At 65.2% G+C, this 114,090-nt stretch carries 103 protein-coding genes and 2 pseudogenes (1 of these 105 cut by a window edge); 60 read left to right on the top strand and 45 right to left on the bottom strand.

The window, feature by feature from the left end; genetic code table 11:
- The 3 genes from QCE69_RS07520 to QCE69_RS07510 form a co-directional block, all read right to left on the bottom strand.
- Positions 1 to 806, bottom strand: partial view of a hypothetical protein gene (locus tag QCE69_RS07520; protein ID WP_309930146.1) — the 5' portion only. 445 nt of this gene lie to the left of the window's left edge; 806 of the gene's 1,251 nt are visible here — the first part of the coding sequence; its start codon is at positions 804 to 806; the stop codon falls past the left edge of the window.
- A gap of 287 nt (positions 807 to 1,093) precedes the next feature.
- Positions 1,094 to 1,600: an ankyrin repeat domain-containing protein gene (locus tag QCE69_RS07515; protein WP_309931595.1), complete on the bottom strand. Its 507-nt coding sequence runs from the start codon at positions 1,598 to 1,600 to the stop codon at positions 1,094 to 1,096.
- 241 nt (positions 1,601 to 1,841) lie between these two features.
- The gene (locus QCE69_RS07510) at positions 1,842 to 2,108 is read right to left on the bottom strand and encodes a hypothetical protein (protein ID WP_309930144.1); all 267 of its coding nucleotides are present in this window, start codon (positions 2,106 to 2,108) and stop codon (positions 1,842 to 1,844) included.
- A gap of 137 nt (positions 2,109 to 2,245) precedes the next feature.
- Here QCE69_RS07510 and QCE69_RS07505 point away from each other — a divergent pair, with 137 nt between their 5' ends.
- Positions 2,246 to 2,893, top strand: a complete 648-nt coding sequence (locus QCE69_RS07505) for a DUF938 domain-containing protein (RefSeq protein WP_309931594.1) — start codon at positions 2,246 to 2,248, stop codon at positions 2,891 to 2,893.
- Positions 2,894 to 2,898: 5 nt separating this feature from the next.
- On the opposite strand, the gene QCE69_RS07500 is transcribed toward QCE69_RS07505, so the two are convergent.
- The gene (locus QCE69_RS07500; protein WP_309930142.1) at positions 2,899 to 3,846 is read right to left on the bottom strand and encodes an EamA family transporter; all 948 of its coding nucleotides are present in this window, start codon (positions 3,844 to 3,846) and stop codon (positions 2,899 to 2,901) included.
- A gap of 104 nt (positions 3,847 to 3,950) precedes the next feature.
- Between QCE69_RS07500 and QCE69_RS07495 the strand changes: the two genes are divergently transcribed.
- The 5 genes from QCE69_RS07495 (at position 3,951) to QCE69_RS07475 (ending at position 8,910) form a co-directional block, all read left to right on the top strand.
- Positions 3,951 to 4,904, top strand: coding sequence for a LysR family transcriptional regulator (locus QCE69_RS07495; RefSeq protein ID WP_309930140.1), 954 nt, complete (start codon positions 3,951 to 3,953; stop codon positions 4,902 to 4,904).
- Positions 4,905 to 5,036: 132 nt separating this feature from the next.
- Positions 5,037 to 6,194 carry an aromatic ring-hydroxylating dioxygenase subunit alpha gene (locus tag QCE69_RS07490; RefSeq protein ID WP_309916385.1) on the top strand — a complete coding sequence of 386 codons (1,158 nt, stop codon included), beginning with the start codon at positions 5,037 to 5,039 and terminating at the stop codon, positions 6,192 to 6,194.
- 126 nt (positions 6,195 to 6,320) lie between these two features.
- Complete coding sequence (locus QCE69_RS07485; protein ID WP_309930138.1) at positions 6,321 to 6,593, top strand: hypothetical protein; 273 nt, start codon at positions 6,321 to 6,323, stop codon at positions 6,591 to 6,593.
- 541 nt (positions 6,594 to 7,134) lie between these two features.
- Positions 7,135 to 8,370: a porin gene (locus tag QCE69_RS07480; protein ID WP_309808409.1), complete on the top strand. Its 1,236-nt coding sequence runs from the start codon at positions 7,135 to 7,137 to the stop codon at positions 8,368 to 8,370.
- Between the two features lie 153 nt (positions 8,371 to 8,523).
- A complete protein-coding gene (locus QCE69_RS07475; protein WP_309930135.1) occupies positions 8,524 to 8,910 on the top strand; it encodes a hypothetical protein in 387 nt (128 codons plus the stop codon).
- Between the two features lie 24 nt (positions 8,911 to 8,934).
- On the opposite strand, the gene QCE69_RS07470 is transcribed toward QCE69_RS07475, so the two are convergent.
- Positions 8,935 to 10,509 (bottom strand): hypothetical protein, encoded by a 1,575-nt coding sequence (locus tag QCE69_RS07470; RefSeq protein ID WP_309930134.1) that lies wholly within the window; start codon positions 10,507 to 10,509, stop codon positions 8,935 to 8,937.
- A gap of 138 nt (positions 10,510 to 10,647) precedes the next feature.
- The gene (locus tag QCE69_RS07465) at positions 10,648 to 11,691 is read right to left on the bottom strand and encodes a DUF2235 domain-containing protein (protein WP_309930132.1); all 1,044 of its coding nucleotides are present in this window, start codon (positions 11,689 to 11,691) and stop codon (positions 10,648 to 10,650) included.
- A 261-nt stretch (positions 11,692 to 11,952) separates the two neighbouring features.
- Here QCE69_RS07465 and QCE69_RS07460 point away from each other — a divergent pair, with 261 nt between their 5' ends.
- Together QCE69_RS07460 and QCE69_RS07455 are read left to right on the top strand one after the other, a co-directional pair.
- Complete coding sequence (locus tag QCE69_RS07460; RefSeq protein ID WP_309930131.1) at positions 11,953 to 12,201, top strand: hypothetical protein; 249 nt, start codon at positions 11,953 to 11,955, stop codon at positions 12,199 to 12,201.
- A gap of 195 nt (positions 12,202 to 12,396) precedes the next feature.
- On the top strand, positions 12,397 to 13,515 hold the full coding sequence (locus QCE69_RS07455) for a hypothetical protein (RefSeq protein ID WP_309916372.1): 1,119 nt from the start codon (positions 12,397 to 12,399) through the stop codon (positions 13,513 to 13,515).
- 229 nt (positions 13,516 to 13,744) lie between these two features.
- Here the strand turns inward: QCE69_RS07455 and QCE69_RS07450 are convergent, their stop codons facing one another.
- Entirely contained in the window at positions 13,745 to 14,047 is a 303-nt protein-coding gene (locus QCE69_RS07450; RefSeq protein ID WP_309916370.1) for a DUF4148 domain-containing protein, read from the bottom strand.
- Positions 14,048 to 14,617: 570 nt separating this feature from the next.
- On the opposite strand from QCE69_RS07450, the gene QCE69_RS07445 reads away from it, so the two are divergent.
- The 3 genes from QCE69_RS07445 to QCE69_RS07435 are packed head-to-tail and all read left to right on the top strand — an operon-like array spanning position 14,618 to position 20,564.
- Positions 14,618 to 17,830, top strand: coding sequence for an efflux RND transporter permease subunit (locus QCE69_RS07445; protein ID WP_309916368.1), 3,213 nt, complete (start codon positions 14,618 to 14,620; stop codon positions 17,828 to 17,830).
- A 2-nt stretch (positions 17,831 to 17,832) separates the two neighbouring features.
- Positions 17,833 to 19,047, top strand: coding sequence for an efflux RND transporter periplasmic adaptor subunit (locus tag QCE69_RS07440; protein WP_309916365.1), 1,215 nt, complete (start codon positions 17,833 to 17,835; stop codon positions 19,045 to 19,047).
- A 14-nt stretch (positions 19,048 to 19,061) separates the two neighbouring features.
- Positions 19,062 to 20,564, top strand: coding sequence for an efflux transporter outer membrane subunit (locus QCE69_RS07435; protein ID WP_409021199.1), 1,503 nt, complete (start codon positions 19,062 to 19,064; stop codon positions 20,562 to 20,564).
- Positions 20,565 to 20,897: 333 nt separating this feature from the next.
- Here the strand turns inward: QCE69_RS07435 and QCE69_RS07430 are convergent, their stop codons facing one another.
- The 3 genes from QCE69_RS07430 to QCE69_RS07420 all read right to left on the bottom strand — a co-directional run bounded on the left by QCE69_RS07430 (position 20,898) and on the right by QCE69_RS07420 (position 23,841).
- Positions 20,898 to 21,506, bottom strand: a complete 609-nt coding sequence (locus tag QCE69_RS07430; protein WP_309808398.1) for a methyltransferase domain-containing protein — start codon at positions 21,504 to 21,506, stop codon at positions 20,898 to 20,900.
- 297 nt (positions 21,507 to 21,803) lie between these two features.
- Positions 21,804 to 22,427, bottom strand: coding sequence for a hypothetical protein (locus QCE69_RS07425; RefSeq protein WP_309930129.1), 624 nt, complete (start codon positions 22,425 to 22,427; stop codon positions 21,804 to 21,806).
- A gap of 19 nt (positions 22,428 to 22,446) precedes the next feature.
- A complete protein-coding gene (locus QCE69_RS07420; protein ID WP_309930128.1) occupies positions 22,447 to 23,841 on the bottom strand; it encodes a selenium-binding family protein in 1,395 nt (464 codons plus the stop codon).
- A gap of 158 nt (positions 23,842 to 23,999) precedes the next feature.
- On the opposite strand from QCE69_RS07420, the gene QCE69_RS07415 reads away from it, so the two are divergent.
- Positions 24,000 to 24,155 (top strand): hypothetical protein, encoded by a 156-nt coding sequence (locus QCE69_RS07415; RefSeq protein WP_309808395.1) that lies wholly within the window; start codon positions 24,000 to 24,002, stop codon positions 24,153 to 24,155.
- Between the two features lie 82 nt (positions 24,156 to 24,237).
- On the opposite strand, the gene QCE69_RS07410 is transcribed toward QCE69_RS07415, so the two are convergent.
- Both QCE69_RS07410 and QCE69_RS07405 read right to left on the bottom strand, forming a co-directional pair.
- Complete coding sequence (locus tag QCE69_RS07410; RefSeq protein WP_309916352.1) at positions 24,238 to 24,558, bottom strand: hypothetical protein; 321 nt, start codon at positions 24,556 to 24,558, stop codon at positions 24,238 to 24,240.
- A 110-nt stretch (positions 24,559 to 24,668) separates the two neighbouring features.
- Complete coding sequence (locus tag QCE69_RS07405; RefSeq protein WP_309930126.1) at positions 24,669 to 25,535, bottom strand: methyltransferase; 867 nt, start codon at positions 25,533 to 25,535, stop codon at positions 24,669 to 24,671.
- 127 nt (positions 25,536 to 25,662) lie between these two features.
- Between QCE69_RS07405 and QCE69_RS07400 the strand changes: the two genes are divergently transcribed.
- A complete protein-coding gene (locus QCE69_RS07400) occupies positions 25,663 to 26,574 on the top strand; it encodes a recombination-associated protein RdgC (protein WP_309930125.1) in 912 nt (303 codons plus the stop codon).
- A 16-nt stretch (positions 26,575 to 26,590) separates the two neighbouring features.
- Here the strand turns inward: QCE69_RS07400 and QCE69_RS07395 are convergent, their stop codons facing one another.
- The 5 genes from QCE69_RS07395 to QCE69_RS07375 all read right to left on the bottom strand — a co-directional run bounded on the left by QCE69_RS07395 (position 26,591) and on the right by QCE69_RS07375 (position 31,207).
- Entirely contained in the window at positions 26,591 to 27,694 is a 1,104-nt protein-coding gene (locus QCE69_RS07395) for a GGDEF domain-containing protein (protein WP_309916345.1), read from the bottom strand.
- 13 nt (positions 27,695 to 27,707) lie between these two features.
- Complete coding sequence (locus QCE69_RS07390; RefSeq protein WP_309930124.1) at positions 27,708 to 28,484, bottom strand: hypothetical protein; 777 nt, start codon at positions 28,482 to 28,484, stop codon at positions 27,708 to 27,710.
- Positions 28,485 to 29,091: 607 nt separating this feature from the next.
- Positions 29,092 to 29,913, bottom strand: coding sequence for a DMT family transporter (locus tag QCE69_RS07385; protein ID WP_309931592.1), 822 nt, complete (start codon positions 29,911 to 29,913; stop codon positions 29,092 to 29,094).
- A 133-nt stretch (positions 29,914 to 30,046) separates the two neighbouring features.
- Positions 30,047 to 30,958, bottom strand: coding sequence for a YihY/virulence factor BrkB family protein (locus QCE69_RS07380; RefSeq protein ID WP_309916340.1), 912 nt, complete (start codon positions 30,956 to 30,958; stop codon positions 30,047 to 30,049).
- A 78-nt stretch (positions 30,959 to 31,036) separates the two neighbouring features.
- A complete protein-coding gene (locus tag QCE69_RS07375; RefSeq protein WP_309916338.1) occupies positions 31,037 to 31,207 on the bottom strand; it encodes a hypothetical protein in 171 nt (56 codons plus the stop codon).
- A gap of 219 nt (positions 31,208 to 31,426) precedes the next feature.
- Here QCE69_RS07375 and QCE69_RS07370 point away from each other — a divergent pair, with 219 nt between their 5' ends.
- Complete coding sequence (locus QCE69_RS07370; protein ID WP_309916335.1) at positions 31,427 to 32,905, top strand: NCS1 family nucleobase:cation symporter-1; 1,479 nt, start codon at positions 31,427 to 31,429, stop codon at positions 32,903 to 32,905.
- 16 nt (positions 32,906 to 32,921) lie between these two features.
- On the opposite strand, the gene QCE69_RS07365 is transcribed toward QCE69_RS07370, so the two are convergent.
- Complete coding sequence (locus QCE69_RS07365) at positions 32,922 to 33,248, bottom strand: hypothetical protein (protein ID WP_309916332.1); 327 nt, start codon at positions 33,246 to 33,248, stop codon at positions 32,922 to 32,924.
- A gap of 137 nt (positions 33,249 to 33,385) precedes the next feature.
- On the opposite strand from QCE69_RS07365, the gene QCE69_RS07360 reads away from it, so the two are divergent.
- Together QCE69_RS07360 and tehA are read left to right on the top strand one after the other, a co-directional pair.
- Positions 33,386 to 34,363 (top strand): alpha/beta hydrolase, encoded by a 978-nt coding sequence (locus QCE69_RS07360; RefSeq protein ID WP_309930122.1) that lies wholly within the window; start codon positions 33,386 to 33,388, stop codon positions 34,361 to 34,363.
- Positions 34,364 to 34,482: 119 nt separating this feature from the next.
- Positions 34,483 to 35,508 carry a dicarboxylate transporter/tellurite-resistance protein TehA gene (tehA, locus tag QCE69_RS07355; protein WP_309930120.1) on the top strand — a complete coding sequence of 342 codons (1,026 nt, stop codon included), beginning with the start codon at positions 34,483 to 34,485 and terminating at the stop codon, positions 35,506 to 35,508.
- Between the two features lie 15 nt (positions 35,509 to 35,523).
- On the opposite strand, the gene QCE69_RS07350 is transcribed toward tehA, so the two are convergent.
- From QCE69_RS07350 to QCE69_RS07320, 7 genes are all read right to left on the bottom strand, one after another.
- Positions 35,524 to 36,321, bottom strand: a complete 798-nt coding sequence (locus tag QCE69_RS07350; protein ID WP_309930118.1) for a 3',5'-cyclic-nucleotide phosphodiesterase — start codon at positions 36,319 to 36,321, stop codon at positions 35,524 to 35,526.
- A 29-nt stretch (positions 36,322 to 36,350) separates the two neighbouring features.
- Positions 36,351 to 38,594: an adenylate/guanylate cyclase domain-containing protein gene (locus QCE69_RS07345; protein WP_309930116.1), complete on the bottom strand. Its 2,244-nt coding sequence runs from the start codon at positions 38,592 to 38,594 to the stop codon at positions 36,351 to 36,353.
- Positions 38,591 to 40,867, bottom strand: a complete 2,277-nt coding sequence (locus QCE69_RS07340; RefSeq protein ID WP_309930115.1) for a SulP family inorganic anion transporter — start codon at positions 40,865 to 40,867, stop codon at positions 38,591 to 38,593. Before QCE69_RS07340 ends, QCE69_RS07345 begins: the two co-directional genes overlap by 4 nt.
- An 11-nt stretch (positions 40,868 to 40,878) precedes the next feature.
- On the bottom strand, positions 40,879 to 41,526 hold the full coding sequence (locus QCE69_RS07335) for a FecR family protein (RefSeq protein WP_309930113.1): 648 nt from the start codon (positions 41,524 to 41,526) through the stop codon (positions 40,879 to 40,881).
- Positions 41,527 to 41,534: 8 nt separating this feature from the next.
- Positions 41,535 to 43,301, bottom strand: coding sequence for a ShlB/FhaC/HecB family hemolysin secretion/activation protein (locus tag QCE69_RS07330; protein WP_309930111.1), 1,767 nt, complete (start codon positions 43,299 to 43,301; stop codon positions 41,535 to 41,537).
- The gene (locus QCE69_RS07325) at positions 43,274 to 45,604 is read right to left on the bottom strand and encodes a filamentous hemagglutinin N-terminal domain-containing protein (RefSeq protein ID WP_309930110.1); all 2,331 of its coding nucleotides are present in this window, start codon (positions 45,602 to 45,604) and stop codon (positions 43,274 to 43,276) included. The genes QCE69_RS07330 and QCE69_RS07325 overlap by 28 nt, the downstream gene beginning before the upstream one ends.
- Positions 45,605 to 45,793: 189 nt before the next feature.
- A complete protein-coding gene (locus QCE69_RS07320) occupies positions 45,794 to 46,711 on the bottom strand; it encodes a LysR family transcriptional regulator (RefSeq protein ID WP_309808375.1) in 918 nt (305 codons plus the stop codon).
- A 206-nt stretch (positions 46,712 to 46,917) separates the two neighbouring features.
- On the opposite strand from QCE69_RS07320, the gene QCE69_RS07315 reads away from it, so the two are divergent.
- From QCE69_RS07315 to QCE69_RS07305, 3 genes are all read left to right on the top strand, one after another.
- Positions 46,918 to 47,265: a hypothetical protein gene (locus tag QCE69_RS07315; protein ID WP_309916309.1), complete on the top strand. Its 348-nt coding sequence runs from the start codon at positions 46,918 to 46,920 to the stop codon at positions 47,263 to 47,265.
- Between the two features lie 27 nt (positions 47,266 to 47,292).
- The gene (locus QCE69_RS07310; protein ID WP_309916307.1) at positions 47,293 to 47,547 is read left to right on the top strand and encodes a hypothetical protein; all 255 of its coding nucleotides are present in this window, start codon (positions 47,293 to 47,295) and stop codon (positions 47,545 to 47,547) included.
- Positions 47,548 to 47,638: 91 nt separating this feature from the next.
- Positions 47,639 to 48,172, top strand: a complete 534-nt coding sequence (locus tag QCE69_RS07305) for a cupin (protein WP_309916305.1) — start codon at positions 47,639 to 47,641, stop codon at positions 48,170 to 48,172.
- 13 nt (positions 48,173 to 48,185) lie between these two features.
- Here QCE69_RS07305 and QCE69_RS07300 read toward each other — a convergent pair whose 3' ends face one another.
- Complete coding sequence (locus tag QCE69_RS07300) at positions 48,186 to 49,136, bottom strand: DMT family transporter (protein ID WP_309930109.1); 951 nt, start codon at positions 49,134 to 49,136, stop codon at positions 48,186 to 48,188.
- Between the two features lie 321 nt (positions 49,137 to 49,457).
- On the opposite strand from QCE69_RS07300, the gene QCE69_RS07295 reads away from it, so the two are divergent.
- Complete coding sequence (locus tag QCE69_RS07295; protein WP_309930107.1) at positions 49,458 to 49,913, top strand: glycine zipper domain-containing protein; 456 nt, start codon at positions 49,458 to 49,460, stop codon at positions 49,911 to 49,913.
- 122 nt (positions 49,914 to 50,035) lie between these two features.
- Complete coding sequence (locus QCE69_RS07290) at positions 50,036 to 50,491, top strand: response regulator (RefSeq protein ID WP_309916297.1); 456 nt, start codon at positions 50,036 to 50,038, stop codon at positions 50,489 to 50,491.
- 111 nt (positions 50,492 to 50,602) lie between these two features.
- On the opposite strand, the gene QCE69_RS07285 is transcribed toward QCE69_RS07290, so the two are convergent.
- Entirely contained in the window at positions 50,603 to 50,878 is a 276-nt protein-coding gene (locus tag QCE69_RS07285; protein ID WP_309930105.1) for a DUF1488 domain-containing protein, read from the bottom strand.
- Positions 50,879 to 51,076: 198 nt separating this feature from the next.
- Entirely contained in the window at positions 51,077 to 51,298 is a 222-nt protein-coding gene (locus QCE69_RS07280; protein WP_309930103.1) for a zinc ribbon domain-containing protein, read from the bottom strand.
- A gap of 155 nt (positions 51,299 to 51,453) precedes the next feature.
- On the opposite strand from QCE69_RS07280, the gene QCE69_RS07275 reads away from it, so the two are divergent.
- Positions 51,454 to 52,002, top strand: coding sequence for a DUF4142 domain-containing protein (locus QCE69_RS07275; protein ID WP_309930101.1), 549 nt, complete (start codon positions 51,454 to 51,456; stop codon positions 52,000 to 52,002).
- 43 nt (positions 52,003 to 52,045) lie between these two features.
- On the opposite strand, the gene QCE69_RS07270 is transcribed toward QCE69_RS07275, so the two are convergent.
- The gene (locus tag QCE69_RS07270; protein ID WP_309916287.1) at positions 52,046 to 52,747 is read right to left on the bottom strand and encodes a carbonic anhydrase; all 702 of its coding nucleotides are present in this window, start codon (positions 52,745 to 52,747) and stop codon (positions 52,046 to 52,048) included.
- Between the two features lie 253 nt (positions 52,748 to 53,000).
- Between QCE69_RS07270 and QCE69_RS07265 the strand changes: the two genes are divergently transcribed.
- Both QCE69_RS07265 and QCE69_RS07260 read left to right on the top strand, forming a co-directional pair.
- A complete protein-coding gene (locus tag QCE69_RS07265; RefSeq protein ID WP_309916285.1) occupies positions 53,001 to 53,327 on the top strand; it encodes a zf-TFIIB domain-containing protein in 327 nt (108 codons plus the stop codon).
- 54 nt (positions 53,328 to 53,381) lie between these two features.
- Positions 53,382 to 53,888, top strand: coding sequence for a CBS domain-containing protein (locus tag QCE69_RS07260; RefSeq protein ID WP_309916283.1), 507 nt, complete (start codon positions 53,382 to 53,384; stop codon positions 53,886 to 53,888).
- Positions 53,889 to 53,909: 21 nt separating this feature from the next.
- Here QCE69_RS07260 and QCE69_RS07255 read toward each other — a convergent pair whose 3' ends face one another.
- The gene (locus tag QCE69_RS07255) at positions 53,910 to 54,683 is read right to left on the bottom strand and encodes a hypothetical protein (RefSeq protein ID WP_309930100.1); all 774 of its coding nucleotides are present in this window, start codon (positions 54,681 to 54,683) and stop codon (positions 53,910 to 53,912) included.
- Positions 54,684 to 55,433: 750 nt separating this feature from the next.
- On the opposite strand from QCE69_RS07255, the gene QCE69_RS07250 reads away from it, so the two are divergent.
- The 3 genes from QCE69_RS07250 to QCE69_RS07240 all read left to right on the top strand — a co-directional run bounded on the left by QCE69_RS07250 (position 55,434) and on the right by QCE69_RS07240 (position 60,688).
- A complete protein-coding gene (locus QCE69_RS07250) occupies positions 55,434 to 56,792 on the top strand; it encodes a hypothetical protein (protein ID WP_309916277.1) in 1,359 nt (452 codons plus the stop codon).
- Positions 56,789 to 58,108 (top strand): cellulase family glycosylhydrolase, encoded by a 1,320-nt coding sequence (locus QCE69_RS07245; RefSeq protein WP_309930099.1) that lies wholly within the window; start codon positions 56,789 to 56,791, stop codon positions 58,106 to 58,108. The genes QCE69_RS07250 and QCE69_RS07245 overlap by 4 nt, the downstream gene beginning before the upstream one ends.
- Positions 58,109 to 58,342: 234 nt before the next feature.
- Positions 58,343 to 60,688: a polysaccharide biosynthesis tyrosine autokinase gene (locus tag QCE69_RS07240; protein WP_309930097.1), complete on the top strand. Its 2,346-nt coding sequence runs from the start codon at positions 58,343 to 58,345 to the stop codon at positions 60,686 to 60,688.
- 127 nt (positions 60,689 to 60,815) lie between these two features.
- On the opposite strand, the gene QCE69_RS07235 is transcribed toward QCE69_RS07240, so the two are convergent.
- Together QCE69_RS07235 and QCE69_RS07230 are read right to left on the bottom strand one after the other, a co-directional pair.
- Positions 60,816 to 62,240: a cytochrome c peroxidase gene (locus QCE69_RS07235; protein ID WP_309930096.1), complete on the bottom strand. Its 1,425-nt coding sequence runs from the start codon at positions 62,238 to 62,240 to the stop codon at positions 60,816 to 60,818.
- A 145-nt stretch (positions 62,241 to 62,385) separates the two neighbouring features.
- A complete protein-coding gene (locus QCE69_RS07230; RefSeq protein ID WP_309930095.1) occupies positions 62,386 to 64,212 on the bottom strand; it encodes an alkaline phosphatase family protein in 1,827 nt (608 codons plus the stop codon).
- Between the two features lie 70 nt (positions 64,213 to 64,282).
- On the opposite strand from QCE69_RS07230, the gene QCE69_RS07225 reads away from it, so the two are divergent.
- The 3 genes from QCE69_RS07225 (at position 64,283) to QCE69_RS07215 (ending at position 66,232) form a co-directional block, all read left to right on the top strand.
- A complete protein-coding gene (locus tag QCE69_RS07225; protein ID WP_309916264.1) occupies positions 64,283 to 64,483 on the top strand; it encodes a hypothetical protein in 201 nt (66 codons plus the stop codon).
- A gap of 301 nt (positions 64,484 to 64,784) precedes the next feature.
- Positions 64,785 to 65,615, top strand: a complete 831-nt coding sequence (locus QCE69_RS07220) for a sulfite exporter TauE/SafE family protein (protein ID WP_309930093.1) — start codon at positions 64,785 to 64,787, stop codon at positions 65,613 to 65,615.
- Positions 65,616 to 65,761: 146 nt separating this feature from the next.
- A complete protein-coding gene (locus tag QCE69_RS07215; RefSeq protein WP_309916258.1) occupies positions 65,762 to 66,232 on the top strand; it encodes a ribonuclease in 471 nt (156 codons plus the stop codon).
- Between the two features lie 19 nt (positions 66,233 to 66,251).
- Here QCE69_RS07215 and bfr read toward each other — a convergent pair whose 3' ends face one another.
- Positions 66,252 to 66,728: a bacterioferritin gene (gene bfr, locus QCE69_RS07210; RefSeq protein WP_309930091.1), complete on the bottom strand. Its 477-nt coding sequence runs from the start codon at positions 66,726 to 66,728 to the stop codon at positions 66,252 to 66,254.
- Positions 66,729 to 67,057: 329 nt separating this feature from the next.
- Between bfr and QCE69_RS07205 the strand changes: the two genes are divergently transcribed.
- Genes QCE69_RS07205 through QCE69_RS07195 form a run of 3 tightly spaced genes read left to right on the top strand, consistent with a single transcriptional unit; the run spans position 67,058 to position 70,574 of the window.
- A complete protein-coding gene (locus QCE69_RS07205; RefSeq protein ID WP_309930089.1) occupies positions 67,058 to 69,169 on the top strand; it encodes a TonB-dependent siderophore receptor in 2,112 nt (703 codons plus the stop codon).
- 30 nt (positions 69,170 to 69,199) lie between these two features.
- On the top strand, positions 69,200 to 70,408 hold the full coding sequence (locus tag QCE69_RS07200; protein WP_309930087.1) for a PepSY-associated TM helix domain-containing protein: 1,209 nt from the start codon (positions 69,200 to 69,202) through the stop codon (positions 70,406 to 70,408).
- Positions 70,401 to 70,574, top strand: a complete 174-nt coding sequence (locus QCE69_RS07195) for a hypothetical protein (protein ID WP_309930085.1) — start codon at positions 70,401 to 70,403, stop codon at positions 70,572 to 70,574. The genes QCE69_RS07200 and QCE69_RS07195 overlap by 8 nt, the downstream gene beginning before the upstream one ends.
- Positions 70,575 to 70,618: 44 nt before the next feature.
- Here the strand turns inward: QCE69_RS07195 and QCE69_RS07190 are convergent, their stop codons facing one another.
- A complete protein-coding gene (locus QCE69_RS07190) occupies positions 70,619 to 73,006 on the bottom strand; it encodes a phosphocholine-specific phospholipase C (protein ID WP_309930083.1) in 2,388 nt (795 codons plus the stop codon).
- 320 nt (positions 73,007 to 73,326) lie between these two features.
- Positions 73,327 to 74,082 (bottom strand): hypothetical protein, encoded by a 756-nt coding sequence (locus tag QCE69_RS07185; protein WP_309930081.1) that lies wholly within the window; start codon positions 74,080 to 74,082, stop codon positions 73,327 to 73,329.
- A gap of 276 nt (positions 74,083 to 74,358) precedes the next feature.
- Between QCE69_RS07185 and QCE69_RS07180 the strand changes: the two genes are divergently transcribed.
- Positions 74,359 to 74,721 (top strand): hypothetical protein, encoded by a 363-nt coding sequence (locus tag QCE69_RS07180; RefSeq protein ID WP_309916237.1) that lies wholly within the window; start codon positions 74,359 to 74,361, stop codon positions 74,719 to 74,721.
- Between the two features lie 397 nt (positions 74,722 to 75,118).
- Positions 75,119 to 77,344, top strand: coding sequence for a TonB-dependent siderophore receptor (locus tag QCE69_RS07175; protein WP_309930080.1), 2,226 nt, complete (start codon positions 75,119 to 75,121; stop codon positions 77,342 to 77,344).
- A 30-nt stretch (positions 77,345 to 77,374) separates the two neighbouring features.
- Here the strand turns inward: QCE69_RS07175 and QCE69_RS07170 are convergent, their stop codons facing one another.
- Positions 77,375 to 78,034, bottom strand: a complete 660-nt coding sequence (locus QCE69_RS07170) for a hypothetical protein (RefSeq protein ID WP_309916231.1) — start codon at positions 78,032 to 78,034, stop codon at positions 77,375 to 77,377.
- A gap of 240 nt (positions 78,035 to 78,274) precedes the next feature.
- On the opposite strand from QCE69_RS07170, the gene QCE69_RS07165 reads away from it, so the two are divergent.
- From QCE69_RS07165 to QCE69_RS07155, 3 genes are all read left to right on the top strand, one after another.
- Positions 78,275 to 78,937, top strand: a complete 663-nt coding sequence (locus QCE69_RS07165) for a response regulator (RefSeq protein ID WP_309916229.1) — start codon at positions 78,275 to 78,277, stop codon at positions 78,935 to 78,937.
- On the top strand, positions 78,934 to 80,319 hold the full coding sequence (locus QCE69_RS07160) for an ATP-binding protein (protein ID WP_309916226.1): 1,386 nt from the start codon (positions 78,934 to 78,936) through the stop codon (positions 80,317 to 80,319). Before QCE69_RS07165 ends, QCE69_RS07160 begins: the two co-directional genes overlap by 4 nt.
- Positions 80,320 to 80,485: 166 nt before the next feature.
- On the top strand, positions 80,486 to 81,148 hold the full coding sequence (locus QCE69_RS07155; protein WP_309916223.1) for a response regulator transcription factor: 663 nt from the start codon (positions 80,486 to 80,488) through the stop codon (positions 81,146 to 81,148).
- Between the two features lie 51 nt (positions 81,149 to 81,199).
- On the opposite strand, the gene QCE69_RS07150 is transcribed toward QCE69_RS07155, so the two are convergent.
- The 4 genes from QCE69_RS07150 to QCE69_RS07135 all read right to left on the bottom strand — a co-directional run bounded on the left by QCE69_RS07150 (position 81,200) and on the right by QCE69_RS07135 (position 85,571).
- Positions 81,200 to 82,684, bottom strand: coding sequence for an esterase-like activity of phytase family protein (locus QCE69_RS07150; RefSeq protein WP_309916220.1), 1,485 nt, complete (start codon positions 82,682 to 82,684; stop codon positions 81,200 to 81,202).
- Between the two features lie 129 nt (positions 82,685 to 82,813).
- Positions 82,814 to 83,011 (bottom strand): hypothetical protein, encoded by a 198-nt coding sequence (locus tag QCE69_RS07145; RefSeq protein ID WP_309916217.1) that lies wholly within the window; start codon positions 83,009 to 83,011, stop codon positions 82,814 to 82,816.
- 161 nt (positions 83,012 to 83,172) lie between these two features.
- Positions 83,173 to 84,612: an MFS transporter gene (locus tag QCE69_RS07140; protein ID WP_309930078.1), complete on the bottom strand. Its 1,440-nt coding sequence runs from the start codon at positions 84,610 to 84,612 to the stop codon at positions 83,173 to 83,175.
- Between the two features lie 161 nt (positions 84,613 to 84,773).
- The gene (locus QCE69_RS07135) at positions 84,774 to 85,571 is read right to left on the bottom strand and encodes an IclR family transcriptional regulator (protein ID WP_309916211.1); all 798 of its coding nucleotides are present in this window, start codon (positions 85,569 to 85,571) and stop codon (positions 84,774 to 84,776) included.
- Positions 85,572 to 85,739: 168 nt separating this feature from the next.
- Here QCE69_RS07135 and QCE69_RS07130 point away from each other — a divergent pair, with 168 nt between their 5' ends.
- From QCE69_RS07130 to QCE69_RS07095, 8 genes and pseudogenes are all read left to right on the top strand, one after another.
- Positions 85,740 to 86,723, top strand: coding sequence for a hydroxymethylglutaryl-CoA lyase (locus QCE69_RS07130; RefSeq protein WP_309930077.1), 984 nt, complete (start codon positions 85,740 to 85,742; stop codon positions 86,721 to 86,723).
- Entirely contained in the window at positions 86,720 to 87,949 is a 1,230-nt protein-coding gene (locus QCE69_RS07125; RefSeq protein ID WP_309930075.1) for a CaiB/BaiF CoA-transferase family protein, read from the top strand. Before QCE69_RS07130 ends, QCE69_RS07125 begins: the two co-directional genes overlap by 4 nt.
- Before the next feature lie 62 nt (positions 87,950 to 88,011).
- Positions 88,012 to 89,319 carry an MFS transporter gene (locus tag QCE69_RS07120; protein ID WP_309930073.1) on the top strand — a complete coding sequence of 436 codons (1,308 nt, stop codon included), beginning with the start codon at positions 88,012 to 88,014 and terminating at the stop codon, positions 89,317 to 89,319.
- Positions 89,320 to 89,333: 14 nt separating this feature from the next.
- Positions 89,334 to 90,350 carry an amidohydrolase family protein gene (locus tag QCE69_RS07115; protein ID WP_309930071.1) on the top strand — a complete coding sequence of 339 codons (1,017 nt, stop codon included), beginning with the start codon at positions 89,334 to 89,336 and terminating at the stop codon, positions 90,348 to 90,350.
- Positions 90,351 to 90,569: 219 nt separating this feature from the next.
- The gene (locus QCE69_RS07110) at positions 90,570 to 92,657 is read left to right on the top strand and encodes a TonB-dependent receptor (RefSeq protein ID WP_309930069.1); all 2,088 of its coding nucleotides are present in this window, start codon (positions 90,570 to 90,572) and stop codon (positions 92,655 to 92,657) included.
- Between the two features lie 34 nt (positions 92,658 to 92,691).
- Complete coding sequence (gene zigA / locus QCE69_RS07105; protein WP_309916194.1) at positions 92,692 to 93,900, top strand: zinc metallochaperone GTPase ZigA; 1,209 nt, start codon at positions 92,692 to 92,694, stop codon at positions 93,898 to 93,900.
- Between the two features lie 56 nt (positions 93,901 to 93,956).
- Positions 93,957 to 94,423, top strand: a pseudogene (locus tag QCE69_RS07100) (response regulator); the annotation flags it as partial.
- 11 nt (positions 94,424 to 94,434) lie between these two features.
- Positions 94,435 to 95,858, top strand: a pseudogene (locus QCE69_RS07095) (heavy metal sensor histidine kinase).
- A gap of 172 nt (positions 95,859 to 96,030) precedes the next feature.
- Here QCE69_RS07095 and QCE69_RS07090 read toward each other — a convergent pair.
- Complete coding sequence (locus QCE69_RS07090) at positions 96,031 to 96,678, bottom strand: FCD domain-containing protein (protein ID WP_309930067.1); 648 nt, start codon at positions 96,676 to 96,678, stop codon at positions 96,031 to 96,033.
- A gap of 163 nt (positions 96,679 to 96,841) precedes the next feature.
- On the opposite strand from QCE69_RS07090, the gene QCE69_RS07085 reads away from it, so the two are divergent.
- Genes QCE69_RS07085 through QCE69_RS07070 form a run of 4 tightly spaced genes read left to right on the top strand, consistent with a single transcriptional unit; the run spans position 96,842 to position 101,902 of the window.
- Complete coding sequence (locus tag QCE69_RS07085) at positions 96,842 to 98,626, top strand: gamma-glutamyltransferase family protein (RefSeq protein WP_309930066.1); 1,785 nt, start codon at positions 96,842 to 96,844, stop codon at positions 98,624 to 98,626.
- A gap of 22 nt (positions 98,627 to 98,648) precedes the next feature.
- Positions 98,649 to 100,046, top strand: coding sequence for an MFS transporter (locus tag QCE69_RS07080; RefSeq protein WP_309930064.1), 1,398 nt, complete (start codon positions 98,649 to 98,651; stop codon positions 100,044 to 100,046).
- Positions 100,047 to 100,073: 27 nt separating this feature from the next.
- The gene (locus QCE69_RS07075; protein ID WP_309916185.1) at positions 100,074 to 100,592 is read left to right on the top strand and encodes a GAF domain-containing protein; all 519 of its coding nucleotides are present in this window, start codon (positions 100,074 to 100,076) and stop codon (positions 100,590 to 100,592) included.
- On the top strand, positions 100,589 to 101,902 hold the full coding sequence (locus QCE69_RS07070) for an MFS transporter (RefSeq protein WP_309930062.1): 1,314 nt from the start codon (positions 100,589 to 100,591) through the stop codon (positions 101,900 to 101,902). The genes QCE69_RS07075 and QCE69_RS07070 overlap by 4 nt, the downstream gene beginning before the upstream one ends.
- Before the next feature lie 5 nt (positions 101,903 to 101,907).
- Here the strand turns inward: QCE69_RS07070 and QCE69_RS07065 are convergent, their stop codons facing one another.
- The 3 genes from QCE69_RS07065 to QCE69_RS07055 are packed head-to-tail and all read right to left on the bottom strand — an operon-like array spanning position 101,908 to position 104,015.
- Positions 101,908 to 102,285, bottom strand: a complete 378-nt coding sequence (locus tag QCE69_RS07065; RefSeq protein WP_409021172.1) for an FCD domain-containing protein — start codon at positions 102,283 to 102,285, stop codon at positions 101,908 to 101,910.
- Positions 102,260 to 103,030 (bottom strand): SDR family oxidoreductase, encoded by a 771-nt coding sequence (locus QCE69_RS07060; protein WP_309930060.1) that lies wholly within the window; start codon positions 103,028 to 103,030, stop codon positions 102,260 to 102,262. The genes QCE69_RS07065 and QCE69_RS07060 overlap by 26 nt, the downstream gene beginning before the upstream one ends.
- A 13-nt stretch (positions 103,031 to 103,043) precedes the next feature.
- The gene (locus QCE69_RS07055) at positions 103,044 to 104,015 is read right to left on the bottom strand and encodes a zinc-binding alcohol dehydrogenase family protein (RefSeq protein ID WP_309931591.1); all 972 of its coding nucleotides are present in this window, start codon (positions 104,013 to 104,015) and stop codon (positions 103,044 to 103,046) included.
- A 201-nt stretch (positions 104,016 to 104,216) separates the two neighbouring features.
- Here QCE69_RS07055 and QCE69_RS07050 point away from each other — a divergent pair, with 201 nt between their 5' ends.
- The 5 genes from QCE69_RS07050 (at position 104,217) to QCE69_RS07030 (ending at position 108,439) form a co-directional block, all read left to right on the top strand.
- The gene (locus tag QCE69_RS07050; protein WP_309931590.1) at positions 104,217 to 104,846 is read left to right on the top strand and encodes an ABATE domain-containing protein; all 630 of its coding nucleotides are present in this window, start codon (positions 104,217 to 104,219) and stop codon (positions 104,844 to 104,846) included.
- Positions 104,847 to 104,886: 40 nt separating this feature from the next.
- Complete coding sequence (locus tag QCE69_RS07045) at positions 104,887 to 105,567, top strand: haloacid dehalogenase type II (protein WP_309930057.1); 681 nt, start codon at positions 104,887 to 104,889, stop codon at positions 105,565 to 105,567.
- A gap of 468 nt (positions 105,568 to 106,035) precedes the next feature.
- Positions 106,036 to 107,643 carry an ATP-binding protein gene (locus QCE69_RS07040; RefSeq protein ID WP_309930055.1) on the top strand — a complete coding sequence of 536 codons (1,608 nt, stop codon included), beginning with the start codon at positions 106,036 to 106,038 and terminating at the stop codon, positions 107,641 to 107,643.
- Positions 107,640 to 108,065, top strand: coding sequence for a response regulator (locus tag QCE69_RS07035; RefSeq protein ID WP_309916172.1), 426 nt, complete (start codon positions 107,640 to 107,642; stop codon positions 108,063 to 108,065). The genes QCE69_RS07040 and QCE69_RS07035 overlap by 4 nt, the downstream gene beginning before the upstream one ends.
- A 116-nt stretch (positions 108,066 to 108,181) precedes the next feature.
- Entirely contained in the window at positions 108,182 to 108,439 is a 258-nt protein-coding gene (locus QCE69_RS07030) for a hypothetical protein (RefSeq protein WP_309916170.1), read from the top strand.
- Between the two features lie 333 nt (positions 108,440 to 108,772).
- Here the strand turns inward: QCE69_RS07030 and QCE69_RS07025 are convergent, their stop codons facing one another.
- Complete coding sequence (locus QCE69_RS07025) at positions 108,773 to 109,090, bottom strand: MerR family transcriptional regulator (protein ID WP_309931588.1); 318 nt, start codon at positions 109,088 to 109,090, stop codon at positions 108,773 to 108,775.
- 14 nt (positions 109,091 to 109,104) lie between these two features.
- Here QCE69_RS07025 and QCE69_RS07020 point away from each other — a divergent pair, with 14 nt between their 5' ends.
- The 5 genes from QCE69_RS07020 to QCE69_RS07000 form a co-directional block, all read left to right on the top strand.
- Entirely contained in the window at positions 109,105 to 109,563 is a 459-nt protein-coding gene (locus QCE69_RS07020; RefSeq protein ID WP_309916168.1) for a hypothetical protein, read from the top strand.
- 188 nt (positions 109,564 to 109,751) lie between these two features.
- Positions 109,752 to 111,599 carry an allophanate hydrolase gene (gene atzF / locus QCE69_RS07015; protein WP_309930054.1) on the top strand — a complete coding sequence of 616 codons (1,848 nt, stop codon included), beginning with the start codon at positions 109,752 to 109,754 and terminating at the stop codon, positions 111,597 to 111,599.
- Positions 111,596 to 112,693 (top strand): BMP family ABC transporter substrate-binding protein, encoded by a 1,098-nt coding sequence (locus QCE69_RS07010; protein ID WP_309916163.1) that lies wholly within the window; start codon positions 111,596 to 111,598, stop codon positions 112,691 to 112,693. The genes atzF and QCE69_RS07010 overlap by 4 nt, the downstream gene beginning before the upstream one ends.
- 22 nt (positions 112,694 to 112,715) lie before the next feature.
- Positions 112,716 to 113,831: an ABC transporter permease gene (locus QCE69_RS07005; RefSeq protein ID WP_309930051.1), complete on the top strand. Its 1,116-nt coding sequence runs from the start codon at positions 112,716 to 112,718 to the stop codon at positions 113,829 to 113,831.
- Positions 113,824 to 114,090 (top strand): ABC transporter permease subunit (locus tag QCE69_RS07000; protein ID WP_409021171.1); only part of this gene is annotated, 267 nt, incomplete at its 3' end. The genes QCE69_RS07005 and QCE69_RS07000, both read left to right, overlap by 8 nt.

The raw sequence follows: 114,090 nt of genomic DNA, 5'->3' as shown, positions 1-114,090 counted from the left end.
TTCGGCGGCGCCTCGTTGACCGGCTGAGGCTTGGGCGCCGGATCGGCAGGCTTGCCCTTGGCGGGCGGCGCCGGCTGCACGAAGGTGATCGGCGCGCCCTTCGCATTGGGCGTGAAGCGGAAGGCCGTCCACGGGAAATTGACCTTGCGGTCGCCGACGCCCATGAAACCGGCGAGGTTCACCATCAGCAGCTTCGGTCGCGCGGCCGTATCGATATACATGTCCACCGCACGCCCGACGACCTTGCCGTCCGGGCGCTGCACCTCGGCATCGAGGAGGCCGTGCAGCTGATCGTGCTGCATGGTGCGGGTCGAGATGATCTGCGGAGGCGGCGGCGGTTCGGCCGGCTCGGGCGGCGGCGTGACGGCCGGCTCCTGCGGTTTCGGCCGGACGATGCGGCGCTTGGGCTTCGGTGCGGGCGCGGGCTTGACGGCGGAGGCGGGCTCGGGCGCCTGCACTTCGGGCAAGGGCTCCTCGGGCTCGTTGGGCGCGGCTTCGGCGGGCGTCGGGATGTAGGAATGCTCGACGATCGGCGCGGGCACCTGTTTCGGCAGCAAACCGCATGCGGAGAGCGCCGCGGCGCCCAGCAGGGTTGCTGCGGTGCGAGGGCGGAAAGCGTTGCGGGTTCGTGCGCAGGTTCGTCCGCCAACCGATGTGCATCGGGCGGCGAGCGCCAGCATGCGCGCGAACAGGCGCGCCAGGCAGTACGCGGCCGCGTGCAAGGCCCCGTCGATCCGACGCACGCGGCGAGGCGCGTGCTCACGGTTCGACGACCCATGACCCCGTTGCGGGAAACCGCCTGTCATCACAAAAGCTCCATGGTTCCGAATCACCTGCTTGTTGGTCTTGATTGTCGTTGGTCGGATCGTGGCGTCGCGCGGTTGCTATCCGCATGTGCACGTGCATGTGCGTCCGCCATGCGCGGTTGCCGGCGGCGTACCCGTTTTAGCACACTGCGCCCCGCATGCTGTGTGTGTCGATCGCCAGGACGGTTGCATCCTGCATGCAAAAGGCTGAATGCAAAATGCCGCAGGCGGAAGTCGATGCGCCGTGACCGCCCGCTGACCGCCGCCGTGCGCCTCTTCCTGCACCCTCATGCCGCGCCCGGGCGACTGCGCGCAGTCGATATTTCGGCGAGGCGGGCGGCGGTATCGGGCGCGCCCATCTTTTCGGCGGCGTCGCGGGCCGAGAAGCCGCCGGCATCGCGCGCATCGGGATCCGCACCACGCTCGACCAGCAACTCGACGATCTCCACGCGATTGAACATCGCGGCGATCATCAGCGCGGTGCGTCCGTCCGGCGACGCGCCCTCGACATCGGCGCCATGCGCAAGCAGTGTCTCGATCACGTCGGTGAAGCCCTTGAACGCCGCGCCCGCGATGGGCGTCTGGCCGTTGTCGTTGCGCAGGTCGGGATCGGCCTTGTGCTCGAGCAGCACGCGCACGGCGTCGGCGTGGCCGTGATAGCTCGACAGCATCACGAGACTGTCGCCCTTGTCGTTGCGCAGGTTGGGCGGCAGACCCTTGGAGAGCAGGGCGTCGAGCATTGAAGCGTCGCCGCGGCGGGCCACGTCGAACACTTCGGTTGCAAAGGCGATCATGTCGTCGTCGGGGCCGGGACGCGATTGCTCCGGCGCCTGCTGGTTCGGATCATGCTGCATGCTTGACTCCATTTTCGATTGCGCCGCATGCGCTGCTTCTTTTCAGTGGGAAGCGTTGCAAGCGGATGCCTTGCTGTGTTTTGCATGCATGGCTCATGCATACCAAATGGCATTTCGCATGCAAAACGCATCATGCAAAATGAGCGGCGGACGCGGGATCAACCGGGAGCATACACAGGTTTCATGTCCCGCCGCGCTTGCCGCGGGCCGGATCAGCACGAATCGAGCCCAGGCGCGCGGTGCGGGCACCCTGTATGGTGCGTTTCGCGCGTCCGTCCGAAGAGCTGCGAGCGCTTGCGGGCTTGCAGGTGATCATCATCGTTCTGAGGGCTGCAAACGTCTCGTCGGCGGTGGGTCGCTGAAGCCGCAAGGCCGACGGAAGTTGCAGCAACTGCGAATGCCGCAGGCGAAGCAAGTTATCGCGATTAAGACTGGTCTTGCGGGACATTGAAGTTCGCAACGCTGCGAGCCACCCACCCCGATCGAACCTGCAATACCCAGATACGCACGATACGAATCCTGAAAACACCCAATCGCCGGCGTTTCGCAACGCCTTCCCCGCACCCTCACCACGACACAACCCAAATGACCGACGCAGCATCCGATCCCCATGGCACACCGCAACCCGAAACCGGCATTCGCCGTCGCGCGCCGGCCGCCGAGCGTAATGGCGATGCGATTCTATCGGTCCTCAAGCGGGTGCTGCCCCGAACCGGGATCGTGCTGGAGATCGCGAGCGGAACCGGACAACACGCGGCGCACTGCGCTGCCGCGTTGCCGGACATCGTCTGGCAGCCGAGCGATCCGGATGCCGCATCGCGCGACTCCATCGCGGCCTGGCGCGCTCACGCCGGACTAACGAACCTGCGCGAACCGCTCGCTATCGACGTGACGAGCAATGACTGGGAAATCGGCGCGGTGTCGGCGGTGGTGTGCATCAACATGATCCACATTGCGCCGTGGGCAGCCACGGAGGCGCTCTTTCGGGGCGCCGGCGCGAGACTCGGCACGGGGGGCGTACTGTACCTGTACGGGCCATACCGGCGCAACGGTGCGCACACGGCGCCGAGCAATGAAGCCTTCGATCAACAGTTGCGCGCCCGCGATCCGCGCTGGGGCGTGCGCGATCTGGAGGAGGTGGAAAGAACAGGCGGGCGCGTCGGCTTTGCACTCAGGGAAGTCATCGCGATGCCCGCGAACAATTTCAGCGTCGTCTTCGAGAAATTGGCATAACGCATTCAAGCTTCGCCAGCCGAGCGCGCACCCGCACCGAGGCGCACCAGCCGACCGCGCCACGAGACGCTTGCCATGAGCGAGGCGGCTACGATCATCGCTCCGCCGATCCATCCGGCGGTCGACACGTGCTCCCCGAGCCAGATGCTTGCGAACAGCGCGCCGAAGGCCGGCTCGCTGCCCATCAGCAGGGACACCCGCGTGGGACTGCTGCGGCCGATCGCGTAGTTTTGCGCAAAGAATGCAAACAGCGTGCATGCAAACACGAGATACATCACCGAGCCCCAGAACGCCGCATGACCCGCGACCGACGGCAGCGCCTGCCATTGCGACGGCGCGAGGGTCAACGCGATCGCCGCACTGCCGATCGTCACGACGCCCGCCTGCACGGCCGTCACCGTGAGCGCGGGCAGCGGCGCCGCTCGAAGCACGCGCTTGGTCACGCAGACCGATAACGCGCGCAACACGGCCGCGGCGAGAATCAGGCCATCGCCGAGATTGAAATCGAAGGAAAGGGTGCCGTTGCTGGCGAGCAGCCAGGCGCCCGCGAAGGACACGCCGACCGCGATCCATTCGGGCGTCGAGGGCCGTCGGCGCAGCAGGCCCCATTCGACGAGCGGTGTCAGCACGACGCACAGACTGATGAGAAACGCAGCATTTGCAGCACGCGTGTGCAAGACCCCGAAGGTTTCGGCGAGAAAGATCGACAGCAGCAAAAGGCCGAGCACGACGACACCGGCAAGCGTCTTCCTGCCAGCCGACCGCAGATGCCGCAAATGAACGGCCAGCAGGCAGAACGTGATGCCGAAGCGGAGGGTCAGCAGTCCGAGCACAGGATAAAAGGCCAGTGCGCTTTTGACGACGCCATAGCTGCTTCCCCACACCATCGCAACGGCGAACAACAGCAGATCGGCAAGCGGCAACACACGGCGGGCGGGCGATTCGCGGGACATGGACGGCTCCGAAAAAAGAAGCGAAAGAGGCCGTCATTGTCGAATGATGCGCCGCGCGCGATAATCGGGTGGTCACGCACAGCGTTATTGTCGCCGATGCACAAATGAATCCCGTCGATCTGTTCGCCCTGATGCCCGACATGGCCGTGTTCGCGCGCGTGGTCGATGCCGGCAACTTCTCCGTCGCCGCACGGCAGCTGGGCACGCCACCCTCCACGGTGAGCCGCCAGATCAAGCGTCTCGAGGAGGCGCTCGCCACGCGCCTGCTCGAACGCTCGACGCGCAAGGTCCGCGTCACGGAAGCAGGGCAGCAGGTGTATCGATATTGCCGCGACATGGCTGCCGCCGCCGCGGCCGCCGTCGATGCCGCCGGTCTCTCCACCGGCAAGCCGCAGGGGCGCGTCACGCTGTCGGCGCCGACGGCCTACGCGAAATCCGTCATCCACCCGCTCGTGCCGGCGTTTCTCGCGGCCTATCCGGAAGTCGACGTGCAGCTTGTCTTCAGCGACCACGACATCGATCCGCTCGAACACGACATCGATCTCGTCATCCGCGCGACCAGCCAGCCGCCGCAGGGGCTCGCCGCCCGTCCGCTCGGGCGCGTGCGCTGGCAACTGTGCGCGTCGGCGGAGTATTTGCGCGCGCGGGGCGTGCCCGAGCATCCGCGCGAACTCGCGGCGCACGACTGCATCTATCTCGGCGAAACCGCCGACGACAATCGCTGGCGCTTCACCCGGCACGCGACCCACGCGGCCGGAGAGAACGCCGAGACGGCGACGGTCACGGTGCACGGCCGCTACCTCGCGAATCACGCGGGCGCGCGGCTGGAGGCGGCGGAACGCGGGCTCGGCATCGCGGCGCTGCCCGAATTCGCGGCCCGCGATGCGCTCGCCGCCGCCAGCGTGCAGCCCGTCCTGGCCGATTGGGAGATCCAGGTGCGCGCGTATCAGGGCCCGGTGTGGCTGCTGTATCCGCCGAACCGCTTCCTGCCACCGAAGGTGCGGGCGCTGATCGATCACCTGCATGCGCGCCTCGGGAACGCGGGGCGGGACGCGTAGCCATCGGCTTGATTTAGGACAAGCTTGCACGCGCCGAAACCGACATCGCCGTGTAGACTGCGAATGGTCGTTCATTGCGCCGCAGTCGCCCGGGGCGCTCAATCCGATCTCCCTTTCCCGGAGGCGTCGTACATGCACGCAGCGTTGCCGCAAGGCGAGCAGGAAGCCGGTTCCACCGATACACCCGCAAGACCGACGCGCGATCTGCGCCGCGTCGACATCCATCCAGACAACTGGTATCCGCTCGCGTGGTCGCGCGAGGTGAAGCGCGGCCGCGCGCATGGCGTGACGTTCGCCGGCGATCCGATCGTGCTCGTGCGTACCGAATCGGGCCAGGTGTTCGCGCTCGAAGACCGCTGCGCGCATCGGCAGGTGCCGCTGTCGGCGGGCGTCGTCGACGGCGAGTCGATCCGTTGCTGCTATCACGGCTGGACCTACGATTGCACCGGCCGCTGCACCGACATTCCCTATCTTGGCCGCGAGCGCCTGCCCAACGGCGTGCGCGCCTATCCGTGCCGCGAGGCGGCGGGGCTCATCTTCGTGTTCACCGGCGACCCGGCGCTCGCCCCGCAAGCGAAGTTCCCCGAGCTCGGTTCCGCCGATGATCGCGCCTACAAGACACGCCGTTTCGGCGGCGATGTGAAGTGCCACTACACCTTCATGCACGAAAATCTGATGGACATGAACCATCAGTTCCTGCATCGCCGGCAGATGGGCAGCATGCGCGCGCGTTCGCTCGGACGGCGTCGCGGAGATGACTGGATCGAGGTCGACTACGTGTTCGCGCGGGAGGCGGGCAAGCAGCCGATCGGCGAGGCGCTGGTGTTCAGCCAGAAGCGCGGCGCGAAACCGGACGACTCGAACAAGGACGTCATGACGGTCCGCACCGAGTATCCGTGGCAGACGCTCAAGATCCGCACCAAGGACGAAACCATGGTGATGGATCTGTGGATCGCCTATGTGCCGCTCGACGCCGAGCAGCGCACCAACCGCACCTTCGGCCTGTTGTCCATCCGCCGCCCTAAGCTGCCGCTGGTGCTCGACGCCGCGTGGCCGCTGCTGGTCTGGTTTACCGAGCGCATTTTTACGGAGGACCGGTGGATCGTCGAGCGTGAACAGGAAGCGCATGACCGGCAGGGCGCGGATCACAACCACGAGGTGTTTCCGGTGATCCTGGATCTGCGCGCGCTGCTGTCGGAGCAAGGGGTTCCGCACGGCACCGGTCGCGGCGGCGGCGAGATGCGCCGCGTCCATTTCATCCAGCCGGTGCAGGAGCTGCCGGCTTCATAAGCGAGCTTCGTGAGCGGACTTACTGCGGAGCGCTCTCGATTGCGCGGGGCGCGGCGCGGCGTTATACAGAGACAGAAGAGAGTCCATCGACAGCAGGCGAACATTCAAGCACGGAGGACATCCATCATGAACAACGACCCGACCGAGCCGCGCAGCGACGCTCCGCAGATCGCCGATGCACATCCTGACGTCGAGCATTTCGACGCCGCGATCTCGCATGTCGATCAGTCCTACGCCGCCGGCAAGATGGCCGCGGGCGCGGCGAAGGGCATCCTGTACAGCATCATCGAGACACTCGGCACACTCGTCGGCGACCCCGATCTTCCGGCGCATGCCCGCTCGGGCTATGAAGGGCTCCTGGAAACCGCGCGCGAGCTGCGCACGAAAATCGAACCCTGAGCGGTGCCAGGATCACCGCCAGCGCCGCTCCCGGGCGCTGGCATAATGCATTCTTGATGCTTTCGGTTCGCCGTGGCGTGACGCTGAGCCGAAAGCCATTTGCTTTATGGAAGTAATTTCAACCTGACGCGGCGGGTCGGCTGACCCGCACCGCGCTTCCCTCGCGCCAGACTCAAGGCGCACGGCCTTTTCAGGCTTTCCAGCTTTCCTTGCATCCCCGCCCCATCGACTGCTCAGGTCCATCCGGCCGTGCCGCCGTGCGATCGTTCGTTTCGTGCAAACTCCGCTCCGAAGCCATGCTGGCGTCAGGTATTCGTCAGTTTCGCGACCGGATGCCGCCAAACGCAGCTTGCGGAAATTCTGGTTAACCAGACAGTGAAAAAAAACGACAACAAAGTGTGACGTCCTTTCGCATTCTGTCTGTAAGCCATACACTTCCCGTCGATAAAAGTTACGACTTGATACACGTCAAGCCGCTTCGGCGGCACCGGTTCCACAAGTCGACGACACAAGTTCAGCCCATTGCATGAGGAGATAAAAAATGAAGCGTTTTGCGCTGACCCAGGCCGCTGCCGTCGCAGCCACGACATTCGCGGCCGCGGCACCGGCCTTTGCCCAGAGCAGCGTCACGCTCTACGGTATCGTCGACGATTCGATCGTCTATCAAAGCAGCCAGACGTCGCTGGGTTCGAACAGCGGCGGCCGCTCCAACGTCAAGATGGCGTCGGGCATCTGGGCAGGCAGCCGCTTCGGCCTGAAGGGCGCTGAAGATCTGGGCGGCGGCAACAAGGCCATCTTCCAGCTGGAATCGGGCTTCAACATCAATACCGGCGGCCAGCAGTACACCAACGCCATGTTCGGCCGCCAGGCATGGGTCGGTCTGACGAACCCGGGCTACGGTACCCTCACGCTGGGCCGTCAATACACCTCGTACTACACGCTGATGTCGCCGTACAGCCCGACCAACTGGCTGACCGGCTATTTCGGCGCGCACCCGGGCGATCTGGACGAACTCGACACGATCTACCGCGCGAACAACTCGATCGTCTATACGTCGCCGAAGCTGTACGGCTTCACGGTGAGCGGTTCGTACTCGCTCGCAGGCGTGCCTGACAGCGCCTACCAGGGCTCCACGTGGTCGGCTGCGATCCAGTATCAGCAAGGCCCGATCGGCGGCGCGGTGGCGTTCACACGCATCAACAACTCAACCAACGGCGGCGGCGTGTACGGCGCGGACTCGACGACCAACACCGGCGGTCAGTCGGGCGTGTCGGCGGTGACCAACGGCTACCAGGGCGCGCAGGCGCAGAACCGCTTCGCGGTGGGCTTCGGCTACACCTTCAACAGCGCGTGGGATGTCTCGGCGACGTACACGAACGTTCAGTACATCCCGGGCATCAATTCGAAGTTCACCGATACGGCCATCTTCAACACGGCCGGCACCGTGCTGCACTGGAAGGCAACGACGGCATGGGACTTCGCGGCAGGCTACAGCTACACGTGGGCCAGCAAGGCGAACGGCATCGACGATGCAGCGTCGTACCACCAGTTCAACCTGTCCCAGTATTACTCGCTGTCGAAGCGCACGGGCCTGTACGCACTGGAAGCGTTCCAGCGCGCGAATGGCCGCACGCTGGGCACGCCGGTGTTCACGCCGACGGGCGCGGTCAACCGCCAGATCAACGCAACTGCATCGATCGGCGACGGCTTCCAGGGCGCCCCGTCGTCCTCGCGCAGCCAGTTCGCGGCGGGCGTGGGTATCATCCACCGCTTCTAAGCAATACTTCGCGGCCGCGTGCCGCGGATCGTTGCAAAACCGGACGCCTCGTGCGTCCGGTTTTTTTTGTGCTTCTCCATACTGATCCGATGCACCGGCGGGCGCAGGCCTTGCTGACCGCATCTCACCAATGCAGCCATGGAGAATTGAATCATGTCCAATCGCTCAGACTCGTCATCCGGCGCCGATGCTCCCGCCGGCCTCGCGCGTCCCTTCAGGTTGTTCGCGGTCGAACAGCGCGTGCTGGCGCAGAACGTGGATGGCAAGGTGATCGACATCGGCGCGATGGAAGCAAAGAACGGCGCCTTTCGCGCGCGCACGGATTCGGGCGATATCGTCACGGAGCCGAAGCGCAGCGCCGAGCTGGCGTTGAAGGCACTGGTCGAACACCTGTCGTTCGACTTCCTCGATGGCCTCTTCACCAGCGAGCGCGAAACCGAAGTCAGCGGACGCTTGCAGGACTATCCGGGCATCGAGTTCGAACTCGACGAGACCTTTCCGCGCGAGATGACCGAACCCCGTCCGCCGCATCTGTTCTGAGTCTTTGAACGCTGCGGCGCGCGTTCAGGAGCCTGACCGAAGCGTCTTCGCCGTGTCCTTCGACGCGCCGGGGGGACGACGCGCGGCGTGATCCACATGATCGACGCGCGGCGGGAACATCGCGCCCACCAGACGATCGACGAAGTAGAAGAATTTGTCGGACGCATAACCCGCAATGAACGCGATGGCGAGCGGCGAGATATTCTTGCCGCCTTCGAGCAAGCCGCTGAACAGCCCGATCGATATCCCCACGATCACCGCGCTCGTCACATGCGCCCGGTTCGCCACTTTCGAATGCTCGGGATGGAAGGTGCTGGCCGCGGATTCGGCCGACAGCTGGCGCAGGATCGCCGCGCACGCGCCAAGCCATGCATAGAGCACCGGCAACATGAACCCGGTGACCGCGCCGACGATCGACAGGATGATGTCGTTTGCATAGAGCGCCATCGCGCGAATGTCCTGATAGACGGCGATTTTCTGGAAGCCTTGCTGAACGGCGTCGAGGTCGCTGGGCGGATGGCTGTCGCCGGGCTCCGCGTTCGGCCTGGCGAGCAGCGGCAGCGTGATTTCGAGCACCTTGCGCGCGACATCCGGATTGCATTGCCAGTCGCCGCTTTGGGTCTTGCCGGAGAAATAGCGCGGTGAATGCGAAGTGCGATACGCGCCCTGAAAATTGAGCACGCTTTCCTGGGCGTCGCAGGGCGCCTTGTAGGGGCTGCGGATCGCGCCGAGCCCGAGACTCGTCGTGAAGGCGCTGATGCGCGATACGTCCGCGAACAACTGGCGATTATTGGTTGCGAAGTTCTGCAGTTCCTCCTTGATCTGCAGCGCGGGTTGCGAGTTCTGCAACGCGATGACGGCATCGGCGTCGTGCTTTTTCTCGGCGTCGCCGATCGCCACGGCATGCGCCTGCAACTGGTTGTGCAGCGTCAGCGCGGCGGCGTCGTTGCTCTTGACGACCGTGGCGATGTCCGTGGCGACCTGATTGGCGACGAACAACAGACACGACAGGGACACGACGAACACCGTCAGCGCGATCGCCGAATACGTGTAGATGCGGATCGCACGGCGCGCGCCGTGCCGCGCCTCGTCGCCCGCCGTCTCCGCGACGACCGGCGCGACTGCATGGGCGATGCGGCTCATGGCGGCGTAGAACGCGCTCTCGATGCCCGCGTCCCACGCGTGCTCTCCCTGCGCCGCGCGCGCTTTCGCGATGGCTTCGACATCGTGCTCGTCGAGCAGCTTGCCGTTCTGCGCGCCGTACGAAATCAGGTCGCGGCAGTGGTCGAGATCGCTGGCGATGCGTCGTCCGGGATAGTGCACCGAGGCGGCAATGCGGATCATCGCCTCGTAGAACGCGCCGCCAATCGTGCGATCCCATACGCCTTGATCGAACGCCTCGCGCGCGCGGCGTACGGCGTCGACGTCGGGCTTCGTCAACACCGTGCCATTTGCGGCCGCATGCGAGATGAGCGCGTCGCACGCAGCAAGATCGTCGGCGACGCGCGGACCCGGCTGACCGCTGCCGGCTTCGTCTTCCGCGTCTTCCTGAGTGCTGGAAGCGTGCGCAGCGCGTTCCGCTGTCGTGGATGTGCTCATTCCGGTCTCCTCGTGTCCGGGCGGAGCATGGGCTGCGGACGGACGTATTGCCGGCCGGGCGCGCAGATGATTGCGATTGCAACTATCGGCGCATGGCGTGCGTATCGACTTACGCATTGCACATGGGGTATTACGCGTTCATGTGCCGACAGTAAGCGCCTTCAGTTGCGTGACGAACCCCGGATACGCGCTGAGAAAGCCCGGATCCTTCAGCCGCGCGACGAGACTCGGATCGATCGTTTCGTTCAGCGCCTGGCCTGCGGTGCGCGGCTCCTCCTTGCAGACTGCCTTGAGGAACGGGTGGTGCGCGGTGAACTCGGTGTACGAATCGATGGGCTGTGAATCGTAGGCGAGCGGCGGAATCTGGATGGGACCGTCGATGGCAAGACCGCGCGCGGCGGCTTTCTGGCGCAGCCATTCGGCCGGAATCAGCGGCAGCAGATCCGCGGGCGAGCGTGGCGGACTGAGATAGCCGCCGCCGACATTCGCATGCGCGCCCGCAAACCAGCGCTGTTCGAGCGGCAAGTCACCACGCGCTTCCTCGCCGGGGGTCCACAAGGTCGGCTTATAGAGCGAGCGGAATTCGTTCGCTGCGATCGCGTGATAAGCCGCCTTCGTGCTGTTCGAAAGCGTGGTGTCGTGGAACCGGTAGTAACTCGAGAAACCCGGGACCGGCAGGCCGTCCAGCGGGATGCCGAGTTCGCCGACGGTATCCCACACACCGATGAACTCGACATCCACCTCGCGCGAAAACTGCTTGCGGAAGGCGACGACCGATTCAGCCGACGCCCCGACATCGCGATCGCGATAGATGCCGTAGGCCTGATCGACCGAGTCTGCGTCCCAGCCGTTGGTGAGGCCGCATTTGCGGATGAGTCCCGCCAGGCTGCGCGCGGAATAGGCGCCGCGGCTGAAGCCGAGGATATAGATCTTCGCCTCGGGCCGGTAACGCTGACACAGCCATGCGTAGCCGCTCTTGATGTTCTGGCTGAGGCCGTCGCCGAAGGCGCCGCCCAGAAATTTGTCGGCGAGCGCAAACAGGCCCTTGCCCTGCGTGCCGACGCCCGGCACGTAGAAGGTTTCCTGCTGATCGGTTTCCGGCGCGAGCTTGTAGAGCAGATAGGCGTTGGTGCGATCGTTGGGTTCGTTCCACGTGCCGTCGAAGAAGATGGCGAGGTTCATGAACGCAGATCTCCAGTGATCCTGACTCGATGGCGCCGGTATGACAATTCGACGCCCCGATGTAAGGAATAGGAAACGGCGGCGCCATGTGCAAGCACGCGAAGCATGTAAAGCGGGCTTCATGCACCGAAGCACTGCATTTTGGCGGATAAGCGTGGCATGTCTGCGCGCTGCATGGCAGGGATGCCGCGCACGCTGCGCGGCCTTGTGCGATCCTGAGCCTGCGGCCGGATGAAAGGCCGCGCTCCTGCGGGGTGAATCATGAAAAGCAAGCCTTTCGGCGCGGCGCTGATTGTTGCATCGGTCATGCTGGCGATACCGGGCGCATCCGCATTCGCGCGCGATGACGGACCGCGTCTCGCACAGGACCGCCTCGATGCGCTCGTCGCGCAGCATCGGGAAGCGGCGCGCAACATCGGCCGGACGCCGGTGCGTCAGGACCGTGCGCAAACTCCAGGTCCGTTGCAAACACCGTCGGCGGATCAGGCGCTTCCCGCTCCGGACGCATGAGCGATCGATGATCGGAGGCAGGCCGCCAGACTTGCCGGAAAACCGGCGTGCAACGCGCCGGACCGCGTTCGCACGCTTTTTTTTGCAACGCGTTCCACTTTTTATTTGCAGGTAAAGGTATGAAATTTGCGGCCGCCGCCCGGGTGCTCCGCGGCGGTACGCCGTCGATCCTCCCTTTCACCTTCATTGAGACCCATGACAAGGAAAGCGCTATCGATCGCCATTCTCTCCGCTTCCGTACTCGCAGCAGGTTGCGCGGGCATCGGACCGGGCCGCCTCAAGGCCGATCAGGTCGACTACGCCCGCGCGCTCGGCGACGCGAAAAAACGTGAAATTCTTGCAGCGATTGTCGGATTGCGCTTCGCCGATGCGCCTTCGTTTCTCACAGTGAGCAGCATCATCGCGGCATATACCTTCGATGCCACCGGCGGCGCGATCCTGAACGCCGGCTCCGGCGCCCAGCCGAACTACGCGCAGGCGACCGGCAGCGTGTCCTACTCGAACCATCCCACTTTCACGTTCACGCCGACCACCGGCGATGCCTACGCAAGCGCGTATATCCGGCCGCTGTCGCCGACGCTCGTCATGCCGCTCGCGGAAAGCGGGATTCCGATCGACCTGCTGCTGCGCATCACCGCGCAGTCGATTGCGGGTTTGCAGAACGGCACGGCGCTGGGCGGGCCGAATTCGTCGGGCTCGCCGCAATTCTTCCTGTTGCTCCAGGCGCTGCGCCGTCTGCAACTGGCGGGTGAGTTGAACGTCGAGTCGCGCAATACGGACAACGGCAAGGACGACAAGACGGCCAAGGGCACCAGCCGGATCAACGATGCGGACAAGAGCGGCGTGTTCATCACGCTCGGTGCGACGCGAAGCGGCGACAGCAAGCAGGTCACCGACGACTTGGCGCTCGTGCGCAAGCTCCTGCATCTGTCGCCGAAGATGAAGACCTACGAGATCGTCTACGGGCAATCAGCGGATCACGACCGGATTCCGATGGTCACGCGCTCGGTGCTCGGCATACTGACCGATCTCGGCGCGCAGATCGCCGTGCCGAACGAGCAGGTAGGCAATGGCGCGACCATGCCGACGATCGGGCTGATCGGCGGTGAAACGCGGCCGACCATCGTGGTGAAGACGGGAGAGAAGCCGCCGAAGGATGCGTATGTGAGCGTGCTCTACGACGAGTCTTCTTATTGGATTGACCGCGGCGACTTCGATTCGAAATACGCGTTCACGGTGGTGCAGAACCTGATGGCGCTCGCGGAGGTGACGGACACCTCGAAGTCGCCGGTGGTGACTATTCCCGCGAATTGATGGATACCGCGCGTATCGAAGCACGGCTTGCCGCATGAGCGCGAATGCAGCAAAACGTGTCGCACGCGATTGCGTTTTGCATGCAGCATCATTAATGCAGATGGGCATTTTGCATCACGCATGCAAAATAAGAGAGCGACATCGAAAGATGTCGCTCTTTGCGCTTGCCGCCCATGTGGATTGGACGGAGGAGGGCGATTCCGGATGATCGGACCGCCCGTCGACGCTATTACTGACCGAAATACGCGCCAAGTGCGCGCGGCTGTGCGCCGGCTGTACGACCCGACTGCGACGACCCTGCCGCCACCGAACCGTAATCGCTCGTCTGCGTGCTCACGCGAGCTTCGGCAGCCTGAATGTTTTGCGGGTACGACGGATCGCTGATGTTCGGGTTGTAGCCAGCTTGCTGCAACTGGGCCAGCTCGGCACGGACCTGGGCGCGCGAAAGGGGCGCATCGGCTTGCTGGGCAAACGACAGGGCGGGAACAGCGAGGGCGGCAGCAACAGCAAGGGCGGAAACGAGCGTCTTCATGATAGGTAACTCCGATTCGGATGTCTGATGATGCTGCCGTTCTTCTCAAGCAGCTTGGAACGGAGTTTAAAGACGGGCCTGACGAAGATCATTCTCTTATCTGTTGATTGATCTTTGCCGAGACGGGAATAATCGCAATGAAGAGCTTGTGCGCCATGCAAAGTTTTACCGCGGCGCCCTACGGGAACGGCGTTGGAAGGCTAAAGAACTCCTTGGCTGCAAGCTTGAATAATGCTCTGTTGCATGACGTGTAAAGATTATTCTTCAAAGCGGTGCTTAATCGCCGGTCGGTGTCCCGCTAGACTTGCGACGCCCGCGTTCGTCGGCATAGATCGCCGTAGCGCACAAAGCCGGCAAGCCAATCGCCATCAAACAACAGGGCCACGCCGCCATGAACGGCGCAATCGCTCATTCGTCAGCAGAAAACCTTCCGCATAAACCCTCGCAAGCGTTTGCGCAAATTGTTTTGTAAGCTTCAATTGTGTCATCGTAGCGAATGTTCTTGCCCGGTCATGTCGGGCAATCCAACGATTCGAATAACGAACACCAAACGGGGCAAGCGGAACTTCGATGTGGATCGTCAGACTCGCGCTCAAGCGCCCGTACACCTTCATCGTCCTGTCGCTGCTTCTGCTGATCATCGGTCCGCTCGTCATCCTGCGCACGCCGACCGATATCTTTCCCAACATCGACATTCCGGTCGTCAGTGTCATCTGGTCCTATACGGGTCTGCCGCCCGATCAGATGGAACGCCGCATCACGCTGAATTACGAGCGCGGGCTGTCGGTGGCCGTGAACGACATCGAGCATATCGAGTCGGAATCCTTGCCCGGCATCGCGGTCATCCGCATCTACTTCCAGCCGGGTGCGAACGTCGATGAAGCCATCGCCGAGATCACCGCGCTCTCGCAAACCCAGTTGCGCTCGCTGCCGCCGGGCATCACGCCACCGAACATCCTGCGCTTCAACGCTTCCACGGTGCCGATCCTGCGGCTCGCGCTGTCGTCGTCCGAACTCACCGAGCAGCAGCTCTACGACTTCGGCAACAGCTTCCTGAAGACGCAGCTCGCGACGGTGCAGGGCGCATCCGTGCCGTTGCCCTATGGCGGCAAGCAGCGCCAGATCATGGTCGATATCGATTCGAACAAGCTGCAGGCGAAGAACCTCGCGCCGACCGACGTCGTCAATGCCATCAGCGCGCAGAACCTGATCCTGCCGACCGGCACCACGAAGATAGGATCGATGGAATATTCGGTCGGGCTGAATGCGAGTCCGGGTTCGATCGAAGGCCTCAACGACATCCCCATCCGCACGGGACCGGCCGGCACGATCTATATCCGCGACGTGGCGCACGTGCGCGACGGTTTTCAGCCGCAGACCAACATCGTGCGCGTGGACGGTACGCGCGCATCGCTCCTCACGATCAACAAGAGCGGCAATGCATCGACACTGGATATCGTCGCGCGGGTGAAGAACCTGCTGCCGACCTTGCGGGGCATGGTGCCTGAATCGCTGAAGATCGAACCGGTCGCGGACCAGTCGCTGTTCGTGCGCGCGTCGGTGTCGGGCGTGTTGCGCGAAGCGGTGATCGCGGCGGGACTCACCGCGCTGATGGTGCTGCTTTTCCTCGGCAGCTGGCGCGCCACGCTGATCATCGCGATCTCCATTCCGCTGTCGATGCTGACGTCGATCGTCGCGCTATCCGCGATCGGCCAGACCATCAACATCATGACGCTGGGCGGACTGGCGCTCGCAGTCGGCATTCTCGTCGACGATGCGACTGTCGCCATCGAGAACATCAGCCAGAACCTTGAACAGGGCAAGGCGCTGGAAGAAGCCATTCTCGATGGCGCGCAGCAGATCGCCGTGCCGACGCTCGTCTCGACCCTCTCCATCTGCATCGTCTTCATTCCGATGTTCCTGCTGACGGGCGTCGCGCATTATCTCTTCGTGCCAATGGCCGAAGCCGTCGTCTTCGCAATGCTGGCTTCGTACTTTTTCTCGCGCACGTTGATCCCGACGCTGGCCAAGTATCTGCTGCGTCATCATGAACACATGGGCGGCGATGTCGAATCGATGAAGGGCTCACGCAATCCCTTCGTGCGCATTCATCTCGGCTTCGAGCGCCGCTTCGAGGCAGTGCGCGGCCGTTATCGACGTTTTCTCGAAGCGCAACTCGCACATCCCGGACGCTTCGCTTCATTGTTCCTGCTGTGCTGTCTGCTGTCGCTCGGGCTTGCGCCGTTCCTCGGGCGCGACTTCTTCCCGTCCGTCGATTCCGGCGTGATCGCGCTGCACATGCGCACGAAGACCGGCACGCGTATCGAGGAAACCGCGGCGCTGACCGATCGTGTCGATGCCCGTATCCGGCAACTGATTCCACGCGGCGAGCTCCGTTCGATCATCGACAACATGGGCCTGCCGGTATCGGGCATCAATCTCTCGTACAGCAACACGGGCACCATCAGCTCCGCGGATTCCGACGTGCTCATCAGCCTCAACGAGGATCACGCGCCGACGGAAGGCTATATCCGCGAACTGCGCAAGCGCCTGCCGCAGGAGTTTCCAGGCGTGGCGTTCTCGTTCCTGCCCGCCGATATCGTGAGCCAGATCCTCAACTTCGGCGTCCCCGCGCCGATCGATATCGCGATCACCGGGCGTGACGTGCATGCCAATCGCGCGCTCGCGAACCGCTTGCTGGAGAAGATCCGCCGCGTGCCGGGGCTCGTCGATGCGCGCATCCAGCAGCCTTCCGACCTGCCGTCGATCAATGTCGAAGTGGACCGCACGAAGGCCCTTCAAGCCGGCTTCACGCAACGCGATGTCGCCAACAACCTGCTCATCACGCTCTCGGGCAGCCAGCAGACGACGCCCACGTTCTGGCTCAATCCCGTCAACGGCGTGAGCTATCAGGTCATCACGACGGCGCCGCAGTACGACATGAATTCGCTGCAGTCGGTCGCGAACATTCCGGTCACGTCGGCGAGCGGCAAGACCAATATTCTCGGCGCGCTTGCCTCGCTGTCGCGGGGCGCGCGCGATGCCGTCGTGTATCACTACAACGCGCAGACCACCATCAATCTCTATGCGACCACCGAGCGGCGCGACCTCGGCGCAGTATCGGATGACGTGCAGCGCATCCTCGACGACGCGCGCGGCGAGTTGCCCAAGGGCTCGTCGATCGAAATGCGCGGGCAGGTCGAAACCATGAACAGCTCATTCTCGGGTCTCGCGTTCGGGCTCATCCTCGCGGTCGTGCTGGTCTATCTGCTGATCGTCGTGAACTTCCAGTCATGGCTCGATCCGTTCATCATCATCACGGCCTTGCCGGGCGCGCTGGCGGGCATCGTGTGGATGCTGTTCCTCACGCACACGACGCTCTCCATTCCCGCGTTGACGGGCGCGATCATGTGCATCGGCATCGCGACGGCCAACAGCATCCTCGTGGTGAGCTTCGCGCGCGGCGCGCTCGCTGAGCATGGCGATGCGTTGCGCTCGGCGCTGGAAGCAGGCTATACGCGCTTTCGTCCGGTGCTGATGACGGCCGCCGCGATGATGATCGGCATGGTGCCGATGGCGATCGGACTCGGCGAGGGCGGCGAGCAGAATGCGCCGCTTGGACGCGCGGTGATCGGCGGGTTGATGGTGGGCACCGTCGCCACGCTGTTCTTCGTGCCGGTCGTGTTCTCGATGATCTATCAGCGCATGGAAGCGCGCGGCAAGGGACCGGGCGCGGCGGCGCGCGCGCCGGGCATTGAAACCAACGATCCGCAGGCGGAGTGAGCATGGAAGAGCAGGTGTCGCAACGATCCGACAAGCCGAAGCGCGGGCGCTGGTGGCTCGTGGCCGCGCTCGTGGTGGTCGTCGCGCTCGTCGCGCAGGGCATCGTTTCGCGCCATGCTGCGCATGCGGAGCTGGAGCGCGATGCGAGCGAGCACAGCGTGCAGACGGTCGAGGTGATCAAGCCGGCGCGCATGAAGGCCTCGCAGGACCTGGTGCTGGCAGGCGATATCCGCGCGTTCTCCGACGCTCCAATCTTCGCGCGCACCAACGGCTATCTGAAGCGCTGGACCGTGGACATCGGCACCCGGGTGAAGAAGGGGCAGTTGCTCGCCGAGATCGATGCACCCGAGATCAACGACCAGTTGCGCCAGGCGCGCGCCGATGCGCAGACCGCACGGGCCAACTATCTGCTCTCGAAGACCACGGCCGAGCGCTGGACGCAGATGCTCAAGAACAACTCGGTATCGCGCCAGGAGACGGATGAGAAGAACGGCGACATGCTCGCCAAGGAAGCCGCGTTCAATGCCGCGCAAGCCAACGTGTCGCGGCTCGAACAGCTTGTGTCGTTCCAGAAGATCTATGCGCCTTTCGATGGCGTAGTGACCGCGCGCAACACGGATGTCGGGCAGCTGATCGATGCGGGCAGCGGTGCGGCCGGACGTGAGCTGTTCCACATTCAGGATGCGTCGGCGCTGCGGGTGTTCGTCGATGTGCCGCAAGCCTATGCGCGCATGGTCACGGTGGGCCTGCCCGCCGAGCTGCTGCTCAACGAAGATCGCAACCGCAAGTTCGAAGGCGTGACTGTGCGGACGGCCGGCGCCGTCGATCCGGTTGCACGCACGATGCGCGTCGAAGTCGATGTCAAGAACCCGACCGGCGAACTGCTTGCGGGCGCCTATGCGCAGGTGCGTTTCAAGCTGACGAGCGCGACGCCTTCGTACACGCTGCCGGGCAATGCGTTGCTGTTCCGTCCCGATGGCGTGCATGCCGCGAGTGTCGATGCCAACGATCGCGTCAAGCTGTTGCCGGTCACGCTCGGTACGGACTACGGCACGCGGGTAGCCATTGCGTCGGGACTGAAGGGCGATGAACGCGTGATCGTGAATCCGCCGGATTCGATCATCGACGGGACTGCGGTGCGCATCGGCCGCACGCATGGCGGCGCGCCGCAGGGACCGCGCGGGGGCGCGGCGAAACCGGAAGGAAGCGAGTCGTGACGCGGGCTGCATTCATTCTTCGGCGAGGCAGGCCGATCGCATGGCTCGCAGCGGCGGTGCTGTCAGGGTGCGCAGCGGGTCCCGACTATGTCCGTCCGGACGTCGCGATGCCGGTTGCATACAAAACGCAGATTGCGTCGGACGTTCCGGCATCGGCAACGGCCGCGCAGGACTGGAAACCCGCCCGGCCCGCCGACACCACGCCGCGTGCGGCATGGTGGGAAGTCTATGGCGATCCGCAGTTGAACGCGCTCGAAGAACGCGTCGAGGGAGCGAACCAGACCGTGGCCGCGGCGGCGGCGCGCTATCGCAGGGCGCGTGCCGCCGTGGCGCAGACCCGCTCGGCCTACTTCCCGACGGTCACCACGAATGCGGCATTCAATCAGTCGCGTGCGTCGTCCAACGTGCTGTACAAGTCGAGCGCGGGCGTGACGGTGCCGGACTATCTCGTCGATGCCCAGATCTCCTGGGAGCCTGATCTGTGGGGGCGCATCTCGCGCGCCGTCGAAGGCGGCCGGGCCGAGGCGCAAGCGAGCGCGGCAGACCTCCAGGGCGCCATCCTGTCGATGCAGGCCGAGCTCGCCACCAACTATTTCGATCTGCGCGGCACGGTGGAGGAAGAGCGGCTCTTGCAGGCGACGCTGCAGGCCTACGACAAGGCGCTGGCCTTGACGCGCGACCGTTTCGCCGGCGGCGTCGCGGCCGAGTCCGACGTGGCGCAGGCGGAGGAACAGCTTCGTTCGACGCAGGCGCAGTTGATCGACCTGGAGACGACGCGCGCGAGCCTCGTCAACGCTATCGCCATTCTCGTCGGCGAGCCGCCTTCGAGTTTTGCGCTCGACGTCGATCCGCTCAACGAAGGGCATGCGCCTCGGCCATCGGCTGCGCTGAACGCGCTGCCGCTCAGCGTGCCCTCTGCCTTGCTGGAACGCCGGCCGGACATTGCGGCGGCAGAGCGGCGTGTCGCGGACGCGAATGCGCGCGTTGGCGTGGCCACGGCGGCGTTCTTTCCGAACCTGTTGCTCGCCGCGACGGGCGGACTGGAAGCCACTCACTTGAGTTCGTGGATCGAGGCGCCGAGCCGTTTCTGGTCGCTCGGGCCGCAACTCGCATTTACCGTGCTCGATTTCGGCGGCCGCGCCGCGGCGCGCGATGCTGCGCGCGCCGCTTATGACGAGAGCGTCGCGGATTATCGGCAGACGGTGCTCTCGGCCTTCGGTCAGGTCGAAGACAACCTCAACGCGCTTGACGTCTTGCGCCGCGAGAGCGCCGCGCAACGCGATGCCGTCGACGCCGCGCAACGCGCGCTTGCGAAGGTGGGAAATCGCTATGAGAACGGCGCGATCACGTATCTGAGCGTGGTGGTGACGCAGGCGATCGTGTTGTCGGATCAGCGGGCGGCGGTGCGCATCGAGCGGCGCAGGATGTCGGCGAGCGTCGCGCTGATCAAGGCGCTTGGCGGCGGCTGGAGCGCCGCCGATCTGCCGGGCACGGACGAGTTATCGCGGCGCGAGTGATACGGCATTTTGCATGCGTTCGGCCGGATGGAATCATGCATGCAAAAGGCAAAATGCCATTGAGCGGCAACGATGCAACGCGATGAGAGGAACGGCGACGGGTCGTCAAGCTGGATCCACTGCACTCGGCTCTTTGCTTTCCGCGCTCTGCATGCCGTGCTCTGAACTCCTTGTGATGCATGCCGCACGATGCATGCAAAATACCGCCTGGCATTCAGCATCAAGCATTCAAAACGCAAAACGCCGGACCCCTGATGATCTCAAAGACCCGGCGCTTCCTCACTTCCGATCCCTACGTTAGCGCGACCACGCAGCTCGCCCGCGCACAGTCTCTCAGTTCTTGCCCTTCGGCCTGCAGGTCATGAAGAACTGCGAGCTCATCCACCACGGCGCGATGGGCAGCGGACTGAGCTGAGTCGCATCGATCCGGAAGCGCTTGCTGACGACATCGCGCAATTCGCGGAAGTCGAAGCCCTTGTGCGTCGTGCGCGGATTCTCGGGCCGGCTCACGCGAATCCCGACCATCGCCTTGAAGAACTCAGCCGGAGAATACTCGGACTGCAACGAGCGGCTGCGGATCATCCAGTTCGAGACTTTCGGTCCGATCGCGAGTCCATACATGATCGGCACCGAGATGACGAATGCACCGTTCGGCTTGAGAATCCGCGAGGCGTCGTCGAGCAGGGCATCGAGCTCGTGATCGTAGAGATGTTCGCAGACCTCGAATGCGGTCAGCACGTCCACGCTGTTCGCCGCCACCGACTTGAGCGACTCCGCGTACTTGATCTCCGGAAACGCCGGCGCCATGAACATGTCATGACCGATGAGCGTCACGTCAGGACGAGTTTCACCGAGTGCGTGCAGAAACAGCCCCGGTCCCGCGCCAAAATCCGCGACGGTACCGCGCTCAGGGCACAGTTCGCTGACCAAATTGATCGCCATCGACATTCTCGTGCGATGGGCGAAACGAGCGAGCGGATTGCCTGAATTGACGGTTTGTTCTTCGTATGAAATCTCGCGCATCAAAAACTCCCCACGTGGTTTTATCGGCCTGATGCTCCGGTGGCGCGCCGCGATATTCACTGTTCGTTCCGGGCGATAGTGCCGGGAGTCGCTGTCCCGCGCAATCGGCCACGATAGCCGTTGCCCGCCGAACTCAAGCCGCCTGCCGCCATGCCGTCGAGTCGGCCGGCGCGGTCGCATCGCACCCTGCATCAAGGCGCTTTCAAAACGTGGAGACTACAGGAAGAGCCACGCGCCGCATGCGATGAGCGCCACACTCCAGAGCCAATCGATGTTGATCCAGCCGCTGCGCAAAAAGCCCAGGCCGCCGCGCGCCTGCACGGACATCGCGATCATCGAGATCAGCGCGATCACGGCAAGCATCGCGCCCGTGTGCACCATCAGTGCGATCGCGCCCGCTTCGTAGGCGCGATCGGAGATCCCGCCGGTGCAAAGCGGCAGCAGCGCGGGCACGAGCATCAGCCCGGCGCCGTGCGCGCTCGACATCACGAACGACCAGAGCGCGAGCCCGGCGAGCCCGGTGCGCATGCCGACCGTCGGTCTGCCGCGATGCCCGCGCCAGGCCCGCCACACGCCCCAGCCGATGAGCACCGCACCGCAGCCGCGCGCGAGCACGTCGTGGCCCACTGCCATGCCGAGCGTGAGCGCGCCCGCCAGCACCAGCGCGACCGAGGCGGCATGCCCGAGCGCAATCGGCACGAGTGACACCAGCGCGACCCGCCGGCTTCTCGCATAGAGGCCGAGCGCGACGGCGAAGAGCCATCCCATCGCGGGATTGAGCCCGTGGAAGGCACCGAGGCTCGCGGCCGTGAGAAGCAGCCCGGGCGAGGCAGAATCCATGCGGGCGGCTCGCGGCGTGTCAGGGGTAGCAGAACGAGTCCGACGAACAATCGCCGCCTTGCAGCCGGATCTGATGCGGCCGGTGCCCCTTCGGCCAGTCGATGAAGAACTTCTCGTCGACCGACAGCCCGCCATCCGCGCCGGCATCGAGCTTGACCATCCAGCCGTCGATGCCTTCGGGATAGAACTGCGCATCCACCGCGCCATACAGCGAGTTCGTGAAGTACACGCGACGGCCGTCGCGGCTCACCTCGACCATCTGCGGGCCGCCGTTCAGCGCGCCGTTGGCTGCGCCCGGATGGGTCGCGCGGGACACCACGCCGCCGATTCGCACCTTGCCCGTCAGCTTCGGCGCGAACGGATCGGACACGTCGTATTGCAGCATGTCGCCGGTGCCCCAGCAGGAGACGTAGAGGACGCGGTCGTCCATCGACAGATCGATGTCCGAAACGAGCGGCGGCACCGCATTGAAGCCCTTCAGCAAGGGCGGAAGCTGGTTGGCGTCGGCGGGCTCGGCGGGAATCTCGATGATTTTCCTGACCGCCCACTTGTCCTTGTCGCGGTACCAGGTCCAGATCGACGAGGACAGATCCTTCAGACTGATCACGCAATTGACGAAGCCGTAGGCCTTGGTCGGATCGTGCGCGGGACGCAGTTCGAAGACGAGCTGATACTCGTCCCCAAAATCGATCTCCTGAATATGCTTGCGCTTCGTGAAGTCCCAGAAATGCAGCTTGCGGCCGTACTTCGCGCCCAGCAGCAAATCGGGCACGAGGCCGTTCTCGAAGGTGTCCGGCGTGCCCCATTCGCTCGTGACCATGGTGTCGTAGCCGAGATGCCACCAGCCGTCGTAGGCAAGCTGCTGCGGACCGCGCTCCACTTCCCAGCGGCCGAGCGGATCGAAGCTCTGCTGGTCGAGCATCAGCACGCCGCCGGGCGCCTGGCCCTGGGCATTGCCGAGCGCCGTGATATAGATTCCACCCGGCCCGCAATGCACTGTGTGCGGCCGCGTATAACCGGTTTTTTCGGCGAGCTCCGCGGGCTCGATCGTCTTCACGATGACGGGCTTCTTCGGATCCGGCTTCGTATCGATGATATGGATGCGCGATGAACGCAGCCCCGGCACCACCAGATAGCGCCGCTCCATATGGGGATGCGGCGCGTTGGGACAGAGACAGGATGAACACGCGTTCCAGCCGAAATGATGCAGCTCGTCGCCGGTATCGGGCATGGCGATTTCGCCGACGATCTTCGTATAGTCCGGCGAATCCGGATCGACATCCACCACGGCGATCTTGTCGGGTGCGCGGCGCTCGGGATCGAAGGTCGCCACGTACGCGAGCGTCTCGCGCGGCGCCTTCGCTGCAAGACGCGGGGAAGGGTAGAAGCTCGGATCCGGTTTCCATGTCGCCATGTGTGTCTCCAGTCGTCGGTTCGCCTGCCAAGCACTATAGGACACAAGCGCTTTGCGTGCTCCCGGCCACGCGGGCCTTGTGCGCGAAGAAGTCGGACCGTCAAGCGCAGCGCGGCCTAGAATGCCAGATATCGCCCCTTGATCGACAGGAGATTGCGATGACCGAACCGATGATCAGCGTGATGGCGGGTGTGCTTCTGTTGTTGTGCATCGCGGCAGTGCTCGTGATGAATCGCCGGCATCCGCATATCCATACGCCGCGGCCGCGCTGGCTGGATTCGCATCCGCAGCGCGACTGGTTGCACAGGCATTGAGCGCGCAGTGCAGCATGCAACGCGCCGGCATGACTCGGCGCCGTGTGCATGAATGAAGTGAACTGTTCGTGTGAAACGCCGATCAGCGGCGCGGCCCCTTCATCGCCTCGGCTTCCATGGCGGCATGCCATTCCTCGCTGTTCTCGATCGGGTCCATGCCCTCGTCGATGAATGCCGATGCGCGTTCTGCCACCCCGCGCGTTTCCTCTTCGGTTTCCTCGTCGGCGAAGATGTCGTCGTCGGGAGGCGGCTCCAGCATGTCCTGCAGCATCGCCTCCAGTTCGGGTGTTTCCCACGTTTCGCCGCGCTGCTTTCGCTTCTTGATGTAGTGCCGGATCTCGGCGTCCTGCTCGGGCGTCAGCGGTAGTCCGCGAAAGGTGCGGTTGCCGTCGAAGTCACTCATGATCGCTCCTTGCACGCTCAGCCTGTCATCGGTTTTCAGGCGTCCCTAGTGTAACGCCGGTCGTGCCGCCCACGTCGTTCGCACGGTTTAAAACGCATGAGCGGGCTCGGCTATGGCTTCACGAACTTGAGCGTCATCCGGTCCGATTCGCCGATCCCGGCATAACGCGCGCGGTCGGCATCGCCCCCTTTGAAGGTCGGCGGCAACGACCATACGCCGTGCGGATAGTCCTTCGTGTCGCGTGGATTCGCATTGACCTCGCTGCGTCCGGCGAGCACAAAGCCGGCGGCTGTCGCATGTTCGATCACGAACGCCTCGGTCACATAGCCCGTATCGGTCATCTGCTGCACGCCCGTTCCCGGTCGCGCGCGGTGTTCCTCGACGCCCAGTTCGCCGCCATGCTGGAGAGCATCGTAGAAGGCCTTGAAATTCGCATCGACCTGCCCGTCCTTGATCCAGTTATGGATGTTGCGGAACGTGAGCACGCGTGCGAACCGTTCATGCGCGTCGAAGCCGATGAACCGTCCCGCGTGCAGCGTGCCCACCTTCACGTTGCCATAGAGCGCGGGTGTGGCGGCGAGCTTGCGAAGGTAGGCGGCATCGGTTTCGCTGTCCTCGGCGGCGAGATCCGCGGACGTGCTGAGATACTGCGCCTCATACAACTGCCCCGCATCGTGGAGATACGGCGCGAGTATGTCCGTGTACCATCCGCCGCCCGGCGCGATCTCCAGCACCGCCTGCGTCGGCGCGAGATCGAAGAATTGCAACGTCTCCTTCGGATGCCGGTACACATCGCGCGCACGCGCCTTGTCGCTGCGTTGCGGGCCGGCGATCGCGGCATCGAGCGAGGTCGTGGCCGCGTCCTGCGAAGAGGCAGGCGCACTGGATGACGATGCAGCGCATCCGCCCAGCACGAGCGCGGAGAAGACAGCGGCAAGCGCGACGGCGCGCGCACGGTGCAGACGGACAGTATCCATGGGATCGAAAGCGTGACAGGGAAGGGGACACCATACGCGTTTCCGTCCGAGCCTGCTGCGTGCCGGAGACGTCGTATAGAATGTCGCCCCCGGTTGCCCGCAATCGCCCTCATCGATATTCCGCGCCATGTGGTTCAAGAACCTCCAGCTTCATCGTCTTCCCGCTCACTGGTCCGTCACGCCGCAACAACTGCAGCAATGGCTCGCGCCGCTCGCGTTCAGCGCGGCGTCGAGCATCGAGAACGAACGGCGCGGCTGGGTCGCGCCGCGCGGCGACGGCGAACTCGTCCATGCGACGAACCGCCAGATGCTCATCGTGTATCGCGCGGAAAAGAAGTTGTTGCCGTCGTCGGTCGTCACGCAGTTCGTCAAGGAACGCGCGGCCGAACTCGAAGAGCAGCAGGGCTTCAGGCCCGGCCGCAAGCAAATGAAGGAACTGAAGGAGCAGGTCACCGACGAACTGCTGCCGCGTGCCTTCAGCATTCGCCGCGATACGCGTGTGTGGATCGATCCGGTCAACGGCTGGCTCGCGATCGATTCGGCCTCCGCCACGGTGTGCGACGACATCATCGGTCTGCTGGTCAAGTCGGTGACCGATCTGCCCCTTGCGAGCGTGCGCACCGCGCGTTCACCGGTATCCGCGATGACCGAGTGGCTCCTGTCGGGCGACGCGCCCGGCGGCTTCACGCTCGATCGCGACACCGAACTGCGCTCGACCGGCGAAGGCAACGCGACGGTCCGCTACGTCGGGCATGCGCTCGAAACGGAAGACATGCGCCGTCACATCGAGGCGGGCAAGCAGTGCATGCGGCTGGCCATGACGTGGGATGACCGCGTGTCGTTCGTGCTGACACCGTCGCTGACGCTCAAGCGCGTGAGCGCGCTCGATGTCATCAAGGAAGCCGCCGATCCCACCGCCTGCAACGACGACGAGCGCTTCGAGTCCGACTTCATCCTGATGACGGGCGAACTCGCGCGCATGCTCTCGGCCATCACTGAGGCGCTCGGCGGCGAAGAGGACTTGCGCGCGGCGGCCTGATGCTTTCGCTTCGGCTTCACGCCGAAGCTGATGCCGAAGCCGAAGCAAACGCGTAACCGTTCTTGCCGTTGCGCTTGACGGTGTACATGGTGTCGTCGGCGGCGGCGACGAGGCGCCAGTAGTCGTCGACGCGGTCCGGATAGCTGGCGATGCCGATGCTCGCGCGCACGATCGACAGGCCCATCTGCGCATCGGTCTCGTGTACGCAGGCGATGATGCGCTGTGCGATGGCGGCCAGTTCGCTGTCGCTCGAAAACGACTGCACCAGCAGCGCGAACTCGTCGCCGCCAATGCGCGCGACCAGGTCGCTGCCGCGCACCGCCTGGCGAAAGCGGCGCGATACCGCGATCAGGAATTCATCGCCGATACGGTGGCCGCGCGTGTCGTTGACTCGCTTGAAGCCGTCGAGATCGATATACAGCACCGCGATGCGTCCGTTGCCGTCCGCGCGCTCGCTGGCCGCTTCCTCCAGCGCGGCAAACAGCTTGCGGCGGTTCGGCAGGCCAGTCATCGGATCGTGCAGCGAAGCCTGCTCGAACTCGTTCGAGAGGCCGACCAGTTGCCGGTTGCGCTTGGCATACATCCCGAGCGCGGTAATCAGCACGCCAAACACGATGGCCGAAAGCGCGATCAGCGTATGTGACACGCTCAGGATGCGTGCGCGCACGTCGGCGCTCGTGCGGTCGCGCTCGGTGCGCCAGTACGCGTAGGTGGAATCGAGCGCGCTGCTCGCTTCGCCGAGCGCCGCCGACGGCGCCAGCACGGAGGCGGGCAGCGCCGGCGCCGGCTCCGGACTCGATGAGATGAGCGCATGCAGCGCCGCCAGCCGCGCGGCAAGTTCGAGGCGCGCTTCGCGATAGGCGGTGCGGTGCTGCGGATCGCTGGCGGGCGAATCCTGCAGGGACAAGGCGGTGGCGCGGGCCGCGCCGGCGCGCTCGACTGCCTCGAGCACGAGCCCCACATATTCCTGCTGAAGCTGTGTGGAGAAGATCGCGCGCACCTGGAAAGCCAGGAACAGCAGACCCATCAGAAGACATAGCAGCGCGGCGCCTGCGAGCGGCGCCGGCCCCCGCGCGCGCGCCCGCCGGAACGCGTATTCGAGTACGCGCCGGGAACGCATCACAAGGGTCTCATCAGGGACGGGAATACTCCTCTCGCTGACGGGTCGGAACATTGTGTCGATAGCTCACTCGATGAAAGAACGCGCCGACGCGCGCAAACAGTCCGCCCTCGGGCTTGGCGTGCGCGCTGTGCCGGCGCGCCGCGCTGGCCTGGTTGGCCTGCGGCGCGCGACTGCTGGTCTGGGCCGTTTGCTGGACCGCGGCGCCGTTGGCGCGGCGCGTCGTCGCGGCGATTTGTGCGGGCGCGGTGCTTCGGGGCGTCGCGGCAAGCGCGGTGGCCGTCGCGAGTTCCGTGGTGCCGGCTGCATCCTGTGCAGGGTCGTCGGCGGTGGCGGCAGCGAGGGTCGTCGGCGCATCCGTGGACGGCGAGGCCGTGTCGAGCGGCGTCGCGGTCACGTTCGCCGATGCAGCGCCGCTCGTGTTGCCCACATACACGGCGGGCGCGGTTCCGGTTGCCTCCACGACACCCGCCGACTGCGTTTGCGCGGCGATCACCGGCTGCTCGATGCCGAGCGTCTTGCGCGCGCTCGCCATCGCTTCCGCGTAGACGCGCTGGTCGTGGTTGAACCACATGCCGTAGCCCACGGTTCCCAGCACGCCGATGCCGAGGGCACTCGCGGACGCCATCCACAGCGCGAGCCGCCCGAAGCGCAAGGGCGCGCGCACGGGCGAGGGTTCATCGCCGAAGTCGGGCTCGGGCGGAGACAGGTTGATGACGCTCGGATCGTTCGCCGGGCCGGGATGGGCCTCGAAACGCTCCTCGGGGGGTAGCTCAGCATGGTGAGGCATGTCAGCACTCTCCAGAACGTATGGGTCAGACGGCGGGCGCCATGGCAGCGCGCACGCCCGGTCAGGCAGCCGCACGGGACGACGGGCACTCGCACCGGAATCAGCCGAAGCAGGAACGGTGCTGCCATCGCCCGGTTCAGCGCAGATGACTCATGCGCGGAACGCGGCATCGCCGGCCGGCCGCTCCGGCCGGCGCTCGTTTAGCGGATCAGTAAGCCGATCAATACAACTGCCGTCCGGTCTCGCCATGGATCTGGCGGCATCGGACAGTCGAACAAAACGGCGGAATGTATCTCGCTCGATCGGGGCCGGTGGATCTGACACCGTCTGGCAAGCCCTTTGCTCAGGGCGTCCCGCATCGCGCGACACGACAACGAAATATCTCCAGCCAATCTACATAGCAGGCTTCGTTCCAGCCCCAAAAATGGAGTGCTCCGCATACGTCATTCTTCAGAGGACCACGCCGGGCGTATGTGAGCTGGCGCACATACGAATCGTGCGGCTCGCGGGCTTCACGAGACGCATGGGCATTCGTGGCCCGGAATTGTTAAAAGTTCACATGGATTCCCGAAGTTTCATCATTCGGGATGACCATAACGATGAGCTTTCAGGTATTTCGTCGGGTCATCACGACAAGTGCGATGCCGCCGAGTATGGCAATCGAACTCGTCACGAGCCGCGCTCCGAGCGTTTCGCCGAGCAGCAGCACGCCGCCGACCGCCGTGATGACCGGTACGCTCAGTTGCACGGTCGCGGCCGTCGCGGGCTTGAGGCCTTTGAGCGCTGCATACCAGGCGACATAGCCAAGGCCGGAGGTCAGCGCACCGGAGGCCGCGGCGTAACCGAGGCCGGCGGCGTCGAAGCGGGCCTGCTGGAGCGCGAGCGCTGCGATGAAAACCGCCGCCGCGAACGGCAGCGCGCGCAGGAAGTTGCCGGCGGTGGCCGCGACCGGATCGGCAAGGCCGCGCCCGCACAGAGAGTACACGCCCCAGCCGACGCCCGCCGCGATCATGAGCGCCGACGACGGCGGGTCTGGCGCCGTCAGTCCCGGCAGCACGAGCCAGACGAGCCCGGCGAGCGCGAGCGACAGCCCGAGCCATTGTGCGGGTGCGAGCCGGTCTCCTGTCGCGAGGCCATAGCCGATCATCGTCGCCTGCACGGCGCCGAAAAGCAGCAACGCGCCGGTGCCGGCCGGGAGCCGCACATACGCATAGGAAAACATCGCGGCATAGACGATCAGCGCGAGCGCGGACATCCAGCTGCCGGCGCGCGCCGCTTCGGCGTGCCGGTCACGGCCGCGCGCCATCAGGATCGCCGCGAGCAACAGCGCCGCCGAAGCGATGCGCACCAGCGTGAAGGTGGCCGCGTCGATCTGCGTGCCCTTCAGCGCGAGCCGGCACAGCAGCGAGTTGCCGGCGAAGGCGAGCATCGCGCTGCACGTCAAAACGGCCACGCGCGCGTTCGGTGGCGAGCGTGACGAGCCCGCGCGGAGGCGGCATCGGAACGGGGCTTGGACATCGGCGGCACGGAGGACGGGGCGCTTCACTGTAGCGCACGCATGCTCAATCCGTGGTGAAGCCTCGCGGCGGCGTATCGGCGTCGTGGCCGAAGCGCTCGAACTCGGAGATGACCTGCGCGCCGAACAGCAACAGTGTCGCCAGTGCTTCGAGGCTGAACAGCACGACGATCGACGTCGTCAGCGAGCCGTAGACCACGCTGACCTGCGAGAGCGTCGCGAAGTACCACACGAGCACGTGCCGCGTGATTTCCCACAGCACGGCCGCGACGACGCTGCCGAGCAGCGCGAGCCGCAGCGAAGGGCGTCCGACCGGCATCACGAGATAGATCGACGTGAGCACGAAGACCTCGCCCGCGAAGCCGAGCAGATAGAGCAGCAGCCGCGACACGCCCTTGAGCGACACCTCAATGCCGAGCAGGTCGATGGAGTTGCTGCCCATCGCCTGGAGTCCGTTGGAGACGAAGGTGACGATCAGCATGCCGACGCCCAGGAACAGGATGTAGCAATAAGGCAGCAAGGCAGAGAGCAGGAAATGGCGGCGCCGGATCGCGACGCGATGCACGAAGATCACCGACATCGCGTTCTCCAGCACGGTGAAGGCGAGGGAGCTGAAGAAGATCATCGTGACGAGCAGCACCCAGCCGAGCACCGCGCGATGCGCGAGGAAATTGGCCAGCTCGCGCACGATCGCGCGCGCCTGTCCCGGCACGAGCCATTCGAGCAGATGAGCGAGGGTGTCGAGCAATTCCTGCTGTCCGACGAAACGCGACAGCACGATGACGATCAGGATCAGCAGCGGGACGATGGAGAGCAGCGCGTAATACGCCACCGCGCCTGCCAGCAATACGCCCTGGTTCGCGCGGAAGGCCTTCAGCGTGCGCAGCGCGAAACCGAACGGATGACGCGCGACACTACGTACTTGCGGGCCCAGTACCGGGCCGAGAATCCGGGACATGCCACCTCCGCGCGGCGCGCACTGCGCATCCCTTGCCAACAAGCAAGTTCCACGCCTGTCGCGAAGGCTCGATCGCTGTCAGCTAGTCCGGCGTGCCTCGCTGCGTGCCGCGGCCAGTTGCGCGGCTTCTTCGAAAGCGAGATCGAGGAGGGTATCGACGTCTTCGGCGGGCAGTTCGGTGGCGTCGATATTACGCAGGCGGCAGAACAGCGCCAGCGCTTCGGCGGCGGCGGAGAAGGCGTTGTTCATGTCGCGGGAGGGGAGGCGTCTTTTTCTCATGGTGTGCATAACGGCAAGGGCACGATCGGACTTTAACGCGGTGAAAGCCGCAGTAAGCACTGTCGATGTCCGGTTCACCTTCGCCAGTGGATGAACTACTCTTGCCCTTGAGCCGTGCCCCGATTTGTGCCCCGATTCATGCTCCGGGCAGTTCGACAGTCCGCTTCCGTATCGGTCCAGGAGGACGCCATGTCAGCCACCCCTGCACGCTCCGCCCATGCCGCGCTGCCTGGCGCCGACACCGAGATCGTCGACGCCGACGAGCGGCTCTACAACCACGATCTCGCGCCCGTGCCGCGCTCGAAGCGCACCTGGAACGGCTACAGCATCTTCGCGATGTGGATGTCGGATGTGCACAGCGTCGGCGGCTATACGTTTGCCGCAAGCCTGTTCCTGCTCGGCATCTCCGGCTGGCAAGTGCTGCTCGCGCTGACCATCGGCATCCTGGTCGTGTATGTGCTGATGAACTGGGTCGGCAAGCCGAGCCTCGTGCACGGCATACCGTTCCCGGTGATGGCCCGCGTCTCGATGGGCGTAATGGGCGCGAATCTCGCGGCGCTGATTCGCGGCGTGGTAGGAATAGTGTGGTATGGCGTGCAGACCTACTTTGCATCGAAGGCCGTGGCCACGCTGCTGCTGTTGTTCGTGCCGTCGGTGGCCGCGTGGCGCGACACCAGCTTTCTCAGGCTCGACATGCTCGGCTGGGTGAGCTTCCTCTTCATGTGGCTCCTGCAGCTCATCATCTTCCAGCGCGGCATGGAGATCATCCGCAAGTTCATCGATTTCTGCGGGCCGGCGGTGTACGTCGTGATGTTCGTGCTGATGGGCTGGATCCTCTATCACGCCGGTCTCGGCAGTCTCAATCTCACGCTGTCGGGCAAGGTCCTGTCCGGCGACGAACAACTCCACGCGATGATCAACGCCACCTTGCTCGTGGTGAGCTACTTCGCGGCGCTGCTGCTCAACTTCGGCGACTTCTCGCGCTTCGCCAAGAGCGAGCGGCAGATGAAGGTCGGCAACTTCCTGGGCCTGCCGTTCAACTTCGTCGCGTTCGCGATCATCACGGTGATCGTCACCGCGGGCAGTGAGAAGGTCTTCGGCACGATGATCATGGACCCGGTCGAGATCGTCTCGCGCATCGAGAACAAGGTGTGGGTCGCGATCGGCAGCATTACCTTCATCATCGCGACGATGGGCATCAACATCGTCGCCAACTTCGTTTCGCCGGCCTACGACATCGCCAATCTGTTTCCGAAGCACGTGGACTTCAAGAAGGGCGGGCTGATCGCGTCGGTGCTCGCGGTGATGGTGTGTCCGTGGATCTTCGTCGACAGCCCCAAGGCCATCACCATTTTCGTGTCGGTGTTCGGCGCGGTGCTCGCGCCGATGTACGGCGTCATGATGTCCGACTATTACCTCATCAAGCGCCAGCAGGTGCAGACCGCCGATCTCTACACGATGCAGCCCGGCGGACGCTTCCACTATGACGGCGGCTGGAACAAGGTCGGGCTGGCGGCGCTGGTGTTGTCAGGGATCGTGTCGGTCGGCTGGGAGCTCTCGACGCAGATGCTCAAGCTCCTGCCGCCCAACAATCTCGGCTGGCTGATCGGCGCGGCGGCGGGCGCGCTGCTCTATGTGCTGTTCATGCGCCTCGCCCATCGCACCTGAGCGCACCTGACCGGCCTCACTTGATCCATTTGCGCACGTCCTGCTCCCAGTCGGGCTGGCCGCAGTTCGGCGGGTTCTCCGGCCCGAGCACGGTGATATAGCTCTTCGTCTTCATGCACGCCTCATAGGCACGGATCTGCGTGCAGCGGCCCGCGCCGGCCTGCTTCGCGGCGGCCTTGCAGGCGGACATCGCGCTGTCCATGCCGGTGAAGTCGGCGTCGCCGCTGTCGTTCCAGGGCGGCGGGCTGGCCGTCGCCGAGAATTCGACCGGCGTGCTGCACGCGGCGAGCAGCAGCGCGGCGGCAGCGGGAAGAAGGCACGAGTGGACGAGTCGGGTCATCATCGTTGGAACTCCGGTTTTAAGCTCTTGTTGAAGGCGCGTGATCCGCCGCCTATTATTCCCCGCTGTCACGACGTGCGTCGGCTTTTTGTTCGATCGCCGGCGCGCGTGAGCCCTTGATTCACTCCCTGGAGCATTGGATGAAAGACGTGCCGCTCGCCCGTGTCCTGTCGTCGTGCCTGGTCATTGCCGCTTGCGCGGCGTTCGCGCCGTCCGCGTCCGCGGAAAATGTCTCGTTCGGGCCGGACCAGTTGTGCGGGCTGCACAGCGCGCGTCCCGACCAGCCGCCCGTGGCGAAACTGAACGCGGTGCAGGGCCGCAACGGGCCGATCGGCTATGCGCGGTTCGGACACGGCAGGCCGCTTCTGCTGATTACCGGCTATCGCGCGACGCTCGGCGAATGGAACGCGTATTTGCTCGGCGAACTGGCGAAGCATCGCGACGTGATCGTCTTTGACAACCGCGGCATCGGCGGCTCGACGATCGTCGATGGACGCTACAGCTCGGACTATTCCATCCGCGACATGGCCGCCGATGCCGCCGATGTCATCGCGGGCCTGAAGCTGTCGCAGGTCGATGTGGTCGGCTGGTCGATGGGCGGCATGATCGCGCAGCAGCTCGCGCTCGATGCACGCGACAAGGTCGCATCGCTCACATTGATTGCCACCGCGCCGCCCGGGCCCGACGCGGTGCCGACGCCGCCCGAGGTGCTCTCGGTCCTGTCGGGCGGGGGCAAGGACGCCTTCGCGCGCATCATGGGCGTGCTGTTTCCCGCCGATGCGGTGGCGGATGCGTCGCGCTGCTTCGTCGGCGACATGTTCGCGCCGCCGGGGTACAAGGGCCGGCCGGTGCCGGACATGGTCGCGACGCAGCAGGACCGGGCGATGCAGGGCTGGTTCGCCGATAACGCCGCCGCTGCGGCGTTGCGGCGCTCGCCGGTGCGCACGCTGATCATCGAGGGCGCGGACGACGCGGTGCTGCCCGACGCCAATGGCCGGGCGCTCGAGCAGATGATTCCGCGTGCGCGGCTGGACGTCGTGGCGGATGCGGGGCACGCGCTGATGTTCCAGTATCCGCTGGAACTGGCGCGGCATGTGGATGCGTTCGTCGGACGGTGACGGGTGCGGGACCGGGCGGAGCGAATTGAGACGCCCGAGCAGACCAACGATCCTCCGCGACATTCAACCCGGAGCGTGGCGCGCCTAAGCTCTCTCCATCGACTTCCAGGAGAAGAGCAATGAACAGCAACCGCGCAACACCCCAGCCCGCGCCGATGCCGGTGGCGTTCTTCGGCATTCCGGTCGGCGCGCTGGCCTTCGCCGGCGCGTGGCGCGCGGCCGCACGCGTCTGGACGATTCCCGATGTCATCCCGGCATTCCTCACGGCCGCCGCGCTCGCCGTCCTGCTCGTGGTCCTGATTGCCTACGCCCGCACCTGGCGCGTCGCGCGCGCGGCGGCGCTCGCCGAGATGCAACATCCTGTGCTGTCCTCGTTCGCGGCGCTCGTGCCGGTGTCCGTGCTGCTTGCCGCGCAAGCCGTGCAGGTTTATTCGCGCGATCTCGCCATCGCGCTCTTCATGCTGGGCGTGATCGGGCAGCTTTCGCTCGGGGTCTGGCTGCACGGGCGATTCTGGCAAGGCGGCCGCAAGCCCGAACTGAGCACGCCGGCCATCTACCTGCCGACCGTCGCGCCGAGCTTCGTCGCCGGCACGGCTGCCGCGAGTCTCGGCTTCACGCAACTCGGCGCGCTGTTCTTCGGCGCAGGCGTGTTCTCGTGGCTCGCGATCGAATCCATCGTGCTGCATCGCGCCGCCGTGCATGAACCCTTGCCGGAAGCGCTGCGTCCGAGTCTCGGGATCCAGCTCGCGCCGCCCGTCGTCGGCGGAGTGAGCTATCTCGCGATCACGCACGGCGTGCCCGATGTGTTCGCCTGGATGCTGCTTGGTTATGGGCTCTATCAGGCCTTGCTGGTGATCCGGCTGGTTCCCTGGATCCGTCAGCGCGGCTTCACGCCCGCCTACTGGGCCGTGAGCTTCGGCGCCGCCGCCTTGCCGACGCTCATGCTGCGCATGCTCGAACGCGGCGCCGCCGGACCGCTCGAATGGCTCACGCCGGTGATCTTCGTGCTGTCGAACGTGGTGATCGGGTTGTTGATCGCGGGAACGGTGCGGGCCATCGTGCGCGGCGAACTGCTGCCCGTGCCTGCTGGCGCCAGCAGCCCGGCCCAGCCGATCATCAACCGTGCCGCCGCTCTCCCGCATTGAACGAGGCGATGCTCGTCACAGTTTCAGCACCTCGCCCGCGCGCAGCGCACGCAATGCGAGGTTCGGCAGCGCGGCGCGCAGTTCATCGAGAATTTGCGCGCCGTGCGGTGGCTTCAGATGCGAAATCAGCAGTTCGGCCTGGAAACCAGGGCCAATGCCGCGCAGATCGTCGGCGAGCAGGCTCGGGCAATAGTGATGCGCGATGCGCGCCAGTTCGATCTGCGCATCGGGAAACGCCGTCTCGACGATCACGTAACGCAAGCCCGGCAGCGCGCGCACGGCGGACCAGAACGCGGGATGCGTGGTCGTATCGCCGCTGAAGGCGAGACTCGCGGCGGCGCCCGTCAGCGCGAAGCCGGTGGACGGCACCGTATGGCACGCGGGCAGCGCGGTCACGGTGCGCCCGTCGAGCACCACTTGTCGGCCCGCTTCCAGCGCCTCGAAGCGCACGGCAGGCGCTGTCGCCGAGGGAATCCGCGTGAAGTCCGGCCAGATCAGATTGTTGAAGATGTGGGCGTGCAGGATGTCGAGGGTCGCGCGGTTCGCATGAACGGTGACGGGCGCCGTGCGCGTTTCGCCGACGGCATCGATCATCAGCGGCAGATACGCGATGTGATCCAGATGCGAATGCGTGAGGAACACATGGTCGATGCTTGCGAGGGCGTCGTCGGACAACACGGCGACGCCCGTGCCCGCATCGATCAGCAGATCGTCGTCCACGAGCAGCGCCGTGGTGCCGCCCGGATCAAGGCCGGAGCCATGGCCACCGCCGCCATGGATCGCACCGCTACAGCCGAGTACCCGAACTTTCATGATGCGGCCCAGTTGAAGACTGCAGGAAATCACTTCGTGTCGAACGCGCTGACGCAGTCCCAGTCGGCGGGCAGCTCCGCATTGCGCAGCGTCTCGATCCGCTTGCGATACAACGCATACAGTTGCTGTCCGGGATACCGTGCCGCCAGCGCATCGAGAATGGCCTGCGCCGCGTCCCACTCGCGCGCGCGGTAATGCGCGAGCGCCGCGTGCCAGCACGCGAGCGCTTCGGCGTCATGCTGCGGCGGCTGGGGCTCGAACACGGCGATCGGCGCGACGCGGCCCCGCACGCGCACGCGGTCCAGCTCGCGAAACACGATATCGGGCACCTGCGCGCGCGTCGCCTCGCCGACGATGATGTCGATGTCGAAACGCCGCGTCAGGCCTTCGAGCCGCGCCGCGACGTTCACCGCATCGCCCATCACGGTATAGGCCTTGCGCACCGGCGAACCCATGTCGCCGACGGTCATCGGCCCGGTATTGATGCCGATGCCGATCCACAGCGTCGGCCAGCCGCGCGCGCTCAGCGTGCGGTTCAGTTCCACCAGCGCCGCACGCATGCCGAGCGCCGCCGCCACCGCGTGACGCGCGTGCGCCGGGTCGTCGACGGGCGCGCCCCAGAAGCTCATGATCGCATCGCCCATGTACTTGTCGAGCGTGCCGCGATGCGCGCGGATCACCTCGGTCATGGTGCCGAGATACTCGTTCATCAGGCGTGCGAGCGCGTCCGGCTCCAGCGTCTCCGCGATGGCCGTGAAACCCAGCACGTCGCAGAACAGCACCGTCAGTTCGGCGCGGCGTCCCGCCATGCTGTAGTCCTCCGGATGCCGGCTCATTTCTTCGACCAGTTCTGGCGGCACATACTGGCCGAACAGTGCGGCGAAGCGGCGCTTGGCTCGCGCTTCCACGAAATAGCCATACGACATGTTCAGCGCATGGAGCGCGACGATGGCGAGCAGCAGCGAGCCGATCGGAATGAACCAGTCGAGGCGCGCGAACGCATAGAGATCGGCGGCGACGAACGCCGCGAGCAGCAGCACGGTGCAGAGCGTCGCGCGGGCGGGACCGTGCCACGGCCATACGAAAATCATCGCGAGTCCCGCAACCACCAGCGCGACCGCCTGCAACGCGGCGGCGAAGGGCGGCTGGAAACGGATCGCGCCGTCGAGCATGCCGCTGATCAGGCTCGCGTTGACCTCGACGCCCGGATACACCTCGCCCACCGGCGTCGTGCGCTGATCCATCAGGCCCGGCGCGGTCGTGCCGATCAGCGCGATCCGGCCCGCCAGCGCGCCCGGCGGAATGCGCCGCGCGAGCACGTCGGCGATCGAGTAATACGGGAAACTGCCCGCGCCGCCGCGATACGGCACGAGCGCCGCGCCATTTTCATCGAGCGGAATCGCGCGGGTGCCGCGCGGCGTCGTCAAGGCAAGGCCGGACAGCGGCGCGCTCGCGTCGGCGGGGTCATCGAACAGCGGGCGCACGGCGGCGTCGCCGTACAGCGCCCGCAGCACTTCGAGCGACAGCGCGCCGTACACGCCGTCGCGATAAGCGGTCACGAGCGGCACGCGCCGCACGGCGCCATCGAAGTCGATCACCGGGTTGAAGTAACCCGCGCGCCGCGCCGCCGTTTGCAGCGCGGGCAGGTTGCCGCCATAGCTGGTCCAGTCGAACAGCGTGAACGGATGCGCGCCGAACGCGCCCGCGTGCAGCAGCGGCGCCGGGATCGCGCCGCTCGACGCATCCTGGTTCGCGAAGTAATAGCCGAGCACGACGGGATGGCGCGCGAGCGTGGCGGCGAAGCGCTGGTCGTAGTCGAGGGTCGGCGCCAGCGCCGCAAGCGCCGCGCGGTAGTCCGCGTCGCTGGCGAGCGCGCCGCGCGCGAGGCCGTCGAGCACGGCGAGGCCTGAACTCGCATCCGGCTCGGCGAACACCATGTCGAAACCGAGCACCGCGACATGCTCGCGCTCGAACAGCGTCTCGACGAGTTCCGCCATGCGCGCGCGGCTCCACGGCCAGCGGCCGAGTTCCGCGAGGCTCTTCTCGTCGATGTCGAGAATGGCGATGCGCGCGTCCGTCGTGCGCGGCATGAAGAGGCGCAACTGGGTGTCGTAGATCAGGGCGTCGAGGGTATCGATGAAACGCAGCGGATAAAGCGACAGCGCGTGCGCCGCGAACCCGATCACGATCGCCACACCCAGCGCCCAGCGCCCGCCCGCGCGTTTCAGCACGAAAGCGAAGGGTTCGCGGTCCGCGCGCCGGCGGCGCCTCATTGCGCCGCCCGCAACTGCTCGTTGGCCGCACCGAGCCGCGCCGCCAGCACGCGCGCGGCGAACTTGTGCATGCGCGCCGCGAGCGCGGGGTCTTCGTCCTCGAGACGCCGGAGCGTCGTCAGCGCCAGCCGCGAGACGACCGTGGGCGCGTCGGCGACGACATCCGCGCTGCGTTGCGCGCCCGTGTACACCGCCATTTCCCCGACGATGGTCCCCGCACCGAAGCTCCTCAGCCGCAGCGTGTGGCCGTCGCCGAGCGCGAGCGCCACGGTCACGCGCCCGGTCTCGACGAAGTAGATGGAATCGCCGGGATCGGCCTGGCGGAACAGGTAGTCGCCGGGCGCGAGCCGGAGCGTGTCGAGATGCGGGCGCAATGCGTCGAGCGTGGCGGGCAGCGTCGAGACGAAGGTCTCGCTGGCGGCAGGCGCGACGCACGCAGACGCGGCGCCGCGCGCGTCGCGCAGGATCTGTGTCTCGATCCATTCGAGGCCGCCGTCCAGGTCGTCGAAGACATGCAGGCTGCCGGGGCCGTTCGGGTCGTTTGCATGCGTGGCATCACGCGCCAGCCAGCTGCGCAGCGCGGGAGACAGACCCGTCAGCACAATCTGCGCACGCACGCGTCCGCAGGCCTGACGCAGCCGCACGAAGCTCGCGGCGCTCGATGCATCGACGCCATGCACGCGCGCGAAATCCACCAGCACGTAGCGCACGCCCGGCTCCTTCGACGTGCCCTCCGGCGCTTCGATGCGCCCGCGGATATGCGCGAGGATCGAGTGCGCCGTGCCGAAGAACAGGAAGCCCTGCAGCGCGACGCCATAGAGCGCGTGCGCGTGGGCATCGAGCAGCCGGGTGTCATCGACGCCGCGCTCGACGTTCGAACGCCGTCCACGGCCGTCGAATTCGCGGCGCAGGCAATTGACGCGCCCGTAGCGCACCACGAACAGCAGACACGCCGCGACGATGCCGAGCAGGACGCCCGCCGTGATGCCGTAGACCGCGATGCAGACCATGATCGCGGGAATCAGCAGGTAGTCGTGCCACGGCAGGCGCCGGATGGACATGACGAGCCATTCGATCAGCATCGCCGCGCCGATGAACAGTTGCAGCCCGACCAGCACCGGCTTCGGCAGGAGCGTCATCATGCTCGGAAAGAACGCGATCACGGCGAGCGAGAGCAGCGCGGCCAGCACGCCCGCGCGCCGCTCGCGCACGCCGAGCCGCCAGTTGGTCATGGTGCGCGTCATCGATTGCGCGCCGACCAGCCCGCCCGCCAGCCCGGTCAACAGATTCGCGAGACCGGCCGCGCGCATCTCGCGATTGAAGTCGATGTCGCGCGACGTGGTGACGCCGATGCTCGTCGCGTTGAGCAGGACGGTCATCGACGAGACCGCCGCGATGGCGACGATGTCGAGTGCGCGCGACCACAGCATCGGCAGCCAGGCGACGTGAATCAGCGCGACCGGCAGGCGCATGCCGGACAGCGGTTCGTAGCGGAACAGCAGGCCCATGCGCCGCGCGTCTTCGAGATGCTTGCTTGACGCGGCCAGCCCGAAATAGAAGAGCGCGATGCCGAGCGCCATCATCGACGTCAGGATGATCGCGTAGCGCGACGGCCGCGTGATGCGCGTCAGCACCAGCAGGCCCAGGCCGACCACGAGCGCCGGCACGCTCGCGAGCCACGGCAGCTGCATGACGATGCGCGGCGTCGCGAGGCCGACGGGCACGTCGGTCAGCACGCGCAGCGCGCCTTCGAGCAGCAGCAGGCCGGTGCCCGCCAGAAAGCCGCCGATCACCGGAAACGGGATGTACTGGATCGCATTGCCGCGTTTCCAGTGCGCCAGCGCGAACAGCAACGCGCCGGTCGCCAGCGACGACACCGCGATCAGCATCAGCACCGTGGCGAGCACGGCTTCATCGTCGCCGCCCGCCGCATGCACCGACAACGCGATGCCCGCGGCGAGCGGCGCCAGCAGCGCGGTGGCGTTGGAATCGGGCCCGGCGATCACGAACGGCACCGAGCTCGTCAGCGACACCACCAGGGCGACGAGCACACAGCTCAGCAGCGCGGTGGGCATGCCGGCCGGCAGCCATGGCGAGAGGCCGGCGGAGAAGATCATCGCGCCGTAGCCGGCGGCGTACGACAGCGCGATCAGCGCCGTGAGCAGCGCGGCCAGCGTGTCGGTGCCGAGCGCCGCCAGCGCCAACGCCGCCGCCGGCCGCGCGGCGCGCGCGGGCCGCAGCAATGCGGGATCGGGGCCCGGGTGCTCGCTCATCGCGCCCTCCGCTAGCGGCAGGCCGCCGACGGCACCACCGGCGTCACGCGCGAGGCCGGCAGCACGCCGAAGGGCAGTCGCGGACTGACGACGATCGTGCCTTCGCCCGCGCGCACGATCTGCCTGTCGACCTGGTTGAGCACCACGATCTGGCCGTCGTACACGACGATCTGCTCGCCCTTGCAGTTCGCGTTGCTGCCGGGTTCGACATCGGCGCAATCGGTGACGGAATATTCGGTGCCGCGAATGCCGATGGTCGAGGTCGGCGTCTTCACGCGATAGTTCTCCGGCTTGCCCTGTTTCGCGACCAGCCCGTCCACCGCGCGCAGTCCGCCCTTCACCAGCGACAGGAAGCTGCGGTCCTGCTGCGGCGCGCCGGCGGCATAGTTGAAGTCGTCGACCCGGAAGACGGAGCCCGGCTTCAGGTACACGCGCTGGCCATCGGTGAAGATCATCACGATCTCGGCGCCGACACCGGTCTGCACCGTGTCGCCATTGTCGATTTCGCCGCCTGCGGCCGCCACACGCTGCGCGCCGTTCGCCGACTGGATCGCGACGTTGCCGACCAGCGCCTTGATGGTCGCGACCGTGCGGCTTTCCTCGGCACGCGCGCTCAGCGCGAAGAGCAGACACAGCAGAAAGATGAGGACGCGCGCCATGGCCGGTCTCAGAACGATTTGGTGAGCGCGACCCAGAAGCGGTTCGCGTGGCCGGTGCCGAGCGTCGCCGGCACGTAGCCGAGCGTATGCGCCCAGGACATCGACAGCAGGAGATCGTGCGGGGCGGCCACGCTCGCGCCGACGCCCAGGCCCGAGAGCCGCACATGATTGCTGCCCGGCACGACCGGATGCGCGACGACCTTGCCGTCGGCGGTGTCGGCGAAAGCGCTCAGCGTGACGCGCACCGGCACGAGCGTCTGCGGCACGCCCTGGCGAAGTTCCAGGCTCGCGATGTAGGCCTCGTCGACGGGCGCGTCGCCGGTGGCGTAGGCGCGCACCGCGTACGGCCCGCCCAGCGAGATCTGCTCGGAGGAGTCGAGGTTGCGCGAGCTCGCCTGGCCGTTCAGCGAGAAGTACAACTGAGTCCCGTTGGCCTGCGCGCCCAGCACCTGGGTGTGCGTCAGCGCGAACACGAATTTCGAGAACGAACCCGCGATCTGCGCGGCGGCCTGTCCCGGCTGCGGCGACTTGAAACGCAGGTTGCCGTGCTGGGCGCCGAGATCGAAGGTCGTGATGCTCTTTTCGAGCGTCAGGTTGCCCGACAGCGCAAGGCGCGCGACGTCGCTGTTCTTGTCGTCGACGGAATCGAACGCGCCCAGATGATCCGACAGCAGCTTGTGATCATAGCCGAGCGTCGCGTACACGTTCGCCGCGGGCGCGCGCAGCAGCGCGTAGCTCAGGAAGGTGGACCACACATTGGCGCTGCCGTAGGCGTCGAGATCGTCGAACTGGCCGCCCACCGAATAGGTCGAGCGCGTATATCCGGCGCCCCAGCTGAGCCCGCTGCCGCCGAGCGGCACCGTATAGCCGAGATTGCCGTAGAACTGCCCGGTGATCGAGCCGAGCAGCCGCGCGCCCAGCTGGTCGCCGATGCCGAGCGGATTGTTCCACTGCAGCGCGCCGATGAGCCGCGCGGTGCCGGTCGTCGTCTGGCCGAAGTTGTCGGCCTGCACGCTGCCCGACAGCGCCGGCGCCGGCGGCATCTGCAAGGTGAGGTCGGAGGTGCCCGGCAGGAGGCCCGGCGCAATCGTCGCGTTCGCGCCGGTGGCGCCGGCGGCGTCCTGCGCGAGCAGCGTCGCGCGGGTGAGCGCGTGCTCGTCGATCACGTCGCCGCTGTGCAAGGGCGTGAGGAAGCGTTCGAGCACCGCGTCCCGGGTGCGCGAACGGTTGTCGATGCCGATGCGCCCGTAATGCCCCTCGCTCACCGCGATGCGCACGATGCCATGGTCGATCTGCTGCGGCGGCACGGTGCCGCGCGCCACCAGATAGCCGTGCTGGCGGTAGAACGCGCTGATGCGGTCGGCGGCGTTGTCGAGATCGTCGAGCGAACGGTTCGGGCCGATCAGCGGACGCACCGCGTCGAGCAATTGCGCCGACGAAAAGACCGTATTGCCGCTGAACTCGAAGCCCTTGACCTCGAAGCGGATGCCGCCCGGCGCCGGTTCCTGCGGCGCGGCGGGCGCGGGCGTCACGTTCAGGCGCAGATCGGACGGCGGCGGCGGGGCGGGCGTCTGCTGCTGCTGTTCCCGCAGGATCGTGCCGGCGTTCGGCAGCGTCTGGGCGCGCGCATCGCGGATGTCGCGGAAGCCGGCGGCGACCAGCGCGGCCAGCAGCGCCGCGAAGCGCCGCCGCCCGGCGCGGCTGCGGCTGCGGGTGGAGGGCTCGAGGCGCCGGATGCGCGCGGGCCTCACATGCGGCAGACGTGACCGGGCCATGCGTCGTCCGGCAGACGGCTGCCGTCGCTCGACGAATCCGACCGCTGCTGCACCAGCGGCGCCGACTGCGGTTCGAGGCCCGGCGTCGCGTCCGACAGCGGCGCGGGATTCGCGGCGTCCGTGCGCACCGAATCGAGGATGCCGGGGAGCGTCGCCGCCGTCGCGATGGCGGGTTCGTCAGGCGGCTGATCGGGCGTCGCTGGTGGAGGTTGTGGTGGCGGCGGGGACGGTGGCGGCTCCGGCGGCGGTCCCGCCGCGATCCGCAGCGTGCCGCCCTGCGTGGTGATCCGGTAACCCGTCGGGCCGCCGGCCGTGGTGACCGTGATCGCGTATTCGCCGCTCGCAGCACCAGGCGAAGCGCCCGTGCTCGTCACCGTGAAGACGAACGGCTCGTGCACCGTCGGGCTGTCCGCGAACGCGTGGCCGTAGTTCGTGCCGTCGTAGCGCAGTGCGATCGTCACGTCGTTCGGGCCGAGCGTGCGCGGCGTGTCGAATGGCACGTCGAGGTTCACCGCCGTCAGCGTGACCTGCTGCAGCGCATCGAACGCGAAGCGGTTGCCCGCGGACGACGCGGCGCGTGTATCCGAATGGCCGGCGCCGGCGTCGTAGGCGTCGCCCCAGAGCGCGAGATTGCCGCTTTGCAGGCCGCCGAAGCGGTCGGCATACGGGGAATCGGAATAGACGATCCAGCGGCCATTGGGCGTCAAGAGCGCCTGGGCGCCGGCACGATTGTCGAAGGACGCCGACGCCAGCGTGATCGCCGTGCCCGGCGCGCGGCTCGATACCGGAGCGGCGAGTGTCAGCGACGGCGCCGCCAGCGTCACCGCGCCGCTCGCTGCAAGGCCCGTCAATCCGGCGACGCTGCCGACCGTCAGCGGCGTGGCGCTGGTGACGGAGAGCGCGTTGGCATTGGCGGCAAGCGTGCCGATGTTGTTCGATGCATTCGTGAACGTGTAGGCGCCCGTGGCCCCTTGCAACGCAAGTCCGGCCACCGCGATGGCGGCGCGCTGCGTGGCGGCGCCGGCCGTCGACATCGCCAGCGTGCCCTGCGGTGCGGTCATGGCCGCGTCCAGCGCAATCCCGCGTGGCGCGGCGAGTGACAGCGTATTCGCGCCGCTCCATGCGACCGGCCCGTCGATCAGCACGCCGTCGCCCGCATTGATGCTGACATTGTTCGATGCGAGCGCGCGTGCCAGCGTGCTGCCTTGCATCGTCTCGAAGCGACGGGCGAACGCGGAGCCGCCGTCCGGTCCGACCCGCGCCGACAAGCCGCTGTCGATACGCCATGTGCCGGTCTGGCCCGATGCGGCCGCCGTCGTGATGTGCGCGTCGTCGGCCACGCGGACCTGGGTGCCCGCCGTCTCTATCGAGCCGCCGTTGCCGCCGCTGGGAGCAGAGGCGTCGAGCGTGCCGCCGACGCGCGCCACGCCGCCTTCCGCGACCAGCCGGATCACGCCGTTTTCGTTCACCGCGCTGCGCGCCTGGATGACGCCGCTGTTGTTCACGACGCTGCCGAACAGCGCGTCCTCGGCGCGGGCGGTGAGCCAGGCCTGGCCGCCATCGGCCTGGATGAGTCCGTGATTGGCGGCGAGCGCGTGCAGCGTCCCCTGATCGACCGACAGCCCGATCAGGCTGTGATCGCCGAGTGTGACGGCCACGCGGCTGCCTGCCGCGAGCGCCGTGACGCCTTCCGGGGTTGTGATGGTGCCGGCGTTGATCACGCGCGCGCCGACCAGCGCGACATAGCCGCCGGGTGCGCTGGTGAGCGTGCCGAGATTGACGACGGGCGCGCCGTCGCCGTCATCGCCATGACGATGATGCCAATGCGCCCACCCATGCCGCTGATCGCTCGCTGCGAAGGCATAGTGGCCGCTCATGAAATCCTGGGTGGACAGGCCGAGCGTCGAGGCGAGCAGGCCGCCGACGTTCACCTGCGCGCCCGGCCCGAAGATCACGCCATTCGGATTGACGATGAATACTTGCCCGTTGGCGCTCAGCTTGCCGAACAGCAGCGAAGGGCGTGGCCCGACGACGCGGTTCAGCGCGATCGCATTCGCGCCGGGCTGATTGAAGGTGACGGATTCGCCGGGGCGGGTGCTGAACGCATTCCAGTCGATGCCCAGCCGGCTGCTGTCCTGCTGGATGACGGTGGCCGAACCGCTGCCGCCGATCGTCCCCGAGCCCGCGACGATGCGTCCGCCGCTCGGCCCGGCATGGACGGGCGCGCATGCCGCGCCCAGCAACGTGGCAATACAGAACCGCAAGGTGGGGGATGCGGTGCCCGCGAGCAGCGTGCTGAACATGTCGGCCGACTCCTCTCTGTTGCAGTGCATTGCGCCGGGGCGCCGCGACCGCATCATCAAGCAGTTTAGTGTTCCGAATCATGCTTGCAACTACGCGTTTAGTGAACCTGCGCCGGAGCGAGCTGTGTGCGCTTGCGCACTTAACGCACGCAACGCGCTTAACTTGATGGCGCTTCAGGCGCGGGAAATTCAGGCGTGTTCGCTCGCGAGCGTGCCCTGCACGAATTCCTTCAGGAACGCGATCCAGGTCCGGATCTTCGCGTCCAGATACTGGCGCGATGCGTACATCGCATAGATCGTCATCGACTGGAGCTCCCATTCGGGCAGCACGCGCACCAGCGCACCGCTCTCCAGCCACGGCAGGGCAGCCAGCATCGGCAGCGGCGCGATGCCCAGGCCGTTCGAGAGCGCGACGGCCAGTGCATCGGCGGAATTCACGCGCAGCCGGCCCGGCTCCAGATCCACTTCGACCCGGCCGCGTGGTCCATCGAACAGCCAGCGGTCGAGCGGGAACACGGTCGTCACCATTTGCAGGCATGCGTGCTTCGGCAAGTCTTCCGGATTGCGCGGCGCGCCCGCTTTCTTCAGATAACCAGGAGATGCGCACAGCACGCTCGGCATCGAGCAGATTTTCGTGGAGACGAAGGCGGAATCCGGCAGCGTCGAGGTGGTGACCTGGAGGAACACGTCGAAGCCTTCGTCGAGCATGTCCGGCACGTGCTGCGACAGCGTCAGTTCGACCCGCACCTGCGGATGCGCCTCGAGATAGTTGGTGAGTGCAGGCACGACGTAATGCTGGCCGAAGGTAATCGGTGCATGCATGCGCAGCACGCCGCTCGGCAGGACCTGGGCGTCGCTGGCTTCGGCTTCGGACAGGTCCACCAGTTCCAGCACTTCCTTGCAGCGGGCGAGATATCGATTGCCGGCGTCGGTGAGCGCGACGCGGCGCGTCGTGCGGTTCAGCAGGCGTGTGCGCAGATGAGTTTCGAGTTCGGTCACCGCACGCGACGCCTGCGCCGTGGTGATATCCATTTGCTGCGCCGCAGCAGTGAAGCTGGCCGCTTCCGCCACGCGCGCGAAGATTCTCATGCTCCGCAATAGGTCCATCGTGCTGCCGGTTTTTTGACGAAGCCGGAACTATCCCATGGCGGCGGTCCGGCGCGCAACCCGACCAGCCCGGAAACCCGCGACGCGTTTCCGCACATTCGTTTCAGTATTCACATCTGTTACAGGCCTTGTAACCCGACGGGCCAGGCGCCTCGCTACTCTGGATACATGGCCGGTCTGCGGCCGCAGCCAGGAAGAGGATAAAAATGAACGTCAAGGGCTTGATTGGAGTGGGCATCGCACTGTCGGCGGGACTGGCATGCGAAGCGGCGATGGCGCGGGTGAGCGTCGGCATCAATCTCGGGGTCCCGGTCTATGCGGCGCCCGCGCCGGTCTATGTGGCGCCGCCGCCGCCGGTGTACGTCGCGCCGCCGCCTCCCGTCTATGCCGCGCCGCCCGCGCCCGTCATGTATCAGCCGGCGCCGGTGGTCATGGCGCCTGGACCGGCCATCTACATCGGCTGGCATGGCGACCGCTATTGGGACGGCAACCGCTACTGGGCGCGGCGCGACTGGTACGCGCATCACGGCGGCTATGGCTACCGTCACTGGTAAGGGCGAATTTTCCGGGGAGTGCACATCATGGATAACTCGTCACGAGCTCGAAGCCCGGCGCGCCGCGCGCGTACGCTGGCTGTAAGCGCCGCGCTGCTGCTGGCGGCCGCCCTCGGCGGCTGTGTCTATGCGCCGCCTTATGGATATGCGCCCGCACCAGCCTACGGCTACGGTTATGCGCCGGCGTATGGATACGCCTACGGTCCTGGTTATTACGCGGCGCCTTCGGTGTCGCTGGGGATTGGTTTCGGCGGAGGCGGAGGTCACTGGCACGGACACTGATGCCGCGGTTTCGCCGGGCGTTCCGAGCGCTTTTCATCAATAGGAACGCCCGTTGCTGCGCCGGTCTTCATCGTTCCGGAGACTGCGCATCATGACCGAGCACACCGCACGCTTGCTGGCGCAACACGCGCATTGCGAGCATTTCATGTTGCCCGAGAACGGCTGGGTGCCGAACAACCGGCGTCTGCCGGTCATGCTCTGGCGCGGCGCAATCGAGCCGCTCGCGCCGGACGGCGCCGGCCGTTTCGAAGCCTTGTTCGCGCAAAACGGCTGGCCGCCGCAATGGCGCGACAGCGTCTTCGACTATCACCACTACCACTCCACCGCGCACGAGGCGCTGGGTATCGCGTCCGGCGATGCCGAGTTGATCCTCGGCGGTCCGCATGGCCGCGTGATCGCGGTCAGTGCGGGCGATGTGCTGGTGTTGCCCGCCGGCACGGGCCATTGCCTGCTCACGTCGGGGCGCCGCTTTCAGGTCGTCGGCGCTTATCCGCCGGGGCAGCAGTGGGACATCCGGCGCGAAGCCCTCGACGAACGGGAGCGCGCCGCCATGGAAGCGCTGCCGTTTCCGTCGAGCGATCCGGTCGCGGGTGAAGACGGGCCGCTGCGGCATCACTGGCACTGAGCGGCAACGGCGCTCAGGCCTTGCTCTGCTTCGAAGTTTCGACGCACCGGCCGCCGATGAACGGCACCCGCGTGACGACGCCGGTCGCGAGCGCCGTCCCGACGAGCACGACCGCGCAGGCCGCCACCATGCCGGCAGACACGTGTTCAGCGAGAAACCACGCGCCCCACAGGATCCCGAAAATCGGAATGACGAAGGTGACCGTGATGGCGCGGGCCGGTCCGGCGACGGCGATCAAATGGAAGAACATCATGTACGCGATGCCGGTACACGCGACGCCCAGTGCGAGCACCGCGCCCCAGGAGTGAATCGATACCGCGCCGGCGGGCCACGAGATCAGCGCGAACGGCAGCAGGACGAGGGTGGCGGCGCTCATCGTCCCGGCGGCGACCGTCAGCGAATCGACGCCCATCAGATGCCGCTTGGTGTAACTCGCGGCGATGCCGTAGCACAGCGTCGCGGCGAGCGCGGCCAGTGCGGCGAGGGCGGTGGCGAGCGGTGACACGGTGGCGACACTGGCGTCGTGCGCGAACATCTGGTCCCACACCAGCGCGAGCACGCCCGCGAAGCCGAGCGCCAGGCCCGCAATGCGCATGCGCGTCAGCCGGTCGCCGAGCCACAGGAACGCGACCAGCGCGCCCCACAGCGGCGTGGTCGCGTTGATGACCGAGGTCACGCCCGCCGACAGGGTCAGCTCGGCATACGCGAACAGGCAGAACGGCAGCGCTGAATTGAGGATGCCGACCACGAGCAGCGGCCACGCGCGCTGGCGCATGGTCGCGAGCGCCGGACGCAGCGTGCCGCGCAGCACCAGCATCAACAGCAGGAACGCCGCACCGATGCCGACGCGCAGCGCCATCAGCGGCGCCACGCCGAAATCGGTGACGCCGACGCGGATGAACAGGAACGAGCCGCCCCACAGCGCGGCAAGCACAAACAGTTGAGCAAGATTGGCGGGATTCATGGCTGGGCGTTGTTATAAGAGTCGATGTGAAGCCATCGTAGCCACGGCGGCGGGGCTGACGTTTCGGCGCGGCGTGAAACGAAACATGCAAGGGAGGGCGTGCCGCGCCGGGTTTCACGCCCGCATCGTAGGCGCGCGCGGGCGGGGCGGCAAACGAGCAATTCTCACCGATATGTGAGAAAAATTGGCAAGGGCGAGGCGCGCTGCCGGGCAGGCGCATCAGCCGATTGCCGTCATCAGGAAACGGTGCGAACCTTGCCGCATAGGTCAGGAAGTACGCTTCTTGCGGCGCCGTGGGCGCCGCCCTCTCAGGAGAGAACCATGGACAATGCAAACGGCAGCCCATCCCCGCTGCAGCCCGGCGAACCGCCGCTGATACGCCACTCGGTGACCACCGCAATGGATGCCGCGCTTGCGCCGGGCGCGGCGCAGGAAAAGGGAGCCAGCGTTATGCCGCTGACGCCGGGCGAAGCGCACAAGCCCAGTCATCACGCGCCGTATCACGTGCACGGCAGCGTGCTCGAAGGCGGCGACAGCCCGGCAGTGCTCGCGCAACCGGCCGCCACCGCGGCGGAGCGGCAGGGCAGCCGCTTCCATCCGTCGCCGCCGGCGGACCGCCGTGCGCGCGACGCCCTGGCCGACGCACAGCAGCGGGTGGCGAAGCACTACCGGCAGGTGAGCGAGGGCACCGACGATTACGTACACGACAATCCATGGAAGTCGATTGCGCTGGCGGCGGCGGGCGGTCTGATCATCGGCTTGCTGGCGGCGCGCTGAATCGCGTGAAAGGCCGGAAAGGCCGGAAAGGCCGCGCCGGATCGCATTTGCGTGACCAAGGCGGGCCTCAAGCTTGCTGAATTGTGGATACGCGCGATGCAATTCATCGCGCGCACGCCACCATGGAAGAACGTTCGTACGACATCTGCACCGAGCGGTGCGAAATCTGGAACCAGCGAACCTCAGCGCTGGCTGGCCCGCGGCGTGTGCTGATCGTGCATTCGGAATCGAATGTCGGCGACTCGTTCGCGTTGCTGCTGGCCATGCGGGGCTACGAAGCCGTGCAGGCCGGCCAGACGCAGAACGCGCTCGTCCTCGCCCGGAAGTGGCGTCCGCAGGTGCTGTTCGTCGATACGCAGGTTGGCGAGCAACATGACCACGCCGTCGCACGGATGATGCGTGCGGCGCTGGCCGAGACCGGAAATGCCGCAGAGCTTCCGTTGATGATCGCGCTGGCGGCGGACGCGTTGCGCGATCCGCGTGACAGTCTGTTCGGCGCAGGCTATGACGGCTTCTGCCGGACGCCGTGTCCGGTCTGGTGGATGTACGACGTGTTGAAGTGTTTCTACGCGCATTGAGCAAGCACTGGGCAAGCACGGGGGAAGGAGCCGGAACCCGCTGACGCGGGCCGCGGGCGCATTCCGGCGAGTGCGGAATGCGCCGCTTGAAAACCTCTGGAAACGACTCCGTCACATGCTCTTGGACGTCTTGAAGTCGTTGGTTTCCAGTTCGACCGATTGACCGTGATTACGCTCGAGCGCACGCCGGGCGGCGTCCTCGATCTGTACGCGTCCTCCTTCGAAGGCGGAAAGAAGGTCATGCGAAGACGTGCCGCTGTTGCCGAAGTGATCGTTGAGCGCATCGAGGGAGACACTGCACCAGACTTCGCGATAGTCCACCTTGGCCTCGAATGCGACACGCGCTGCCGCCACGACATGACGTCGTCCGCTGAACTCAATCGTCATCCTCATCACCTCCTGACATTCGTTGGGAATACGCAGAACGCGCTCGTCGCAGGCGACGCAGGCGCTCCGCTACGACGATGCTCCCGACGGCACGCGACGCACACCGTCTGAGGGCATCATACGCCCGGCCTCGCGGCCCGGCATTTCAACGACCCCTTGCAATGGCCGTGCCCGCATGCGCGCCCGATGCCGGGACTTCTAGCAACACGCGCAACCGCCGCGATGGCGCATGCCGTAACTGCCGGCATCCTCCGCGCCGGAAGCCTGCGCGCCCAAACCCCCGACGCTCGGCGCACCGACGGTCACGCGCGCGGCGATCACGCCGCATGCGGGACAGACGGCGGGATCGTCGCGCTCGGCGATGCGGCGGACGGCTTCGAATGCGCCGCAGGATGCGCATTCGTAATCATAGACAGGCATGGGTGTTCCATTCGGGAAGGGTGGCTTACCAGTCCAGTTTAGCAAGCTGGCGCAAAGCGTTCATCGTCGGTCCGCCGCGTGACCGTACTGATGCGACATGGCGTGGGCACCGCCATTGCTGGCAAGAAGGCGAACGTTCCGCCCAAGGAGACTCCATGAAACACACTACAACGCTGCGTGCAGCGCTGGCCGCTTCGGTGATCGCGGCGGTGCCGCTCGGCGCGCTCGCGCAAACGGAGGCGGCCAGCACCACGATCGCCAACGACCTGCCGCCGGTGGACAAGGCTTTTGTGCAGGCCGCGTCGTCCGCGGGATCCACGGAAATCGATGCGGCGAAGCTCGCGACGAAGCAGTCGCAGGACAAGGACGTCAAGAGTTTCGCGCATCACATGATGGTGGATCACATGAAGCTGGCCATGCAGCTCAAGATGGCCGCGCCGCACGGCGTGACCGTGCCGATGAACAATTCCGACCCGTCCGCGCTCGATTCGCTGAAGGCGCTGCACGGCAAGGAGTTCGACACCGCCTATATCCAGAAGCTCGGCATCCAGGGGCATCAGGAAGCGGTGCAGGTCTTCCAGAAGGAAGCCGCGGAAGGCCAGAACGCGAAGCTGAAGCAGGCCGCACAGAAGGCCCTGCCGACGATCCAGTCGCACCTGAAGATGGCGCAGGATCTGGCGGCCAAGAAGGGCGTGCAGCCGTAACGCGCCACAGCTCGCCTCGAATGCGTGACGCCGCGCCGCTGTCCTAGCGCGCGGCCTTGCGCAGCATGCGCAGGCGCGCCTGCTCGAGCGTTTCGAACTTGCTGTCGGCTTCGTCGTACACCGACACCTTGCCGCGGCCGATGTCGTACACCCATCCCTGAACCTGGATCTTGCCCAGCGCGAGCTGTCCGGCCACCGCCGGATGCGTGCGCAGATGGGTCAGTTGCAGGCGGATGTTCTCTTCCACCATGGCCTGGACGATGCGCTCTTCCTCGAGCTTGCGCGCCATCACCACGCTGCGGGCCGCTTCCGCGTTGCGCAGCCAGGCGTGCACCGTGGGCATCTCTTCGGCGATGGTGGCGCCCGAAGCCAGACCCTTCATCGCGCCGCAATCGGAATGGCCGCAGATCACGATCTGCCGCACGTTGAGCGCGAGCACCGCGTATTCCACCACGGCCGACACGCCCCCCAGCATCTCGCCATAAGCCGGCACGATATTGCCGATGTTGCGGCACACGAACAGCTCGCCGGGACGCGTCTGCGTGATCATCTCCGGCGAGACGCGCGAGTCCGCGCAGGTGATGAACAGCGTGTGCGGCGTCTGGCGGCGCGCGAGGCTCTTGAATAGCGCTTCGCTGTCGGGAAACACGTGGCGGCCGAAATCGTCGACGCCTTGCAGGAGATAGAGGAGATCGGGCGTGTCGGCGCCTTCGCGTTCGTCGTTCTTCGCGGATGTGTCGGGCATGGGAAAACCTTTAGCGGTGCGTGTGCGACGCATCACGCGCGTCGCCTCTGGACGAGAGCTTGCGGACTTTCGGCAGCGGCCGCAAGTCGTCCATTCGGCCAGCACGCATTCGAACGCAAAAAAGCCCGTCTTCCGCCCGTAAATGTTCGCTTAATTCGGTTAATCCGAAGCAAAAGATCCGAAATCACATATTTTTCGACGGCTATCGTTTCGCTAAATTCCTTGCATCGAAAGCAAAAAGTAAGGAAGCGAAATGAAATGCCCCGTCTGTCCCGAAAGTGACCTCCTGATGACTGTCCGTGACGGCATCGAAATCGACTATTGCCCGCAGTGTCGCGGCGTGTGGCTCGACCGTGGCGAACTCGACCAGCTGATCCGGCGCGCCGAGCAGGCGTCGCTTGCCGAGGCGAAGACCGAACGTGAGGAATGGCGCCGCGAGCAGGACCACGGGCGCGAGCGTCGCCCGATACGCGGCGACGGCTACCGTCATGACGATCATCGCTATGTCGATCCCCGCAATGGGCGCGAGCATCCGCGGCGCAAGAAGTCCTTTCTCGGCGAACTGTTCGACTTCGACTGAAAACGCCGCAGTCCATCCCCGCAAGATTACCCCGCACCACCACGGAGAACGTCAATGGCAACGGTCAAGCAGGTCCTCGAAAGCAAACGCGACGCAACGGTTCACACGATCGATGCCGAAGCAAGCGTCCATGAAGCAGTCTTGTTGATGTCGAAGGCGCAGGTCGGCGCGCTGGTGGTCCTGGTGGGCGATGCGGTCTGCGGCGTCGTCACCGAGCGCGACTACGCGCGCAAGGTGATCCTGATGGACCGGGCGTCGCGCACGACCACGGTCTGCCAGATCATGACCGCGCCCGTGCTGTCCGTGCGCCTCGGCACGAGCACCGAAGACTGCATGGCGCTCATGACGCAGCAGCGGATCCGGCATCTGCCGGTGATCGAGGCGGGCAGGCTCGTGGGCATGGTGTCGATCGGCGACATGGTGCGCCAGCTGATCGACGAGCAGCAGTTCGCCATCGACCAGCTCGAGCGCTATGTGCGCGGCCCGCACGACCATACCCCGGCCTGCGCGCTCACGCGCCGCAGCACGATCCCGCAGACTCTCGAGACGCGCTTTTCCTGATCCGCGCGACTGGCTTACAGATCAGGTTGCATCCATGCCGGCGATCGGCTCGACCGGCCGCGCCGGTTCTGCCGGCGGGGCGAAGTCGCGGCGGAAGCGGTTGAGCGCCGAGAGTCCCATCGAGAGGCCCGGATCCAGATAATGGACGATGAGACTGCGGCGCTCGCCGTTCAGGACGTCGAGATTGCAGTGCTGCATCAGAAAGCCGTTGAAGATGAATACGCTGCCGGGCTTGCCCTTGACGCGCGTGCAGATGCCTTGCTTCAGATGCCGTTGCGTGCGTGCGGTGCGGATCGACAGCGGCAGATGACGCTCGCCCCACTGCAGGCTCTTGGTGAAGAGGTTGCCCAGGCGTCCCGGCAGGCGGCGCGGCTTCGAATAGGCGATGAGATCGCCGGCGCGCTCGTCGTCGTCCGCGGATTGCAGCAGGATCACGAACGTCAGCACGTGCGAATCATAGTGACGGCAATGGCTGTTCGCCTCCTGCGCGACGCTGCCCACGCGCAGGCCGAACCACGGACCCATCGCGGCCTTCGCCTGCAAGGTGTTGTCGATCCAGTCGGACGCAAGCCGCACCGATTCGCTTTCCAGTTCCTTGAACTTCGGAATCTCGCGCAGCGTGTGCAGGATGTCCTTGGCGCTGTTGAAGAACTGCTTGTGATCCGGCGTCGCCGCATGGGCGGCGTCGAGCTTCCCCTTGATTTCGGCAAGCAAGGGCTTGGGCACGACCGATTCGAACACGGCGAGCTCTCCCCGGCATGCCCGCAGCAGTGCCGCGTGGTCCTGTTTTTTCATGGCTTCCCCGAAGATGACGACTGGTTGACTGCGATGCATGGTGGACGTGGATGCGTCGGCGTCGCCTGCGCGCCGGACGGCCCGCCTGTCGACGCGTGAGTCCGCCCGTCCGGCGCGGACCGTTGCGGCCGTTCGCCGCGACATGACATGACGGCGCGTGCCGGCGCATGGGCGACGCGCTGCATGGTGGTCTGTCCATGCAGCGGCGCGCGTAACGGCTGCGCGGAAAGGTGTCGCCGGCTGGTCTCGCTCATGGCGGTTTCTTGTTCTTGCTTGTCTTGTTGTGTCGTGCCCGGATCCTTGCCGATCCGTAGCGCTGTCCGTTTTCCGTCCCCCCAAGACTAACCAGTGAGTACATTTCCGGACTTTGTGCGGCAATCCTAACGGCCCGGTTGCAGCGCGAATGTACGACGGCGCACGCGCTCTGCGGCGCCTCGCACGTCGGACTTACCCCGAGCGGTACGACCAATCGATGCCTTTGGCACGCGAGGATCGTCCGGGCAAACGTTCTCCGCGCTCCGCGTTATGAGCGCCAGCCGACACAGCAAACGTTGGCGAGCAGGGGCCGCCCGGCGCTACGTGCGTCCGCGCACGGATGACGAATAAGCATCCGGGTAATTTTCGATCTCAACAAAACGGGCCCGGCCAGGCTCGATACGCACACCGCGACGCTTGAACAGAATCAGAACGCGTTATCACCGGTGCCTGCGGCAAACGACGATCCGAACACGGACATATGACGGGGTATCAATGAACAGGGCAACGCTCGAAGACAAACTCTGGGTGGCGACCTTCATCATCGCGGTGTCGAGCGACGTGCTTTCGGGCGTGATCCGCTATGCGACCTCGATGATCCACCTGGCGCCCGCAACCTATCTGCCCAAGCTGCTGATGCTCGCCTGGGTGCTCCTCATCATCATCAAGCGGCCGAAGGCCAATCACGCGCTCATCGCGCTGTATCTGCTCGCGCAATCCTTCGTGTCGCTGGCGCATGGCGTGGCGCCCGAAGCGGTCGGCTTCTGGGTGTGGACCGTGATGCCGATGCTGTTCGCGCTCACGGCCTCGCCGGGGGCGCTGCAGTTGCTCAACGGCGGCGCGGCGCGAGTGGCTTTCTTCCTGCTGGCCGCGGCCTGCTTCACCGGCCTGCTGCTGAACAGCTTCGCGCCGATGCCGTGGGTCGGGCAGAGCGTTTCGGTGGGCGGGCACAATGTCGCCGTGGCGATGAACTCGTATGTCGGCGTCGCCTCGCGGCTGACCGGCTTCGGCCGCGACAGCGCCTCCACCGGTCTCATGGTCGGCCTCCTGACCACCTGGCTCCTGACGCGCACGCGTTCCAGGCTGCTGCAACTGGCGCTGCTCGGCTGCGCGGGCGCCGCCGTGTACGCCACCACCAACAAGACCGCGCCGGTGGCGATGGTGCTGGTGGTCTGCGCACACTGCTTCTTCGCGACCCCGACCATCAAGCGCGCCTGCCTGTGGGCGATCGGCGTGGCGGTCGGCTTCCCGATCGTGACCTTCCTCGCCACTGCCGCGATCAACCTCGCGGGTTCCAGCTACGTGACGCTGGCCTCGTTCCAGGACCGCATGTGGAACACGTGGCCGCGGCTGATCGAAGGGCTGCTCAAGGACAATCGCATCTGGCTGGGTCTCGGGCCCGGCGGTTTCGGTTCGGCATCGACCTACTATGAAAGCGCCTTCGGCTTCCAGGTTGCCTACGCGGACAACACCGTGCTGTATGCAGTCGCGAGCTTCGGCCTGATCGGCACGGTGGTGCTCGTCTGGGCCCTCGTGCGCCTGATGATGCGCGCCGACGACAACGCCGTGCGCACCTCCTGGGTGATGCTGCTGTACCTGCTGTTCGCCTGCGCCAGCACGGACATCTGCGAGTCGATCGGCTGTCTGCTGTTCCTCGGCGTGACGATCCGCTATCTGCACGTGAGCGTGCCCGAGACGTACAGCCGCCTGAGTCCGATGAGCCCGATGAACCCGCTGAGCCGCATCACGATGCCGGGACAGACGCCCGCTTCCGGCGTGGTGATCGACGAGCACCAGCATCTCGACCCGCGCCTGAATGCGCCGGTGACGGGCTACGGGAGGCATCTGACGTGAGAAGCCTCGGTCCTCGCCTGGCCCGGCGCGTGACGCTGGCCGGCCTCCTTGCGTGCTGCGGCGCCTTGCTGGCGGCATCGCCCGCGCCGACGGTCACGCTCGACGGCGCGGCCGGCTCCGCCGAAGAGCACTATGTCGCGGCGCCGCGCTTCGGCGCGTCGCGGGCGAACACCGGCGTGGCGATCCACCAGATCAGCGATCCGCGTCTGCTCGATGCCGTGAAGGACGTCGGCTTCTCGTTCGTGCGCACCGATCTCTTCTGGGAAGCGGTGCAGGCGCGCGACGGCTGGCACTTCGGCGAGTTCGACGGCCTGGTGTCGAACCTCCAGGCACGCGGCCTGGGCGCGCTCTTCATCCTCGGCTACAAGCACTACATGTTCAGCCCGGACCAGCCGCCCACCACCGCGCCGCAGCTCGCCGCGTTCCGCACGTATGTGGTCCAGTCGGTGTACCGCTACCGCAACGCGCCGGTGCGCTTCGAAGTGTGGAACGAGCAGGACCACAAGGATTACTGGCTCGCGCCGCCATCGCCGCGCGCGTATCGCGCGCTGCTCGAGACGGCGGTGAGCGCCGCGCATCAGGCGAATCCGGACGTGACGATCGCGACCGGCGGCGTGCAGCAGGTGGACCGCGACTTCATCCGCGCGGTGGGCGACATGAGCGCGTCGAAGTCGAAGACCGGCCCGGACGCGGTGAGCGTGCATCCCTACCGGCAGCAGTATCCGGAGACGGTGCTCGACGACTACGCCGCGTTGCGCGAAGACCTCTCGACGTATCAGAAGCGTCCGCAAGTGTGGGCCACCGAATGGTCATACCCGACCTATGCGTACGACTATGTGAAGGACATCGGCAACGGGCATTCGCCGGAAGCGCGGGCCCGCCAGGCGAAGTATGCGGTGCGGCTGTTCCTGATGAACTGGATGGCGCAAGTCGGCCTGACCTCGTATTACGACATGCGCAACGACGGTCGCGATCCGAAGGAGATGGAACACAACTTCGGCCTGCTCGACGCGGACAACGCGAAGCTGCCGGCGTATCACGCGGTGAAGCATCTGTTCGGCTTCACCGCGGGCGTGAAGAGCGCGCGCTACTTCATGGATGACGCCGAGAAGATCGCGGTGCTCAAGTTCGAGACGGGCGGCGCGACGAAGTATGTGGTGTGGTGCTACGGCGCAGGCAACGTGATGAACGTCGATGTCTCGCGCCTGCCGGCCAACGCGGTTATCACGGACATGTACGGCAAGCCGATCACGAGTCGCGGCGTGCTGGCGGTGACTGAAGCGCAGGGTCCGGTGTTCGTCACGGCGGGATCGTGACGCAGGCAACGAGATTGAGTTTGGGTTTGCGGTGGTGTGCGGGGAGGGCGGGGTGCGGACGGGGAAAACGCACCCCTGCCCAGTTGAATCGATTTGGATGCCGTAATGGATTTACCGACGATGGCCAGTCGTAACTGACGTCCTTGGTCTTTACTTCTTTGTTAGGGATATAACATGCTTTCATACAACATGCGCCCCACCATGACGCCAGTTCCGCACCGTGGTGACGGAATCGTGGATCTCTGGCGCAGCGTCGTACGTCACAAGACCTTGCTCGGCGCGGTCACCGGCACCTGCTGCGCGGCGGGTGTACTGTACATCCTGCTGGCGACGCCGCAGTATCGTGCGGAAGCGCTGTTGCGCGTGCAGAGCAAGGCCGGCGTGGCGATCAGCTCGCTGTCGGACGTGTCCGGCTCGATCGCGGCCGAGGGTTCCGCCAACGACGAAAGCGACGTGCTGACCTCGCGCTCGGTCGTGAGCGCGGCGATCGCGCAGACGGGCGCCGAGACGGTCGTGCAGACCGAGAGCCATTTCCCGCTGATCGGCCGCTGGTTCGCGATGCGTCACGCAACTGACCGCGAGCTCGTGCCGGCGCCGTTCGGCCTCGACCAGTACGCGTGGGGCGGCGAGCGCCTGACGCCGGGTGTGTTCAACGTGCCGAAGGCCGCGCTGCAGATGAAGTTTCACATCATCGCGGGCGAGGGCGGCCGCTGGACGCTCTATGACAAGGACGACGCACGCCTGGCTGAAGGCAAGGTCGGCGAAACCGTGCCGTTCCAGGTGACGACGCCCGAAGGCACCGCGCCCGGCGAAGTGCGCATCGACACGCTGCGTGCCCGTCCCGGCGTCGAATTCCAGATCACGAAGTATTCGCAGCAGACCACCTTCGACAACGTGCTGCAACGCCTGCGCACCGCGATTCCGCCGCGTGACTCGGCACTGCGCGATCCGGCGCTGATCCACCTGACCTATCAGGCCGAATCGCCGTTCGAGGCGCAGGCGATGGTCAACGCGATCGTCAAGAACTATCAGGAACGCGACGTCGAGCGCCGCGCCGCGCAGGCGCAGACCAGCCTCGACTTCCTGAAGCAGCGCCTGCCCGCGCTGAAGGCCGATCTCGAACGCGCGGAAAGCCGTCTCAACACGTTCCGCACGCAGACTGGCACGGTCGACATGCAGCAGCAGAACGTCGCGCTGATCACGCGCATGAGCGCCCTCGAGGAACGCCAGACGACGCTGCAGCTCGCGCTCGACGCCGCGCAGCATCGCTATCGTCCGGATTCCGAGCCGTATCAGAGCGCCCTCACGCAGCTGAACCAGGTGAAGCGCGAAATCGGCGAAGCGACCAAGACCGCGACAGCCCTGCCGAGCATCCAGCGGCAATATGTCGAACTGTCGCGCGATGTCGCCGTGACGACGCAGCTCTACACCAGCGTGCTCACCAACGCGCAGCAGCTCGAAGTGGCCGCCGCCAGCACGCCGCCGGGCATGGCCGTGGTGGACTGGGCCATTGCGCCCGAGAAGCAGTCGTGGCCGCGCGCGTGGATCGTGCTGCTCGGCTCGATCTTCGGCGGCCTGTTCCTGAGCACGGTGTCGATCTACGCGATCGCGCTGCATCGCCGTGAACTGCGCAGCCCGGAAGAGATCGATCACTTCTCGCAAGTGCCGCGTCTCGCCGTGATCGCCCGTTCGACTGCGCAGCTGCGTCAGGATGTCCGTGCGCTCACGCATAACGCGGCGCCGGCCCGCCTGCTCGCGATGACGAACCCGACCGACCCGAGCGTCGAAGCCCTGCGTTCGCTGCGCAGCAGCGTGCGGGCGATGCTCTCCGGCGCGCCCCTCGCGAATCATCCGGGCTTCCATGGCCTGCATCCGATGAACCCGCTCAACCCGATGAACCCGATGGCGCTGAGCCACGCAGTCGGTCACACGGGCCACACGACGGCGGTGATGAATCCGGGCTATGTGCTCGAAGCACCGGGCGCTCGCGACAACGGCGGCCGCGTGATCCTGTTCACGGGTCCGACGCAGGGCGTGGGCAAGAGCTTCGTGTCGTCGAACTTCGCTTACCTGCTGGCCGAGACGCGCGCTTCGGTGCTGCTGATCGACGCCGACATGCGCCAGGGCCGCCTGCGTCATCTGAGCGATGACCGCGAGCATCCGGGCCTGGCCGAGGTGCTGGCCGGCACGGCGAAGGTGGAAGACGCGATCAAGCCGCTCGGCGACGGCGGACTCTCGCTGATGGACGCGGGCGCCGAATTCCCGGAAAACCCGGCGGAGCTGCTGACCCGTCCGGCGTTCCAGGAAATGATGACGATGCTGCGCGACATCTACGACTACATCGTGATCGATTCGCCGCCGGTGCTGCCGGTCGCCGACGCACTGTCGATCGCGATGCAGAACTGCGACCTCGTGCTGCTGGTCTCGCGCGCGGATCGTACGGGGGCAAGGCAACTGGAGGAGACGCTGCGCCGTCTGGAGAATGTCGGCGCGAAGGTGGGCGGGCACGTGTTCAACGGCTTCGCACCGGGACGCTACGGTGCACGTGAGGAATACGGCATCCGGACGTCCACGCGGTAATACGTTGTTCAGGGCGGGCGTGCAACTGACAAGCTGACAAGAAAAGCCGCCGCCGTTTCCTGAGCCGGAGTGCTGGGTTGCCAGCCTCCGGCTTTTTCCTTTTTCCTGCGCGCCTCAGGGGCTTGAGTCAGGGCGTATAACCGTCCGTCAGCGTGTTCATGAACGCGATGATGTCGTGGATGTCGTCGTCGGTCATGGCGGGCTTGTCGCCTGGCTTGCGGTCGAAGGGCGCATCGGTGACGTCGATGTTCGCCTGATACTGCGGCGGCAGATCGTCGTATTGCTGCGGCTTGCCCGCTGCGTCCAGCGGATAGATCTTCGCCGGGTCCGCGCTGCGCAGGTTGTAGAAGTTCATCACCTGCTTCAGGTCGTGATACACGCCGTTGTGAAAGAACGCATGGCGCGTCCCGACATTGCGCAGCGTCGGCGTGAGGAACATGCCGCAGTACTGCGTCAGCGTGGCGGCGTCGGAGCGGAAGGGCCCGCACACGCCCATGTCGTAGAACTTCGGGTCGCGGTTGATCGGCAGGTCGCGGTTGCGCGGTACGCCGAGCGCTTCGTATTGCGTGTCGGTGAACAGCGGCGGCAGATGATCGGCGGTCGGCTTGCTCAGATGGCAGCCGGCGCAGTTGGCCTTGTCCGGATCGTTGAACAGGCGCAGGCCATGCAGCTCCGCCTGCGTGAGCCGCGTCTTGCCTTGCAGCCAGTAGTCGTACTTGCTCGTGAAGCGATGGAACGACGGATCCTCGAACTGATAGCGACCCACCGCGAACATGGCTTCATCGACGAGCAGGTCGGGCTGGTTCACGATGCGCTCGCCGAACAGCTGCTTGAACTGGTCGAGGTACGGCGCGTTCATCAGCTTGCGTGCGACTTCGTCGGGACTGTGGTTCGCCATCTCGACGGGGTTCAGCATTGGCCCGAGGGCCTGGTCCTGCAGCGTGCTCGCGCGGCCGTCCCAGAACAGGCCGCCCTGCGGCACCAGCGCGGGCGCGGCGGGCGCGACGCCGGCCGTTTTCGCGGCGCGTTGCGTGCCGGCCGCCGCGGTGGCCAGCTGGTCGAGCGAGACGGGTGCGGCGTCCATGTCGTTCTGGTCGGGGCCGATCGAGAACGGCGCCTGGCGATACAGATAAGCCAGCGACGGCGGCGGCCGGTAACCGGCCTGGGTCATGTGCTCGCCGCCCAGCTGCACCGAAAGATTATTGGGCGGGCCATACGCGTGATCCGGGTTGTGACAGGACGCGCAGGACTGCTTGCCCGATGCCGACAGCGACGCGTCATTGAAGATCTGCTTGCCGAGCAGGGCCACCGCGCTCAGCGGCTGGGTCGGCGGAACGTGCAGCGCCACGGGCTGCGGATTCGCGCCGGTGAGATCCTCGACCAGCGTGCCGACGGACAAGGGCACCCGCTCCGGATAAACGAGCGCATAGGCGGCGAAGGCGGCGCAGGCCGCCGCGGCGATCGCGGCGGACCAGCCGAGCACGCGCGGCAACAGGCGCGGCGCGGCGCCGGCGGAGAGCGAGGGCGGCAAGGCAGGGTTCGGAGAGCTCATGACGATGGAGATGAAGAGAGGCTTGAAAAAAAATCATCGAGCCGGCGCGTCGGGGCGCCGTCTCGAGCCGTGGCGAAAGCGGTTGCGCGCCCCGCCTTCACGTGTCAGATGACGCAAGGCGGAGGGCAGGGCGCACGGCCGTGTTTCAGCTCCCGGCGGGCGCGGCGGCGAGCTTCGTGCCGAGGCTCGGATCGAGGAACACGGTCGAGGCATTGCCCGTGCCGTTCAGGTCGAGCATGCCGCGGATGTCGCCGGCCGTCGCATCGAACGAACCGGCGCCGAGACGCGCGCCGCCGAGCCAGTTGTCCTCGATGAAGCGCACGACCGAAGCCTGCGTGATCGGCGTATGGTCCACGTAGTTGACCTTGGCCCACGGCGAGATCATCAGGAACGGCGTGCGCGTGCCCGGACCGCAACGGCCGTTGACCTGGCCGCCGTTGATGCCGAGCGGCTGCGTCGCGCCCGTGCCGGTGCACTCGCCCTGGCCCGACAACTGGTCCGCGCCCGTGAAGGTGGCCGTGCCGACCTTGGTGACGAGGGACTTGTCGAACGAGGAGAACTTGACCGTCGGCACCACGTGGTCGTACCAGCCATCCGAGTCGTCATAGGCCACCACGACGAGCGTGTCCTTCCAGTCCGGCTGCTGCTGCAGGAAGTTCGTCACCTTCACGACGAAAGCCTGTTCGTCGAGCGGATCGGAATTGCCCGGATGGCCGTCGCTGATGGCGGGCGCCTTCAGGAAGCTCACCGACGGGAAATTGCCTGCCTTCACGGCCGTGAAGAAGTCATCGACGTCGTACTGGTGATGCACCGGCGTCGCGGTGTTGTCGAGCGTCGGCTCGGTGTAGCCGATCATCGCGGTCGTCGTCGGGCGCTGGTGCGTCGGATTGGCCGTCGAGGCATAGTACTGGAACCACGCGTGATGCTGCACGTAGTCGGCGGGCGCGGTGCCGAGCACGTCCGACCACGTCGAACGCGCGCAGCCCGTCGTGCCGTTGGCGTTGACGGTCTGCAGGTTGAAGCCGCCCATGAAGCCGCCCCAGGTGATGCCCGCGCCGTTCAGCAGGTCGCCGATGTTCTTGCCGCCCATCATGCCGGTCGGGCCGGAGGTGGCGCCGAGCGCGGCGGTCGTGCAGACGTCGGTGGTCGGGTCGAGGTCGCCGATCATCGTGAAGCCGCCCTGGCCGTCCGGAATCGCGTTGCCGGTCGTCGCCGACGGGTTCTTCGGGTTCGGCGTGACGGTCACGCCCTGGTTCTGGCCCGAGACCACTTCGATCGCGCCCGGTGTCGACGGGCCGAAGGTGTCGGTCCATGCGTTGTCGTTCATCGCGTAGTTCTGCGCGAGATTCCAGTACGCCGTGACGGTATTGCCGTCGAAATAGCCCAGCACCTGCGCCGACGAACCGAACTGCCCCGTGCTGCCCGTGATGATCGAGCTGGCCGACGTGAAGAGCGGGAACGCGTCCATCTTCAGGTTGTCGTCGGCGAGCTGCTCGGGACCGTAGCTGTGGTTCTGGCTCTTGGTGTTGGCCTGCGAGCGGTCGAGGCGGAACGGCTGCGCGGTGGTGGTCGTCAGCGCGACGTTGCCGACGCTCGGCGGCGTGGTCGTCTGGCCGTTGACCGTGGCGGCGACGATGTTCGGCGAGCCCGGTTGCGCGTTCGGATTGGCGGCGCCGGTGAGTCCCGCGGCGGCCAGCGTGGCGATGTCCGTCTGCGTGCCGGCGGCGGCGGTGAAGCTGGGCTCGCCAGCCACGTTCTTCGCGTTCGGGTAGGTGGCGAAGTAGTGATCGAACGAGACGTTCTCGCCGAAGATCACGACCAGATGCTTGATCGGGGTGGCGGTTTTCAGCGCATCTTGCGCGGAGACGGCGGGCGTGGTGGCTCCGCCCGAATCGTGCGAACTGCCGCAGGCCGCCATGGCCAGCAGCGCCGCGACCGAGATCGCACAGGGAAGGATGGTCTTATAGGACATTCGTTGGGGGCTCCAGATTGCCGCACAGCGCTCCAGGACCGACAGGCTGGAGTGGCTGGTTTATTTTTGAATGGATTTGCAAGCGCGCTTCAAGCCGGGACTTGGAGCACCGGAATTGAAACATTTCAATATGGCGAAGCCGGGACGAATTCCTTACTGGTATTTACATACGGTTTTATTACTTCCTGGTTTCTTTTATTCGCTTCGCCTGATCACATCTGAAAGAATGCGGATAAAAGAAGAGCGGCGTGCAATGCGTCGCTTGGGCTAAGGCGCCGAAGCGCATCCCTGGACGAAGGCGTGGCCAGCGTAATTCTCGGCTTAGTCTCGAGGCCTATCGTGGCGTCTGTGCCCGGCGGCATAGGCGAGATCGAATCGGCAGGGCATTGGAAGACAAACTTTCAATCAGCATCCCGACAAGCAGAAGAATCAATCAGCCGCCCGACCGCGCCTTGCAATTCAACATTCATATTACTTACGAAAGCCTCGCTGCCTCTGCCCGGCGCGAAACCCGACGTGTCACTTCGTCGTGAATCGCATTTATCTCCGTGATCAATCTGAAAGGAATCAGCATGACTCTCAGCGTCGAAATCATCGCCATGGTGCTCGTCGCCGGATTGTTGTGCGGTTTTTTGAATACCGTGGCGTCATCGGGGTCCGCCGTATCTTTGCCCATCCTGATGTCGATCGGTCTTCACGCCGCCACGGCGAATGCCACCAACCGCATTCCGGTGCTCGTCGGCGCGCTCGCGGCGACGGTCGGAATCGCGCGCAAAGGCGTCATCCCGTGGCGCCGCGCGCTCAAGGTCGCCGCGCCGCTCGCGCTCGGCGCGGCCGTCGGCGCGCTGGCGAGCGAGCATCTTCCGGGACATGACCTGCGCAAGGTCATCGTGGGCGCGGTGATCGTCGCGCTGATCCTGATCTTCACCAGGCTCAAGAGACTGCTGAACGCCGCCGGAGACAGCGAGTTCCGTTTCGACGCGAGAACCGTGGCGCTGCTCTTCGTCGTGGGCATCTGGACCGGCTTCATCGTGCTCGACTCGGGAACCTACATGCTCCTCGTGCTGGTGCTCGCGGCGGGACTGACGCTCGTCGAAGCCAACATCGTCAAGAACTTCGCGACGCTCTTCACGACCACCGCCGCCATGCTCGTCTTCATGCAGCACGGCAACATCGACTGGCGCGTCGGCGGAATCATGGGGCTCGGCAGCCTGGCGGGCGGCCTGATCGGCGCGCGCATCGCGGTGTCCGAGCATGCGCGGCGCTGGATCGTCGGCTTGCTGGTGACGGTGATCATCGGCGAGCTGCTGCATCTGGCCATCCCGGCGCACTGGCTCAGCGACGAACTCATTCCCGCCATCAACCTGTATGCGTCGATCCTGACCGGCCGAGCCGGCTCATGACGCCCGAAGGCAAAGTTCGTATGGAATGGTCAGGCCGGACTTTGTCCCGGCGATGTGCGCCTTTGCGTTGCTTCACCCCGTCATAAGCGCTACTCTCGATCCGGTCCTGAACGTCGAACGCGGTTCAACCCGGAGGCAACCGTTTCGTGAAGCGAGCATGGGCTTTCTCATTCGCCGTCGCCCTGAGCGCGGCGCTTGCCGGATGCGGCAAGGGCGGATCGCAGGACGCGACGCAGAACGCGGGCGCATCCGCGAGTCAGGCGCCGGTCCAGCTCGGACCGGTCGCGAGCGGCGTCTCCGCCGCCTCGGGCGCGCAGGAGCATGGCGCGCCGGCCACCATCCCGAAGGCGCAATTGCCCGGCGAAGCCGCCGAGACCTTGCGCCTGGTCCAGTCGGGCGGGCCTTTTCCGTTCGGCGAGGACGGTGTCCTGTTCCGCAACAGCGCGTCATTGCTGCCGCAGCATGCGCGCGGTTACTACCACGCCTATACCGTCCGTACGCCGGGCGCGGCGGACCGGGGCTTGCGCCGGATCGTATGCGGCGGAGCGCGCAAGCAGATTCGCGACTGCTATTACACCGACGATTACTACGCGAGTTTCAAGCGCATCGGAGACTAGGGGAGGGAGCCGGCTTGCGTCAGGCCGGCTTGCTCACGGCCGATTGCTGATAGTTCGCGATGCCGAGCTTGTCGATCAGCCCGATCTGTATTTCCAGCCAGTCGATGTGCTCTTCGGTTGCATCCAGCAACTCGACCAGCAGTTGCCTCGACACAAAATCCCGCACTGACTCGCAATAGACGATTCCGCTCTTGCATTGCGACTGCGCCGCCCGTTCGAGCGCGAGATCGTTTTTCAAGGCGTCGAGCGTCGTCCTGCCGATGTTGAGCGGATGCAGATCCTGCAGATTCGGCTCGCCGTCGAGCATGAGGATCCGTTCGATCAAGCGGTCCGCATGCGTCAGCTCGTCCATCGACTCCGCGTATTCGTGCGCGCCGAGTTCCACCAGTCCCCAGTGTTTGTACAGGCGCCCATGGTGCAGGTACTGATGCACCGCAGTCAGTTCGTTCTTCAGTTCCGCATTCAGAAGCTCGATAACTTTCGGATCGCTTTGCATGATTTTGCTCGCCGGTGACTCGTGTGGAAAGCATATACGCATTCGCTTCATCGCTTCGCCTGCGCATTCGTTCCTGTCCAGCGCCGAATGCGAGGTCATTCACACAAATAAGAATCATTCGCGATAACTCCGAAAAATTGTTATAGTCCAGCCCGAATTGATGGGGAGCGGCCGCGGGGGCAACGGACTTCATCTCTACGGGCGTAGCCGGGTTCATCACGAAGTCAATCTAAAAGGACAGGCCAGACATGCAAGGGCGTCGGGGACGGCAGGCAACGGGTATCGGGCACGGGAAAAAGCAGCGACAGATAGCGTGTGCAGCATGGCTGATGTTCGCCGGCGCGGCGCACGCGCAGGATCCGTCGGCTGTCACGACCAGCGAGCCGCAGTTGAAACCCGTGATCGTGACGGGCGAGCGTGATCATGAAACCGCGACGAGCCATGTCGAAGGCTATGTGGCCAGACAGTCCGCCACAGCCACCAAGACCGACACGCCGATCATCGAAGCGCCGCAGTCCATCTCGGTCATCACGGCCGACCAGATGCAGGCGCAAGGCGTGCAGAACATCGGGCAGGCGCTGCGCTACACGGCGGGCGTCATCGGCGAGCAATTCGGCGGTCTCGACACCACGGTCAACTACTACACCGTGCGCGGCTTCCAGAACACCATGCCGTTCGTCGACGGCCTCTCCACGCAGACCTTCTTCACCGTGCTTTCGCCGTCCTGGGATCCCTACGGCCTCGAGCGCATCGATATACTGCGCGGTCCCGCATCGGTGCTGTACGGGCAGACCGTGCCCGGCGGCATGGTCAACCTCGTCACCAAGCGTCCGACTGCCGAGCCGTTCCACGAGGCCTCGATCGAAGTGGGCAGCCGCGGGCTCGTGGGCGGACAGATCGACGTGAGCGGCCCGGTGAACCGCGACGGTACGCTCCTGTACCGCTTCACCGCGGACGCCAGCAGCGCAAGCACGCAGACGGCGTTCGTGCAGGACAAGCATGTGTTCGTCGCGCCCGCGCTGACCTGGAAGCCGAATGCGGACACGACCTTCACCGTGCTCTCGCATTTCAGCTATCGCGACACGGGCAATCCGAACGCGGATTTGCCGGCGATCGGCACGCTATATCCGAGTCTGTATGGCCGCATCGGCACCGGCACCTTCGACGGCGAGCCGGAATTCAGCCAGTTCAAGCGCACCGAAGCCGCGATCGGCTATGAGCTGGAACATCGCTTCAGCGATATCCTCAAGGTCCGCCAGAACCTGCGCTATCTGCACGCGCATCTTGACCAGAAGACCGTCGGCGACGCCGGGCAGGAAGACGATCTCGCGACCATCGACCGCTATGCGTATGCCGCGAAAGCCAGCGCCGACATCTTCACGATCGACAACAACGCGCAGTTCCGCTTCGGCACCGGACCGGTCGAGCACACGGTGCTGGTCGGCGTGGACTATACGCATTCGGTCGACCGCTGGGCCGAGCGCGATGCCTCCGAGGTGCCGCCGCTCAATCTCTATGCGCCGGTGTATGGCGGCGCGGGCAGTATCGTGTTGCCGGATACGGCGGACTTCAGCCAGAAGGACACGCTGAATCAGGTGGGCGTGTACGCGCAGGATCAGATCCGCTTCGGCAAGCTGGTTGCCACGTTCGGCGTGCGGCAGGACTGGACCAGCACGAAGCAGTTCGACCGGATCGCCGGCGTCAACGCGGCCGACAACGACGCCAACCGCTTCACCTATCGCGCGGGACTCGTCTATCTGTTCGACAGCGGCTTTGCGCCCTATGTGAACTACGCGACGTCGTTCCAGCCGGGACTCGGCATCACGTACGACGGCTCGCCGCTCAAGCCGACGACCGGACAGAGCGTCGAAGTGGGCGTCAAGTATCAGCCGAAGAACCAGAAGAGCTTCGCGATGCTGTCGCTCTACAACATCAAGCAGAAGAACGTGGTCGAGCCGGACTTCGTGCATACCGACGGCAATTTCGTCGACCAGACCGGCGGCGTACGGGTGCGGGGCATCGAGTTGTCGGGCGTGGCGGACCTGGGCGCCGGCCTGAGTCTTACCGCCGCCTACACCTACATGAGCGGCGTCATCACCGACAGCGACGAAGGCTATGCGGGCAATCGCGCGGCCAACGTGCCGCATCACATGGCCAGCCTGTGGCTCGACAAGACGCTGCAGGGCGGCCCGCTCAAGGGCCTGGGCTTCGGCGGGGGCGTGCGCTATATCGGGCCGCAATACGGCGACCAGGCCAACACGCTGAAGCTGTCCTCGACCACGCTGTTCGACGCCGCGATCCATTACGATATCGAGCGCTGGCGCCTGTCGGTCAATGCGCAGAACCTGTTCGACCGCATCTACGTGAATTGCCAGAGCGACACGTATTGCGCTTATGGCTTGCGACGCAGTGTCATCGGGCGAGCCACTTATCAGTGGTAGGCTGGGCGCCCCACATCAGGTTTCCCTGTCATGACCCGGCGATCCAGCGTACGCACGTGGTATCTCGTTCATACCTGGACGAGTCTCGTCTGCACGGCGTTTCTGTTGCTGATCTGCCTGACCGGCTTGCCGCTGGCGTTCTCCGACGAGATCGACGCCTGGCTCGAGCCGCACACCTATGCCGCGCTGCCCGCCGACGCGCCTCGCGCCACGCTGGACCGGCTTGTCGGCATCGGCGAGCGGCTGTTCCCGAAGGAGGTGGTGACCAACGTGTTCATCGACGACGACGAACCGCAGGTCTACGTCTGGATGGCCCCGTCGTTCGACGCATTGACGCGTGACCGGGACGTCGCGCATTTCATCCGCTTCGATGCACGCACGGCGGCGGTGCTGGAGGTGTCGAAGCCGGAGGGCCAGCAGCCTACGCGCTTCATGGGCCTGATGCTGTCCCTGCATCGCGATCTGTTCATGGAGTTGCCCGGCGAGCTGTTCCTGGGAGCGATGGCCGTGCTGTTCGTGATCGCGCTCGTATCGGGCGTCGTGCTGTATGCGCCGTTCATGCGCAAGCTCGCATTCGGCACGATACGGCGCGACCGCAACGCGCGCCTCAAGTGGCTGGACTGGCATAACCTGCTGGGCATTGCGGGCTTCGCGTGGATGCTCGTCGTCGGAGCGACCGGCGTGATGAACGAACTGAGCACGCCGCTCTTCGCCCTCTGGCAGCGCACCGATGTCGAAGCGGCGCTCGCACCCTGGCGAAGCGCGCGGCCGCCGATGCAAGCGGAACTGCGGCCCGTGCAGGAAGCGCTCGACACGGCGCGTCGCGCGACGCCGGACACGGTTTTCACGAGCGTCATGTTTCCGGGCAATCCGTATGGCACGCCGCATCACTATCTGGTGTGGGGCCATGGCACGCGTCACCTGACGTCGAAGCTGTTCGTGCCGGTGCTCGTCGATGCCCGTTCCGGCGCGCTCACGCCGATGCCGCCGATGCCCTGGTATCTGCGCGCGCTCGAAGTGTCGCGGCCGCTGCACTTCGGCGACTACGGCGGGCTGCCTTTGAAGATGCTCTGGACGCTGTTCGATGCGCTCACCATCGCGGTGCTCGTCAGCGGCCTGTATCTGTGGATTGCGCGGCGCAAGACGCGGGATCAGCGGCTGAAGCATCTGATCGCCGTGCACGAGCGTCCTTCCTGCAGGGAATCTGCGCCTGCCATCCCGGACGTGCGACATGAATGACGCCCGCAAGATCTGGACGATACCGCTGCTGCTTGCAGCCCTGACGCTGTTCGGCCTGTTGTCGGCGCTGCTTGGCACGGGCGTATGGCACGCGCTCGCCTGGCTGACGCTGGCGGTTCCGGTGGCGGTCGTGCTGGCGGTTGGGCTGAGGCGGCGGCCTCGATGAGGTCAGCGAGGCTCCGGGCCGCAACCCGGCGCCTCGCGTCATCATCAGAACGCGTCGGTCATGCCCATCGCCGGATCGGAGACCGAATGACGGCCGGTCTCCATGCGCCCCGCGATACGTCGATAGAAGCTGCGGTCCGTGCTGCTGGTGATCTCGAAGTCATACCAGAAGCCGGTTTGCGCAAGATTCCAGAACAGCGCCACCGGCAGCAGGCCGCCCGTGCTGACCGTCCACGTGTGGCCGGGGCCGAGGCTGTCGGTGCGCGGGAACGGCGCGGGTGCGGGCCAGGCGCCGAAGCCGTCGGCCGCGAAGCCGTCGAAGCCCGACGGGCCGCGTCCGAAGCCCGGCAGCGGCAGGCCCGGAAACGCCTGCAGCGCGCCATACACCCGGTTGGACTTCACCGTGAACTGGGCCAGTCCCGCGCCGTCGTTGCGCAGTTGCAGATGCAGGTTGCCGGTCAGCGTGCCATAACCCACGCGAATCTCCAGGTTGCTGCTCCGATGTCCCTTCAGCGCAGACAGATCGCCCTTGAATTCGCGATGCCAGCCATTCGGACCCAGTACCCAGAGATCGTACTTGCCGAGGTCGCCGGAGGCCGGGGTCCAGAGGTCGTCCAGCGTCCTGCCGGGTTCGACGGCGTAGCGCTTCGGCAGGCGGTCCAGATGCAGCTTGTCGTACACGTGGAACACGGCGCCCTGGCGGCCCGTGTTGGCGAACAGCAGCTTGACGCCGCCGCTGGATGCATCGACGTGCGCGCTCGCATGCAGCTCGTACGGCAGCGCGCGCGACGGACGAAAGCCGTTCGCCTGCGCCGGCATGCCGCGAGCGGCGTCCGGCACGATCTGCCCGAGCGCCTGTTGCGTGGCGCGCAGTGCATCGGCGTCGGCCTTGCTCTTTTCGCCGGCGAGCGTCGGCAGCGGCTCGCTGTTCGGCGTCGCGAAATTGAAGGCGGTCGTGAGGTCGCCGTTGATCAGCCGTCGATACGACGAGATGTTGCTTTCCTTGATGCCGAAGCGCGCCTCGAGGAAGCGCAGCACCGAGGTATGGTCGAAGGTCTGTGAGTTGACCCAGCCGCCGCGGCTCCACGGCGAGATGACCCACAGCGGCACGCGCGGACCCGGACCATACGGCTTGCCGTCCGGTGCGGCGGGCTGGCTGTCGGGCGCGGCGCCGGTGTCGGCGCGCGTGACGTAGGGATGCGTGAAGTACTCGACGCCCAGCTCGCTGCCCGAGAGCGTGGTCTTGCCGGCATAGCTGCCGTCACCATTCGGCGACGGCACCGCCGCGGGCGGGACGTGATCGAAGAAGCCATCGTTCTCGTCGAAGTTGACGAGCAGCACGGTCTTGCTCCACACCTCGGGCACGGCGGTCAGCGCGTCGAGGAATTGCTGCACGAACCACGCACCCTGCACCGGGCTCGACGGGCCGGGGTGCTCGGAGTAGACGTCGGTCGGCACGACCCACGACACCTCCGGCAGACGGCCGTTCTTCACGTCGTCGGCGAAGGCTTCGACGAAGGTGCCGTTCGTGTTCGGATCGGCGTCCGTGGTCGGCATCGTGTTCTCATAGACCTTGATGAGCGGCTGGGCCGCGGCATCGGCCGGGTTGTAGACCGGCTCGGCAGCCTGGGTGAGGGAGGTGTTGACCTGGCGTGCCGCCGGCAGCGCCTCGTTGGCCTGGCGGAACTTCCTGAAGCCCAGCAGCGGGTTGCAGCCGTAGGTGTTGATGATGTTCTGGTACACCTTCCAGCTCACGCCGGCTTCTTCGAGACGCTCGGCGGTGGTCTTCCAGTCGAAGTACGCCGACGCCGACGACGCCACGGTGTAGTCGCCGGTGAAGTTGTTCACGAAGGTCTTGCCGTAGGCCGGGCCATTCGTGCCGGTGGAGTGGAACATCCGGTTCGGATGCGTGCCGCCGAGGAACGCGCAGTGGTAGTCGTCGCAGATCGTGAAGGCTTCGGCGAGCGCGCGCTGGAAGGGGATCTCGGCCGTGTCGAAATAGCCCATCGTCTGGTTCTTCTTCGACACCGGCCAGGCCGCCATCCGGCCGCCGTCCCACGCGGCTTGCGTGTCGACCCAGCTGTGCGGCGTGCCGGTGACGCGTTGGGCATTGCCGCGCGTTTCGTCGAGATGGTAGGGCAGGTCGACGTTGCCGCTCGCGTCGAGCTGCTGCCATACGTTGCGGCCGTTCGGCAGCGGGATCGTGAAGCGATCGCCATAACCGCGCACGCCTTTATAGGTGCCGAAGTAATGATCGAACGCGCGGTTTTCCATCATCAGTATCACGACGTGCTTGACGTCCTTGATCGTGCCGCTCTCGTGATGCGCGGGTATCGCGAGCGCGCGGCGGATGCTGGGGGGAAACACGCTGAGCGCGGCGGCTGACAGGCCGGCCGTGGCCGTGCTCTGGAGAAACTTGCGGCGGGAGTTCACGGGGGAAGTGCTCCTTCTCGTTTGGCTGGAGGCAATGAGCGTCGAAACCTTCGATAGCGTTCACCGCAGCCTGTCCGCCCGGCGCACCGGCATGGCTTGTCACGGCCAGGCTGCGTGAGCCGGCCGCGCTCCATGCTCGATGTCGCCCGGGAAGGAGACTGCCTGCCGAGACCCCGCTCGTGGAAGCCCAAGGACGTCGTGTTGCACGTATTGCATGCCCGTAACCGTCAGTACGGTGACTGTCAGCTCCGGGTGACTGAGGAATATAGGGGACAAGTATGACGGAATGGTGTCGATAACGGGATTCGGCGTCGTCCCGTTCAATGCATGGCGCGCGCGGGACGCTGCTTGAAGGTGAACGCGCAGACGAGCATGAAGCCCATCAGGGCGAGGGACGCGCCATAACGGTTCAGTTCGAGTCCGCCCTGGGCCACGGGTTTGTCGAGGAAGTCGCCGAGGACTGCACCCAATGGCCGCGTCAGGATGAACGCGCTCCAGAACAGGAACGTGCGCGACACGCGCGTCGCGTAGAAGGCAATGGCAATGACCACGAGCAATGCGCCGAAGATCAGCGCGGCGCCGGTGTAGCCGAGGCCGGCGTCATCGGCGGTCCAGTCGCCGAGCGCGGTGCCGAGCGTCTGCGAGAACATGATGGTCACCCAGTAGAACATCTCGGCGCGCGGCGATGACACGGTCGCGATCGATACCGATCCCGTCGCGCGATACCAGACCGCGAGCGAGAGCATGAGCAGCGTCAGCAGCAATGCACTGCCGCCGGCGTAACCGATGCCGAGCGAGCGATCGGCGAAGTCCGCGAGCGTGGTGCCGACGGTCGTCGTCGCGACGATCGTGAACCAGTAGAGCGCGGGATGAAAGCGGCGCGCCCTGATCTGCGCGCTGACGGCGACGATGAACACCGCGGCGAAGATGCAGGTGCCCAGCAGGTAGCCGAGTTTCATGGACATGGAGACGGCATCGCCGGCGGTTTCGCCGAGCGTCGTCGCGGCAATCTTGATGAGCCAGAAGCCGAAGGTGACCTCGGGGACCTTGGCCGTGACCGCAGGGTGTTTTTGCATGAGTGCTCCGCTCAGGGACAGGGATGTGTCGTTCATGGAGGAGCAGAGAGCTTAGTGAGCGATCGCTTATGAAAGGCTTAGGGTCGCGTGCGGTCTCGTCAATCCCGTCGCTTGACACCTTCCTTCAAGCCGCATTTCAGATCGGTTTCATGCATGCGTTTTTTCGCTTCAATGCGCATGGCTAAGCTTCCCTTAAGGACGGCAACCTCAAGCTTGTCGGTGACTCGGTGTTCATGCGTTCACGCAACCAAGGTTGCGTCATTCCGGAAGCTTCAAATGAGCCTGCCTCAGCCCGGCGCCATTCGAGCGAATCTCGTCCTCTTCGCGATGTCGGTGGTAGTCACCGAGAGCGGCGCGCTGATCGTGCTGGCGTGCGTCGGACATCCTGGATGGATGGCGGCCATCGCCACCCGGAGCGTCATCCTGTGCCTGTCGGGCATGCTCTGGCGCTTCGTCAGGCACCGTGCGCGCACGGCGTTCGAAGACGCGCGCGACAGCGGGCAGGTGGTCTGGCAGCGCGATGGCGTCAATAGCCGCTTTTGCGTCAGCAAAGCGTGCCGCTCAGGATGGCTCGTGCAACTCCACAGGGAAGCGAGCGGAACAGAAAAGCGGGCGGATAACGTCGTCATTCATTCCTGAGTCTTGTGAAGCACCCAGGTTCCCCGTCCACGCGGGCAGTCCTTACCGGACTGTCTTTTCAACCCGGCGCATGCCGGGTTTTTTTCGTCGTGCGCCGCGTCGATTCCGGGGCGAGACGAGGTCCATGCAAAGTTTGAGCCTAATAAGAATCATTCCCATTATCCCACGAAAATTCTTACGAACACTTAGCCGCAGCTTTCAGTGTTGCGTGGGCAGCCTTGCCGCACAACGGGCGGAGAAATCTTTTTAAAGACCCGTTTACTCCTCGGTTAACAAACATTACACTTCGCGCCGATAGTTAATGCGAAACATTCGCATTAACCAGGTCTATCGCGGCTTCGTTCGCGTCAGTGCGCTTCACGCAATGTGAGGCTTCAATCCTTCACACACAGACACCATGCCCGCTCTGCTCAAGACGCGGACGCGTTTGCTCGCGTCCGTCGGTGCGCTTTATTGCGCCAGTTTCGCGTTGCCTTCCCACGCCCTCGCGCAGGCCGCGCCGGACGCCCCCGAACTCGCGTCATCGACCTCCGCTACGCTGCCCGCCGTCAGGGTGAACGCCAGTGCCGTGCAGTCCGACATGCAGACGAAGGCGCTGCCGTCGTACAAGTTCACCGCGCCTCTGCTCGACACGCCGCGTTCCATCACCGTCATTCCGCAGGAACTGATCCGCGAGACCAACGCGACGACCTTCGCCGACGCCCTCAAGACCGTGCCGGGCATCACCTTCCTCGGCGGCGATGCGGCGGCGAATCCGTCGGCGGACCGGCCGGTGATCCGCGGCTTCGAATCGCGCAATTCGATTTTTGTCGACGGCATCCGCGACTCGGGCGTGCAGAACCGCGAGACTTTCGACATCGAGAACATCACGGTCATCAAGGGTCCGGATTCGGTGTATGCGGGACGCGGCTCGGTCGGCGGTTCCATCGACATCGAAACGAAGATGCCGAAGAACGAGGACTTCATCAACGCGGGACTCGGCATCGGCACGGACGCCTACAAGCGTCTCACGCTGGATGCCAACCACACATTCGGCGACGGCAACGCATTCCGCTTTAACGCAATGGGCTACGACGCCAATCAGGCGGGCCGCAACAACGTGTACAGCAAGCGCTGGGGCGTGGCGCCTTCGGTGGCGTTCGGCCTGAACAGTCCGACGACGGTCACGGTCAGCTACTACCATCTGAACTCGTACGACATGCCGGACTTCAGCGTGCCGTTCCGTTCGACCGGCGGCACGCCGATCAACAGCGACCGCAGCCAGTTCTACGGCTTCAACGATCGCGACTACCGCTACGGCCAGACCGATACGGGCGAAGTGCGCGTCGAGCATCGCTTCAACAACGACCTGAAGCTGCGCAACACGACGATGTTCGGCCGCTCGACGCTCGATTACGTCGCCACCAATCCGCAGTTGCTGAACGCGACCTCGAACATCCTCGGCCTGCAGGCTAAGAGCGGCAAGTACGCGACCAACAGCATCACCAACCAGACCGAACTGACGGGCAAGGCGACGCTGCTCGGCATGCAGCACACGATGACGGGCGGTGTCGAATTCAGTCACGAGCGCAGCCTGTACGAGGGCTATCTCGTGGCGGACAGCGCGGGCAACAACATCCGTTCGAACACGCCGTGCAACGTGCCGTTCAACTGCACGCCGATCAACGCATGGAATCCCGACAACCCGTGGCTCGGCAGCATCCTGCTGAACGGCGACAAGGGCTTCCCCGGCGCGGCGACGCATACGCAGACCAACACGGCATCGGCGTACCTGTTCGACAGCGTGAAGATCACTGACCAGTGGCTCTTCAATGCGGGCGTGCGCTTCGACCGCTTCGACGTCACGGCGACGCAGCAGGGCGCGAAAGACCTGACGAACGATTCGAACCTGTTCAGCTATCAGCTGGGCCTCGTCTACAAGCCACTGCCCTCGGTGAGCCTGTACACGTCGTACGGCACGTCGGCGAACCCGCCGGGCGCGAACTCGGGCCTCGGCGGCGGCACCGACCAGATCACCGCGACCAACCAGGATCTTTCGCCGGAGCGCAGCCGCAACATCGAAGTGGGCGCGAAGTGGGACGTGCTCGACCGGCTCTCGATGAACCTCGCGCTGTTCCAGACCGACAAGACCAACGCACGCGTGAGCGACGGCCTGGGCGGCCTGATCAACGCCGGGCATCAGCGCGTGCGCGGCGTGGAAGTGGGCACGGCGGGGAACATCACGGGCAAGTGGAGCGTGTTCGGCGGCTATTCGTATCTCGACGCGATCACCGTCGATGCCGGCGCGGCCAGCGCGGCCTCATCCGGCCTGCCGATGGTCATGGTCCCGAAGCACAACGTCGCGCTGTGGTCGTTCTATGACGTGCTGCCGAAGCTGAAGATCGGCGCGGGCGCGACCATCGCGAGCAAGACCTATGCGTCGGTCTCGCCGACGGTGCGCAAGTGGACGCCGGGGTATGCGCGCATCGATGCGGTCGCGACGTATCACGTGTCGAAAGCGGTGGACGTGCAGTTGAACGTAAACAACATCTTCGACCGCAAGTACTTCTCGACCGCCTATCCGATCTACGCGACATGGGCGCCGGGCCGCTCGGCCGTGGTCACGGTCAACTTCTATCAGTAAGCGGGAGGGAAGGGGGATCGCCGCGCGCGATCACCCCTCGAGCATGACCGTCCGGCTGAACCCGAACGTGCTGACCCGCGTGATGGGTTCACGCGTCAGGGCAACGCCCCGGAAGCCGCCGGGCATGGGCAGGGTGAGGGCGTGATCGTGGGACATCGCAGCGCTCGCCTGCCCGAGCCGCGCGCGTGCGATTCCGGCGGCCTCGGCCCAGGCCCTGCCGCCGCGCGACGCGTCGTCCGCCACGGGCGCGACCGTCAGGCCCACGCCCACTTCGCACGCCGCGATCACGATGGCGATCCAGATGCCCGCGTAGGCCACATCCACACCCAGCGGCACGTCATGGCCCGCGACCGCGACGCGCTCGAACGGCCCTTCTGTCAGCGCGACTTCCTCGGGCGCACAGGCAAGCATGTGTGACAGCGACAGGCGCAGCGTCGCGCGCGCGATGCTGAAGCGTCGTCCGATCGACGCGCGGGGATGCATGCGCGCGCGTCTGCGTTCCGCGATGGTCAGCCACTGGCCGATGTTCAACGCGGACGCGAAAGGAAAGTCGGTGGAGACGAGCCACACGTAGAGCTCGCCAGGGGCGGGTGGCGCTTGCGCCAGGGTATCGGCCTGCGTCAGATCGTAGTGCCGCCACGCGATGCCGTCGGCCCCGATGTCGAGCGGTTTGACACGCGCGGTCTTCATGCCGGCGCTCCCGTGGCGACATCGGCCACAAGCATTGAATGGTGCTGCGAGCGATGCGCGCCCGTCATGTCGGCCCTCGGACCCAAAATGGCGCATTGTGCGGACGCGGTGCTTATGGGACGCTTAAGGCGCCACTGCGCCGAAGAAAGAGCACTCACCCCCTTACCATCACGGATATCGGGCAGCTAAGCTTCCGGGTCGTGCCAGGGTCGGCACGGCGAATTGGCTGGGGAGGGCAACGTGCGCTTGCTTCTGGTGGAAGACGACGAAATGATCGGAGAGTCCGTGGCCGCCGCGCTGCGCCGCGACAACTACACGGTGGACTGGGCTCAGGACGGCCGGGAAGCCGAGTTGTCGCTCGCCAACGACGTCTACGATCTCGTGCTGCTCGACCTGTCGCTGCCGCGCCGCGACGGCATCGATGTCCTCAATACGTATCGGAGCCGGGGCGGCAACGCGCCGGTGCTGATCATCACGGCGCGCGAGGCCGTGGACGAACGAATCCGCGGCCTCGACGCCGGCGCGGACGACTATCTGCTCAAGCCCTTCGATCTCGCCGAACTCGCCGCACGCATCCGCGCGCTGTTGCGGCGGCGGACCGGGCAGAAGCATCCGGTTTTCTCGCACGGCGAACTGACGCTCGATCCTGCCGCGCACGAGGCCGCAAAAGGCGGCGTGCCGCTCAACCTGGTGCCGCGCGAGTTCGCGCTCCTTCAGTCCCTGATCGAGGAGCCGAAGCGGGTCTTCAAGCGCCGCGAACTCGAAGAAAAGCTGTACGGCTGGGGCGAGGAAGTCGGCAGCAATGCCATCGAGGTCCATGTGCACAGCCTGCGGCGCAAGATCGGCGCGGACGAGATCGTGACGGTACGCGGCGTGGGCTATCGTCTGAAGGGGCTCGGATGACATCGATCCGGCGCTGGCTGCTCGGCTGGCTGATCTGCGGTCTCGGCGCGGCCTGCGCCATCGCGGGCTATGGCATTTTCAGCCTGGCGCAGCTGGAGGCGGGCGAACTCTTCGACTACGAATTGCGCACGATCGCGCTGTCGATGCCGAGCAACGTCGATGACACGCCCGGTGCGCACGGACGCGCGCCGGAGTTGCGCGGCATCGCGGACGACCGGCTCGTGATCGACATCTGGGACGGCTCGGGCAGGCTCGTCTATCACTCGCCGAACGAACCCGAGCTGCCGTTCCTGGGCGACGGCTTTCGTTCAGCGGAGCGCGAGGGCATTCGCTGGCGCGCCTTCGGCCACGCCGAGCGCAACCGCTTCATCCAGGTGGCGCAGCCTTCGAGCGTGCGCGAGGAACTCGCGGCCCGGCTCGCGTCACGCACGCTGATGCCGCTGGCCGTGCTGATCCCGGTGCTGATCGGCATCGTGCTGTTCGTCGTGGCGCGCGGGCTGTCGCCGGTCGGTGCGGTGTCGCGGGCGCTGGCGGCACGCTCGCCCGAGTCGCTCGACCCGATCCGCTTCGACAAGCCGATGCCCGTCGAACTGCATCCGCTCGTGCAGGCATTGAACGATCTGCTCGGGCGCGTGGACGAGGCGTCGGAAGCGCAGCGCGCGTTCATCGCCGACGCGGCCCACGAACTGCGCACGCCGATGACCGCGCTCAAGCTCCAGATCCAGGGCGCGACGAGCGACGGATCGATGCAGGTCGACCCCGTGACCCGGCAGAAGATCGAAGGGCGCCTGAATCGTGTCATCCATCTCGCCCAGCAACTGCTCAGCATGGCGCGCGAGGATGCGGCCCGCGAAGCCGCCATGGCGCCGATGAGCCTGCGCAACCTGTGCGAGGAACGCGTGGGCGACTATTCGCTGCTGGCGGAGGCGAAGTCGCTGGATCTCGGGCTCGAAGTCGATCAGGCGCGCGGCGAGCGGGACGAGTTCATGATCCACGGCGATGTCCACGCGCTGGGCGTCCTGCTGAACAATCTGCTGGACAACGCGGTGCGCCATACGCCGGCGGGCGGGCGTGTCGACGTGATCCTGCGGCGCGAACCCCGGGGGCTCGCGCTGACCGTGCTCGATACCGGCAGCGGCATCCCGGCCGACGAGATCGCGCGCGTGTGCGACCGCTTCTACCGGATTTCAGGGACGGCAGGGCATGGCAGCGGGCTTGGGCTCGCCATCGCGTCACGCGTGGCGCGGCGTCATCATGCAACGCTGGTCGTCGCGAATCGCAGCGACGTGACGGGGCTGTCCGTATCGGTGCAGGGGCTGCGCGAACTCGCCGATGCGCCGCTCGACCTCACGCCCAGACCTGCCGCGCACGCGGCCGAGTGACCGCTGCTTCCGTCGCCATCCCTCGGCGCATCTGCCTGCTAAGCATTTCATAAGCATGCGCGCACTAGGCTCGTGGCCTTGTCCGGTCGACGAGTGTTCAGATGAAGCGCGCACCTTCCCGCTTTGCCCGCGGCCTGCATTCGCCAGGGCCGCACGGTGGCAAGGCATGAGAGTCCTGCTGGTCGAAGACGGGCACAGTGGCGCCGAGCCCGTGCACCACGCGCTGAAGGATTACGGCTACGTCGTGGATCTGGTTCATGACGACAAGACGGCCTTGCTGTCCCTTTCGACGCACGTCTACGACGCCGTTCTGCTCGATGCGGAACGATCTGGCCCGGGCGGGCTGGCCGTGCTGCGCAAGGTGAGACGCGCGGGCGGCCATGTGCCCGTGATCGCGTTGACGGCGCGGGGCGCGGTCGCCGGGCGGATACGCGCGCTGAACGAAGGCGCGGATGACTGTGTCAGCAAGCCGTTCGACATGCTGGAACTCGACGCACGCCTGCACGCACTCATGCGTCGCCTCGGCGCGCACTCTGCGGCGCTGTTGACGAACGGCGTGCTGACCTTGAACCCGGCTACTCGTGAAGCCCGCTCGGACGCGGCGGCGACGCGCCTGTCCGGCCGCGAATTCGCGTTGCTGCAGGCGCTGCTGATGCAGCCCGGCGCCGTGCTGTCACGCGCCGATCTGGAAGACCATATCTATGGCTGGACCGACGAAGTCGAGAGTAATGCCGTCGAGTTCCTGATTCACACGGTCCGCAAGAAGCTGGGCGCCGAGGTCATCAGGAACGTGCGCGGCGTGGGCTGGATGGTGTCGCGGCCAGCGTGATGCAGGCGCCGCAACTCGCACGGCGCCTTCTTCTTCTATTACCCTCGCGGCTTACTGCTTGTACTTCGCCGGCACCTTCGTCAGGTCGATCATGACGATCTCGCCGAAATCCTGCGTCTTTCCGTCGGGCAGGAACTTCTCGCTCGGCGGGAACGGATTCGCGGCCGTGGCCATCGGTACCGTCGCGGGTTCGTCGGTGATGCCGAAGTCCGAATCGTTCGAGATATAGATCTTGGTCGGATCGGCAGGATCGACCGCGATACCCTCGACCTTGTCGTGACCGAAGTACATGCCCTTCGGATCGATGGTGGTGAAGAGCGCCGCATAGTTGAGGAACAGCGACTCCGTGCCGACCGTGATCCCCGCCGCGCCCAGCGCCTGCACGGCGGCCGGGGCATCGGCGGTGCCGGCCAGGTCCTCGATGGTCTTGCCGCCCACTTCGAGCCCGCTGGCCGGATCGTAGCTCACCGCACCGCCCGCGATCGTGGTGCCGATCAGCGGCGATTTCGGACCGACGTCCGTGGCTCGGCTCAGATCGAGCTTCCACAGGTTCTTGTCGGCGCGCGCCTTGCCGCTTGCCGTGCCGTCGACGGTGCCTTCGAAATTGCCGTCGCGTTCGTCCACGATGAAGGTGCCGTCCGGCAGCGCCGTGATCTCGCTGACGGCCTGGCCTTCGGGGTTGCCCGCGCCATTCGTATGCAGGGCATACAGGTATTCGTGCACATCGTTGACCGGATCCGCGAGCGACACCTTCACGACCCGCGTGATCGCGGCCTTGCCCGAGGCAACCGCCGCCACGCCGTTCTTGTCCAGCGGCGACTGCATGATGCCGACGAGATACTTGCCGTCGGCGCTGAGCGTCAGTCCTTCCATGCCCTTGTTGGGCTTGCGCTTCCTGAGCTCGCCGGGCAGCGCCAGATCGTTGCCGGTGCTTGCCTTGGAATAGGGATTGAGGCGGAGGAGTTCCTTGCCGCTGGCATCGAAGTGGACGATGTACGGCCCATATTCGTCCGATACCCAGAAGGTGCCGTCGGCCATCGCGACCAGCCCTTCCGGATCGAGGCCGGCGTTGCTCGTCGGCAGCACGTTGCCGTTCATGTCGTAGATGGTCTCGGCGGTGCTCGCTTCCGGATTCACCCGGCCGTTCATCGGCGTGCCGTCGGCCAGCGACAGGCCGATGACCTTCGCCACGCTCGCCTTGCCGCCCGCCAGCTGGAACAGCGCGATGGCCGGCTGGAACGCTGCGTCAGGCTCGATCTTGTTGCTGCCGTCGGGTGCGGTGACGTTGGGACCGCGATCGGTCATGCCGTAGAAGTAGCCCGGCTGATTGGGCGCGGGCGTCAGTGCGGAGCCGTAGCCGGTGCCGACGATCGGCACGTTGCCCCAGTTCGTATAGGGCGCGATGTTCTGGGTGTAGAGCTGTGTCGCCTGTTTAGCCTGGGCGGCCGGGCTGTCGTCCGCCGATGAATCGTTGCCGCCGCATGCGGCCAGCGCCAACGTCACTGCCAGTGCCACGCACGTCTTGTTGTTGACCATCCCATGCACTCCTTTTCTAGTGTCGTTCTTATGAAAAGGCACAGGGTAGCGACGTGCAGTGGCAGCTTCGTGACCGGGGCATGCTGTCAGGCGTCGGAAGCAGAATGCTAGGTTTTCTTCAGACCAGCATCATTCGTCGAACAACTCATGAGGATGCTTGCTCGCAGCCTTGATGGCCGCCCGGTTCGCGAGCCAGGCCAGCGCGCAGAGCAACGCGCCCGCCGCGCCGTAGGGCGCGAATCCGAAGCGTCCGGACGCGCCGGTGCTCAGCGCGTAAGCGGGCAGCAGAATGCCCGCGGAAAGAAGAAAGTACCGCAGCCAGCGCACAGTCGATGTCCTCCGGTCGCCCGGAAGCGAGTGATTGCCCGGGCGTGGCTCATGCCAGTTGGGTCGCGGTCAGCGTGATGCGGATCGCGGCGAAACGGGCAGAGTAGCAAGTTCCAGTCCCCGTCGGTCCGGCGTGCGCTTGCTGTCGGTGTGCCAGTGTCTCAGTGGGAGATCTCGTCGAGCGTGCGATTGTTCGTGCGCGGACCGAAGAAGCCGATCGCGCCCATCACCATCACCATCGAGCCGCCGATCAGGCCGAACACGCCTTCCACGCCCACATGCCGCAGCGCGAAGGCGATCATGAAGCCCGAGAACATCGCGGAGAGGCGCGACATCGAGTAGACGAAGCCGACAGCCGTGGCGCGGATGCGCGTCGGAAACAACTCGGTCTGGTAGGCGTGATAGCCGACCGAGAGCAGGGTGCCCGACAGCGTGATGAGCACGCCGAGCAGCATCAGCATGGCAGGCGACGACTGCGTCGCGAACAAACTGCCGAAGACCGCAATGCCGAGCGCCGAGAGCACGATCAGCGTCTTGCGTTCGATGCGATCCGCGAAGGCCATCGCAAGCAGCGGCCCGAACGGATTCGACGCCGCGATGACGAACGAGTACATCAGGCTGTGGGTGATGGTCACGCCCTTGGACACCAGCAGCGTGGGCACCCATGACGCGAAGCCGTAGAAACCGATCGCCTGGAACAGGTTGAATACCAGCAAGGTAATGGCGCGGCGGCGGTACGGGCGTTGCCAGATCTCGCCGAAACGCGCCTTGCCGGCGGCGGCGGCCGGTTCGCTGCTGTCATCGGGCGCGGGCAGTGCCTGGCCGTATTGCTGGGCGACCCTGGCTTCGAGCGTACTCAACACGCTGTCGGCTTCGTCGAGACGGCCCTGTTGCGCGAGCCAGCGCGGGCTTTCCGGCACGCGGCGGCGAATCGCCCATACGATCAGCGCGCCCAGTGCGCCAATGATCACGACCCAGCGCCATCCGTCGATACCAAAGGGCGCGCGCGGCACGAGCCACCACGAAAACAGCGCGACGGCCGGCACCGCCGTGTACTGCACGAGATGCACGAAGGCGAATGCACGGCCGCGCAGATGTTTCGGCACGAGTTCGCTGACGTAGGTATCGATCGTCACCAGTTCCACGCCCACGCCGATGCCCGCGATCAGCCGCCACAGGTTGATGGCGGCCGCGCTGTCCTGCCAGGCCATCGCGAACGTGGCGATCGAATACCAGAGCAGCGATACGGTGAAGGTGGTCTTGCGTCCGAAGCGATCGGCGAGGCGCGTGAAACAGAAGGTGCCGATGAACAGGCCCGCGAACGAGGCCGCAACGAAGGCGCCGAGTCCGGAGAAACCGAAGAACGAGGCGGTGGTCGTCGAGTAGAGGCCGCTCTTGACCAGGCCCGGCCCGACGTACGCGGTGAAGAACAGGTCGTAGAACTCGAACCAGCCGCCGATTGACAGCATGAAGACCAGCGCCCATACCGAGCGTGTCGCGGGCAGGCGGTCGATACGCGCGTTGATGCGCAGCGATCCGCCGGCCTCCGTTGGATTGTGCGGCGGGTTGACCCCATCGACGGGCAGGCTGGCCATCTGCATGTTCTCCTTTCCAACTTCAGTGATAGTTCTGTTGTGCAGAACCGTGTTCTGCACAACAGCATGCGTATGGTAGTCGCGCGCCTCCGGAACGAGCGACTAGGGATAACACCAGCAAGCTTGCGTAGGGAGTGGGACGGCGACGGCTCGTCGTGGGGATCCCGCTAGCCGCCGCGATGGGTCGTGTCGTCGCGGTCGAAGCCGGCGATGCTCGCGTCGTAGCGCGCGGACATGCCGCCCAGCGCGGTCGTCGCCTGCTTGGCGCTGAGCAGCAGCGCCTTGAGCGCGGTGTCGATGGTGGCGGCGTCGCCGAATCGGCCCTTCGGTCCGGATACCGTCAGCGCGCCGGCGATCAGGCCGGTTGCATCGAATACCGGCACCGATGCCGACGTGGTCTCCGGATCGCGCTCGCCGTATGACACCGCGAACAATTGATCGCGCACATGATTCCAGCGCGGGTCCGACGCTTCGGTGAATGCCAGCAGCACTTTGCCGGAGGCGCCTTTGTCGATGGCGAATTCCTCGCCCACCCGGATCGCGACGCGTACGCTTCGCGTCGGCTCGACGCGATAGAGGACCAGGCGCTTGTCGCCCTGGCGGACATACAGCGAGGCGGTCTCGCCGAGATCCCGGCTCAGTTGCTGAAGGATGGGCTCGACCACCGGCCCTACCTGGAACGATCGCTGGTAAAGCGTGGCGAGCCGCAGCGGCTGATGTCCGATCGCATACTGCCCGTCGCTCAGCTTGCGTATGAAGCCGCCATGTTCGAGTGCGCCGAGCAGGCGCAGAACCGTGCTCTTGTACAAGCCAGTGCGGCGCGAGAGCTCCGTGAGGGTCAGCCGTTCGTCGGTCGGCCCGTAGGCATTGAGAATCGCAAACGCACGATCCAGGACCGCGACACCGCTGGATGTCTCCGGCGCGTCTTCCGATGGCGCTCCCTTGTCGGGCGCGGCTGTCGTCATTTCTGTTCCTCCCTGGCTATTCCGCCACTTTACAGTTCTGTAGAACAGAACTCAAATTCTGTTTATCTCGATTTAATCGGGTTTACCCATCTGCAACGCGTTCAGAATCACTTCTATAGTTCTTTCCAACAGAACCATGATCTATCAGATAGAACTTAGGAGTGAATCTTGGAACCTTCTACGCCCAGAATCCTGATCAGCGAAGTGGGTCCGCGCGACGGCCTGCAAAGCATCAAGAGCGTCATGCCAACGGCAGCCAAGCTGCGCTGGATCTCCGCGCTGGCAGCCGCCGGTTTGCAGGAGATCGAAGTGGGTTCGTTCGTTCCCGCCAGGCTGCTCCCGCAGATGGCCGACATACGCGAAGTGGTCGCGCATGCGCTGTCGCTGCCGGGGCTGCATGTGGCCGTACTCGTCCCGAACCTGCGCGGCGCGCAGGGCGCCTTCGAAGCGGGCGTTCACAAGCTGACGCTGCCGGTCTCGGTGACCGAGGAACACTCGATGGCGAACATCCGCAAGACGCCGGCGCAGATGATCGAAGAGGTTCGCCAGATCGTCGCATTGCGCGACGCGCAGTATCCGGGCGTGGAGATCGAGGCGGGTGTTTCGGTGGCGTTCGGCTGCACGCTTGCCGGCACGGTCACGGACGACCAGACCATGCGCATGTGCGTCGCGATGGCCAAGTGCGGCGTGGACGAGATCGGTCTCTCCGATACCAGCGGCTACGCGAACCCGGTCCAGGTACGCCGCCTGTTCCGCCGGCTGCAGTCTGAACTGGGCGCGAAGGCGGGCGGCGCGCACTTCCACAACACGCGCGGCCAGGGACTCGCCAACGTGGTCGCCGCGCTCGACGCCGGCGTCACCACGATCGACTCGAGCCAGGCCGGTCTCGGCGGCTGTCCTTATGCGCCGGGCGCGACCGGCAACATCGTCACCGAAGACCTCGCGTTCCTGCTGGAGGCCATGGGCTACAACACCGGCGTGGACATCGACAAGCTGATCGCCGCGCGCGCAATCCTCGCCGAAGCGTTGCCCGAAGAAGCGCTGTATGGACACGTCCAGGATGCCGGACTGCCGAAGGGCTTCGCCTATGCGGACGGACGCGCGCCGAGCGCGCCGCAACCGGAAGGCTGTCTGCTGGGAGCCGCGCAATGAGCGACGTGCAAGCGAATCAAACCCTGCCGTACAGCGGCGTGCGCGTCGTCGAGATGACGCACATGGTGATGGGGCCGACCTGCGGCATGGTGCTCGCGGATCTCGGCGCGGAAGTCATCAAGGTCGAACCGATCTCGGGCGACAGCACGCGCGCGCTGCGCGGCTCGGGCGCGGGCTTCTTCGGCACCTTCAATCGCAACAAGAAGAGCATCGCTGTCGATGTGAAGGACGCGCGCGGCATCGAGATCATGCACAAGCTGGTCGGCAGCGCGGACGTCTTCAGCGAGAACTTCAAGAGCGGCACGATGGACAAGCTGGGCCTCGGATATGCGGCGCTGGGCAAGCTCAATCCGCGGCTCGTCTATGTGTCGCACAAGGGCTTCCTGCCGGGACCGTACGATCACCGCACCGCGCTCGACGAAGTCGTGCAGATGATGGGCGGCCTCGCATACATGACAGGGCCGGAAGGGCGTCCGCTGCGCGCGGGCACGAGCGTCAACGACATCATGGGCGGCATGTTCGGCGCGATCGGCGCGATGGCGGCGCTGGCGCAGCGCGAACGCACGGGACGCGGACAGGAAGTGCAGAGCGCACTGTTCGAGAACAACGTGTTCCTGGTCGCGCAGCACATGATGCAGTACGCGGTGACGGGTCACGCGGCCTCGCCGATGCCCAGCCGCATTTCCGCCTGGGCCGTCTACGACGTGTTCTCCGTCAAGGATGGCGAACAGATTTTCCTGGCGGTCGTGTCCGATACGCAATGGGCGATCTTCTGCGACGCGTTCGGGCTGTCGGCGCTCAAGTCGGACGAGCGCATCGCGACCAACAATCAGCGCGTGCAGGCGCGCGACTGGCTGTTGCCGCAACTTCGCGAGCATATGGAAGCGTTCACGGCGGCGGAGATCAGCGCGGTGTTCGAGCGCTGCGGCTTGCCCTATGCGCCGATCACGAAGCCCCAGGACCTGTTCGACGATCCGCATCTGCTCGCGACCGGCGGACTCGCCGACGTGACCCTGCCCGCCGATGCCAGCGGCGCCGGCCAGGCCGTGTCCACCCGGACCGCGCTGCTGCCCCTGACGCTCGATGGTGAACGGCTGAGCTTGCGTGCAGCGCCGCCGTCGCTGGGGCAGGACACGCGCGCACTGCTCATGCAGCTCGGCTACACGACCGAGGCGCTCAGGCAGTTGACGGAAGCGGGCGTCGTCAAGTGCCAGGAATCGCCCTGAACGGGCCGAAGCACGACACCTCATTGCGCTGCACGAACAGCGCAGCCGACAGGAGACGACCCATGCGATCCCTTTCCTCCAACGTGGTCGCCGACCGTCCCGTCGATGCCACGCTCGAACAACAGGCAGTGAAGAAAGCTGCGTGGCGCTTCGTCCCGCTGCTCGCGCTCGCCTACTTCTTCAACTATCTTGACCGCACCAGCGTGGGCTTTGCCGCGCTGACGATGAATCATGATCTCGGCCTGACGGCCACGCAGTTCGGCTGGGGCGCGGGCATCATGTTCGCGGGCTATTGCGTCTGCGAAGTGCCGAGCAATCTTGCGCTGTATCGCTTCGGCGCGCGGCGCTGGCTTGCGCGCATCATGATCACGTGGGGCTTCTTCGCGGCCGCTACCGCGCTCGCCACCGGTCCCGCCAGTTTCTACGCGATCCGGCTGCTGCTCGGCATCGGCGAGGCGGGCTTCTTTCCCGGCGTGATCTTCTTCCTGGTCGTGTGGTTTCCGGCCAGCTACCGCACGCGCGTGCTCGCCTGGTTCACGGTGTCCACGCCGCTTTCGTCGCTCGTCGGCGCGCCGCTGTCGACCTGGCTGCTCTCGATGGACGGCGTCCTCGGGCTGGCGGGCTGGAAGTGGATGTTCATCGCGGAAGGTCTGCCCGCCTGCGTGCTCGGCTTTCTCGTGCTCCGGATGCTCGTGGATCGTCCCGCCGATGCGAAGTGGCTGTCGCCACAGGAACGCCAGGCCCTGCAGAACGCGTTCGATCGCGAAGGGGCGGCCAGTACCAAAAAGAAGGACTTCGGTGCGGCGCTGAAGGACGCGCGCACGTACATCCTCGCGCTGATTTCGTTCGGCTTCACGATGGGTTCGTACGGCATCGGCATCTGGCTGCCGCAGATGCTCAAGGCCCACGGCATGAGCATGACGGAGACGGGGCTGCTGTCGGCCGTGCCGTACTTCTTTGCGACCATCGCGCTGCTCTGGTGGGCGAGGCGGGTCGACCGGCGCGGCGCGCCCGTCGCGAATCTGGCGGCGGGTCTTTTGATCGGCGCCGCGACGCTCGGCATATCGACGCACTTTCATCAGTTGCTGCCTGCCATGAGCGGAATCACGCTGGCGCTGATCGGAACGATTGCGGGACGCACGATCTTCTATACGCTGCCGAACCGCTTTCTCTCCGGCCAGGCGGCGGCCGGCGGCCTGGCGCTGATCAATTCGATCGGCGCGCTCGGCGGCTTTGCCGGGCCCTATCTCGTCGGCTATCTCAAGGACAGCTTCGGCACGTTCACGGCGGGCATGATCGGCTTGTCGGCGGTGCTGTTCGTCACGACCCTGCTGACGCTCTCGCTCTATGCCTTCAAGTCGGAACGGTGAGGAACGCGCGCATCGTGAGCACGACAGGCAACTACCTTCCCGTTCGCGCTTCGTGGCTCGCCACGGGCACCGAGGCGGCGCTCGAACCGGACATGCCGATCATCGACGCGCACCATCATTTCTATGAGCGCGCCGGATGGACCTATCTTCCCGATGACTATCTCGAGGACATCGGGTCAGGGCACAACCTCACGGCGTCGGTGTACATGCAGGCGCTGACGCGGTATCGAAAAGACGGGCCCGAGGCGATGCGTCCGGTCGGCGAGATCGACTACGTGGTCAAGGCCACCGCGCCCTTGCAGGAAGGCAAGCGGCAGATCGCGAAGGGGATCGTCGGGTATGCGGATCTAAGACGCGGCAGTGCGGTGCGGGACGTGCTAGAAGCTGGATTGGAGGCAGGCGAGGGCCGTCTGCGCGGCGTGCGGCATCTGGTCACCTGGGATGCCGACCCGACGCTCGTGAATCCCATATCGGCCGCTCCGCAAGGCTTGCTGCTCGATGCGGCGTATCGGGCGGGCGTGGCGCAACTGGATGCCCTTGGCCTGTCCTGCGACGCCTGGCTCTTTTTCACCCAACTGCCCGAACTGTTCGATCTGGCGAAGGCGTTTCCTCGCACGCCGTTCATCGTCAATCATTGCGGCGGCATCGTGCGGATTGCCCGTTACGCGGACCCGCGCAAGGAAGTGTTCGACCGGTGGTCCCGTTCCATGCGCGCACTGGCGCAATTGCCCAATGTGTTCGTGAAGCTGGGCGGCCTGGGCATGCGGATCAACGGCTTCGATTTCGAGAAGGGCGCGCGGCCGCCTTCATCCGTTGAATTGGCGGAAACCTGGGCGCCGTGGATGCACACCTGCATCGACGCGTTCGGCGCAGATCGCTGCATGTTCGAAAGCAATTTTCCGGTCGACAAGGGTTCGTATCCCTTCAGCAACGGCTGGAATGCGTTCAAGCGCCTGACCGCTCAGGCCAGCCCATCGGAACGCGAAGCGCTGTTTCGCGGCACCGTGAGCCGCGTGTATCGACTCGATTGACCTTCTGCACGTCCGACGCAGTGCGCCGTTTGAGCCTCGACGGCGTGTTCCGCCGTGAAGACATAACTTTACGTCCTTAATGCAACAATATATCATTGCGACCGCGACGTCACGGCGTGCCCCCGTTCGACGTCAAAATCTTGCCCGCTGTGCGCAACGATATATTGTTGCGTCACCTGCGCGAACGGCATCAAAACGAAATCAAATCCAGAAACCACCGTGAAAAAAGACCTGAAACGCCTGTCGCAACGTGCATTGCGCTTTTCCCCGCTGTCGCTCGCCTGTTTCGCACTCGCGGCGCAAGCCCAGCAGGATGCGGCGACCACGGCAACGTCGGTGCCGGGCGGCGCGCTTGCGCCGGTGTTCGTCACCGCCAATCCGCTCGGCGATACGGATCTCATCGCGCCCGCGACCGCTCTCTACGGCGATGAACTGACGCGCAGGCAGACCAATTCGCTGGGCGAGACGCTCAACGGTCTACCGGGCGTCTCCACAACGACCTACGGACCGATGGTCGGCCGCCCGATCATCCGCGGCATGGACGGCGACCGCATCCGCATTCTGCAGAACGGCGTGGCGGCGTGGGACGCCTCGTCGCTCTCCTACGATCACGCGGTGCCGCAGGAGCCGCTGACCATCGAGCGGGTCGAGATCGTGCGCGGGCCGGCGGCGCTGCTGTACGGCGGCAATGCGATCGGCGGAGTGGTGAATACGATCGACAACCGCATTCCGCGCGAGCCGATCAAGGGCGTGGACGGCGCAGTCGACGCCAGTTACGGCGGCGCCAACAACGCCCGTGCAGGCGAAGCGATGGTCGAAGGCGGCAATGGACAATTCAATTTCCACGTCGATGCCTTCGACCGCGAAACCAGAAAGGAGCGCATTCCGGGCTTCGCGCATTCGGACCGCCAGCGCGCGCTCGATGGCCCCGACGCCGACGAGGCCTATGGCAGCATCCCGAACAGCGATGGCCGCTGGCATGGCGGCGCGGTGGGCACGTCGTACACTTGGGCCGATGGCTACGCGGGCCTGTCCTACAACGGCTACGAAGCGAACTATGGCTCCGTCGCCGAGGACGATGTGCGGCTGCGCATGCATCAGGATCACGTCGCGTTCGCGTCGGAAGTGCGCAACCTTCAGGGACCGTTCTCGCAACTGAAGTTCGACTTCGGCTACACCGACTACGAGCACAAGGAAATCGACAACGGCGAGACCGGCACGACGTTCCGCAACCACGGCTACGAGGCGCGCCTCGAAGCGCGCCACAAGAAGATCGGGCCGCTGGAAGGATCGATCGGCGTGCAGTTCAGCCAGAACACCTTCTCCGCGCTCGGCGACGAAGCGCTCGTGCCGACTACGCAGACCACCAACGTCGCACTGTTCGGTCTCGAGGAATGGAAGGTCACCGACCGCCTCACGCTGAGCGCCGGCGCGCGTTACGAACATGTGAGCCAGGATCCGACCGCGGCGGGCAACGACAAGTTCGCGAGCGCGACCACGCGCGATTTCAACACCGTGAGCGCCTCGCTCGGCGCGCTCTACAAGCTGACGCCCGTATGGTCCGTCGCGGGCGATGTCGCCTACACGGAACGCGCGCCCGCGCTCTACGAACTCTTCGCCAACGGCCCGCATGATGCAACAGGACAGTATCTGATCGGCAATCCGGAGGCGCAGAAGGAGAAGGCGGTGTCGGCGGACCTGTCGCTGCGTTTCGCGAGCGGTCCGAACAAGGGCAGCATCGGCGTCTTCTACAGCCGCTTCCGGAACTACCTCACCGAGTACAACACGGGCCGTCTCGTCGATGACGACGATCAGGTCGTCGCGCCCGGCACCGATGACGCCCTCAACGAAGCGGTGTATCGCGGCGTTCGCGCGGAGTTCTACGGCATCGAATGGGACAGCAAGTGGCGCGTCTTCGAACATGGCGCGCACACGGTCGATTTCTCGCTGGTCGGCGACTACACGCACGCCCGCAACATGGACACCGGTTCGCCGTTGCCGCGCATCTCGCCGCTGCGCGCGACCGTCGCGCTGGACTATGGCTATGGGCCCTTCGGCGCGCGCGCCGAGATGCAGCATGCGTGGGCGCAGCATCGTGTGCCGGAAGACGATCTGCCGACGGCCAGCTACACGAAGCTGGGCGTGATCCTCACCTACAAGTTCCACGTCGGCAGCACGCACTGGCTCGCCTATGTGCGCGGCGACAACCTGACGAATCAGGACATCCGTTACGCCAGTTCGGTCGTGCGCGATATCGCGCCGGAGGGCGGCCGCAGCGTCATGGTCGGCGTGCGCACGACGTTCTGATGCGCGCCGCGCGCCATCCATCAAAGGAGCAAGCATGGACTCAAGACTTCCGGTCACCGTTCTTTCGGGCTTCCTGGGCGCGGGCAAGACGACGCTGCTCAACCACATCCTGAACAACAGGGAAGGGCGGCGCGTCGCGGTCATCGTCAACGACATGAGCGAGGTGAACATCGATGCCGCGCTGGTTCGCAACGGCGGCGCGCAGCTGTCGCGCACCGATGAAAAGCTGGTCGAGATGAGCAACGGCTGCATCTGCTGCACGTTGCGCGAGGACCTGCTGCTGGAGGTGAACCGGCTCGCGAAGGAAGGGCGCTTCGATCAGCTCGTGATCGAATCGACGGGTATCTCCGAGCCGCTGCCGGTCGCGGAGACCTTCACCTTCGCCGATGAAAGCGGCCAGAGCCTGTCCCACGTCGCGCGTCTCGATACCATGGTCACCGTGATCGACGGCTTCAACTTCCTGCGCGACTACAGTTCGCAGGAGAGCCTGCATGCGCGTGGCGAATCGCTGGGCGAGGACGATCACCGCACGGTGGTCGATCTGCTGATCGAGCAAGTGGAGTTCTGCGATGTCATCGTGCTCAACAAGATCGATCTGATCGACGACGAAAGTTGTGAACGCCTGAAAGCGATTCTGCGCGGGCTGAATCCGCGTGCGCGAATCGAAGTGTCGGCGTTCGGCTCCGTGCCGCTCGACCGCGTGCTGGACACGAAGCTGTTCGATTTCGAGGAAGCCGCCGATGCGCCCGGATGGCTCAGGGAGATGCGCGGCGAACACACGCCGGAAACGGAGGAATACGGGATCCGCAGCTTTGCATGGCGCGCACGCCGGCCGATGCATCCGCAGCGGTTCTGGGACCTCGTCAATGGCGAATGGCCGGGCGTCGTGCGTTCGAAGGGCTTTTTCTGGCTCGCCAGCCGGCCGACGTATGCCGGGTCTTGGTCGCAGGCGGGCGCGGTGTGCCGTCACGGTGCGGCGGGATTGTGGTGGGCTGCGGTACCCAAGGAGCACTGGCCGGCTGATCCGGATACCCTTCAGTCGATCGAGAAGGCGTGGCATCCGGAAGTCGGCGATGCGCGGCAGGAGATGGTCCTGATCGGCATTGAGATGGACGAGGCCGGGTTGCGGCAGCGGCTCGATGCCTGCTTGCTGACGGATGCGGAAATGGCTCGAGGACCGGCGGCCTGGCTTCGGTTTGCGGATCCGTTTCCGGCCTGGGGCGGTGCGTCTGAATCCTTGTGATACCGCTGTTCCACGCGGACAGTCGCACTCCCGGGACTGTTCTTGAAGCCCGGCGCTTGCCGGGCTTTTTTTCCGCGGGTTGCGGGCTATTGATCGTCGAAGACGAGCAGAAGGCGGGGGCGTACATCCGGAAAGGCCTCGAGGAAGCGGGGCTATTCGGTCGATGCCGTGAACGACGGCGCGGAAGGCCTCATTCTCGCCACGGAGGAAAACTACGACGTCATCGTGCTCGACGTCATGCTGCCGACCATGGACGGCTGGACCGTCATCAAGAACCTGCGCGAATCGAAGTCCGCGCCCGTGCTCTTTCTCACCGCGCGTGACGACGTGGATGATCGCGTGCGCGGCTTCGAACTTGGCGGCGACGACTATCTCGTCAAGCCGTTTGCCTTCGTCGAACTCCTCGCGCGCGTGCGGGCGCTCGCGCGTCGCGGACCCGCCCGCGAGACCGACCTGATCTCGGTGGCGGACCCTCGGTATCGACGTCATGCGCCGCAAGGTCAGGCGCGCGGGCAAGCGCATCGCGCCCGCTCGCTGACCACGACGCTCGCCGTGTTCGGCATCGTCGGCAGCTTCGTGTACCTGGCGCTGGAGCGTCAGGTGCGCGTGCAGGACGATCTCGACATCGTGCTGGCCGCGCAGCACACGCGCAGGCTCGTCGAGGAACTCTCCGGCTACGCGGATATCGGCCGCTATCAGGAACGCCTGGAAAGCCAGGTGCCCGGCAACAAGCGCTGTCCCTGAAGATCGCGGATCACGCGGGCCACGTGCTCGTGCAGCACAACCTGAGTGCCGCGCTGTCGTCCGTGAAAGGGCCCCTACTTGCCGTGCCGGTCGACGACACCATCAGCGACAGCGCCATCGTTGCCACGAGCACCGCGAACGACGAACCGGTGCGCGCACTGGCCGTCGACGCGCGCCTGAAGGACGGCAGCACGGTGACCATCGTGATACTGCGCAACATGCGCGATCGCTGGCTGTTGCTGGACCGTTACCGCGACAGGCTGCATCCGGCGGGCGTGGCGGGTGTCATGCTCACGTTCGCGATGGGCTTCTTTCTCGTGCGGCGCGCGCTGCGTCCGTTGTCGGAGATGGCGCGCAGTGCGGCCACGGTGACCTTGGAAAACCTGAATACGCGGATTGCGATGGACCGCGTGCCGGCGGAACTGGAGCCGCTGATCGCGGCACTCAATCGCAAGCTGGCGGGGGCGGGAAGCCAGCTTCCAGCGCATGTCGCGATATACCGCCGATCTGGCGCACGACATGCGTACGCCGCTTGCCAACGTGCGCGGCGCGACCGAAGTGGCGCTGGCGCGTCCGCGCTCGGCCGACGAATATCAGACGCTGCTCGCGTCGAATCTCGAAGAGTGCGACCGGCTCTCGCGCATGATCGAGAACGTGCTCTTCCTGGCGCGCGCGGAACATCCGCAGTTCGCGAAGAACATGCGCGTGTTCGACGTCAGGGACGAGCTGCAGCGTATCGCGGGTATTTCGAAGGCCTCGCTGATGACGCCGGCGTGCGCATCGTCGCGACAGGTGCAGGACAGGTGCGCGCCGATGTCGAACTGTTCAGGCGCGCGGTCAGCAATCTGCTGGCCGATGCCGTGCGCCATACGCCGCGCGCTGGCGTCACCACGCTATCCGTCCATGCCGATCGCGTATTCCTTCGCGCGTGCGTGGAGAACGAAGGCGCGCCTATCGATGCAGGCTTGCTCGAACGCATCTTCGACCGCTTCTATCGTGTCGATCCTTCGCGGATGGCGTCCGATGCGACGCCGGGTTCGGCGGGCCTCGGCCTCGCCATCATGCGCAGCATCATGGAGCTGCACGGCGGCCGCGTCCACGCCGAGAGAAATGCGCGCAGCACACGCTTCATCCTGTCCATTCCGCAGACCGGCTTGATATCAATTCCGCAATCGGGTCGTCAGACTCGCATCAACACCCGAATCGCACAATGAATTCGACGTTGCAGCCATGACGGCGCGGCGTCGGAGGGCAGCGTGCAATCCCGCACGCCCTTCCGCACGGATTGAAGAGAGGGCGATGAAAAAGCTCATTCCGCTACCCGCCCGAAGACGGGGTGTCGGCGAATGCCCGCCTGATGTCATGGGCGGCGCAGGCAGCCATCCGTCACAGCGGCATTCTCCACTGCACATTCAGCAAGTGTTCCCGCATGCGTGACCCTGCGGTCACGCCGTCGCGTTCCATCATCGCGCTGACGATCGCTTGATGCTGCAAAGCGAAGTGCCTGCGCGTTTCCTGATCCGCGGTCTTTTCACGCAGGTTCGGCTTCATGCGCATGCTGTTCACCACATCCATCAGCGCGATGATCGAAGGGTTGCGCGTGGCCTGCGCGATCAGCAAATGGAATCGATGATCCCATTGCTGCCACTCCTCGTCATCATTCGCCATCGCATTGCGGCGCGCGCACTTCTCCAGCTCCGCAAGATCCTCTGGACTCGCCTTGCGCGCAGCCAGCTCGACGAAAGCGGGCTCGAGCACAAGCCTCATCTCGGCGATATCCGCGGGACTTGCGCCCGCCCGCAAGCTGCGTAGCGACGCCGTAAATCTCAAGGGGCGCGCGCCGAGATACGTGCCTCGCCCGACCCCGCGCCACACCCGCCCAGCCGCTTCCAACGATGCCAGCGCAGCACGCAGATCGCGCCGGCTGAGCGCAAGCGCTTCAGCGAGCTTGCGCTCAGCCGGCAACACGTCGCCATCCTTCAGGCCGCTTTGCGCAATGTAGTCGAGCAGCATGTCGAGTGCGGGCTTTTCCATGATCGATCCAGATGAACCATTGATTATTGGTTCAAGCGTATCACGAACCTCGTACAGGGTGCCATTTGCGAAGTTTTTAATGGTGAAGTACGCTAAATGCAGTCACAGAAAATCCTCGTAAAAGCGAACCAATAATGATTGGTTCACAGGACGGAACCTGCAAATGGCCTTCACGACACGACCTGAACTCATCGGCACCTTCGGCATGGCCGCATCGACGCACTGGCTCGCGAGCGCCTCCGCGATGGCGGTGCTGGAAAAAGGCGGGAATGCCTTCGACGCCGCCGCTGCCGCCGGCTTCGTGCTGCAGATCGTCGAGCCTCACCTGAACGGACCGGGCGGCGAGTTGCCGGCCATCTTCTACAGCGCGAAAGAGGACCGCGTGCGCGTGCTGTGCGGTCAGGGCGTGACGCCCGCCGCCATGACCATCGGGCGCATGAGAGAACTGGGTCTTACCGTGATGCCCGGCACCGGCCTGTTGCCGGCGGTCGTACCGGGGGCGTTCGGCGGCTGGATGACCATGCTGCGTGACTACGGCCAGTTGCCGCTCGAAGACGTACTGAGCTATGCGATCGGCTACGCGGAGAACGGTTATCCGGTACTGCCGCGCATGGCGTCGTCGATCCTCGCGATCCAGGACTTCTTCAAGAGCGAATGGCATACGTCCGCCGAACAATGGCTGCGCGATGGCGAAGCGCCCAGGCCGAATCATCTGTTCGCGAACCCGGCCATCGCCAACACCTACAAGCGCATCCTGCGCGAAGCCGGCACGCAGCGTGACCGCGCCGAACAGTGCGAGCGGGCGCGGACAGCGTTCTATCGTGGCTTCGTCGCGGATACGATCGACCAGTATTTCCGTTCGACCGATGTGCTCGATACCTCGGGCCAGCGCAATCGCGGCCTGCTCGATGCATCCGATCTCGCGCGCTGGGAAGCGACCTACGAAGACGCGGTCTCGTACGACTATGCCGGCTTCACGGTGCACAAGACCGGGCCATGGGGACAAGGCCCGATGTTCCTGCAACAGCTCGCGCTGCTGAAGGGCTTCGATCTCGCGGGCATGGACCCGCTCGGCCCGGACTTCGTGCATACGGTGATCGAATGCGCGAAGCTTGCCTTCGCCGATCGCGACGTGTACTACGGCGACCCGAACTTCGCGGACGTCCCCATCGACACGCTGCTGAGCGACGCCTACAACGATGCACGCCGCCGCCAGATCGATCCGCAGCGCGCATCGTTCGAATTCCGTCCCGGCCCTTTGTTCGACAGCGAGGTGCGTGCCGCGAAGATTCTCGCCCACGCGGGCCGTCAGCAGCCGGGCGGCTTCGGTCAGGGCGAACCGACCTTCGCGCCGTTGCCCGAGCTGCGCGGCGACACGGTGCATCTGGATGTCGTGGACCGCTGGGGCAACATGGTGTCGGCCACGCCATCGGGCGGCTGGCTGCAGGCATCGCCGGCGGTGCCGGGGCTGGGCTTCAACATCACCACGCGCGGCCAGATGTTCTGGATGGAAGAGGGCTTGCCCTCATCCCTCGGGCCGGGACGCAGGCCACGCACGACGCTCTCGCCCACGCTCGTCACGCGCGGCGGCAAGCCTTACGCCGCGCTCGGCACGCCGGGCGGCGATCAGCAGGATCAATGGTCGTTGCAACTGTTCCTGCGACACGCGCACTTCGCGATGAACCTTCAAGCCGCCGTCGATGCGCCGTCGTTCCAGACCGCGCACTTTCCCGGCTCGTTCTATCCGCGCGAGATCCAGTTGGGGAAGATGTCTGCCGAAGCCAGTTTCCCGCAAGCGACGCTCGACGCGCTGCGGGCGCGCGGCCACGATCTCACGGTGGCCGAACCATGGTCGCTCGGACGCGTGTGCGCGGTCGGCATCCGCAACGGGCTCATGCGCGGCGCGGCCACGCCGCGTCAGATGCAGGCTTACGCCATCGGGCGCTGACCATCAACGGGAAACTCACATCATGTCCGCTGTCGCCGCGCGCCTCGAACGGCTGCCTTTATCCGGCTTTCACCGCAAGCTCCTGATCATCGGCGGCATGGGTTATCTGTTCGACGGCCTCGATTCGTCGTCGCTCGCGTTCCTGCTTCCGGTCGTCAGCAAGCTGTGGAACCTGACCAGTGCGCAGACCGGACTGGTCGCGAGCAGTACCTATATCGGCTACTTCTTCGGCGCGTTTTTGTCGGGCGTGCTCGCGGACGTGATCGGCCGCCGCCGCATCATGATGAGCGCGCTCGCCATCTATTGCGTGGCGTCGCTCGCGAGCGCCACCGCGCAGGACTGGCATACGTTCTTCGCGCTGCGCATCGTCGCGGGCTTCGGCTCGGGCGCGGAGACGGTGGTGATCGCGCCGTTTCTCGCGGAGTTCGTGCCGCGCCGCTATCGCGGCATGTTCTGCGGCGCACTGGTCGGCTTCATGTCGTTCGGCTATCTGAGTTCGTCGATTCTCGGCTATACCGTCGTGCGTAACTTTCCGGACGGCTGGCGTTATCTCGCCGTCATCACCGCGCTGCCCGTGGTGATGCTGCTGTGGTGGCGCCGCACGCTGCCTGAATCGGCGCGCTGGATGGAAAGCCAGGGACGCACCGCCGAAGCCGATAGCGTCGTCGATGAAATCGAAGCCTGGTATGCGCGACGCGGCATCGCGCTTGCACCGCTCTCGTCGGTCAGCGCCATCCCGTCCGCCGCGAAGAGCAGCGGCAGCGCGTGGTTCAATGTGAAGTCGCTGTGGTCGAAGCGGCTTGCGGGCACCACCGCCGTCAGCTGGCTCATGTGGTTCGCGGTGGCCTTCGCGTACTACTCGTTCTTCTCGTGGATTCCCAGCCTGCTGGTCAAGGAAGGACTGACGATGACGAAGAGCTTCGGCTTCTCCATCGCCATCTATGGCGCCCAGATACCGGGTTATTTCTCGGCGGCGTGGCTCAACGAGAAGATCGGCCGCAAGGGCGTGGTCGCGTCCTACATGACGCTTGGCGGCATCGCGGCCATCATGCTGTCGCTGTCGCATACCGGGCCGCAGATCATCGCGGCAGGCATCGCGCTGTCGTTCTTCATGAACGGCGCGTTCGCGGGCGTCTACGCCTACACGCCCGAGATTTTCCCGACTTCCGTCCGGACCACCGGCACGGGTTCGTCGTCGTCCTTCGGGCGCATCGGATCCGTCAGCGCGCCGATTCTGGTCGGCATCGTGTATCCCGCATTCGGCTTCTTCGGCGTATTCGCGATGACCACGGCCGTGCTGCTCGCGGGCGCGTGCGTGGTCTTCTTTCTGGGCATCGAAACGCGCAACCGCTCGCTCGAAGACATTGAAGTCAACGGCGACGTCGACAACGAGGCACGCGAAAGTCTCGCGCGCAGCTAGCAAGTTCCTTCAAAAGACTTCACTTTCATGCGCCCTGTTCAGTCACATGATCTGCAACGCCTCGCGCTCGCCATGCGCGAGCCCGCTCAACCGCTCACGTTGTTCAGAACCGTCGAGGCAGTCGCGGCCGAGACCATCGGCTTCCGTCTGCTCACGATCATGGCTTACGACGCAAGCCGTCACGAAGTGCAACGCCTGCATACCAACATGCCCGACGTCTATCCGGCCGGCGGCCGCAAGAAGAAGCAGGGCACCGCGTGGGCGACGCGGGTGCTCCATGAATTGAGACCTTTTCGCGGCGAAACCGCGCAGGATATCCGCAACGCCTTCGACGATCATTCGGTGATGGCCGACATGGGCCTGGGCTCGATCCTCAACATTCCGATTGCCTATGACGGCGTGTGCGTCGGCACGATGAACCTCACCCACGTCGAACACTGGTACACGAGCGATCACGAAGACGTGGGCCTGCTGCTCGGCGCGTTCCTCGCGCCCGCGCTGATCGCGCACGCGGCGCGCGGCGCGCAAGAGGAGCCGCGCGCATGAACGGCGCAGCGTCTGACCGCCGCCGCTGGCTGATCGTCTTCGCGCTCGGTTATCTCGCGCTGCTGGTGGATGGCGCAGACGTGATGATGTATGGCCTCACGCTCACGCGCATCAAGAGCGAGTTCGGTCTGAGCAACGTCGAGGCGGGCGCGCTCGGCAGCCTGACGCTGGCCGGCATGGCCGTGGGCGGCATACTCGGCGGCTGGGCCAGCGACACGCTTGGCCGCGTGCGCGTGGTGGTGTGGGCGCTCGCGCTGTTCTCGCTCGGCGCGGGCCTGCTTGGGTTCACGCACAGCTTCTGGCAGTTCGCAGCGGTGCGCTTCGTCAGTTCGCTGGGCATCGGCTGCATGGTGCTGGTGAGCACGCTCGTTGCGGAGTATGTGCCGACCGAGCGCCGCTCGTTGATACTCGGCATGCTGCAGACGGGGGTGTCGGCGGGGTATATCGTCGTCATCGCGTTGAGCAACTGGATCCTGCCGCACTACGGCTGGCGCATGTTGTTCTATGTCGCGACGATCCCCGTTCTGCTCGCCCTGGCGATTCACTGGTTCGTGCCCGAGCCGCCGGGCTGGCGCGCGAGCGTATCCCTGCAACGCGCCCCGCGTGAGCGCCGCGCCTGGCGCGAGAACCGCTACTACCTGATCTTCTCGGATCACGAAGCACGCAAGATGTTCGTCCTCTGGGCGCTCGCATCCGTGTTCGCGCTGTCCGGCTTCTACGGCCTCAACAACTGGCTGCCGACCTACCTGGAGCAGGAACTGCACGTGCGCTTCAGTTCGATGGCGGGCTACATGATCGGCACCTATGTGGTGGCATTCATCGGCAAGATCTTCGCGGGCTGGCTCGGCGATGTCTGGAGCCGGCGCGGCATGTATGTGATCGGCTGCATCGGTGCGGCGCTGTTCCTGCCCGTCATCATCTTCCTGCACACGCGCGAGAACATCATGGTCCTGATGCTGTTCTTCGGCTTCCTGTACGGCGTGCCGCTCGGCACGATGGGCGCGTTCATGTCAGAGAGCTTCGCCACGCGCATTCGCGGCACGGCGGTCGGCGGCTCGTATAACGTCGGGCGCTTCTGCTCGGGCGCAGCGCCGGTCCTGATCGGTTATGTCGCGACACAATTCTCGTTCGGCATGGGCTTCCTGCTGGTGGGCGCGGTCTTCTTCCTGAGCGGCGTGTGCACGCTGTTCATTCCCGACCGGCTTTACGACACGAGCGCGCAGGACCCCGCCGACCTGTCCCCGCCGGATCAGCGCGGACGATTGATTGAGGCGCGATCGCCGGATCTCGTTCAGGCCGCGAAACGCTGATACGCCTATTCGGCCTCCGCGCTCCGCAATACATCGAGTGCGGCATCGCATGCGCCGCGCAATAGCTCGCGCATGAGGTCCTGAACATCGGGCGAGCGCGCCACGATGGCGTCGCGGATCTTCGCCGCCATGTCGAACGATGCCCGCATGCGTCCGCCACGCGCCATCGCGATGCGACGCAGGCGCCGCACTGGTCCGATCAGTCCGGCATGGTTGTCCTGCAGAGTGCGGTTATCGGCGATGGTCGTGACGATCGCGTAATAGCGGTCGAGCGCATCGACGTATGCCGACGGGTCGTCCGCATCGACGCTCGCCTGCATGGCTGAGATGACATCTCTGAAGCAACGTTCCCTCCGTTCAGACTGACTTGACCTCGCCGCCATCCATCCGCAATACGCTCCCGGTCATCCACTTGGCAGCAGGCGAGACAAGAAACGCCATCAGTTCCGCCAGTTCTTCGGGCGTGCCATAACGGGCAATACCCGCCGCAGCGGGGAATTGGGCGAGCGCCTGCTCGACGCTCAGACCTTGCAGCGGTGCCCAATGCTCCAGATAAGAACGCCGGCGACCTGTCATGACGGGCCCGGGCAGAACGCTGTTCACTTGCACGCCGTCTGCGATCCCGCGATCCGAAAATGCCTTCGCCAACGCGACGATTGCGGCGTTGATCGTGCCCACTGCTGCATAAGCCGCCTTCGGGAGAAGCGCCGAATTTCCCGACATCAACACCACCGATCCAGATGATGCCTTGAGCGACGGCCAGGCTGCGACCGTGAGTCGGCGAGCGCCATGCAGCTTGAGCTCGAGCCCATCATTCCACTGCTCGTCAGTCATGTCGAACACATCGATCTGTGGCACCGCACCGGCGATATTAAGCAACGCATCGATACGTCCATAGCTCGCCAGCGTTTCGTCGACGATGCCTTGCGCGGCCTCGCGCCGGGCGAGATCGACGTCGAGTACAAGCGTTTGCGCGCCTTGTTCCTGAACTGCTGCCGCGGTCTCTTCCAGATTTGCGCGATTCCGCGCGACGAGGACGATCGAGTCGAAGTCGCGTGCAAGCCGCAAAGCGGTGGCACGTCCGATGCCCTGGCTTGCGCCGGTGACGATGGCTACCTTGTTGCTCATGTTGTCTCTCCAGTTAATGTACGACGACCATCTTTCCATTGGCTTCATTGGCTTCCATCACGCGATGCGCTTCGTGAATCTCATCAAACGAAAACACACGCGAGGGCTTTGCGTTGAACCGACCTGCGGCGACATCTGCGGCAATCGCCTGCAAGGGCACATCCGAGAGCGGAAAACCCGGTGTGCCAAACACAAAGCTGCCGAAGAAAGTCAGATAAACGCCGCTCGACATCTGCAGCAGCGGATTGAAATTGGCGATGGGCGCGAGCCCGCCCAGCCAGCCTGCAAGACATGCGCGACCGCCGCGCCGTAGCATCGCGAGCGAATCGAGAATCGTGCTGTTGCCGACCAGATCGAGCACGGCATCGATCTGCTTCGTTTCCGCAATGCGCCGGCTCAGGTCTGGCCCTTCCAGTTCGACACGCGACACGCGCATCGCTTCGAGCTTCGCAAAGCGAGCGGTATTACGCGTCGTCGCGATCACGTTCGCGCCTGCATTCACCGCGAGATTCACGGCCGCCTGTCCGAACGATGATGTTGCTCCGCGAATGACGACCGTTTCTCCCTTCTTGATGTCGAGGTTGCGAAAAAGCGTTGTCCACGCCGTTGCGTAGGTTTCGGGAATGACAGCGAGCTCCGCCCAGGGCAGGTCGGATTCGATCAGCGCGACGTTCGACACGGGCGCACGCGTGAATTCCGCATAACTGCCGTTGATCGTGCGCCCCAGGCCGCCCATCAACGCAGCCACTTTGGCACCTACCGGAAACTCACCGCCCGGACACGACTTCACAACGCCCACACATTCAATCCCGCTCACCTTGGCTGCTTCGGCCCATTCCCCGCGCCGCATATGCATTTCCGCGTGATTGATGCCGAACGCTTTGATCTCGATGACGACATGCCCTTCCAGTGGCTCTGGCTCGGGGATGTCGGCATATGCAAGGCTGTCGAGGCCGCCGAATTTTTCGAGGACGATGACTCGCATGATGTTCTCCTTGGGTAAGTGACGCGGTGATGTGGTTAAGGGGCGAGCTTCGGCCGATGCTTGCGAAGTACGCCGGAAAGACTCGAAATAGTAACCGTTCAAATCTATTTTAGAAGGTTACTTTTCACGATCGTAACTTGTCAAGATGTTCCTAAGGGGTTACTATTTTTGGCAAGCCCGCTTCGTTGCCGAACTCAAAATATGGAATACCGCTCACTCCCTGCGATCTTCGTTGCCGACGCGACAGGTCTCGACTTCCTGAACTCGATTGCCACGCCGGTCGATGAACCAATTGACTGGATCGCGGACGGCGAAGGATTGTTGTCCTGGCTGGATCAGGCGCGTCTGGTTCCGGGCGACGTGCTTGCGCGCACGCGTTTGCAAATCGCGCCAGCCGAGCTGGACGAGGTCGCCGCGAAGGCTCGCGGCCTGCGCGAATGGTTCAGGCATTTTGTGCAGACGAGAAAGGGGCAGCGGCTAGCAGCCGAAGCGCTGAACGAGCTGGACGCGTTGAACAGCGTGTTGCAGCGCGACGAGAAGCACGGACTGATCGTGGCCGATACGAGCCCGGCAGGCGGGCTCGCCTTCACGATGCAACGCCGGTATTCGACGGCCGAGTCGCTGCTGATGCCGATCGTCGAGGCGCTCGCGAGGCTCGTGTGTGAAGAGGATTTCACCTACGTCAAGGCATGCAAAGGCCCAAAATGCACACTGCTGTTCGCCGATCACACTCACGGTCACGCGCGGCAGTGGTGCAGTATGGCCATTTGCGGAAATCGTGCGAAGGCGGCTGCACACCGCGCGCGGCTCAAGGCCGGTAAGAATGGCTAGCGTGTGTGTCCTGTTCGATAACTCATGTTGAGGAGACGGCATGAATCACATCAAGGCCATTGCGTTCGATCTATACGGGACGTTGTTCGACGTGCACTCGGTCGTCGATCAATGCGACGAGGCGTATCCCGGGCGCGGACGCGAGATCAGCATCATCTGGCGGCAGAAGCAACTCGAATACACCTGGCTGCGCAGCCTGATGGATCGCTACGTGACGTTCGAGCAGGCCACGGAGGATGCCCTGCGCTATGCAACGCGTCATCTGAAGCTGGACCTGAATGATCGAATCCGCACCGCGCTATGCAACGCGTATCTGAAGTTGCAGCCGTTTCCTGAAGTGCCGCACGCGCTGTCACAGTGTCGACAGCGCGGCCTCAAGCTCGCCATCCTGTCGAACGGATCACCGCATTCCATCGCTTCCGTGGTCGACAGCGCGGGGCTGCGCGACTGTTTCGATCATCTGCTGAGCGTCGATCCGGTGCGCATCTACAAGCCCCATGATCGCGCATACGACCTGGCGGAAACGGCGTTCGGCGTTGCACGGGGATCCATCCTTTTTGTTTCGTCGAATGGATGGGACGCGACAGGCGCGCGCTATTTCGGGTTTCCGACCGCGTGGATCAATCGCGGCGACAACACCTTCGAGGAAATGGGCCAGAAGCCGGATTGGACCCTGCGTGGACTCGACGATCTGTCGGCGGTCCTGGATAACCGCGGGTAGTCGCGGGTAGTCGCGGGTGGGCGCGGGTGGGCGCTACGCAGGCGCGAAGCCTTGCTGACGCCCACCGGGCGCGGGATGAAAACGCCGTTCGCAGTTCCGGGCCTTGGCTATCGCGAGGTTGCCGCATCGAGGCGGCGAAGCTGCGCGTCGAGCCTCGATGCGCGCGCCGGGTCCGCGCCCTATGCCGGGAAACGAGCGAATCCGCGTCGCCTTCACGTACGACGTCTTGGTCAATTCAGATCCCAGACGAAGTATTAGTTACCTCGCCTCCGGTCAAGCTGCGCCGGATTGGCGCTGAACGGCGTAAGAAATGCATGCAGGCTCGCAGGGAAAGAAGCGGGGGGCACCAGTAGAAGCGAACCCCGGCGTTTTTCATCTGATAGCAAGGTGATCCCACGCCGGATGAACTCGGCCGCTTTTCCCAGGGCACAGTCGTTGCTCAAGATGAGGTACTTGAGAAACGCCCTTATGAACCTCCTCCTCGATCCCGCCAGGCTGGCCGCCCTGGAAAATTTGCGCATTCTCGACACGCCTGTCGATCGGCATTTCGACGCTTTGACGCGTCTGACCGCGCACGCGCTCCGTGTGCCGCAAGCCTTCATCAATTTCGTCGACGAGGCCCGTACGTGGTGCAAGTCGGCTTGGGGCAGTGTGCGAAAGGCCGTTGCTCACGCCGAATCGCTCTGTGCGCTGGCGCTTCTCGACGGCGAGAACATCGTGGTGTTCGATGCGACGCGTGACGACGGTGTTCGCGCGCACCCTGAGTTCGTCGGCGCGGAAGGCACCGTGTTCTACATGGCATTTGTGCTGAGAACGCCTGAAGGCTTGCCGCTCGGCACGCTCTGTGTCAAGGATCGCGTGTCGCGTGATTTCCTGGTGCACGAGATGGAATTGCTGCAGATGCTAGGGGAGCAGGCCGCTCTGCTCTTGCAGAAGACGCGGCAGGTCGAGGTGACCATCGAGAACGCTCAGCGCAGCCGCGATCAGTTTCTGGCAATGCTCGCGCACGAACTGCGTGCCCCGATGTCGCCGATTCTGACTGCTGTTCAGGTGCTTGGCCGCAGTGAGATCTCCACGCAGCAGCGAAATTGGGCAAAAAGGCTGATCAGCCGGCACGTTCGACACATGGGTCAGATTGTCGAGCATCTTCTTTCCGCCTCATTGGTCTCGCTTGGCGCCATCAAGCTTGAACTGGAGCCGGTGGCTGTCGACGATCTTGTCGATCAGGCGCTCGAAATGACAGAGGGAATTCTGGGGCAGCGGCAGCATCGCGTCACCCGCTCGTCGATCGATCATCCCTGGGTGCTCGCGGACCGTGTCCAGTGTCCGCTCATCATCGCCAACCTTGTGATGAATGCCGCGAAGTACACGCCGGAACATGGCCTCGTCGATATTCATATCGAAGGTAACGGCGAATGGGTAACGTTGTGCGTGACCGACACCGGTATCGGGATTGCCGCGTCTGATATGGACGAGATTTTCCAGGTGTTCGGGCAGAGCGATCGATCGCTCGACCGGGCGCACGGCGGACTGGGACTGGGCCTGCCACTTTCCCGGCGGCTGACGGAGTGGCACGGCGGATCACTGCACGCGCGCAGCGAGGGATTAGGGAAGGGGAGCGAGTTTTTGCTCATGCTCAAGCAAGCCACGCCGATTGCTGAAAGCCCTAAGCAGGAGATTGAAGAGCACGCTGCTGCGGTACTCGACATCATCGTCGTTGACGACAGCGTCGATACGGCGGATGCCTTGGCAATCTACTTCCGGACGTCGGGCCACACGGTGCGCACCGCTTACCGTGCGCACGACGCTATCAGGATGGTGCAGGAGCGCGCGCCCGACGTACTGCTGAGCGACATTGGCCTGCCAGAAATCGATGGGTATGCGCTGGTCCGACAACTCCGCGCACTCCCATCCGGCGCGGACATCTGCGCGATCGCGGTGACGGGGTATGGCAGCACGCAAGACAAGCAGACTGCATTGGCCGCTGGATTCAACAAGCATTTTTCCAAGCCCGTTGATCTTGCCCAGCTCGATGTTGTGTTCAACGATGTAAGCCGCAAGCGAGTTTCACGATGACCTGGGGCATGCGCGGACATGGCGCATCCAGCAGATGGGCCGATCACGGCGACGCGAACGAAGACGAGGCCGCAATGCTTTTCCTGTTTGTTGAAGATGACGAGAACGTGGCCAAGGCGTTCGCAGAACTCGCCGCATCACTTGGGCATCGTGCAGAAGTCGCGCATTCAGGCGGCGAAGCATTGCGCATGACTGGCCGTACGCGTTACGACACGGTGTTTATGGATATTGGCTTGCCCGACATCGATGGGCGCAAGTTGTGTGGCTACATTCGCTCTGCCGGCGCGTCAAACGAAGCCTGCATCGTTGCGGTGACCGGACACCCGGATTTTCGTGAAGAGGCGAATGCTGGCGCATTTGACGGCTATCTTCCCAAGCCCATATCAGCTTCAGACCTGGCGGAACTTATCGCGCGCTGTTGAATGGCGAGCCCTTTTGCACATCTGTCGCCGGGACCGACATATCACAGCATGGTGTGATGGCTGTTCCGGTTGGGGCCACGTTAGTTGGCTCACTCACTAAACATCGGGGAAGGATCATGAACAAGCAAATCAGCAACGATTCCGTATCGAACGAGGATCTACGGGATCAAGAAGACCGGTCGAATGCCGCGGCCGAGCAGGAAAAGGACAGATCTGCCCGAGATGCGCTCGAAGCAGGCGACAAAGAGAAGATCGACAAAACCCTCGACGATCTTCACGTTTCAACGACGGACTCGGGCGAAGATCAGACCTCGAAGCCGGATACCGAGGGTTCAACTTCGTCCAGTAAAAACCTGGACGAGCAGGGCGATTAATGGTCGAGGGGCCGGCTTGTAGACGCGAGCCAGTCCGTTCGTCCCGTGGCCGCAGGTATCATCGCTGGCAGGAAGCAGAAACAGCCGGCCGTTGTTCACAAGCCGCATCGCGCCCACCATCGAGACTGTCTCCGGCGGGTCGCGTTCATCATCGGCGGTGTTGATGGCAAGGACCGCAGCCTTTACGTTTCGCAAGCCCGGTGCAGGAATCGTCGAGCGCGGCTGACGCGCACGGCCACGCTCCGGCGAGAACACCTCATCTGCGAGGCATACTGCCGGAGGTCACTTCGTTTCCGGCACGGAACGGCCTTCGTTGAGCGTCTCCAGAAGACGCTACCGCCGCCGCTCCAGATTGGTGATCTGCTTTTCGATAGAGCGCAAGCGCTCTCGATGCAATGCCTCGGTTTCGGGGCAGGCAGCCGCGCCTTCGATCAAACGCATGCGGTCCGGAAATGAGCGAATGTCGGCAAGGCTGAATCCCGTGGCGATCAGGCGCTGTATCGGCGTAACCTGTGCGATCGCCGCATAAGGAAAGGCACGATAACCATTGCTCGCACGCACCGAAGCGACGAGTCCATGTTCGTCGTAATGGCGAATGGAACGCACGCTCGCGCCGGTTGCGCGTGCTAATTCGCGAACGCTGCGCTGTATCCTTGGCCGCGTCGATGGTGACGTTCGCGCCCAGGCCGACGAGGTCTTTCGCCTATTTCCTCAACAGCTGGCTTCCTGTCATGGTGAGGGGCAATCATTTTTCGATGAGCGACGCCGCCGTGGTCGCCGCGATGATGCAGGTCGGGGGCACGCTCGGAAACATCGTTATCGGATGGGAGATGGATCGCCTCGAGGCTCACACGGTGATGATGGTCACGCTCGTCGCCGCAGGCATTTTTGCGGTTGTTCTGGCGAAGATGACTTTTGAGCTTTCGGGTTTGATGACGATGGTTCCAGCTCTTCATGTTCCTGACGCTACCCATCGGCGTTGCAACCCTTGCCGTTCTTGTGGTCGGCCGGCGCGACGATATGCTCATGCCGACGGTGGCGGCGCGCCAGGCCGAGGCAAAGTGATGGATGCAGCCTGCCTCTGGTTCGGATGCTGGCTGGCATTGCAAGGTGTGGTGCGTTGATCGCGGACTGCGGATGCACCGTCAGGGGCATCCAGCGCACCACGAAGGGTTGCGGCCGACCTGAAATGGATCACATCTTTTCAGCCAACCAGGCGTCCTGTCGTTTAACCGCTTGATTCAAAGGAACTACCATTTCTCTGGCATAGACCGTGCATAACGAGTTCAATCTTGTATTCAAGAATGAACTCATGAAGCCGAAAATCGATGTTCCAGTTACGGTTCGCGCGCTTCTCGATGCTTACCAGAGCGGTGAGACCAATCCGCTGGACGTCGTCGCGGCGACGCTTGCCCGGATCGGAACCAGTGAACGCCCAGAAGCGTGGACGCTCGTCGTCCCGGCGACCGACCTCGAAGCCGTCGCGGCCACTCTCATGCGCGAACAGGCCGAGCACGGTCCTGCGATCTTCACGCGTAAGCCGCTCTTCGGCGTGCCGTTCGCGGTCAAGGACAATATCGACATCGCCGGCTTGCCGACGACGGCCGCATGCCCCGCGTTCGCCTATACGCCGGAGCAGACCGCGTTCGCGGTGCAGCGTCTGATCGACGCAGGCGCGATCCTCGTTGGCAAGACCAATCTCGATCAATTCGCCACCGGACTTGTCGGCACCCGTTCGCCTTACGGCGCTGTACGGCAGGTCGACCACCCGGCTCACGTGTCCGGCGGATCGAGTTCCGGCTCGGCCGTCGCGGTCGCGCAGGGCATCGCGGCGTTCTCGCTGGGCACCGACACCGCCGGCTCGGGCCGTGTGCCTGCCGGCTTCAACGGCATTGTCGGACTGAAACCGACGCTCGGTCTCGTCAGCAAGCGCGGCGTCGTGCCGGCATGCAGGAGCCTGGATACGCTGTCGATTTTCGCTCACGACGTTGCAGATGCCTGGCTCGTGTTGCAACAGATGGCCGCGTTCGATGCGCTCGACGGCTACTCGCGCCGCATCGCCACGCACGGCGTACCGCCGGCTCCGCCGCGCGTGGCGATTCCCGACCGCCTCGAGTTCTTCGGCGACACGCTCGCCGCCGACGCGTTCGCAGCCACGCTCGATGTCATCCGCACGCATCTGCATCTCACGCCCACGACGTTTCCCTTCGTGCCGATGCAGCGTGCCGCCGCGCTGCTCTACGACGGCCCGTGGGTGGCGGAGCGACGCGCGGCGCTCGGCGGGTTCTTCACCTCGAATCGCGCGGACATTGACCCGACGGTCGCGAAAGTCATCGGCCGGGCAGAGGCATTCTCCGCCGCCGACGCGTTCAGCGGCCAATACGAACTCGCGCTGCTCAAGCGCGAGACCGAAGCCCTGTTCGCGATCACCGACGTGCTGATCGTCCCGACGACGCCGACGCATCCCACCATCGCGCAGGTGCAGGCGAATCCGGTGGAAGTGAACAGCCGACTGGGCGTCTATACGAACTTTGTCAATCTGCTGGACCTCTGTGCGCTGGCGGTGCCGTGCCTGCCGCGCGCCGACGGCTTGCCCGCAGGCATCACGTTGATTGGACCCGCGGGAGCGGACCAGCGGCTCGCCGCCCTCGGCGCGCAGATCCAGGCGCTGTTCGATGCAGACCTGACCGACGGCGCCATCGAAGCCCTGCCGCTGCAGGAACCGTCCGTGACGCTCGCCGTGGTCGGCGCGCATTTGCGCGGCATGCCGCTCGAATGGCAGATGCATCAGGCAGGCGGGCGCTTCATTGAAGAGAACACGACCTCGGCGGACTACCGGCTCTTTGCGCTCGCCAGCACGCAGCCGCCCAAACCAGGCCTCGTGCATGCCCAGGAACAGGGGGGCGCCATCGCCATCGAGTTGTGGGAGATGCCGCTGCGCCACTTCGGCGCATTCGTCGCGGCGATTCCCGCGCCGCTCGGCATCGGCACGATCACGACCGGCGACGGTCGCGCCGTGAAGGGCTTCATCTGCGAACCCGGCGCAGTCGCGCCCGCAAGCGGCGCACGCGACATCACTTCTTTCGGCGGCTGGCGCGCGTACCGGCAGAGCCTGGCCGTTTCATCCAACGATCAACCCACACAGGAAGCCACATCATGACCAATCGCCGCCAATTCATTCAGGGCGCCGGCGCGCTCGTGCTCGGCAGCGCATTGCCGTTCGATCTCGCCTTCGGCGCGAGCAATCTGACCGTGGGCGTGATCTATGTCGGTGCGAAGGGCGACTATGGCTACAACCAGGCGCAGGCGCAGGCCGCCGCGATCATCAAGAAGCTGCCCGGCGTGAAAGTGGTCGAGGAGGAGAACGTGCCCGAGACGGTTGCCGTGCAGAAGACCATGGAAGCCATGATCGAGCAGGATGGCGCCACGCTCATTTTCGCGACCTCGTTCGGCTACTTCGATCCCCACGTGCTCAAGATGGCCGCCAAGTATCCGAAGGTGCGCTTCGCGCATTGCGGCGGCTTGTGGAAGCAGGGCAACCCGCCGAACATCGCGAGCTACTTCGGCTATATCGACGAATGCCAGTACCTGAACGGCGTCGTTGCCGGACACGCGAGCAAGAGCAAGAAACTTGGCTTCGTCGCCGCCAAGCCGATTCCGCAAGTGCTGCGCAACATCAACGCCTTTACGCTCGGCGCGCAGTCGGTCGACCCGTCCATCAGCACGCACGTCATCTTCACCGGCGACTGGTCGATGCCGGTGAAGGAAGCCGAGGCCGCCAACAGCCTCGTCGATCAGGGATGCGACGTGCTGACGTGCCACGTCGATGGTCCGAAAGTCGTGATCGAAACCGCGGAGAAGCGCGGCGCAATGAGCTGTGGTTATCACGCGAGCCAGGCCGCGCTGGCGCCGAAGGGCTATCTCACCGGCGCGGAATGGGACTGGGCGACGCCCTTCAAGGAAGTGGTCGGCGATGCCCAGGCTGGCAAGCCGCAACCCAACATTTTGCGCGGCGGGCTGAAGGAAGGCTTCGTCAGGATGTCGCCGTACGGCCCGAAGGTCACGTCCGATGCGAAGGCAGGCGCCGACGCCATCAAGTCGAAGATGGTCGCGGGCGATTACGTGATCTTCAAGGGCCCGCTCAAGGACAACAAGGGCGGCAGCGCCATTGCGTCCGGCACCCAGTACGCGCAGACCGACATCAAGCTCGAGAGCATGAATTATCTCGTGGCGGGTGTCGTCGGGCAGATCTGATTTTCCAGTTCGCGGAGCCAGCATGCGTTCCAATTTCCTGTTACCGCGCCTGGCGCTGGGCGCATTGCCGGCACTGCCGACGCTGTGCGCGCTGATCGGCACGCTGGCGCTGTTCTCGCTGTTCCTGCTGGCGCAGGGACAGCCGGCCGACGACGCGCTCGTGCTCATCGCACAAGGCGCGTTCGGTTCTTCGTTTGCCTGGCAGAGCACGTTGCTGCGGGCCGCACCGCTCATGTTGACCGCGCTGTGCGTGGCAATGCCCGCGCAGGTCGGGCTGATCGTGATCGGTGGCGAGGGCGCGCTGGCGCTCGGCGGACTGGCATCGGCCGTCGTGGCGACGCTCGTGCCCGCGGCGCTGCCGTGGTTCGTCGCCGCACCGCTGATGGCGTTCGCGGGCATGCTCGCAGGCGGGATCTGGATCGGCGCGGTGGGGGCGATGCGGCAGCTGCGCGGCGTCAACGAGAGCATCAGCAGCCTGCTGATGTCGTATATCGCGATTGCGCTGTTCAAGCATCTCGTCGAAGGTCCGTTGCGCGATCCGGCAAGTCTCAACAAGCCCTCGACGCCGCCTGTTCCGGATGCCTTCATGGTCGGTTCGCTGCCGGGCCTCGACGTGCATTGGGGCTTGTTCTGGGGCGCGCTTGCCTGCGTTGCCGCGTGGATCTTCGTGCGCTACAGCACCCGAGGCTTCGCGATGCGCATCGCGGGCGGCAACACCCATGCCGCGAAACTGGTCGGGCTGCCGGTGAACCGGCTCGCGATCGCCGCCTGCGCGCTGGGCGGCGCGGCTGCGGGACTGGCCGGGACGTTCGAAGTCGTGGCGGTGCAGGGCAGCGCGAACGCGTCGTTGCTGGCCGGGTACGGTTACGCCGGCATCCTCGTTGCGTTCGCGGCCCGCCAGAACCCGCTTGCGATCATCCTGTGCGCGGTGCTCGTGGGCGGCATCGAGGCGAGCGGCTCGCTGCTGCAACGCCGCCTGGGCCTGCCCGACGCCACCACGCTCGTCTTGCAAGGCCTGCTGTTCGCGAACCTGCTGGCATGGGAGGCGATGGGCGGCCCTGTGGCGGCATGGCGCATCCGATTGCAGGCGATGACGATCGCGCGTTCGTCGGCTCAACTGGAGGGCAGTCATGTTTGATGCACATTCCCCCATCGCCGTGCTGCTGCTCTCGCTGTTCGCGGGCGCCATTCGCGTCAGCACGCCCTATCTGTTCGTCAGCATCGGCGAATGTCTGACCGAAAAGGGCGGACGCGTGAATCTCGGGCTGGAAGGCATCCTCGTGTCCGGCGCGATGACCGGTTATGCCGCCGCGTATCTGTCCGGCTCGCCATGGCTCGGCGTGCTCGCCGCCGGGTGCGCCGGACTGCTGCTCGGCTGCCTGCACGGTCTCGTGTGC

The organism is Caballeronia sp. LZ032, from assembly GCF_031451315.1.
In the GTDB taxonomy this organism is placed as follows: Bacteria; Pseudomonadota; Gammaproteobacteria; order Burkholderiales; family Burkholderiaceae; genus Caballeronia.
The sequence above is the reverse complement of the archived record's forward strand: the minus strand, read 5'-3'. Positions and strand labels throughout refer to the sequence as shown.

Coding starts and splice junctions, on each gene's coding strand:
- QCE69_RS07410 (WP_309916352.1), bottom strand. CDS start 24,558: ATGAGTGACTTCGACGGCAACCGCACCTTTCGCGGACTACCGCTGACG.
- QCE69_RS07490 (WP_309916385.1), top strand. CDS start 5,037: ATGCACGCAGCGTTGCCGCAAGGCGAGCAGGAAGCCGGTTCCACCGAT.
- QCE69_RS07305 (WP_309916305.1), top strand. CDS start 47,639: ATGACCGAGCACACCGCACGCTTGCTGGCGCAACACGCGCATTGCGAG.
- QCE69_RS07315 (WP_309916309.1), top strand. CDS start 46,918: ATGAACGTCAAGGGCTTGATTGGAGTGGGCATCGCACTGTCGGCGGGA.
- QCE69_RS07150 (WP_309916220.1), bottom strand. CDS start 82,684: ATGGTCAACAACAAGACGTGCGTGGCACTGGCAGTGACGTTGGCGCTG.
- QCE69_RS07445 (WP_309916368.1), top strand. CDS start 14,618: ATGTGGATCGTCAGACTCGCGCTCAAGCGCCCGTACACCTTCATCGTC.
- QCE69_RS07200 (WP_309930087.1), top strand. CDS start 69,200: ATGACCCGGCGATCCAGCGTACGCACGTGGTATCTCGTTCATACCTGG.
- QCE69_RS07225 (WP_309916264.1), top strand. CDS start 64,283: ATGGATTTGCAAGCGCGCTTCAAGCCGGGACTTGGAGCACCGGAATTG.
- QCE69_RS07250 (WP_309916277.1), top strand. CDS start 55,434: ATGAACAGGGCAACGCTCGAAGACAAACTCTGGGTGGCGACCTTCATC.
- QCE69_RS07385 (WP_309931592.1), bottom strand. CDS start 29,913: ATGCTCGCCTTCGCCGGCAACTCGCTGCTGTGCCGGCTCGCGCTGAAG.
- QCE69_RS07325 (WP_309930110.1), bottom strand. CDS start 45,604: ATGTTCAGCACGCTGCTCGCGGGCACCGCATCCCCCACCTTGCGGTTC.
- QCE69_RS07370 (WP_309916335.1), top strand. CDS start 31,427: ATGTCAGCCACCCCTGCACGCTCCGCCCATGCCGCGCTGCCTGGCGCC.
- QCE69_RS07340 (WP_309930115.1), bottom strand. CDS start 40,867: ATGAGCGAGCACCCGGGCCCCGATCCCGCATTGCTGCGGCCCGCGCGC.
- QCE69_RS07450 (WP_309916370.1), bottom strand. CDS start 14,047: ATGAAGACGCTCGTTTCCGCCCTTGCTGTTGCTGCCGCCCTCGCTGTT.
- QCE69_RS07035 (WP_309916172.1), top strand. CDS start 107,640: ATGACCTGGGGCATGCGCGGACATGGCGCATCCAGCAGATGGGCCGAT.
- QCE69_RS07155 (WP_309916223.1), top strand. CDS start 80,486: ATGAGAGTCCTGCTGGTCGAAGACGGGCACAGTGGCGCCGAGCCCGTG.
- QCE69_RS07300 (WP_309930109.1), bottom strand. CDS start 49,136: ATGAATCCCGCCAATCTTGCTCAACTGTTTGTGCTTGCCGCGCTGTGG.
- QCE69_RS07030 (WP_309916170.1), top strand. CDS start 108,182: ATGAACAAGCAAATCAGCAACGATTCCGTATCGAACGAGGATCTACGG.
- QCE69_RS07220 (WP_309930093.1), top strand. CDS start 64,785: ATGACTCTCAGCGTCGAAATCATCGCCATGGTGCTCGTCGCCGGATTG.
- zigA (WP_309916194.1), top strand. CDS start 92,692: ATGGACTCAAGACTTCCGGTCACCGTTCTTTCGGGCTTCCTGGGCGCG.
- QCE69_RS07310 (WP_309916307.1), top strand. CDS start 47,293: ATGGATAACTCGTCACGAGCTCGAAGCCCGGCGCGCCGCGCGCGTACG.
- QCE69_RS07080 (WP_309930064.1), top strand. CDS start 98,649: ATGTCCGCTGTCGCCGCGCGCCTCGAACGGCTGCCTTTATCCGGCTTT.
- QCE69_RS07050 (WP_309931590.1), top strand. CDS start 104,217: ATGGAATACCGCTCACTCCCTGCGATCTTCGTTGCCGACGCGACAGGT.
- QCE69_RS07485 (WP_309930138.1), top strand. CDS start 6,321: ATGAACAACGACCCGACCGAGCCGCGCAGCGACGCTCCGCAGATCGCC.
- bfr (WP_309930091.1), bottom strand. CDS start 66,728: ATGCAAAGCGATCCGAAAGTTATCGAGCTTCTGAATGCGGAACTGAAG.
- QCE69_RS07425 (WP_309930129.1), bottom strand. CDS start 22,427: ATGGATTCTGCCTCGCCCGGGCTGCTTCTCACGGCCGCGAGCCTCGGT.
- QCE69_RS07360 (WP_309930122.1), top strand. CDS start 33,386: ATGAAAGACGTGCCGCTCGCCCGTGTCCTGTCGTCGTGCCTGGTCATT.
- QCE69_RS07295 (WP_309930107.1), top strand. CDS start 49,458: ATGGACAATGCAAACGGCAGCCCATCCCCGCTGCAGCCCGGCGAACCG.
- tehA (WP_309930120.1), top strand. CDS start 34,483: ATGAACAGCAACCGCGCAACACCCCAGCCCGCGCCGATGCCGGTGGCG.
- QCE69_RS07195 (WP_309930085.1), top strand. CDS start 70,401: ATGAATGACGCCCGCAAGATCTGGACGATACCGCTGCTGCTTGCAGCC.
- QCE69_RS07510 (WP_309930144.1), bottom strand. CDS start 2,108: ATGTCCCGCAAGACCAGTCTTAATCGCGATAACTTGCTTCGCCTGCGG.
- QCE69_RS07280 (WP_309930103.1), bottom strand. CDS start 51,298: ATGCCTGTCTATGATTACGAATGCGCATCCTGCGGCGCATTCGAAGCC.
- QCE69_RS07180 (WP_309916237.1), top strand. CDS start 74,359: ATGAGCCTGCCTCAGCCCGGCGCCATTCGAGCGAATCTCGTCCTCTTC.
- atzF (WP_309930054.1), top strand. CDS start 109,752: ATGAAGCCGAAAATCGATGTTCCAGTTACGGTTCGCGCGCTTCTCGAT.
- QCE69_RS07480 (WP_309808409.1), top strand. CDS start 7,135: ATGAAGCGTTTTGCGCTGACCCAGGCCGCTGCCGTCGCAGCCACGACA.
- QCE69_RS07065 (WP_409021172.1), bottom strand. CDS start 102,285: ATGGCGGCGAGGTCAAGTCAGTCTGAACGGAGGGAACGTTGCTTCAGA.
- QCE69_RS07230 (WP_309930095.1), bottom strand. CDS start 64,212: ATGTCCTATAAGACCATCCTTCCCTGTGCGATCTCGGTCGCGGCGCTG.
- QCE69_RS07045 (WP_309930057.1), top strand. CDS start 104,887: ATGAATCACATCAAGGCCATTGCGTTCGATCTATACGGGACGTTGTTC.
- QCE69_RS07420 (WP_309930128.1), bottom strand. CDS start 23,841: ATGGCGACATGGAAACCGGATCCGAGCTTCTACCCTTCCCCGCGTCTT.
- QCE69_RS07470 (WP_309930134.1), bottom strand. CDS start 10,509: ATGAGCACATCCACGACAGCGGAACGCGCTGCGCACGCTTCCAGCACT.
- QCE69_RS07415 (WP_309808395.1), top strand. CDS start 24,000: ATGACCGAACCGATGATCAGCGTGATGGCGGGTGTGCTTCTGTTGTTG.
- QCE69_RS07515 (WP_309931595.1), bottom strand. CDS start 1,600: ATGATCGCCTTTGCAACCGAAGTGTTCGACGTGGCCCGCCGCGGCGAC.
- QCE69_RS07505 (WP_309931594.1), top strand. CDS start 2,246: ATGACCGACGCAGCATCCGATCCCCATGGCACACCGCAACCCGAAACC.
- QCE69_RS07390 (WP_309930124.1), bottom strand. CDS start 28,484: ATGCCTCACCATGCTGAGCTACCCCCCGAGGAGCGTTTCGAGGCCCAT.
- QCE69_RS07040 (WP_309930055.1), top strand. CDS start 106,036: ATGAACCTCCTCCTCGATCCCGCCAGGCTGGCCGCCCTGGAAAATTTG.
- QCE69_RS07235 (WP_309930096.1), bottom strand. CDS start 62,240: ATGAGCTCTCCGAACCCTGCCTTGCCGCCCTCGCTCTCCGCCGGCGCC.
- QCE69_RS07270 (WP_309916287.1), bottom strand. CDS start 52,747: ATGCCCGACACATCCGCGAAGAACGACGAACGCGAAGGCGCCGACACG.
- QCE69_RS07090 (WP_309930067.1), bottom strand. CDS start 96,678: ATGGAAAAGCCCGCACTCGACATGCTGCTCGACTACATTGCGCAAAGC.
- QCE69_RS07285 (WP_309930105.1), bottom strand. CDS start 50,878: ATGACGATTGAGTTCAGCGGACGACGTCATGTCGTGGCGGCAGCGCGT.
- QCE69_RS07440 (WP_309916365.1), top strand. CDS start 17,833: ATGGAAGAGCAGGTGTCGCAACGATCCGACAAGCCGAAGCGCGGGCGC.
- QCE69_RS07010 (WP_309916163.1), top strand. CDS start 111,596: ATGACCAATCGCCGCCAATTCATTCAGGGCGCCGGCGCGCTCGTGCTC.
- QCE69_RS07260 (WP_309916283.1), top strand. CDS start 53,382: ATGGCAACGGTCAAGCAGGTCCTCGAAAGCAAACGCGACGCAACGGTT.
- QCE69_RS07500 (WP_309930142.1), bottom strand. CDS start 3,846: ATGTCCCGCGAATCGCCCGCCCGCCGTGTGTTGCCGCTTGCCGATCTG.
- QCE69_RS07170 (WP_309916231.1), bottom strand. CDS start 78,034: ATGAAGACCGCGCGTGTCAAACCGCTCGACATCGGGGCCGACGGCATC.
- QCE69_RS07125 (WP_309930075.1), top strand. CDS start 86,720: ATGAGCGACGTGCAAGCGAATCAAACCCTGCCGTACAGCGGCGTGCGC.
- QCE69_RS07380 (WP_309916340.1), bottom strand. CDS start 30,958: ATGTCCCGGATTCTCGGCCCGGTACTGGGCCCGCAAGTACGTAGTGTC.
- QCE69_RS07460 (WP_309930131.1), top strand. CDS start 11,953: ATGAAAAGCAAGCCTTTCGGCGCGGCGCTGATTGTTGCATCGGTCATG.
- QCE69_RS07255 (WP_309930100.1), bottom strand. CDS start 54,683: ATGAAAAAACAGGACCACGCGGCACTGCTGCGGGCATGCCGGGGAGAG.
- QCE69_RS07375 (WP_309916338.1), bottom strand. CDS start 31,207: ATGAACAACGCCTTCTCCGCCGCCGCCGAAGCGCTGGCGCTGTTCTGC.
- QCE69_RS07475 (WP_309930135.1), top strand. CDS start 8,524: ATGTCCAATCGCTCAGACTCGTCATCCGGCGCCGATGCTCCCGCCGGC.
- QCE69_RS07405 (WP_309930126.1), bottom strand. CDS start 25,535: ATGGATACTGTCCGTCTGCACCGTGCGCGCGCCGTCGCGCTTGCCGCT.
- QCE69_RS07400 (WP_309930125.1), top strand. CDS start 25,663: ATGTGGTTCAAGAACCTCCAGCTTCATCGTCTTCCCGCTCACTGGTCC.
- QCE69_RS07175 (WP_309930080.1), top strand. CDS start 75,119: ATGCCCGCTCTGCTCAAGACGCGGACGCGTTTGCTCGCGTCCGTCGGT.
- QCE69_RS07120 (WP_309930073.1), top strand. CDS start 88,012: ATGCGATCCCTTTCCTCCAACGTGGTCGCCGACCGTCCCGTCGATGCC.
- QCE69_RS07430 (WP_309808398.1), bottom strand. CDS start 21,506: ATGGCGATCAATTTGGTCAGCGAACTGTGCCCTGAGCGCGGTACCGTC.
- QCE69_RS07020 (WP_309916168.1), top strand. CDS start 109,105: ATGGTGACGTTCGCGCCCAGGCCGACGAGGTCTTTCGCCTATTTCCTC.
- QCE69_RS07160 (WP_309916226.1), top strand. CDS start 78,934: ATGACATCGATCCGGCGCTGGCTGCTCGGCTGGCTGATCTGCGGTCTC.
- QCE69_RS07335 (WP_309930113.1), bottom strand. CDS start 41,526: ATGGCGCGCGTCCTCATCTTTCTGCTGTGTCTGCTCTTCGCGCTGAGC.
- QCE69_RS07330 (WP_309930111.1), bottom strand. CDS start 43,301: ATGGCCCGGTCACGTCTGCCGCATGTGAGGCCCGCGCGCATCCGGCGC.
- QCE69_RS07070 (WP_309930062.1), top strand. CDS start 100,589: ATGAACGGCGCAGCGTCTGACCGCCGCCGCTGGCTGATCGTCTTCGCG.
- QCE69_RS07205 (WP_309930089.1), top strand. CDS start 67,058: ATGTTCGCCGGCGCGGCGCACGCGCAGGATCCGTCGGCTGTCACGACC.
- QCE69_RS07185 (WP_309930081.1), bottom strand. CDS start 74,082: ATGCAAAAACACCCTGCGGTCACGGCCAAGGTCCCCGAGGTCACCTTC.
- QCE69_RS07345 (WP_309930116.1), bottom strand. CDS start 38,594: ATGAGGCGCCGCCGGCGCGCGGACCGCGAACCCTTCGCTTTCGTGCTG.
- QCE69_RS07455 (WP_309916372.1), top strand. CDS start 12,397: ATGACAAGGAAAGCGCTATCGATCGCCATTCTCTCCGCTTCCGTACTC.
- QCE69_RS07055 (WP_309931591.1), bottom strand. CDS start 104,015: ATGCGAGTCATCGTCCTCGAAAAATTCGGCGGCCTCGACAGCCTTGCA.
- QCE69_RS07495 (WP_309930140.1), top strand. CDS start 3,951: ATGAATCCCGTCGATCTGTTCGCCCTGATGCCCGACATGGCCGTGTTC.
- QCE69_RS07085 (WP_309930066.1), top strand. CDS start 96,842: ATGGCCTTCACGACACGACCTGAACTCATCGGCACCTTCGGCATGGCC.
- QCE69_RS07395 (WP_309916345.1), bottom strand. CDS start 27,694: ATGCGTTCCCGGCGCGTACTCGAATACGCGTTCCGGCGGGCGCGCGCG.
- QCE69_RS07135 (WP_309916211.1), bottom strand. CDS start 85,571: ATGACGACAGCCGCGCCCGACAAGGGAGCGCCATCGGAAGACGCGCCG.
- QCE69_RS07140 (WP_309930078.1), bottom strand. CDS start 84,612: ATGCAGATGGCCAGCCTGCCCGTCGATGGGGTCAACCCGCCGCACAAT.
- QCE69_RS07060 (WP_309930060.1), bottom strand. CDS start 103,030: ATGAGCAACAAGGTAGCCATCGTCACCGGCGCAAGCCAGGGCATCGGA.
- QCE69_RS07465 (WP_309930132.1), bottom strand. CDS start 11,691: ATGAACCTCGCCATCTTCTTCGACGGCACGTGGAACGAACCCAACGAT.
- QCE69_RS07275 (WP_309930101.1), top strand. CDS start 51,454: ATGAAACACACTACAACGCTGCGTGCAGCGCTGGCCGCTTCGGTGATC.
- QCE69_RS07005 (WP_309930051.1), top strand. CDS start 112,716: ATGCGTTCCAATTTCCTGTTACCGCGCCTGGCGCTGGGCGCATTGCCG.
- QCE69_RS07290 (WP_309916297.1), top strand. CDS start 50,036: ATGGAAGAACGTTCGTACGACATCTGCACCGAGCGGTGCGAAATCTGG.
- QCE69_RS07365 (WP_309916332.1), bottom strand. CDS start 33,248: ATGATGACCCGACTCGTCCACTCGTGCCTTCTTCCCGCTGCCGCCGCG.
- QCE69_RS07320 (WP_309808375.1), bottom strand. CDS start 46,711: ATGGACCTATTGCGGAGCATGAGAATCTTCGCGCGCGTGGCGGAAGCG.
- QCE69_RS07075 (WP_309916185.1), top strand. CDS start 100,074: ATGCGCCCTGTTCAGTCACATGATCTGCAACGCCTCGCGCTCGCCATG.
- QCE69_RS07350 (WP_309930118.1), bottom strand. CDS start 36,321: ATGAAAGTTCGGGTACTCGGCTGTAGCGGTGCGATCCATGGCGGCGGT.
- QCE69_RS07265 (WP_309916285.1), top strand. CDS start 53,001: ATGAAATGCCCCGTCTGTCCCGAAAGTGACCTCCTGATGACTGTCCGT.